102 protein-coding genes and 2 riboswitches (1 of these 104 cut by a window edge) are annotated in these 97,007 nt (G+C 68.0%); of the genes, 51 read left to right on the forward strand and 51 right to left on the reverse strand.

The window, feature by feature from the left end:
- The 4 genes in view from otsB to AC1ECW_RS02765 are tightly spaced (at most 25 nt apart) and all read left to right on the forward strand, a layout consistent with a single transcriptional unit that may run on beyond the window.
- On the forward strand, nt 1-199 hold the 3' end of the coding sequence (gene otsB, locus AC1ECW_RS02750) for a trehalose-phosphatase (protein ID WP_481201141.1). 554 nt of this gene lie to the left of the window's left edge; the window shows 199 of its 753 coding nt (coding positions 555-753); the start codon falls outside the window, past its left edge; its stop codon occupies nt 197-199.
- Nucleotides 196-1,998, forward strand: coding sequence for a glycoside hydrolase family 15 protein (locus AC1ECW_RS02755; protein ID WP_481201142.1), 1,803 nt, complete (start codon nt 196-198; stop codon nt 1,996-1,998). The genes otsB and AC1ECW_RS02755 overlap by 4 nt, the downstream gene beginning before the upstream one ends.
- The gene (otsA, locus tag AC1ECW_RS02760; protein ID WP_409702664.1) at nt 1,995-3,374 is read left to right on the forward strand and encodes an alpha,alpha-trehalose-phosphate synthase (UDP-forming); all 1,380 of its coding nucleotides are present in this window, start codon (nt 1,995-1,997) and stop codon (nt 3,372-3,374) included. Before AC1ECW_RS02755 ends, otsA begins: the two co-directional genes overlap by 4 nt.
- Nucleotides 3,375-3,399: 25 nt before the next feature.
- Nucleotides 3,400-4,326: a mechanosensitive ion channel family protein gene (locus tag AC1ECW_RS02765; RefSeq protein ID WP_409702666.1), complete on the forward strand. Its 927-nt coding sequence runs from the start codon at nt 3,400-3,402 to the stop codon at nt 4,324-4,326.
- Nucleotides 4,327-4,356: 30 nt separating this feature from the next.
- On the opposite strand, the gene AC1ECW_RS02770 is transcribed toward AC1ECW_RS02765, so the two are convergent.
- Complete coding sequence (locus AC1ECW_RS02770; RefSeq protein ID WP_481201143.1) at nt 4,357-4,698, reverse strand: hypothetical protein; 342 nt, start codon at nt 4,696-4,698, stop codon at nt 4,357-4,359.
- Nucleotides 4,699-4,946: 248 nt separating this feature from the next.
- On the opposite strand from AC1ECW_RS02770, the gene mnmG reads away from it, so the two are divergent.
- From mnmG to AC1ECW_RS02815, 9 genes are all read left to right on the forward strand, one after another.
- Nucleotides 4,947-6,896: a tRNA uridine-5-carboxymethylaminomethyl(34) synthesis enzyme MnmG gene (mnmG, locus tag AC1ECW_RS02775; protein ID WP_481201144.1), complete on the forward strand. Its 1,950-nt coding sequence runs from the start codon at nt 4,947-4,949 to the stop codon at nt 6,894-6,896.
- 108 nt (nt 6,897-7,004) lie between these two features.
- Nucleotides 7,005-7,673, forward strand: a complete 669-nt coding sequence (rsmG, locus tag AC1ECW_RS02780; RefSeq protein ID WP_481201145.1) for a 16S rRNA (guanine(527)-N(7))-methyltransferase RsmG — start codon at nt 7,005-7,007, stop codon at nt 7,671-7,673.
- Entirely contained in the window at nt 7,673-8,284 is a 612-nt protein-coding gene (locus tag AC1ECW_RS02785; RefSeq protein ID WP_481201146.1) for a LysE family transporter, read from the forward strand. Before rsmG ends, AC1ECW_RS02785 begins: the two co-directional genes overlap by 1 nt.
- Before the next feature lie 60 nt (nt 8,285-8,344).
- Nucleotides 8,345-8,593, forward strand: a complete 249-nt coding sequence (locus AC1ECW_RS02790) for a type II toxin-antitoxin system Phd/YefM family antitoxin (RefSeq protein WP_409702677.1) — start codon at nt 8,345-8,347, stop codon at nt 8,591-8,593.
- A complete protein-coding gene (locus AC1ECW_RS02795; protein ID WP_409702679.1) occupies nt 8,590-9,006 on the forward strand; it encodes a type II toxin-antitoxin system VapC family toxin in 417 nt (138 codons plus the stop codon). The genes AC1ECW_RS02790 and AC1ECW_RS02795 overlap by 4 nt, the downstream gene beginning before the upstream one ends.
- Before the next feature lie 19 nt (nt 9,007-9,025).
- Nucleotides 9,026-9,796 (forward strand): ParA family protein, encoded by a 771-nt coding sequence (locus AC1ECW_RS02800; RefSeq protein ID WP_409702681.1) that lies wholly within the window; start codon nt 9,026-9,028, stop codon nt 9,794-9,796.
- A 20-nt stretch (nt 9,797-9,816) separates the two neighbouring features.
- On the forward strand, nt 9,817-10,368 hold the full coding sequence (locus tag AC1ECW_RS02805; protein WP_409702683.1) for an RBBP9/YdeN family alpha/beta hydrolase: 552 nt from the start codon (nt 9,817-9,819) through the stop codon (nt 10,366-10,368).
- A gap of 10 nt (nt 10,369-10,378) precedes the next feature.
- Nucleotides 10,379-11,296: a ParB/RepB/Spo0J family partition protein gene (locus AC1ECW_RS02810; protein WP_409702685.1), complete on the forward strand. Its 918-nt coding sequence runs from the start codon at nt 10,379-10,381 to the stop codon at nt 11,294-11,296.
- An 18-nt stretch (nt 11,297-11,314) separates the two neighbouring features.
- Nucleotides 11,315-11,644 carry a helix-turn-helix domain-containing protein gene (locus AC1ECW_RS02815; RefSeq protein ID WP_409702687.1) on the forward strand — a complete coding sequence of 110 codons (330 nt, stop codon included), beginning with the start codon at nt 11,315-11,317 and terminating at the stop codon, nt 11,642-11,644.
- Nucleotides 11,645-11,931: 287 nt separating this feature from the next.
- Here the strand turns inward: AC1ECW_RS02815 and AC1ECW_RS02820 are convergent, their stop codons facing one another.
- The 3 genes from AC1ECW_RS02820 to AC1ECW_RS02830 are packed head-to-tail and all read right to left on the reverse strand — an operon-like array spanning nt 11,932 to nt 15,786.
- The gene (locus AC1ECW_RS02820) at nt 11,932-13,218 is read right to left on the reverse strand and encodes an HD-GYP domain-containing protein (protein WP_481201147.1); all 1,287 of its coding nucleotides are present in this window, start codon (nt 13,216-13,218) and stop codon (nt 11,932-11,934) included.
- The gene (locus tag AC1ECW_RS02825; protein WP_481201148.1) at nt 13,211-14,125 is read right to left on the reverse strand and encodes a universal stress protein; all 915 of its coding nucleotides are present in this window, start codon (nt 14,123-14,125) and stop codon (nt 13,211-13,213) included. The genes AC1ECW_RS02820 and AC1ECW_RS02825 overlap by 8 nt, the downstream gene beginning before the upstream one ends.
- Complete coding sequence (locus tag AC1ECW_RS02830) at nt 14,122-15,786, reverse strand: cation:proton antiporter (protein WP_481201149.1); 1,665 nt, start codon at nt 15,784-15,786, stop codon at nt 14,122-14,124. The genes AC1ECW_RS02825 and AC1ECW_RS02830 overlap by 4 nt, the downstream gene beginning before the upstream one ends.
- A 688-nt stretch (nt 15,787-16,474) precedes the next feature.
- On the opposite strand from AC1ECW_RS02830, the gene AC1ECW_RS02835 reads away from it, so the two are divergent.
- From AC1ECW_RS02835 to AC1ECW_RS02845, 3 genes are read left to right on the forward strand one after another with little or no spacing between them, the layout of a single operon-like run.
- Nucleotides 16,475-18,397, forward strand: a complete 1,923-nt coding sequence (locus tag AC1ECW_RS02835) for a PrkA family serine protein kinase (protein ID WP_409702693.1) — start codon at nt 16,475-16,477, stop codon at nt 18,395-18,397.
- Nucleotides 18,398-18,450: 53 nt separating this feature from the next.
- Nucleotides 18,451-19,740: a YeaH/YhbH family protein gene (locus AC1ECW_RS02840; protein ID WP_481201150.1), complete on the forward strand. Its 1,290-nt coding sequence runs from the start codon at nt 18,451-18,453 to the stop codon at nt 19,738-19,740.
- Nucleotides 19,737-21,260 carry a SpoVR family protein gene (locus AC1ECW_RS02845; protein WP_481201151.1) on the forward strand — a complete coding sequence of 508 codons (1,524 nt, stop codon included), beginning with the start codon at nt 19,737-19,739 and terminating at the stop codon, nt 21,258-21,260. Before AC1ECW_RS02840 ends, AC1ECW_RS02845 begins: the two co-directional genes overlap by 4 nt.
- A 4-nt stretch (nt 21,261-21,264) precedes the next feature.
- Here AC1ECW_RS02845 and AC1ECW_RS02850 read toward each other — a convergent pair whose 3' ends face one another.
- Nucleotides 21,265-21,816: a class I SAM-dependent methyltransferase gene (locus AC1ECW_RS02850; RefSeq protein ID WP_409702699.1), complete on the reverse strand. Its 552-nt coding sequence runs from the start codon at nt 21,814-21,816 to the stop codon at nt 21,265-21,267.
- An 82-nt stretch (nt 21,817-21,898) separates the two neighbouring features.
- Complete coding sequence (locus AC1ECW_RS02855) at nt 21,899-23,320, reverse strand: FAD-binding oxidoreductase (protein WP_481201152.1); 1,422 nt, start codon at nt 23,318-23,320, stop codon at nt 21,899-21,901.
- A gap of 141 nt (nt 23,321-23,461) precedes the next feature.
- Between AC1ECW_RS02855 and AC1ECW_RS02860 the strand changes: the two genes are divergently transcribed.
- From AC1ECW_RS02860 to AC1ECW_RS02870, 3 genes are read left to right on the forward strand one after another with little or no spacing between them, the layout of a single operon-like run.
- Nucleotides 23,462-24,061 (forward strand): peptidoglycan recognition protein family protein, encoded by a 600-nt coding sequence (locus AC1ECW_RS02860; RefSeq protein ID WP_481201153.1) that lies wholly within the window; start codon nt 23,462-23,464, stop codon nt 24,059-24,061.
- Nucleotides 24,052-24,510 (forward strand): hypothetical protein, encoded by a 459-nt coding sequence (locus AC1ECW_RS02865; protein ID WP_481201154.1) that lies wholly within the window; start codon nt 24,052-24,054, stop codon nt 24,508-24,510. Before AC1ECW_RS02860 ends, AC1ECW_RS02865 begins: the two co-directional genes overlap by 10 nt.
- A 29-nt stretch (nt 24,511-24,539) precedes the next feature.
- Entirely contained in the window at nt 24,540-25,118 is a 579-nt protein-coding gene (locus AC1ECW_RS02870; protein ID WP_481201155.1) for a cob(I)yrinic acid a,c-diamide adenosyltransferase, read from the forward strand.
- Nucleotides 25,119-25,128: 10 nt separating this feature from the next.
- Here AC1ECW_RS02870 and AC1ECW_RS02875 read toward each other — a convergent pair whose 3' ends face one another.
- The 6 genes from AC1ECW_RS02875 to AC1ECW_RS02900 form a co-directional block, all read right to left on the reverse strand.
- Nucleotides 25,129-25,434, reverse strand: coding sequence for a hypothetical protein (locus AC1ECW_RS02875; protein WP_481201156.1), 306 nt, complete (start codon nt 25,432-25,434; stop codon nt 25,129-25,131).
- Between the two features lie 211 nt (nt 25,435-25,645).
- Nucleotides 25,646-26,293 (reverse strand): dioxygenase family protein, encoded by a 648-nt coding sequence (locus tag AC1ECW_RS02880; protein ID WP_481201157.1) that lies wholly within the window; start codon nt 26,291-26,293, stop codon nt 25,646-25,648.
- Nucleotides 26,294-26,355: 62 nt separating this feature from the next.
- Nucleotides 26,356-27,474, reverse strand: a complete 1,119-nt coding sequence (locus AC1ECW_RS02885) for a 3-deoxy-7-phosphoheptulonate synthase (protein WP_409707064.1) — start codon at nt 27,472-27,474, stop codon at nt 26,356-26,358.
- Between the two features lie 265 nt (nt 27,475-27,739).
- Nucleotides 27,740-28,243: a hypothetical protein gene (locus AC1ECW_RS02890; protein WP_409707067.1), complete on the reverse strand. Its 504-nt coding sequence runs from the start codon at nt 28,241-28,243 to the stop codon at nt 27,740-27,742.
- A 151-nt stretch (nt 28,244-28,394) separates the two neighbouring features.
- On the reverse strand, nt 28,395-29,855 hold the full coding sequence (tldD, locus tag AC1ECW_RS02895; RefSeq protein WP_409707070.1) for a metalloprotease TldD: 1,461 nt from the start codon (nt 29,853-29,855) through the stop codon (nt 28,395-28,397).
- A 62-nt stretch (nt 29,856-29,917) separates the two neighbouring features.
- Entirely contained in the window at nt 29,918-30,727 is an 810-nt protein-coding gene (locus tag AC1ECW_RS02900; protein WP_481201158.1) for a helical backbone metal receptor, read from the reverse strand.
- 237 nt (nt 30,728-30,964) lie between these two features.
- On the opposite strand from AC1ECW_RS02900, the gene AC1ECW_RS02905 reads away from it, so the two are divergent.
- Nucleotides 30,965-31,366: an RNA recognition motif domain-containing protein gene (locus AC1ECW_RS02905; protein ID WP_481201159.1), complete on the forward strand. Its 402-nt coding sequence runs from the start codon at nt 30,965-30,967 to the stop codon at nt 31,364-31,366.
- A 63-nt stretch (nt 31,367-31,429) separates the two neighbouring features.
- Here AC1ECW_RS02905 and AC1ECW_RS02910 read toward each other — a convergent pair whose 3' ends face one another.
- The 3 genes from AC1ECW_RS02910 to fumC are packed head-to-tail and all read right to left on the reverse strand — an operon-like array spanning nt 31,430 to nt 34,112.
- Complete coding sequence (locus AC1ECW_RS02910) at nt 31,430-31,738, reverse strand: P-II family nitrogen regulator (protein WP_481201160.1); 309 nt, start codon at nt 31,736-31,738, stop codon at nt 31,430-31,432.
- Between the two features lie 2 nt (nt 31,739-31,740).
- On the reverse strand, nt 31,741-32,676 hold the full coding sequence (locus AC1ECW_RS02915) for a sodium-dependent bicarbonate transport family permease (RefSeq protein ID WP_409707079.1): 936 nt from the start codon (nt 32,674-32,676) through the stop codon (nt 31,741-31,743).
- A gap of 41 nt (nt 32,677-32,717) precedes the next feature.
- The gene (fumC, locus tag AC1ECW_RS02920; protein WP_409707082.1) at nt 32,718-34,112 is read right to left on the reverse strand and encodes a class II fumarate hydratase; all 1,395 of its coding nucleotides are present in this window, start codon (nt 34,110-34,112) and stop codon (nt 32,718-32,720) included.
- Nucleotides 34,113-34,319: 207 nt separating this feature from the next.
- Here fumC and AC1ECW_RS02925 point away from each other — a divergent pair, with 207 nt between their 5' ends.
- The 3 genes from AC1ECW_RS02925 (at nt 34,320) to AC1ECW_RS02935 (ending at nt 35,786) form a co-directional block, all read left to right on the forward strand.
- A complete protein-coding gene (locus tag AC1ECW_RS02925; protein ID WP_409707085.1) occupies nt 34,320-34,823 on the forward strand; it encodes a hypothetical protein in 504 nt (167 codons plus the stop codon).
- Complete coding sequence (locus AC1ECW_RS02930) at nt 34,820-35,299, forward strand: hypothetical protein (protein ID WP_481201161.1); 480 nt, start codon at nt 34,820-34,822, stop codon at nt 35,297-35,299. The genes AC1ECW_RS02925 and AC1ECW_RS02930 overlap by 4 nt, the downstream gene beginning before the upstream one ends.
- Before the next feature lie 109 nt (nt 35,300-35,408).
- Nucleotides 35,409-35,786 (forward strand): hypothetical protein, encoded by a 378-nt coding sequence (locus tag AC1ECW_RS02935; RefSeq protein ID WP_481201162.1) that lies wholly within the window; start codon nt 35,409-35,411, stop codon nt 35,784-35,786.
- 6 nt (nt 35,787-35,792) lie between these two features.
- Here AC1ECW_RS02935 and AC1ECW_RS02940 read toward each other — a convergent pair whose 3' ends face one another.
- From AC1ECW_RS02940 to AC1ECW_RS02955, 4 genes are read right to left on the reverse strand one after another with little or no spacing between them, the layout of a single operon-like run.
- Nucleotides 35,793-36,569, reverse strand: coding sequence for an SDR family oxidoreductase (locus AC1ECW_RS02940; RefSeq protein ID WP_409707094.1), 777 nt, complete (start codon nt 36,567-36,569; stop codon nt 35,793-35,795).
- Nucleotides 36,566-37,273: an LPS export ABC transporter periplasmic protein LptC gene (gene lptC, locus AC1ECW_RS02945; protein ID WP_409707097.1), complete on the reverse strand. Its 708-nt coding sequence runs from the start codon at nt 37,271-37,273 to the stop codon at nt 36,566-36,568. The genes AC1ECW_RS02940 and lptC overlap by 4 nt, the downstream gene beginning before the upstream one ends.
- A gap of 1 nt (nt 37,274) precedes the next feature.
- A complete protein-coding gene (locus AC1ECW_RS02950) occupies nt 37,275-37,865 on the reverse strand; it encodes a KdsC family phosphatase (protein WP_481201163.1) in 591 nt (196 codons plus the stop codon).
- On the reverse strand, nt 37,865-38,860 hold the full coding sequence (locus AC1ECW_RS02955; RefSeq protein WP_409709579.1) for a KpsF/GutQ family sugar-phosphate isomerase: 996 nt from the start codon (nt 38,858-38,860) through the stop codon (nt 37,865-37,867). Before AC1ECW_RS02955 ends, AC1ECW_RS02950 begins: the two co-directional genes overlap by 1 nt.
- A gap of 90 nt (nt 38,861-38,950) precedes the next feature.
- On the opposite strand from AC1ECW_RS02955, the gene AC1ECW_RS02960 reads away from it, so the two are divergent.
- The 4 genes from AC1ECW_RS02960 to AC1ECW_RS02975 all read left to right on the forward strand — a co-directional run bounded on the left by AC1ECW_RS02960 (nt 38,951) and on the right by AC1ECW_RS02975 (nt 43,230).
- On the forward strand, nt 38,951-40,948 hold the full coding sequence (locus tag AC1ECW_RS02960) for a monovalent cation:proton antiporter family protein (RefSeq protein ID WP_481201164.1): 1,998 nt from the start codon (nt 38,951-38,953) through the stop codon (nt 40,946-40,948).
- A 137-nt stretch (nt 40,949-41,085) separates the two neighbouring features.
- Nucleotides 41,086-42,060, forward strand: coding sequence for an MBL fold metallo-hydrolase (locus tag AC1ECW_RS02965; protein WP_481201165.1), 975 nt, complete (start codon nt 41,086-41,088; stop codon nt 42,058-42,060).
- 13 nt (nt 42,061-42,073) lie between these two features.
- Nucleotides 42,074-42,649: a histidine phosphatase family protein gene (locus AC1ECW_RS02970; RefSeq protein WP_481201166.1), complete on the forward strand. Its 576-nt coding sequence runs from the start codon at nt 42,074-42,076 to the stop codon at nt 42,647-42,649.
- Nucleotides 42,650-42,690: 41 nt separating this feature from the next.
- Nucleotides 42,691-43,230 (forward strand): adenine phosphoribosyltransferase, encoded by a 540-nt coding sequence (locus AC1ECW_RS02975; RefSeq protein WP_481201167.1) that lies wholly within the window; start codon nt 42,691-42,693, stop codon nt 43,228-43,230.
- 30 nt (nt 43,231-43,260) lie between these two features.
- Here the strand turns inward: AC1ECW_RS02975 and AC1ECW_RS02980 are convergent, their stop codons facing one another.
- From AC1ECW_RS02980 to rpmH, 6 genes are all read right to left on the reverse strand, one after another.
- A complete protein-coding gene (locus AC1ECW_RS02980) occupies nt 43,261-43,728 on the reverse strand; it encodes a cyclic nucleotide-binding domain-containing protein (protein WP_481201168.1) in 468 nt (155 codons plus the stop codon).
- 152 nt (nt 43,729-43,880) lie between these two features.
- Entirely contained in the window at nt 43,881-45,257 is a 1,377-nt protein-coding gene (gene mnmE, locus AC1ECW_RS02985; protein ID WP_409706903.1) for a tRNA uridine-5-carboxymethylaminomethyl(34) synthesis GTPase MnmE, read from the reverse strand.
- A gap of 77 nt (nt 45,258-45,334) precedes the next feature.
- On the reverse strand, nt 45,335-47,056 hold the full coding sequence (gene yidC, locus AC1ECW_RS02990; protein WP_481201169.1) for a membrane protein insertase YidC: 1,722 nt from the start codon (nt 47,054-47,056) through the stop codon (nt 45,335-45,337).
- Nucleotides 47,053-47,373, reverse strand: coding sequence for a membrane protein insertion efficiency factor YidD (gene yidD / locus AC1ECW_RS02995; RefSeq protein WP_409706909.1), 321 nt, complete (start codon nt 47,371-47,373; stop codon nt 47,053-47,055). Before yidD ends, yidC begins: the two co-directional genes overlap by 4 nt.
- Nucleotides 47,370-47,903: a ribonuclease P protein component gene (locus tag AC1ECW_RS03000; protein WP_481201170.1), complete on the reverse strand. Its 534-nt coding sequence runs from the start codon at nt 47,901-47,903 to the stop codon at nt 47,370-47,372. The genes yidD and AC1ECW_RS03000 overlap by 4 nt, the downstream gene beginning before the upstream one ends.
- On the reverse strand, nt 47,863-47,997 hold the full coding sequence (gene rpmH, locus AC1ECW_RS03005; protein WP_019561239.1) for a 50S ribosomal protein L34: 135 nt from the start codon (nt 47,995-47,997) through the stop codon (nt 47,863-47,865). The genes AC1ECW_RS03000 and rpmH overlap by 41 nt, the downstream gene beginning before the upstream one ends.
- 371 nt (nt 47,998-48,368) lie before the next feature.
- On the opposite strand from rpmH, the gene dnaA reads away from it, so the two are divergent.
- From dnaA to AC1ECW_RS03025, 4 genes are all read left to right on the forward strand, one after another.
- Nucleotides 48,369-49,766 (forward strand): chromosomal replication initiator protein DnaA, encoded by a 1,398-nt coding sequence (dnaA, locus tag AC1ECW_RS03010; protein ID WP_409706915.1) that lies wholly within the window; start codon nt 48,369-48,371, stop codon nt 49,764-49,766.
- 264 nt (nt 49,767-50,030) lie between these two features.
- Nucleotides 50,031-51,137 carry a DNA polymerase III subunit beta gene (gene dnaN, locus AC1ECW_RS03015; protein WP_481201171.1) on the forward strand — a complete coding sequence of 369 codons (1,107 nt, stop codon included), beginning with the start codon at nt 50,031-50,033 and terminating at the stop codon, nt 51,135-51,137.
- A gap of 121 nt (nt 51,138-51,258) precedes the next feature.
- Nucleotides 51,259-53,754, forward strand: coding sequence for a DNA topoisomerase (ATP-hydrolyzing) subunit B (gene gyrB, locus AC1ECW_RS03020; RefSeq protein WP_481201172.1), 2,496 nt, complete (start codon nt 51,259-51,261; stop codon nt 53,752-53,754).
- A gap of 195 nt (nt 53,755-53,949) precedes the next feature.
- Nucleotides 53,950-54,474 (forward strand): GIY-YIG nuclease family protein, encoded by a 525-nt coding sequence (locus AC1ECW_RS03025; RefSeq protein ID WP_481201173.1) that lies wholly within the window; start codon nt 53,950-53,952, stop codon nt 54,472-54,474.
- A gap of 34 nt (nt 54,475-54,508) precedes the next feature.
- On the opposite strand, the gene AC1ECW_RS03030 is transcribed toward AC1ECW_RS03025, so the two are convergent.
- A complete protein-coding gene (locus tag AC1ECW_RS03030; protein ID WP_481201174.1) occupies nt 54,509-55,354 on the reverse strand; it encodes a YihY family inner membrane protein in 846 nt (281 codons plus the stop codon).
- Between the two features lie 91 nt (nt 55,355-55,445).
- Between AC1ECW_RS03030 and AC1ECW_RS03035 the strand changes: the two genes are divergently transcribed.
- From AC1ECW_RS03035 to AC1ECW_RS03065, 7 genes are all read left to right on the forward strand, one after another.
- Entirely contained in the window at nt 55,446-55,763 is a 318-nt protein-coding gene (locus AC1ECW_RS03035; protein WP_409702869.1) for a nucleotide pyrophosphohydrolase, read from the forward strand.
- Nucleotides 55,764-55,837: 74 nt separating this feature from the next.
- A riboswitch (glycine riboswitch) is annotated at nt 55,838-55,938 on the forward strand.
- 173 nt (nt 55,939-56,111) lie between these two features.
- Nucleotides 56,112-57,392, forward strand: a complete 1,281-nt coding sequence (locus tag AC1ECW_RS03040; protein ID WP_409702871.1) for a D-amino acid dehydrogenase — start codon at nt 56,112-56,114, stop codon at nt 57,390-57,392.
- A 41-nt stretch (nt 57,393-57,433) separates the two neighbouring features.
- Nucleotides 57,434-57,521, forward strand: a riboswitch (cyclic di-GMP riboswitch).
- A 57-nt stretch (nt 57,522-57,578) separates the two neighbouring features.
- Entirely contained in the window at nt 57,579-58,121 is a 543-nt protein-coding gene (locus tag AC1ECW_RS03045; protein WP_409702873.1) for a hypothetical protein, read from the forward strand.
- A 9-nt stretch (nt 58,122-58,130) separates the two neighbouring features.
- Nucleotides 58,131-59,417 (forward strand): SpoIIE family protein phosphatase, encoded by a 1,287-nt coding sequence (locus AC1ECW_RS03050; protein ID WP_481201175.1) that lies wholly within the window; start codon nt 58,131-58,133, stop codon nt 59,415-59,417.
- The gene (locus AC1ECW_RS03055; RefSeq protein ID WP_409702877.1) at nt 59,414-59,995 is read left to right on the forward strand and encodes a SiaB family protein kinase; all 582 of its coding nucleotides are present in this window, start codon (nt 59,414-59,416) and stop codon (nt 59,993-59,995) included. Before AC1ECW_RS03050 ends, AC1ECW_RS03055 begins: the two co-directional genes overlap by 4 nt.
- Nucleotides 59,996-60,025: 30 nt before the next feature.
- A complete protein-coding gene (locus tag AC1ECW_RS03060) occupies nt 60,026-60,409 on the forward strand; it encodes a DUF1987 domain-containing protein (protein WP_409702879.1) in 384 nt (127 codons plus the stop codon).
- Nucleotides 60,410-60,434: 25 nt separating this feature from the next.
- Entirely contained in the window at nt 60,435-62,312 is a 1,878-nt protein-coding gene (locus AC1ECW_RS03065) for an EAL domain-containing protein (protein ID WP_481201176.1), read from the forward strand.
- Here the strand turns inward: AC1ECW_RS03065 and AC1ECW_RS03070 are convergent.
- From AC1ECW_RS03070 to AC1ECW_RS03145, 16 genes are all read right to left on the reverse strand, one after another.
- Nucleotides 62,273-63,712: an NAD-dependent succinate-semialdehyde dehydrogenase gene (locus AC1ECW_RS03070; RefSeq protein WP_481201177.1), complete on the reverse strand. Its 1,440-nt coding sequence runs from the start codon at nt 63,710-63,712 to the stop codon at nt 62,273-62,275. The genes AC1ECW_RS03065 and AC1ECW_RS03070 overlap by 40 nt on opposite strands.
- Nucleotides 63,713-63,805: 93 nt before the next feature.
- Nucleotides 63,806-65,017, reverse strand: a complete 1,212-nt coding sequence (locus AC1ECW_RS03075; protein WP_481201178.1) for an ABC transporter permease — start codon at nt 65,015-65,017, stop codon at nt 63,806-63,808.
- Between the two features lie 14 nt (nt 65,018-65,031).
- Nucleotides 65,032-65,769 carry an ABC transporter ATP-binding protein gene (locus tag AC1ECW_RS03080; RefSeq protein ID WP_481201179.1) on the reverse strand — a complete coding sequence of 246 codons (738 nt, stop codon included), beginning with the start codon at nt 65,767-65,769 and terminating at the stop codon, nt 65,032-65,034.
- The gene (locus AC1ECW_RS03085) at nt 65,766-66,539 is read right to left on the reverse strand and encodes a glycosyltransferase family 2 protein (protein WP_481201180.1); all 774 of its coding nucleotides are present in this window, start codon (nt 66,537-66,539) and stop codon (nt 65,766-65,768) included. Before AC1ECW_RS03085 ends, AC1ECW_RS03080 begins: the two co-directional genes overlap by 4 nt.
- An 8-nt stretch (nt 66,540-66,547) precedes the next feature.
- Nucleotides 66,548-67,270 carry a 3-oxoacyl-ACP reductase FabG gene (gene fabG, locus AC1ECW_RS03090; RefSeq protein WP_481201181.1) on the reverse strand — a complete coding sequence of 241 codons (723 nt, stop codon included), beginning with the start codon at nt 67,268-67,270 and terminating at the stop codon, nt 66,548-66,550.
- Complete coding sequence (locus AC1ECW_RS03095) at nt 67,267-67,701, reverse strand: hotdog family protein (RefSeq protein WP_481201182.1); 435 nt, start codon at nt 67,699-67,701, stop codon at nt 67,267-67,269. The genes fabG and AC1ECW_RS03095 overlap by 4 nt, the downstream gene beginning before the upstream one ends.
- On the reverse strand, nt 67,698-68,477 hold the full coding sequence (locus AC1ECW_RS03100; RefSeq protein WP_481201183.1) for a beta-ketoacyl synthase chain length factor: 780 nt from the start codon (nt 68,475-68,477) through the stop codon (nt 67,698-67,700). Before AC1ECW_RS03100 ends, AC1ECW_RS03095 begins: the two co-directional genes overlap by 4 nt.
- Before the next feature lie 40 nt (nt 68,478-68,517).
- Complete coding sequence (locus AC1ECW_RS03105) at nt 68,518-69,744, reverse strand: beta-ketoacyl-ACP synthase (RefSeq protein ID WP_481201184.1); 1,227 nt, start codon at nt 69,742-69,744, stop codon at nt 68,518-68,520.
- On the reverse strand, nt 69,729-70,796 hold the full coding sequence (locus AC1ECW_RS03110; RefSeq protein ID WP_481201185.1) for a class I SAM-dependent methyltransferase: 1,068 nt from the start codon (nt 70,794-70,796) through the stop codon (nt 69,729-69,731). The genes AC1ECW_RS03105 and AC1ECW_RS03110 overlap by 16 nt, the downstream gene beginning before the upstream one ends.
- Nucleotides 70,797-70,808: 12 nt before the next feature.
- Nucleotides 70,809-71,369, reverse strand: a complete 561-nt coding sequence (locus tag AC1ECW_RS03115) for a LolA-related protein (protein ID WP_481201186.1) — start codon at nt 71,367-71,369, stop codon at nt 70,809-70,811.
- The gene (locus AC1ECW_RS03120; RefSeq protein WP_481201187.1) at nt 71,369-72,256 is read right to left on the reverse strand and encodes an LpxL/LpxP family acyltransferase; all 888 of its coding nucleotides are present in this window, start codon (nt 72,254-72,256) and stop codon (nt 71,369-71,371) included. Before AC1ECW_RS03120 ends, AC1ECW_RS03115 begins: the two co-directional genes overlap by 1 nt.
- A complete protein-coding gene (locus tag AC1ECW_RS03125; protein WP_481201188.1) occupies nt 72,253-72,552 on the reverse strand; it encodes an ApeI family dehydratase in 300 nt (99 codons plus the stop codon). The genes AC1ECW_RS03120 and AC1ECW_RS03125 overlap by 4 nt, the downstream gene beginning before the upstream one ends.
- Nucleotides 72,549-73,931, reverse strand: coding sequence for an AMP-binding protein (locus AC1ECW_RS03130; RefSeq protein WP_481201189.1), 1,383 nt, complete (start codon nt 73,929-73,931; stop codon nt 72,549-72,551). The genes AC1ECW_RS03125 and AC1ECW_RS03130 overlap by 4 nt, the downstream gene beginning before the upstream one ends.
- Before the next feature lie 6 nt (nt 73,932-73,937).
- Nucleotides 73,938-74,192: a hypothetical protein gene (locus tag AC1ECW_RS03135; RefSeq protein WP_481201190.1), complete on the reverse strand. Its 255-nt coding sequence runs from the start codon at nt 74,190-74,192 to the stop codon at nt 73,938-73,940.
- A 161-nt stretch (nt 74,193-74,353) separates the two neighbouring features.
- Nucleotides 74,354-74,644: a phosphopantetheine-binding protein gene (locus tag AC1ECW_RS03140; RefSeq protein ID WP_481201191.1), complete on the reverse strand. Its 291-nt coding sequence runs from the start codon at nt 74,642-74,644 to the stop codon at nt 74,354-74,356.
- Nucleotides 74,641-75,030, reverse strand: coding sequence for a hypothetical protein (locus tag AC1ECW_RS03145; protein ID WP_481201192.1), 390 nt, complete (start codon nt 75,028-75,030; stop codon nt 74,641-74,643). Before AC1ECW_RS03145 ends, AC1ECW_RS03140 begins: the two co-directional genes overlap by 4 nt.
- A 342-nt stretch (nt 75,031-75,372) precedes the next feature.
- On the opposite strand from AC1ECW_RS03145, the gene AC1ECW_RS03150 reads away from it, so the two are divergent.
- Both AC1ECW_RS03150 and AC1ECW_RS03155 read left to right on the forward strand, forming a co-directional pair.
- The gene (locus tag AC1ECW_RS03150) at nt 75,373-76,221 is read left to right on the forward strand and encodes a hypothetical protein (protein ID WP_409702889.1); all 849 of its coding nucleotides are present in this window, start codon (nt 75,373-75,375) and stop codon (nt 76,219-76,221) included.
- Between the two features lie 48 nt (nt 76,222-76,269).
- Nucleotides 76,270-76,554, forward strand: coding sequence for a hypothetical protein (locus tag AC1ECW_RS03155; protein WP_481201193.1), 285 nt, complete (start codon nt 76,270-76,272; stop codon nt 76,552-76,554).
- A 3-nt stretch (nt 76,555-76,557) separates the two neighbouring features.
- On the opposite strand, the gene AC1ECW_RS03160 is transcribed toward AC1ECW_RS03155, so the two are convergent.
- The 3 genes from AC1ECW_RS03160 to AC1ECW_RS03170 all read right to left on the reverse strand — a co-directional run bounded on the left by AC1ECW_RS03160 (nt 76,558) and on the right by AC1ECW_RS03170 (nt 79,232).
- Nucleotides 76,558-77,319, reverse strand: coding sequence for an ABC transporter permease (locus tag AC1ECW_RS03160; RefSeq protein WP_409704691.1), 762 nt, complete (start codon nt 77,317-77,319; stop codon nt 76,558-76,560).
- Entirely contained in the window at nt 77,316-78,245 is a 930-nt protein-coding gene (locus AC1ECW_RS03165; protein ID WP_409704693.1) for an ABC transporter ATP-binding protein, read from the reverse strand. Before AC1ECW_RS03165 ends, AC1ECW_RS03160 begins: the two co-directional genes overlap by 4 nt.
- Before the next feature lie 108 nt (nt 78,246-78,353).
- Nucleotides 78,354-79,232 carry a LysR substrate-binding domain-containing protein gene (locus tag AC1ECW_RS03170; protein ID WP_409704695.1) on the reverse strand — a complete coding sequence of 293 codons (879 nt, stop codon included), beginning with the start codon at nt 79,230-79,232 and terminating at the stop codon, nt 78,354-78,356.
- Nucleotides 79,233-79,369: 137 nt separating this feature from the next.
- On the opposite strand from AC1ECW_RS03170, the gene AC1ECW_RS03175 reads away from it, so the two are divergent.
- From AC1ECW_RS03175 to AC1ECW_RS03200, 6 genes are read left to right on the forward strand one after another with little or no spacing between them, the layout of a single operon-like run.
- Nucleotides 79,370-80,551 carry an acyl-CoA dehydrogenase gene (locus AC1ECW_RS03175; protein ID WP_409704697.1) on the forward strand — a complete coding sequence of 394 codons (1,182 nt, stop codon included), beginning with the start codon at nt 79,370-79,372 and terminating at the stop codon, nt 80,549-80,551.
- Nucleotides 80,551-81,735, forward strand: a complete 1,185-nt coding sequence (locus AC1ECW_RS03180) for a CaiB/BaiF CoA transferase family protein (protein WP_481201194.1) — start codon at nt 80,551-80,553, stop codon at nt 81,733-81,735. Before AC1ECW_RS03175 ends, AC1ECW_RS03180 begins: the two co-directional genes overlap by 1 nt.
- A gap of 52 nt (nt 81,736-81,787) precedes the next feature.
- Nucleotides 81,788-82,210, forward strand: coding sequence for a hypothetical protein (locus AC1ECW_RS03185; RefSeq protein ID WP_409704701.1), 423 nt, complete (start codon nt 81,788-81,790; stop codon nt 82,208-82,210).
- Between the two features lie 28 nt (nt 82,211-82,238).
- Complete coding sequence (locus tag AC1ECW_RS03190; RefSeq protein ID WP_409704703.1) at nt 82,239-82,481, forward strand: type II toxin-antitoxin system Phd/YefM family antitoxin; 243 nt, start codon at nt 82,239-82,241, stop codon at nt 82,479-82,481.
- Complete coding sequence (locus tag AC1ECW_RS03195; RefSeq protein ID WP_409704705.1) at nt 82,478-82,930, forward strand: PIN domain-containing protein; 453 nt, start codon at nt 82,478-82,480, stop codon at nt 82,928-82,930. The genes AC1ECW_RS03190 and AC1ECW_RS03195 overlap by 4 nt, the downstream gene beginning before the upstream one ends.
- A gap of 48 nt (nt 82,931-82,978) precedes the next feature.
- A complete protein-coding gene (locus AC1ECW_RS03200; protein WP_409704707.1) occupies nt 82,979-85,030 on the forward strand; it encodes an acetoacetate--CoA ligase in 2,052 nt (683 codons plus the stop codon).
- A 1-nt stretch (nt 85,031) separates the two neighbouring features.
- Here the strand turns inward: AC1ECW_RS03200 and AC1ECW_RS03205 are convergent, their stop codons facing one another.
- From AC1ECW_RS03205 to AC1ECW_RS03230, 6 genes are all read right to left on the reverse strand, one after another.
- Entirely contained in the window at nt 85,032-86,435 is a 1,404-nt protein-coding gene (locus AC1ECW_RS03205; RefSeq protein WP_481201195.1) for an MATE family efflux transporter, read from the reverse strand.
- A gap of 152 nt (nt 86,436-86,587) precedes the next feature.
- On the reverse strand, nt 86,588-87,259 hold the full coding sequence (locus AC1ECW_RS03210; RefSeq protein WP_481201196.1) for a DUF4124 domain-containing protein: 672 nt from the start codon (nt 87,257-87,259) through the stop codon (nt 86,588-86,590).
- A 36-nt stretch (nt 87,260-87,295) separates the two neighbouring features.
- The gene (pyrE, locus tag AC1ECW_RS03215; RefSeq protein WP_481201197.1) at nt 87,296-87,967 is read right to left on the reverse strand and encodes an orotate phosphoribosyltransferase; all 672 of its coding nucleotides are present in this window, start codon (nt 87,965-87,967) and stop codon (nt 87,296-87,298) included.
- Between the two features lie 57 nt (nt 87,968-88,024).
- A complete protein-coding gene (locus tag AC1ECW_RS03220; protein ID WP_481201198.1) occupies nt 88,025-88,441 on the reverse strand; it encodes a putative toxin-antitoxin system toxin component, PIN family in 417 nt (138 codons plus the stop codon).
- On the reverse strand, nt 88,428-88,697 hold the full coding sequence (locus AC1ECW_RS03225; protein WP_409704717.1) for a type II toxin-antitoxin system Phd/YefM family antitoxin: 270 nt from the start codon (nt 88,695-88,697) through the stop codon (nt 88,428-88,430). Before AC1ECW_RS03225 ends, AC1ECW_RS03220 begins: the two co-directional genes overlap by 14 nt.
- Before the next feature lie 69 nt (nt 88,698-88,766).
- A complete protein-coding gene (locus AC1ECW_RS03230; protein WP_481201199.1) occupies nt 88,767-89,816 on the reverse strand; it encodes a phytanoyl-CoA dioxygenase family protein in 1,050 nt (349 codons plus the stop codon).
- A gap of 251 nt (nt 89,817-90,067) precedes the next feature.
- Between AC1ECW_RS03230 and AC1ECW_RS03235 the strand changes: the two genes are divergently transcribed.
- Genes AC1ECW_RS03235 through AC1ECW_RS03255 form a run of 5 tightly spaced genes read left to right on the forward strand, consistent with a single transcriptional unit; the run spans nt 90,068 to nt 96,926 of the window.
- Nucleotides 90,068-90,874, forward strand: coding sequence for an ABC transporter permease (locus AC1ECW_RS03235; RefSeq protein ID WP_481201200.1), 807 nt, complete (start codon nt 90,068-90,070; stop codon nt 90,872-90,874).
- 9 nt (nt 90,875-90,883) lie between these two features.
- A complete protein-coding gene (locus AC1ECW_RS03240) occupies nt 90,884-91,576 on the forward strand; it encodes an ABC transporter ATP-binding protein (protein WP_481201201.1) in 693 nt (230 codons plus the stop codon).
- Nucleotides 91,573-92,679, forward strand: a complete 1,107-nt coding sequence (locus tag AC1ECW_RS03245; RefSeq protein WP_481201202.1) for a KpsE/RkpR family capsule polysaccharide export protein — start codon at nt 91,573-91,575, stop codon at nt 92,677-92,679. The genes AC1ECW_RS03240 and AC1ECW_RS03245 overlap by 4 nt, the downstream gene beginning before the upstream one ends.
- A 10-nt stretch (nt 92,680-92,689) precedes the next feature.
- The gene (locus AC1ECW_RS03250) at nt 92,690-94,399 is read left to right on the forward strand and encodes a polysaccharide biosynthesis/export family protein (RefSeq protein WP_481201203.1); all 1,710 of its coding nucleotides are present in this window, start codon (nt 92,690-92,692) and stop codon (nt 94,397-94,399) included.
- A 10-nt stretch (nt 94,400-94,409) separates the two neighbouring features.
- Nucleotides 94,410-96,926, forward strand: a complete 2,517-nt coding sequence (locus AC1ECW_RS03255) for a glycosyltransferase family 2 protein (protein ID WP_481201204.1) — start codon at nt 94,410-94,412, stop codon at nt 96,924-96,926.
- Nucleotides 96,927-97,007 lie beyond the last annotated feature (81 nt).

The raw sequence follows: 97,007 nt of genomic DNA on the forward strand, positions 1-97,007 counted from the left end.
CGAGCCCGCCTTCGCGGGCGATGACCTCACCGACGAGGCCGGCTTCGAGACCGTGCTGCGCCTGGGCGGCCAGGCTTGCAAGGTCGGCGAGGGTCCGAGCTGCGCCCCACGGCGCCTGGCCGGCCCGGCCGAGCTGCACCAGGCCCTGGCCCAGTGGTCGCGGCACCTGGCGGGCCGCACCGAAGGGAGCGCGGCATGAAGGGATTCGCCCCCCCGGCCCCGCCCTCGCTGCGCCTGGGGGTGATCGGCAACTGCGCCTACAGCGCGCTGATCGACGAACGCGCCCGCATGGTGTGGTGCTGCCTGCCCCGCTTCGACGGCGACCCGGTGTTCAACGCCCTGCTCGACCCCTCCGAGCGCGGCAGCGACTGGGCCTTCGAACTCGAGGATTTCGCCTCAGCCGAGCAGGCCTATGTGCCCAACACGGCGATTCTGCGCACCGTGCTCACCGACACGCACGGCCAGCGCCTGGAGATCACCGACTTCGCGCCGCGCTTCCAGTCGCGCTCGCGCTATTTCCGGCCGATGATGATGGTGCGCCGTGTACGCCCCCTGGTCGGCGCACCGCGCCTGCGCGTGCGCCTGAACCCGCGCTTCGACTGGGGCCGGCGCTCGCCCGCGCTCACCCAGGGCAGCAACCACCTGCGCTTCGTGGGCGACACCCTGACGCTGCGCCTGAACACCGACGCCCCGTTGTCCTACGTGCTGTCGCAGCAGCCCTTCGTCGTCACGCGCGAATACAACTTCCTGCTGGGCCCCGACGAGACCCTGGCCGAGGGCATCGGTGACACCGCACGCCATTTCGAGCAGGAGACCGCCGCCTACTGGCGCCACTGGAGCCAGCGCCTGCACATCCCGCTGGAGTGGCAAGACGCGGTGATCCGCGCGGCCATCACGCTCAAGCTCTCGCTGTTCGAGGACACCGGCGCCATCGTTGCCGCGATGACCACCAGCATCCCCGAGGCGCCGCACAGCGGCCGCAACTGGGACTACCGCTACTGCTGGCTGCGCGATGCCTTTTTCGTCGTGCGCGCGCTCAACAGCCTGTCCGAGGTGGGCACGCTGGAGGACTACCTGCGCTGGCTGTCCAATGTCGTCGCGCAGGCCCGCGGCGGACACATCCAGCCGCTGTTCGGCGTGGGCCTGGAACGCGAGCTGCCCGAGTCGCTGCTGGACCACCTGCCCGGCTATCGCGGCATGGGCCCGGTGCGCGTGGGCAACCAGGCGGCCGAACACTTCCAGCACGACGTCTACGGCAACGTGGTGCTGGGCGCCGCCCAGGCCTTCCACGATGCACGCTTGCTGCACCGTGCCGGCCTGGCCGAGTTCGAGCACCTCGAGGCGGTGGGCGAGCAGGCCGTGCGCGTGTTCGACCAGCCCGACGCCGGCATGTGGGAGCTGCGCACCCGTGCCCGCGTCCACACCTCCTCGGCGCTGATGTGCTGGGCCGCCTGCGACCGCCTGGCCAAGATCGCCCTGACGCTCGGGCTCAGCGATCGCGCGGGCTACTGGTCTATGCACGCGAAGCGCCTGCGCGAGCGCATCCTGGCCGAAAGCTGGAGCGAGCAGCGACAGGCTTTCGTCGAGAGCTTCGGCGGACGCGACCTGGACGCCAGCGTGCTGCTGATGGCCGAAGTGAACTTCATCGACCCGAAAGACCCGCGCTTCATCGCCACCGTCGATGCACTGGAAAAGCACCTGTGCGACGGCCCCTACATGCGCCGCTACGAAGCGGCCGACGACTTCGGCAAACCCGAGACCGCCTTCAACATCTGCAGCTTCTGGCGCATCGACGCGCTGGCGCGCATCGGCCGCAAGCCGCAGGCCCGCGAGATCTTCGAGGCCTTGCTGGCCACGCGCAACCCCCTGGGCCTGATGTCGGAGGACACCCACCCGCACACCGGCGAGCTCTGGGGCAATTACCCACAGACCTATTCGATGGTGGGCATCATCAACGGCGCGGTGCGCCTGTCCGCGCCCTGGGACAGTGTCGTATGAGCCGCCTCGTGGTCGTGTCCAACCGCGTGGCCGACCCACGCAAGAGCGCCGCCGGCGGCCTGGCCGTCGCGCTGGGAGAGGCCCTGAACGACACCGGCGGTCTGTGGTTCGGCTGGAGCGGGAAGATCGTCGAGCCTGGCCAGCCCGAGGGCCGCGGCCCGCAACTGCAGCGCGCGGGCCGCGTCACGCTGGCCACGGTGGACCTCTCGCGCGAAGACCATGACAGCTACTACCTGGGCTACAGCAACGGGGTGCTCTGGCCGGTGTTCCACTACCGGCTCGACCTGGCCGATTTCGACGCGGGCTACATTGCCGGCTACCGGCGCGTGAACCGGCTGTTCGCGGGCAAGCTGATGTCGCTGCTGCAGCCCGACGACCTGATCTGGGTGCACGACTACCACCTCATCCCGCTGGCGGCCGAGCTGCGCGCGATGGGCTGCACGCAACGTATCGGCTTTTTCCTGCACATCCCGCTGCCGCCGCCGCAGATCCTGGCGGCCATCCCGCAGCACGAATGGCTCATCCGCGCCCTGTTCGCCTACGACCTGGTGGGCTTCCAATCCACCATCGACGTGCAGCACTTCTCGCGCTATGTGCGCAACGAGGCCGATGCCCAGGTGCTGGGCGAGGACCGCTACCGCGCCTTCGGCCGCACCACGATGGCCCAGGCCTTTCCCATCGGCATCGACGTGGACGAGTTCATGCGCCTGGCCCATGCCCGCGAGGCCTGCGAGACCTATGACACCATGCGCGAGCAGTACTCGCGCCGGCGGCTGCTGATCGGCGTGGACCGCCTCGACTACTCCAAGGGCATCCCGCACCGTGTGCGCGCCTTTCGCGAGCTGCTCCAGCACTACCCCGAGAACCGCCACAGCGCCACGCTGATCCAGATCGCCTCGCCCACGCGCGAAAGCGTGGACGCCTATGCCGACATCCGCCAGGAGCTCGAAGGCCTGTGCGGCGCGATCAACGGCGACTTCGGCGACCTCGACTGGATGCCGGTGCGCTACATCCACCGCACCGTGGCGCGCAAGCGCATCCCCGGCCTGTGCCGCGCGGCCGACGTGGGCCTGGTCACGCCGCTGCGCGACGGCATGAACCTCGTGGCCAAGGAGTACATCGCCGCACAGAACCCGGACGACCCCGGCGTGCTGGTGCTCTCGCGCTTTGCCGGTGCGGCCGAGCAATTGAAGGAGGCGCTGCTGGTGAACCCCTACGACGTGCACGGCACGGCGCAGGCCGTCCAGCAGGCGCTGCGCATGCCGCTGGAAGAGCGCCAGCGCCGCCATCAGGCCCTGCTGGCGCGCATCCGCGAGCACGACGTGCACTGGTGGCGCCGCCGTTTCCTCGACACCCTCGCCCAGGCTGGCGACTGACCCTCATGGAAAGGAGTGTTCCCGCATGCAAGAAGACCTGATCGCCGCTGCCGGCGCCCTGTGGAGCAGCCTCGGGGACTACACAGCGATCGCGGTGCGGATCACGGTCATCGCCCTCGTGGCCTGGATCGTCGTGGGGCTGCTGCACCGGGCCATCCGGCTCTTCCGCGAGCGCCTGACCGCCCGCATCGACGACCGCGAGGCCGTCAAGCGTGCGCAGACCCTGGGCCGGGTGTGCCGCTACATCGTCAGCGTGGTCGTCACGCTCGTGGCCTCGATGCTCATCCTGTCGGAGCTCGGCGTGTCGGTCGCCCCCATCCTTGGCGCCGCCGGCGTGGTGGGCCTGGCCGTCGGCTTTGGCGCACAAAGCCTGGTGAAGGACTATTTCACCGGCTTCTTCATCCTGCTGGAGAACCAGATCCGCCAGGGCGACGTGGTGCAGCTGGGCAGCCATGCCGGCGTGGTCGAGGAAGTGACGCTGCGCTTCGTGCAACTGCGCGACTACAGCGGCAACGTGCATTTCATCCCCAACGGCACCATCTCGGTCGTCACCAACATGACACGCGGCTACGCCAACGCGGTGATGGACATCGGCGTGGCCTACCGCGAGGATGTGGACCAGGTCATGGCCGTCATGCACGAGGTGGCCAAGCAGATGCGCCAGGACGAGACCTACGGCCCGCGCATCCTGGGCGAGCTGGAGATGGCCGGCGTGGAGCAGTGGGCCGACTCGGCGGTGGTGATCCGCTGCCGCCTGCGCTGCGCGCCGATCGAGCAATGGGGGGTGCGCCGCGAATACCTGCGCCGCCTGAAGAAAGCCTTCGACGAAGCCGGCATCGAGATCCCCTACCCGCACCTCACCGTCTATGCAGGCCAGGCCAAGGACGGCAGCGCCCCCGCCTTTGCGGTGCAGGCCCAAGTGGTGAGCGCCCCGGCCACGGCCGGGGGATGAGCGCCGCGGCGGCACATCCGCCCGCAGCCCTCACCAACGCGTGTCGGACGGGAACAGGTAGGCGTCCTCGTGCACCAGCAGCGGCGCCTGCGCGGCCACAGCGAAGGCTTTGTCGTCCAGCGCCAGACCGAGGCGGCGGACCTGGCCCTCCAGCGCGCACAGCCGCGCCTCCAGCGCCAGCAGCCAGGCCGAGGGCCGCGCCGGAAACAGCGAGGACAGCGCGAACAAGCGCTGGCCCCAGGGCAGTCGGGGCGCCTGGGCGTCGTACAGCACACGCCAGGCCCGCGCCAGCTCATCGGCGTCGACGGCCCACTGGCCCAGCGTCTGCCGGCTCAGGGGCGGCGACGAGGCACTCGACGGGAGCGTTGTCATTGTTCTTCAGGCCATCGGGCCGCGCACCACAAAGCCCTCCATTGTCGGCATCGGTCTGCGGCATTCACTCGGGTTTACCCTCCCTCCCCCTTTGGTGGGAGCGCCGCAGCAGGACTCACGGTCCGGCCCGGGCAACCCTGCGCCGGTGATGGGGGTCGGCACAGCCTAAAATAGGAGGTTTGCCCGCGTGGCCGGCATTGCGCTGCGTGGTGCCGGGCCCGGCGCCGGCGATGCCGCGGAGACCCTCCATGCTCTACCCCCAGGAATTCGACGTCATCGTCGTCGGTGGCGGCCATGCCGGCACCGAGGCGGCACTGGCGGCCGCCCGCATGGGCTGCACCACCCTGCTGCTGACCCACAACATCGAGACGCTGGGCCAGATGAGCTGCAACCCGTCCATCGGCGGCATCGGCAAGGGCCACCTGGTCAAGGAGATCGATGCCCTGGGCGGGGCGATGGCCGCGGCCACCGACGAGGCCGGCATCCAGTTCCGCATCCTCAACAGCTCCAAGGGCCCGGCCGTGCGCGCCACCCGCGCCCAGGCCGACCGCGTACTGTACAAGGCCGCCATCCGCCGCCGGCTGGAGAACCAGCCGAACCTCTGGCTCTTCCAGCAGGCCGTCGACGACCTGATGGTCGAAGGCGACCGCGTGGTGGGCGCGGTGACGCAAGTGGGCGTGCGCTTTCGCAGCCGCACCGTGGTGCTCACGGCCGGCACCTTCCTGGACGGCCGCATCCATGTGGGCCTGCAGAACTACAGCGCCGGCCGTGCCGGTGACCCGCCGGCCGTGTCGCTGTCGGCCCGGCTCAAGGAGCTGAAGCTGCCGCAAGGGCGCCTGAAGACGGGCACGCCGCCGCGCATCGACGGCCGCACCATCGATTTTTCGAAGCTCACCGAACAGCCCGGCGACCTCGACCCCGTGCCGGTGTTCAGCTTCCTGGGCGATGCCTCGCAGCACCCGCGTCAGGTGCCGTGCTGGATCACCCACACCAACGAACGCACCCACGAGATCATCCGCTCGGGCTTCGATCGCAGCCCGATGTTCACCGGCATCATCGAGGGCGTGGGCCCGCGCTATTGCCCGAGCATCGAGGACAAGATCAACCGCTTCGCCGACAAGACCTCCCACCAGATCTTTCTGGAACCGGAGGGCCTCACGACGAACGAGTTCTACCCCAACGGCATCTCGACCTCCCTGCCTTTCGACATCCAGCTCGCCGCCGTGCGCTCGATGCCGGGACTGGAGAACGCCCACATCCTGCGGCCGGGCTATGCGATCGAGTACGACTATTTCGACCCGCGTGAGCTGAAGCCCAGCTTCGAGACCCGCGCCATCCGCGGGCTCTTTTTCGCCGGCCAGATCAACGGCACTACCGGCTATGAGGAAGCGGCCGCCCAGGGCCTGTTCGCCGGCATCAATGCCGCGCTGCAGGTGCAAGGCCGCGAGCCCTGGTTGCCGCGCCGTGACCAGGCCTACCTGGGGGTGCTGGTCGATGACCTCATCACCAAGGGTGTGTCTGAGCCCTACCGCATGTTCACCAGCCGGGCCGAGTTCCGCCTGCAACTGCGCGAGGACAACGCCGACCTGCGCCTGACCGAGATCGGCCGACAGCTTGGGCTGGTGGACGATGCGCGGTGGGCAGCCTTCAACCGCAAGCGGGATGCCGTTTCACGTGAAACCGAACGTTTGAAGTCCACCTGGGTCAACCCCCAGATCCTGCCCGCCGCCGACGCCGAACGCTTGCTTGGCAAAGCCTTGGAGCATGAGTACAACCTCAGCGACCTGCTGCGCCGCCCCGGTGTCCGCTACGACACCCTGGCCGAGGTAACCGCGATCGCCAAACCCGAGGCCGGTGTTTCACGTGAAACGCTCCGCGCCGAGCTGGGCAGGACCCTGGCCGATGCCGTGATCGAGCAGGTGGAGATCAGCATCAAGTACGCCGGCTACATCGACAAGCAGAACGAGGAGGTGCAGCGCGCCCTGGCCTACGAGCACCTCAAGCTGCCGGCCGATCTGGACTATTCGCAGGTGACGGCTCTGAGCCACGAGGTGAGGCAGAAGCTGAGCCAGCACCGGCCGGAAACCCTGGGCCAGGCGTCCCGGATCTCGGGGATCACGCCGGCGGCGATTTCGCTGTTGCTGATTCACCTGAAGAAGGGACGGTTCAAGGGGTTTGGGGAGGAGCGGGCCGCCTGAGGGTCGAGCCCGCTTTTCGGCACTTCTGTGGCCAATTCACCATGCCGGGTCCCGCCCCGCCAATGGTGAAGGGCAACCACCGCCGCATCAGGCCAACTTGCAAACCCAATGAAACCCGCCCTCCAATCCGGCCTCACCAAGCTCGGCCTCCCTCTGAGCCCGACACAGGTGGACCGCCTCCTCGCCTACCAGACGCTCATCGCCAAGTGGAACCGCGTCTACAACCTCACCGCCGTCCGCAACCCCGAGGAGATGTTGACCCACCACCTCCTAGACAGCCTCGCGGTCGTCCCTGCACTCACAGCCCGCTTCGGTGCTGAGCGGCCCTTCCGGCTGCTCGACGTTGGCGCCGGCGCCGGCCTGCCCGGGGTGGTGGTCGCCATTGCCCTGCCACAAGCCCAGGTCACCTGTGTGGACACGGTGGCCAAGAAGGCGAGCTTCATCCGCCAGGTTGCCGTCGAACTCGACCTCAAGAACCTCCGCGCCGAACATGCCCGGGTCGAAGCATTGCCCCCGCAACAGGCCGACGTGGTCACCTCCCGGGCCTTCGCCTCGCTGGCCGACTTCGTCGCCCTCACCCGCCAGCACCTGCGCGCCGGCGGCGTCTGGATGGCCATGAAGGGCAAGATCCCGGAAGCAGAGGCCGCCGAATTGCCCGAAGATGTGGCGGTGTTTCACGTGGAACCGTTGACCGTGCCCGGCCTGGACGCAGAGCGTTGCCTGGTCTGGATGCGCCCCCGCTCCACCGACACCCCTTCCCCCACCGAGGCCCCCTGATGTTCGGCATCTCCGACTTCGGCGCCTACTGCGCCGCCATCCTCATCTTTCTGGCCCTGCCCGGCCCAGGCACCTTCGCCCTGCTCACCGCCACCGGCAAGGGCGGCTTCCGCGCCGGCGCTGCCGCCACCGCCGGGCTGATCGTGGGCGACCAGATCCTGCTGTGGCTGGCCGTGGCCGGCGTGGCCGCCCTGCTGGCCACCCATCCCACCCTCTTCCAGGCCGTGCAGTACGCCGGCGCCGCCTACCTGTGCTGGATCGGCCTCAAGCTCTTGCGCGCCCGGGACGGCGCGACGCCCGTCGTGCAGATGGAAACCGGCCGCTACTTCCGCCAGGCCACGCTGATCACCGTGCTCAATCCCAAGGCCATCGTCTTCTACATGGCCTTCTTCCCGCTGTTCATCGACCCGGCCCGCCACCAGGGCGTGGTCACCTTCGCTGCAATGGCCGTCACGATCGCGGCGCTCACCGCCCTCTACTGCCTGAGCCTGTGCGCCTTCGCCCACGCCATCGCCGCCAAAGTGCGCGCCCACCGGCGGGTGGCGACATGGCTGGAGCGCCTCGCCGGTGTCTTCCTGATCGGCTTTGGCATCCGACTGACGACGAACTGAGCTTGACGCCCACCTCCGCCCATAGGACAATCCAACCAGTTGTTTCAACCAGTTGAATTGATGTCTGTCACCATCGGCGCCTTCGAAGCCAAGACCCATCTGTCGGCCCTGCTGGATCGGGTCGAACACGGCGAGGAGGTCGTGATCACCAAGCACGGCCGACCCGTGGCACGTCTGCTGCCCGTTCAGTCCACGTCCCACCCCCCAGCCGCGGGCCAGGATCTGCTGGAGCGCATGCGTGAACAGCGTGCCGGACGACGCCTGGGCATGGATTGGCGCGTGCTGCGCGACGAGGGCCGCAAGGGATGAGCCCCGTGGTGCTCGATGCCTCCAGCGCCCTCACCTGGTGTTTCGAGGACGAAGCCAGCGAGGCCGGCGATCGCCTTTTCCGCCGCGTGCAGGACCACGGCGCCGTCGTGCCTGCGCTGTGGCACCTGGAGATCGGCAACATCGTGCTCAGCGCCGAACGCCGCCGCCGCCTGACACAAACCGAGGTGGAGGCCTACCTCGACCTGCTCAGACAGTTGCGCATCGACACCGACGCCGCCCCGCCCGAGCGGGCCCGCGCCGACACACTGCACCTGGCCCGCGAACACGCCCTCTCCGTCTACGACGCCAGCTACCTCGACCTCGCGATGCGCCGCCGCCTGCCGCTGGCCACGCTGGACACCGCCTTGCAACGCGCCGCCCGTGCCGTGGGCGTCGAACTCATCGAACTCTGAGCCTGCACAAGCCCTGCCCATGGCCAAGATCTTCTGCATTGCCAACCAAAAAGGCGGCGTCGGCAAGACGACCACCGCCGTCAACCTCGCCGCCGGCCTGGCCAAGGTCGGCCAGCGCGTGCTGCTGGTCGACCTCGACCCCCAGGGCAATGCCACGATGGGCTCGGGCGTGGACAAGCGCACCCTGCCCTTGTCGGTGTACGACGTGCTGCTCGAATCCGCCTCGGTGGCCGAGGCCCGCGCGCGCTCCGAACTGGGCGGCTATGACGTGCTCGGCGCCAACCGCGAGCTGGCCGGCGCCGAGGTCGAGCTGGTCGATCTGGAGCGCCGCGACCGCCGGCTCAAAGGCGCGCTGGCCGCCGCCGATGCCGACTACGACTTCGTGCTGATCGACTGCCCGCCCTCGCTGTCGATGCTCACGCTCAACGGCCTGGTCAGCGCCCATGGCGTGATCGTGCCGATGCAGTGCGAGTACTTCGCGCTGGAGGGGCTCACCGACCTGGTCAACACCATCAAGCAGGTGCATGCCAACCTGAATGCCGATCTGAAGATCATCGGCTTGCTGCGCGTGATGTACGACCCGCGCATCACGCTGCAAAGCCAGGTGAGCGAACAGCTCAAGCAGCACTTTGCCGACAAGGTGTTCAACACCGTGATCCCGCGCAACGTGCGCCTGGCCGAGGCGCCGAGCTATGGCCAGCCCGGCGTGGTGTTCGACCCGGCCTCGCGCGGGGCCCAGGCCTATGTGGAGTTCGCGCGCGAGATGGTCGCGCGCATCGCCACGATGTGAGCCCTGTACCATCCCGGCCCATGACCCTGCGTGTCCTGCTCCTGCCCGGCTGGCTCGATTCCGGCCCCGACCACTGGCAAAGCCGCTGGGAAGCCCTGTACGGGGACACGCGCGTGGAACAGGCCGACTGGGAATGGCCCCGGCGCGGCGACTGGATGGCCCGGCTGGAGGAGGTGCTCCGGGCCGACGCCAGCCCCGCGCTGCTGGCAGCCCACAGCCTGGGCTGCCAGCTCGTGGCGGCCTGGGCGGCGCATTCGCGCATCACCGACCGCGTGGCCGGGGCGCTGCTGGTGGCCCCGCCCGACACCGAGCGCGAGAGCACCCCGCCGCAGCTGCACAACTGGCGCCCCATCGTGCGCGAGCGCCTGCCTTTTCCTGCCACCGTGCTCATCAGCACCGACGACCCCTATTGCAGCGCTGAACGCGCTGCCGAGATGGCCCAGCAATGGGGCGCGCAGCTCGTGAGCCTGGGCCCGAGGGGCCACCTCAACCACGCATCCGGCCTGGGCGACTGGCCCGAGGGCCGCGCCTGGCTCGACGCGCTGCGCCCCACCCCCTCTTCCGTTTCCTGAACCCCCGCCCATGGTCACGAAAAAACCCAAAGGCCTCGGCCTCGGCCTCGAAGCCCTGCTGGGCCCCAAGGTGAACGACAGCCCGGCCGCCGCATCGGCCGACGGCACGCCCTCGACGCTCAAGCTCTCCCAGCTGCAGCCCGGCAAGTACCAGCCGCGCACGCGCATGGACGAAGGCTCGCTGTACGAGCTGGCCGAAAGCATCAAGGCCCAGGGCATCATGCAGCCGATCCTGGTCCGCCCCTTGGGCTCGCCCAACGACCCCGGCGGAGCCCCCCGCTACGAGATCATCGCCGGCGAACGCCGCTTCCGTGCCGCCCAGCTCGCGGGCCTGAACGAGGTGCCGGTGCTGGTCAAGACCGTGCCCGACGAAGCCGCCGCCGCGATGGCGCTGATCGAGAACATCCAGCGCGAGGACCTCAACCCGCTGGAGGAGGCCCAGGGCCTGCAACGCCTGATCCACGAATTCGGACTCACCCATGAACAAGCGGCCCAGGCCGTGGGCCGCTCGCGCAGCGCCGCCTCCAACCTGCTGCGCCTGCTCCAACTGGCCGAGCCGGTGCAACAGATGCTGATGGCCGGCGACCTCGACATGGGCCATGCCCGCGCGCTGCTGCCGCTGGCGCCCGCCCAGCAGATCCTCAGCGCCCACGAGATCGCCGCGAAGAAGCTCAGCGTGCGCGAGGCCGAGAAGCTCGTCGCCCGGGCCACCCACACCCGGCAGACGCCGCTGCTGCGGGTGAAGCAAGACAAGCCGCGCGACCTGCTGCGCATCGAGGAACAGCTCTCCGACCACCTCACCGCCGCCGTCGAGATCCGGGTGAAGAAACGCACCAAGCGCGGCGAACAGGGCGAGGTGGCGATCGCCTTCGGCTCGCTCGACGAGCTCAACGGCCTGCTCGAGAAGCTGGGGCTGCAGCAAGGCTGACCCCCCCCGGGCGCCGGCATGAACCGCCACATCACGCTGCGCCAGTTCCGCTACTTCCTACTTCATATCGCGGTGGCGGAATCCTCCTCGGTGGCCGCGACCTCGCGCATGCTCTACATCGCGCAGTCGGCTATCACCAAGTCCATCCTCGAGCTGGAAGATGCGCTGGGCGTGAGTCTGTTCGAGCGCAGCCCCAGGGCATGGTGCTCACGCCCGACGGCCACCGCGTCCTCGCCAGTGCGCGCAAGGTGCTCTCAGCCGTGGCCGACGCGACCCGGGCTGCACCGCGCCAAGCCCTCGCCGCTGTCTGGGCCGCTGGCCATCGGCGTGACCACATCGAGAACCTGATACGCCCCGTGTGGGCGCGCCACCCGCTCAACCCGAGGATGATGCTCAAGACCTCCTCGCTGGAGGCCGTGCGCTCGCTGGTGGGCGTGGGCATCCCGGCGCCGCCCGACTCCCTCTACCGCCCCTGGACGTTGGACGCCGAGCATGTGGAGCTGCGCCCGCTGCGCGACGAGCCGTCCACGGTGGACGTGGGGCTGGTGTGGCGCCGCGGCCTCGCGCTCAAGCCGGCGTCGGAATTCATCGACGTCGCGCACGCGCGGCCGCCGGCACGCCCCCTGACCCCCGGGTCAGCCGCCCTGGGCCACGCGGCCGCGCACCAGCGGCCCGCACACACGGGCCACCTCGGCCAGCCAGCGCTCCAGCGCTTCGGGGTAGGCCTGACCCGGCTCCAGGCGCCAGCGCCGGCGCAGTTCGCGCGAGACGGTGCGCACCTGCCACGCGGCCTCGCGTGCAATCAGGCTGAGCTCGGCCAGCAGCCGGGGTTCGAGCGCATCGCCCCCCAGCCATTGCAGCTGCTCGGGACTGGCGCCCGCGCCGGCCAGCGCACGCCGGATCTCGGCCAGCCGCTCGGTGGTGCGTGCCAGCACCGCTGCCGGACCCTGTGCAGCCGCCACCGCGGCCCAGCCCTGCAGCAGCCCCTGCACCTCATTCAGCTCGCTCACGGGGTCGCCCACCGTGGCCGACGACGCCCGGGCCGGGCACTCGGCCAGCAGTTCGAGCAGCACCTGGGCCAACTCCTGGTCATAGCGGTGGCGGTTCATACGCAACGCCACCGACAGCCGCAGCTCGGGGTCGGTCGCGCCGCGCCCATGCATCGCCGTCACCACCTCGGCCAGCGAGAGGACGCGCCCCAGCGGGCTCATCTCCTCAGCGCTCAGGCCCCGCGGGTAGCCGCCACCATCAAGCTGCTCGTGGTGCTCGAGGATGGCGCTGACCACCTCGCGCGGATAGTCGTGGTGGCGCTCCACCAGCATGGCCGATGCCAGGGGATGGGCATAGAGCTGGCGGCGCTGCTCGGCGCTCAGGCGTTTCTCGGGCGCCATCAGCACCGGGTCGATGTAGAGCATGCCCAGGTCGTGCAGCAGTCCGGCTGCGCAGGCCAGCAGCACGTCGTGGCGCCGCGCCACCGGCGACCACGCCAGGTAGCCGGCCGTCAATGCCGTGAGCACGGCATGCTCGAAGACCTCGGGAAACGACTCGCGCGCCAGCGTCAGGCAAAAGCCGATGGGTGTGGGCAGGGGCAGGCTGCTCAGCGAGGCCAGCACCACCTCGCGCGCCTTGTGCCGCTCGCCCATGGCCGCGAACAGCGGCCAGCGTTCCAGCAGGGCCTCGGCGGTTTCGCGCAACACGCGCCCGTTCACCGCCGGATCGCTGGTCACGCAGTCTTCCATCGGCACGGTCAGGCGATGCGCCACCAGGCGCTCGTACATGCGCGCGTCCACGCGCACGCCGGCATCGAGCAGCTTCATGCCGCGCTCGTTGTAGATGGCCCGGGAGGTCAGCACCGGCCGTTTCTCACCCAGCTCCGTCACCGCCCGCACGTAGTGGCGGGCATCCAGCATCGCCTCACTCATCGCAACGCACCAGCCACAGGTCGCAGGGCGATTCCAGCGCGAGGTGCAGGCACACGCTGCCCAGCACCACGCGCTCCAGGGCCGAACGACTGCCCGCCGACAAGGCGATGAGGTCAACCCCGAGCGCTTCCGCCTGGGCGGCAATCACTGCCGGCGGGTAGCCGTGCACCACCTTGCACACCCCCGGCAGGTCGCTGTGGCCCACTTCGCGAGCCAGCGACTGCAGGGCCAGCTGCAACTCCGCCTGGGCACGACGATGCAACTCGTCCAGCCGGGTGGCCTCCACGCCCGCATAAGCCAGCTTGTTCTCGTAGGGCAGCTCGTAGGCGTGCAGCAGCACCGAATCCACCGTCGGCAGCAGCCGGCGCAGGCGCCGCACCGCCTTGCGAGACTCCGGCCCCAGGTCGGTGGGCAGCAGCATGCGCTCGTAGTGGCGTCCGCCGTACTCCCGCACCAGCAGCAGGTCGCAGGCCACGCTGTGCAGCAAGCGCTCGGCCGTGCTGCCCAGCACCGCCTCGGCCAGCCCGTGTTCGCCTCGGGCGCCGATCACGACGAGCTGGGCCCCACAGCCGGCCGCCTCGGCAGCCACCGCGGCCGCCGCCCGGCCCACCACCAGCCGGGTCGCCACGGCGCCGTCGAGCTCCTGCGCGCCCACCGCCTGCGCCGTCGCCTGCAGCCGGGTCTGCGCGGACTGCTGCAAGGCTTGTGCGTCAACTCCCGACACACCGGGCACCCAGGCTTGCAGCTGGCGCCACACCTCCCCGAGCACCGGCGGCTCATGCACATGCACCAGCACAAGCGGGGCACCGAGTTCGCGAGCGATGTGCGCGGCTCGGCCCACCGCCTGGTCGGCCGCCGGAGAGAAATCGGTCGCCGCCAGCACCGGCGGCACGGCCGTCGTGTTCATGCGGCTTCCTCCTTGGGGATGGGCATGGCCGCCAGGTCCTCGACCAGGCGCTCGGCGGTGAGGTCGGCGGCATCCCAGTAGGGCATGAGGATGCGGTCGACACCCGCCTGGCGCAAGCGGGCGGCGTCGCGTTCATTGTGGGCTGCGGCCGCCACCGGGACGTGAATGCCCCGCGCACGCAGCGCCTTGAACAGCGCCACGTTCAGTTCGGCCTCGCGCATCGTGCTCACCACCCAGCGCGCCTCGCGCAGCGGCAAGGTGTCGAGGAATTCACCGTCCTCGGCGTCACCAAAGACCACCGGCAACTCGGGCCGCTGGGCCTGCTGAACCACCTCGGGGTCGAAGTCCACGCCCAGCACCGACACCTGCGCTTCCAGCAGCCGACGCGCCAGGCGGCGGCCGTAGCGCCCCAGTCCGAACAGCACCACCTGGGCGGGCGCCCCGTCCAGCGGCTGGCCTTCCAGGGCCAGTTCACGCTCCGGCCGGCGCCGCTCGAAGACACCCAGCCAAGGGGCCAGGTGCTGGTAGAGGGCCTGCGAGTACAGGATCATGTAGGTGGACAGGCCGATGGTCACCAGGCCCACCATCGTCACCAGGCTCAGCGCCTCGTTGTTCACATGCCCGAGGCCGATGCCCATGGCCACGAAGATGATGGAGAACTCGCTGATCTGCGCCACCGTCAGGCCGGCCAGGAAACCCGTGCGCTTGCGATAGCCCATCCAGCCCATGATGGCCATCACGATGAGCGGATTGCCCACCAGCACGAAGACCGACAGCACCACCGCCTCGGGGATCTGCGCGCCCAGGGCGCTCAGGTCGAGCTTGGCGCCCAGGTCGATGAAGAAGAAGAGCAGCAGGAAATCACGCAGCGGCGTGAGCCGGCTCGACAAGGCCTCACGGTAGGCGTTCGACGCCAGCGAGAAGCCCGCCAGGAAGGCGCCGATCTCCTTGCTGAAGCCCAGCGCCTCGCCCGCCGCCGCAAAGCCGGTGCCCCAGGCCACGGCAAACAGCAGCAGCAGCTCCTGCGAGGCGGCAATGCGCGGCATCAGGCGCGGCAGCACGTAGCGCATCAGCACGGCCACCACGGCCACGGCCGCTGCCACCTTCAGGCCGATCTCGCCCAGGGCCAGCCACCACACCTGGTCGCCGCCGGCGCGCTGGCTGCCCAGCACCATCATCGCGATCACCACCGCAATGTCCTGCACGATCAGGAAGCCCATCGCGATGCGCCCGTGCAGCGTGTCGATCTCGCGCTTGTCCGACAGCAGCTTGACGATGATGATCGTGCTCGAGAACGTGAGCGCCACCGCCACGTACAGCGCCGTCATCGTGTTCATGCCGAAGGCCAGCGCGATCAGGAAGCCGATCACGATGGTGAAGAAGAGCTGCCCCAGGCCGGTGGCCAGCGCCACCGCGCCGAGGTGGCGCACGAGCTGCAGGTCGAGCTTGAGGCCCACGACGAAGAGCAGCACCGTGATGCCGATCTGCGCGAGCAGGTCGATCTCGTCATGGGCACTGACCCAGCCCAGCAGGGCCGGGCTCACCGCGATGCCCAAAACGATGTAGGCCAGGATCAAGGGCTGGCGCAGCCGCAGCGCCACCAGGCCCACGCCGGCGGCCAGCAGCAGCAGTCCTGCGAACTCCTGGTAGATCCCCGTCATCGCCCTCCCCGGCCTGGCATGCAGGGCGAAGGCTACCGCAGGCGGGCCAGGGGCGCAGCACCGACCCCGCGTTGGGATCGGGCTTGCGCCAGATCAAGACCGAGCGAGGGCGCTCAGTACTTCACCATCCATGCCGCGTCACGGTGTAGTCCTCCAGCGCATACATGCTCATGTCCTTGCCATAGCCGCTGGAAAACTCAATATTGCTCGCCTGAGCCATCTTGTTTGTCGATAGATACGGGTTATCCCTAGTTTTTGCGCCGCAGCAGGGCGCCCGACGGGCCAGCGCACCCGCCCGGTGCCCCCCCCCGGGGGACGCGGACCCGCCGCGCCGACGGCCCCAGCCCGCGCCGGGGGTCGCGCCACCCCTCCTGCGGCGCGGCCACCCCGCGCACCGCCCTGCCCAGGAGGCGGCGTGGCGGGTTGACGTCGCATACCCCGAGGAACTTTCCACACGAATGTCCTCTCCTGTCCACACAGCAGGGGGCCAGGTCGATGCGCCGTCTGGTGGGACCGGCCAATTGGGGGCACACTCATTGCAAGGGATCCGCCACAAATTGCGCCGGCTTTGTCCCCCTGTTCGAGGCTTGCTTTTGCCGCTTGTGGTTTCATGCTGGAAGCACAGACGCCAAACGCAAGCCCCGCTGCAGCGCCCAAGGCGCTGGGCGCCGAACCCAAGGAGGTGTCGATGGACGTCATCAGCAACTTCGCCGCACGCTACGAGCGCACCCGCGAAGAGGAATACACCCTCCAGGAGTACCTGGAGATCTGCCGGCGCGACCCCATGGCCTACGCCACCGCCGCCGAGCGCATGCTCGCGGCCATTGGCGAGCCGCAGATGGTGGACACGCGCAACGACCCCCGCCTGTCGCGCATCTTCGCGAACAAGGTCATCAAGCTGTACCCCGCCTTCCGCGAGTTCTACGGCATGGAAGACGCCATCGAGCAGGTGGTGAGCTACTTCCGCCATGCCGCGCAGGGCCTGGAGGAGAAAAAGCAGATCCTCTACCTGCTCGGCCCCGTGGGCGGTGGCAAGAGCTCGATTGCCGAGCGGCTCAAGCAGCTCATGGAGCACGTGCCCTTCTACGCCATCAAGGGCTCGCCGGTGAACGAATCCCCGCTGGGCCTGTTCGACCCTGACGAGGACGGCCCCATCCTCGAGAAGGAGTATGGCATCCCGCGCCGCTACCTGCAGCGCATCCTCTCGCCCTGGGCCGTGAAAAGGCTCGAGGAGTTCGGCGGCGACATCCGCCAGTTCAAGGTGGTCAAGCGCTATCCGAGCGTGCTCAAGCAGATCGCGATCGCCAAGACCGAACCGGGCGACGAGAACAACCAGGACATCTCCTCGCTGGTGGGCAAGGTCGACATCCGCAAGCTCGAAACCTTTGCGCAGGACGACCCCGACGCCTACGCCTTCTCCGGCGGCCTGTGCCTGGCCAACCAGGGCCTGCTCGAGTTCGTCGAGATGTTCAAGGCGCCCATCAAGGTGCTGCACCCGCTGCTCACCGCCACCCAGGAGGGCAACTTCAAGGGCACCGAAGGCTTCGGCGCCATCCCCTTTGACGGCATCATCCTGGCGCACAGCAACGAAAGCGAATGGAAGGCCTTCCGCAACAACAAGAACAACGAGGCCTTTCTCGACCGCATCTACATCGTCAAGGTGCCTTACTGCCTGCGCGTGAGTGAGGAGATCAAGATCTACGAGAAGCTCATCCGCAACTCCTCGCTGGCCCAGGCGCCCTGCGCCCCCGGCACGCTGAAGATGATGGCGCAGTTCTCGGTGCTCACCCGCCTGAAGGAGCCGGAGAACTCCAGCATCTTCAGCAAGATGCAGGTCTATGACGGCGAAAGCCTCAAGGACACCGACCCCAAGGCCAAGTCCATCCAGGAGTACCGCGACTACGCCGGCGTCGACGAGGGCATGAGCGGCATCTCCACCCGCTTTGCCTTCAAGATCCTGTCCAAGGTGTTCAACTTCGATCCCGCCGAGGTGGCCGCCAACCCGGTGCACCTGATGTACGTGCTCGAGCAGCAGATCGAGCGCGAGCAATTCCCCAAGGAGGTCGAGGAAAAGTACATCGCCTACATCAAGGAGCTGCTGGCGCCTCGCTATGCCGAATTCATCGGCAAGGAGATCCAGACGGCCTATCTCGAGAGCTACTCCGAGTACGGCCAGAACATCTTCGACCGCTACGTCACCTACGCCGACTACTGGATCCAGGACCAGGAATACCGCGACCCGGACACCGGCGAGATCTTCGACCGCGCCTCGCTGAACGCGGAGCTGGAGAAGATCGAGAAGCCCGCGGGCATCAGCAACCCCAAGGACTTCCGCAACGAGATCGTCAACTTCGTGCTGCGCGCGCGCGCCAACAACAACGGCAAGAACCCCAACTGGACCAGCTACGAGAAGCTGCGCACGGTGATCGAGAAGAAGATGTTCTCCAACACCGAGGAGTTGCTGCCGGTCATCAGCTTCAACGCCAAGTCCAGCGCCGACGAGCAGAAAAAGCACGAGGACTTCGTCAACCGCATGGTCCAGAAGGGCTACACGCCCAAGCAGGTGCGCCTGCTGTGCGAGTGGTACCTGCGCGTGCGCAAGAGTTCGTGAACCGGACGGCCCGAAAAACGGTCCAAACACCATCACGACACGAGGACAGCTTCATGCCCACCCTGCAGCAGATCATCGATCGACGCCTGTCGGGCAAGAACAAGTCCATCGGCAACCGCGAGCGTTTCCTGCGCCGCTACCGCCAACAGATCCGCGAGGCGGTGCGCAAGGCCGTCTCAGGCCGGGGCATCCGCAACCTCGAACAGGGCGAGGACATCATCCTGCCGCGGCGCGACGTCTCCGAGCCGGTCTTCGGCCACGCCCAGGGCGGCGAGCGCGAATACGTGCACCCGGGCAACCGCGAGTACGTCAAGGGCGACCGCATCGAGCGGCCGCAAGGCGGTGGCGGCAGCGGCGGCGGCTCGCAGGCCAGCGACTCCGGCGAGGGCGAGGACGACTTCGTCTTCCACCTCACCAAGGAGGAGTTCATGCAGGTCTTCTTCGAGGACCTGGCCCTGCCCCACCTCGTCCGCACCCAGCTCGCCGAGGTGCCCGAGTGGAAAAGCCACCGCGCCGGCTTCACCACCGACGGCACGCCGGCCAATCTGCACGTCGTGCGCTCGATGCGCGGGGCGCTGGCCCGGCGCATCGCCCTGGGTGGCGAGACCCGCCGGGAGATCCGCCAGCTCGAGGCCCGGCTGCTGCACCTGAGGTCGCATCCGCATGCCGGCGAGGCCCTGATCCAGAAGGAAATCCGCGACACCGAGGCCCTGCTGGAGGCGTTGCGCGCCAAGGCCCGCCGCGTGCCCTACCTCGACCCGATCGACCTGCGCTACCGCAACCGGGTCCGGGTGCCCGTGCCCAGCGCCAAGGCCGTGATGTTCTGCCTGATGGACGTCTCGGGCTCGATGGACGAGCAGCGCAAGGACATGTCCAAGCGCTTCTTCATGCTGCTGTACCTCTTCCTGACACGGCACTACGAGAAGATCGACCTGGTCTTCATCCGCCACCATACCCAGGCTGCCGAGGTCACCGAGGACGAGTTCTTCCACGCCACCGAGACCGGCGGCACCGTGGTGTCGAGCGCGCTGCACCTGATGCACGAGATCATCCGCGCGCGCTACCCCAGCAGCGAATGGAACATCTACGGCGCCCAGGCCAGCGACGGCGACAACTGGCACCACGACAGCGGCCGCTGCCGCCAGTTGCTGGACGAGCAGATCCTGCCGCTGGTGCGCTACTACGCCTACGTGCAGGTGGCTGAAGCCGAGCAGAACCTTTGGGAGGAGTACACCCAGTTGCTCGAGATCCACCCCCACTTCGCGATGCGCAAGGTGGCCGAGGCCTCCGACATCTACCCGGTGTTCCGTGAGCTGTTTCGCAAGGAGGGAGCCCCCGCATGAACGCCGACCGCCCCCGCGAACGCCTGCCCAGCCCGCCGGACTGGACCTTCGAGCTGATCGAGCAGTACCACTCCGAGATCGAGCGCGTGGCCCACCAGACCTACCAGCTCGACACCTACCCCAACCAGCTCGAGATCATCACGGCCGAGCAGATGATGGATGCCTACGCCTCGGTGGGCATGCCCGTGATCTACCGTCACTGGTCCTACGGCAAGCAGTTCATCGCCACCGAAAAGAGCTACCGGCGCGGCCACATGGGGCTGGCCTATGAGATCGTCATCAACTCCGACCCCTGCATCGCCTACCTGATGGAAGAAAACACCATGGCCATGCAGGCCCTGGTGATCGCCCACGCCGCCTACGGGCACAACAGCTTCTTCAAGGGCAACTACCTGTTCCGCATGTGGACGGACGCCTCGTCCATCATCGACTACCTCGTCTACGCGAAGAACTACATCGCCGAATGCGAGGAGCGCCACGGCGTCGAGGCGGTGGAGGATTTGCTCGACTCCTGCCACGCGCTGATGAACTATGGCGTCGATCGTTACCGCCGCCCGCAAAAGCTCTCGCTGTCGCAGGAGCAGGCCCGCCGCGAGGAACGCGAGCACTACCTGCAGCAGCAGGTCAACGACCTGTGGCGCACCCTGCCGCGGCGCGGCGACCGCGCCAGCGAGGACGAGGCTGCCTCGCGCCGCTTCCCAAGCGAGCCCCAGGAGAACATCCTCTACTTCATCGAGAAGAATGCCCCGCTGCTCGAGCCCTGGCAGCGCGAGGTCGTGCGCATCGTGCGCAAGATCGCGCAGTACTTCTACCCGCAGCGCCAGACCCAGGTGATGAACGAGGGCTGGGCCACCTTCTGGCACTACACCCTGCTCAACACCCTGTACGACGAAGGCCTGCTGGCCGACGGCTTCATGATGGAGTGGCTGCAGTCGCACACCAACGTGATCTTCCAGCCCCCGGTGGGGCACCGCGCCTACAGCGGCATCAACCCCTACGCCCTGGGCTTTGCGATGTTCAGCGACCTCAAGCGCATCTGCGAACAGCCCACCGAGGAAGACCGCCGCTGGTTCCCCGACATCGCCGGCAGCCCCTGGCTGCCCACGCTCGACTATGCGATGCGCAACTTCAAGGACGAAAGCTTCGTCGGCCAGTTCCTCAGCCCCAAGGTGATGCGCGACTTCCGCCTGTTCGCAATCCGCGACGACGAGGACGAGCCCGAGCTGGAGGTCTCGGCCATCCATGACGACAGCGGCTACCGGGCCCTGCGCGAATCGCTGTCACGCCAGTACGACCTGAACCACCGCGAGCCCAACATCCAGGTCTGGAGCGTCAACCTGCGCGGCGACCGCTCGCTCACCCTGCGCCACACCCAGCACCACAACCGTCCGCTGCACGACAGCGCCCAGGAGGTGCTCAAGCACGTCGCCCGCCTGTGGGGCTTCGACGTGCACCTGGACAGCGTGGACGACCAGGGCCGCGTCACCAAGCAATGGACGGCGGTGGCGCCCAAGCACTGAGGGCTCAAGGCGCTCCCAGCTCCCACACCCAGGCTGGCGGCGCGTTGCGCCACACCACGGTGCGCTTGCGCCACGCCAGGCCCTCGCCCAATTGCAGGTCGAAGGGCGCGCGCGGCTGGTAGGTGTACTGGATCAGGCGCCGCTGCGGCCGCGCCCGCAGGAAGCGCTCGATCGCGCGGCTGCTGCCATCGCGCCAGCGCGGCGGCAGCGAACGAAAGGGCAGCGAGGACACCAGCACCACCGGCTCTTCCCCTTCGGGCCAAGCCTCGAGCACCTCGTGGGCCGGCGCCTGCAACACCGTCATGCCCGCAAAGCGCTCGCGCAACCGATGGGCCAGCTCGGGTTGCAGCTCCACCACCGTGGTCGGCACCTCGGGGTGACGCTCACACAAGGCCTCGGTGATCGCCCCGGTGCCGGCGCCGAGCTCGACGATGCGCCCGGCGCCGTCGGCACCCTGGGCCATCGCCTGCGCCAGGTGGCGAGACGAGGGCCAGATCGCGCCGACCATCGTCGGCCGCGCAAAGGCCAGCATCATGAAGGCGGTGGCTGCTCGCATGCGTATCGACCAACCCGTGTGATGGCGATCCGGTCACTGTAGGGCCTGTCCGCCCCGTCCGCAAGGGCCTGGAAACCAAGCCTTACCAATCGAAGATCTTGCCCGGGTTCATGATGTTCTTCGGGTCCAACGCGCGCTTGATCGCACGCATCAAGGCCACGGCGCTTTCGCCCGCTTCCTCGCGCAGAAAGCCCATTTTGTGCAGACCGATGCCATGTTCGCCGGTGCAAGTGCCTTCCAGGCGCAGCGCGCGCGCGACGAGCTGCTGGTTCAGCCGCTCGGCCAGCTCGCGCTCCTCGGGGCGGGCCGGGTCGATCAGATAGCCCACATGGAAATTGCCATCGCCCACATGGCCCACGATGAAATACGGCAGGCCCGCTGCGTCGGCCTCGGCCGCCGTTTGCAGCAAACACTCGGCCAGGCGCGAGATCGGCACGCAGGCATCGGTGGTCACCGCGCGACAGCCCGGCTTCATCTGCAACGCCGCGAAATAGGCATGGTGACGCGCCGTCCACAGCTTCGTGCGCTCCTCGGGCGTTGTGGCCCACTGGAAGTCTTCACCGCCGTGCTCACTGGCGATCTCCTGCACGGTCTGCGCCTGCTCCTGCACGCCGGCTGGACTGCCGTGGAACTCCATCAGCAGCATCGGGCCCTCGCGCAGCATGAGCTTGTCATGGCGGTTCACCGCGCGCACGGCGTTGGTGTCCAGCAGCTCGCAGCGTGCGATCGGCACGCCCATCTGGATGATCTGGATGGTCGTGTTCACCGCCGCCTCCAGCGAGGGGAAGGAACACACCGCCGCCGACACCGCCTCGGGCTGCGGGTACAGGCGCAGCGTGATCTCGGTCATCACACCCAGCGTGCCCTCACTGCCCACGAACAGGCGCGTGAGGTCGTAGCCCGCGCTGGACTTGCGCGCGCGCGTGCCGGTGTGCACCACCTCGCCCGAGGCCGTCACCACCGTCAGCCCCAGCACGTTCTCGCGCATCGTGCCGTAGCGCACCGCGTTCGTGCCCGAGGCCCGCGTGGCGCTCATGCCGCCAATCGAGGCATCGGCGCCCGGGTCGATCGGAAAGAACAGTCCGGTATGGCGGATCTCGTTGTTGAGCTGTGTGCGCGTCACACCCGCCTGCACCGTCACGGTCAGGTCCTCGGCGTTCACCGCCAGCACGCGATTCATGCGCGACAGGTCGATGCTCACCCCACCCTGCACCGCCAGCAGATGGCCTTCCAGCGAGGAACCTACCCCATAGGGAATCACCGGCACCGCGTGCGCGTCGGCCAGCTTCACCACCTCGGCCACCTCCTCGGTGCTTTCGGCAAACACCACCACATCGGGCGGCGGCACGTCGAAGGGCGACTCATCGCGCCCGTGCTGCTCACGCACCGCCTGGGCCGTGGAACACCGGTCCCCCAACCGCGCCTTCAGCGCCTCGATCATCGCCACCGGCACCGGGCGGGGTTCATACGTAGGCAGCACGTGGCCGGGCAAGGGGGCGTTCATGGCGGGTCTCCTCTCCGGCATCCAGGCCGGAGATACACACATTACAAGCGTTTACTTTAAGCCGCCTGAATCCGGGGCACATCCGGATCGCCCACACGGCAAACTATGGATCGGCATTTCGGAGCCTCACAGGGAGAACACATGAACATCGACCGCCAAGGTCTGGTCCAGGATCCGCGCGTGCGCCTGGCCATCAGCCCGAACATCGAACGCGGCCCCATGACGCTGGTGCGTGGCATCGTGGTCCACCAGACCGACAGCCCCACGGCCACCTCCACCCTCAACAGCTATCGATCGCCCGGCGCCCATGGCGCGCACTTCCTGATCGACCGCGACGGGACGATCTACCAGACGGCTTCCATACTGAAGGTGACGTGGCACGTCGGCCCCTTGCGAGCCCGTTGCCTGGCCGAACATCGCTGCGCCCCGACAGAGCTCCGCGCCCTGCGCCGTTTTGACCCCAAGGCGGAGCATCAGCGCGAGCGAGCCAAGGCCCACCCGGACCGCTACCCCTCCAATCAGGACGCCATCGGGATCGAAATCGTCGGTCAGGCGCTGCCCAAGAATGTTCCGCAGGAACAGCGCGTCTATGAAACGGTCACGCAGGCCCAGAACGCCTCGTTGAAATGGCTCGTCTCCGGGCTCTCGCTCTCGCTTGGCGTGGCCATGACCGAGGTGTTCCGCCACCCCGTGGTGTCCAGAAAGAACCCGACGGAAGCCGAGACCGCCGTATGGGAGTGATCGCGACTGGCAAAGCCCTCGTTGCCGCCGCGCTTCTCGCCGCGGCAGGCGCAGCGGCATCCCATCCACAGAAAGCGCAGGCCGATGAGGGCATTGAGCCAACCGTGTTTCCGTTGAACCTGCCGGATGTGCGCTGGGTGGTCATCACGGAAAACGCCCAACGCACCGCGCCCGAGGCCGATGCGGACCTGCGCTGCGACCGATTCAGCGTGACACAGCACGAAATCGCCACCTTTGTGCGCCGAGCCCAGGGAGTTTCAGCCCAGGATGCGATGCACCTGCTGAACTGGACACCCTGCCTTGCCTCCGGTCGCGTCGGCTTCGCCGACGGGCGCACAGGCCGCTGGTCCGTGAACCTGAGCCGCAAAGGCTGGCTGCTGATGGACGACGGCCAGGAGATCCACCTGTATTGCCCCCGATGCCGCCTTGCCGGCCAACGCCTGCCCTGAGTGGGCTCTCTCTGCAGTACGATGCCCCCATGGGCAACCGACTCACACAGATCGCCACGCGCACCGGCGACGATGGCACCACCGGGCTGGGCGACGGCAGCCGCGTGGCCAAGGACCACCTGCGCATCCAGGCCATGGGTGACGTGGACGAACTCAACTCGCACCTCGGCGTGCTGCTGGCCGAACCGCTGCCGCCGGCGGTGCGCGAGCTGCTGGTGGGCATCCAGCACGAGCTGTTCAACCTGGGCGGCGAGCTGTCGATGCCGGGCCACACGCTGCTGAAGGACACGGCCGTGCTGGCACTGGACGAGGCGCTGGCCGAGCACAACGCCGCCCTGCCCCGGCTCAAGGAGTTCATCCTGCCGGCCGGCACCCGCGCGGCCAGCCTGGCCCATGTGTGCCGCACCGTGGCGCGCCGCGCCGAACGCGCCGTGGTGGCACTGGCCGCGCACGAGCCGGTGAACGCCGCCCCGCGGCAATACCTCAACCGCCTGTCCGACCTGATGTTCGTGCTGGCCCGCGTGCTCAACCGCGCCCGGCTCGACGGCCTGGGCGGCGATGACGTCTACTGGCACAGCGAGCGCCTGAAGCGCGACGAAGAAGACTGAGGCCGCCGTTTCAGCTCACTTGCAGCGCCGCCACGTCCACCGTGACGTGGGCACGGCCGGTGGCCCCCAGCGCCGCGCGGGCGAAGGCCTGGGCCCAGTCGGCCTGCTGGAACTGCGCCGGGCCCACCGCCTGGGCGATGGACAGCAGCTTGTCCACGATCAGCACCTTGCCGCTGGCGCGCAGGGGTTCGCACTCATGCGCCACGAACTCGGCATCGAGCCACTGGCGGGCCTCGTCATGGCTCATCGGGCCCGCGTCGGGCACCACGCGAGCTTCTTCGCCGGACCCGAACTTCACCACCACCTCACTGCGCATCGCGGTCTCCTGGTCGAATCAGCCCCCATCATAAAAAAGAAGCCCGCCAACTCCCCAGGGAATGTGGCGGGCCGATCCACCCGGAGGTGGTCTGCTGAGGGAAAACGCTGCCGCCGCAGGCGGCATGCCGTGATTTCACCGCCTCCCGCCAGGCGGTGCCAGCCTTCTTGCCAGCCCTTACCTTCCTTACACCTGGATGCGAGCGGCAGGCTCAGGCCGGCACGACGATGTCCCGCCGGGTGAGCCAGCGCACCGGGGCGCCGGCCGGCGCCGGCTGCAGCCGCATTTCCACCTCGGCCCGGTCGGCCGGGCCGAGCCGCCGGAACAGGACGTCGCGCTCGTTGGCCTCGTCGCCGGCCACGAACCACTGCGACACCCGCTCGCCGAAGCTCGGGTGCAACACCTTCACGTGGATGTGGGGCGCGCGGCCCGGGTAGGCCACCGGACGGATGCTGCGGAAGCGGAAAGCCCCCTGCGCATCGCTGCGCGTCGCGCCAAAGCCCTGGAAGCCGGCGTCCACCCGGGGCCCGGCGCCGCGCGGATGGTGGTAGCTGCCATAGGCGTCACATTGCCAGATTTCAATCACGGCACCATCGATGAGGCGCCCGTTCACATCCACCACCACGCCGCCGATGTCCAGCCATTCGCCCTGCGCGGTGGCGCCCTGGCCGCTCACGCGGGTCAGGTCGGCATCGTCGTCCAGCGGCCGACGCACCGGGTAGAGGGGCCCTTCGGTCATGGCCGGCAGCCCCCGGCGCGACGAGGCCAGCGCCGGCCCGGCCAGCCAGGCGGCGGCAAGTCCCACGCCGGTGGCCAGGTGGCGCCGACGCTGCGGCCAGACAAGACGGGACGAGGACATGGCAGGCTCCGGCAGGGCGATCGTCTGCTTGGGCCGCCGCGGCGCCCCGGAAGTTCCCGGTCTCAGCCGCGCCGGCGCTTCACGGCGTCGGACAGCACCTGCAGCACCTGCAGCGAATCGTCCCAGCCCAGGCAGGCGTCGGTGATGCTCTTGCCGTATTCGAGCTGGGCCGGGTCGTCCTTGCCGGCGTTGAACTTCTGGTTGCCCGGCTGCAGATGGCTTTCCACCATCACCCCGAAGATGCGCCTGGAGCCCCCACCCACCTGGGCGGCGATGTCGCGCGCGACGTCGAGCTGGCGCTCGTGCTGTTTGTTGGAGTTGGCGTGCGAGCAGTCCACCATCAGCGAGGGGTGCAGCTTGGCGGCCTCCAGCTCCTTGCAGGCGACCTCCACATGGGCGGCGTCGTAGTTGGGGGTTTTGCCGCCGCGCAGGATGACGTGGCAGTCCTTGTTGCCCTTGGTCTCGACGATGGCCACCTGCCCGTTCTTGTGCACCGACAGGAAGTGGTGCGCCCGGCTGGCCGCCTGGATGGCGTCGGTGGCGATGCGGATGTTGCCATCGGTGCCATTCTTGAAGCCGATGGGCGCCGACAGGCCCGAGGCCAGCTCGCGGTGCACCTGGCTTTCGGTGGTGCGCGCGCCGATGGCGCCCCAACTGATCAGGTCGCCGATGTACTGCGGCGAGATCACGTCGAGGAATTCGCTGCCCGCGGGCATGCCCAGACGGTTGATCTCCACCAGCAACTGACGCGCGATGCGCAGGCCCTCGTCGATGCGGAAGCTCTCGTCGAGGTAGGGGTCGTTGATCAGGCCCTTCCAGCCCACCGTGGTGCGGGGTTTCTCGAAGTACACGCGCATCACGATCTCCAGCGTGTCGGCGTACTTCTCGCGCTGCGCCAGCAGGCGGCGGGCGTAGTCGACGGCGGCGGCCGGGTCGTGGATCGAGCACGGGCCGATCACGAGCAGCAGCCGGTCGTCCTTGCCCTGCATGATGCGGCGGATGCGCTGGCGGGTCTCGGACACCAGGGTCTCGATGGCCGTGCCGCGGATGGGGAAGAAGCGGATCAGATGCTCCGGCGGCGGCAGCGGCGTCACGTCCTTGATCCTTTCGTCGTCGGTCTGGGAGGTACGGTCGACGGGCGCATACCAACCCTCGATGGCGCTGGCGGACTTGGCGTTCATGGGGTGCGTTCTCCTTGCTCGATCATCAGGGGTGTGGGCCGGTGCCTGCCGCGGCGGTCCCAGGGACGAAAAAAAACCGCCGGAGGGCTTCCGGCGGTTTTCTGGGATTCGGTTGCGGGCTGCAGTTACGCGCTGACCTCTCCTCCGCCGGTGCGGTGCGAGAACCAAAAGTAGGCAAAGAAAAAGGTCGTTGCGCGAGCCATGCGGTTAATGTAGCACGGGTTTGCGGCGCTGCGTCAAGACGGCACGTGGCGGCTGCGCCACGTCAAAGGAGGATGTCGGGCTCGCCCGGCCGCGGCGGGGGCGGCTCCTCGCCGCCTGCGGCCCGCAGCCCGCGCGTGAGTGCCGACCACCACAGCGGCCGGCGTGCCGGCGGCTCCAAGGCCGGGTCGGGGGCGCGCAGCACCTCGAGCTCGCCCAGCATGCGCGAGGCCACGTCCAGGAACTCGCGGCGCAGCAGGGGTTCGTCCACTTCGCGCGCCGAGGCGTCGATCCACACGTCGAGCATCCACTGCACCTCGGTGAAGGTCACGGCATAGTGGCGCAGCTGCTCGGGCAACACGCTGTGGCGGCCCAGCAGGTCGCGCCGCTGCCGCTCCAGGCGCTCGCGCATGTCCAGTTGCAGCCGCATGCGCACCGGCGGGCTGGCCGTGCGCACCTGGCGCACGAACTTCATCAGCTCGGTGTTGACGCGCTCCACCCGCTCGACCAACTCGGGGTCGGGCGGCGCGCGCGGCGGCTCGGGCGGAGGGGCATCGGGGTCGGACATGGCAACCCGGCCGAGAGCAGTGCCGGGCCTGCCAGCGTAGTGCCTGACCCGCCCCCGATCAAGCCTGCTGGGCTGCTGGTGGGCCGCACCGTGCAAAAGCTCTCGGCAACTCTTCACGCCCGCCGCATGGGGCCGGGGCGGGGCCGGTGTGTCAGGCCGTGCCGCCGACGGTAAGGCCGTCGATGCGCAAGGTGGGCTGGCCCACCCCCACCGGCACGCTCTGGCCTTCCTTGCCGCAGGTGCCCACGCCGCTGTCCAGGCGCATGTCGTTGCCGATCAGACTGACGCGCGTGAGCGCATCGGGGCCGTTGCCGATCAGCGTGGCGCCCTTCACCGGGTACTGGATGCGGCCGTCCTCGACCCAGTAGGCCTCGCTGGCCGAGAACACGAACTTGCCGCTGGTGATGTCCACCTGGCCGCCGCCGAAGTTCACGGCATACAGGCCCTTTTTGATCGAAGCGACGATCTCCTCGGGCGACTTGTCGCCACCGAGCATGTAGGTGTTGGTCATGCGCGGCATCGGCACATGGGCATAGCTCTCGCGCCGACCGTTGCCGGTGGGCCGGACCTTCATCAGGCGGGCGTTCAGGCTGTCTTGGATGTAGCCGCGCAGGATGCCGTCTTCGATCAGCACATTGCGCTGCGTGACGTGGCCTTCGTCGTCGATGTTGAGCGAGCCGCGCCGGTCAGGCAGGGTGCCGTCATCGAGCACGGTCACGCCCTTGGCCGCCACGCGTTCGCCGATGCGGCCCGAAAAGGCGCTGGAGCCCTTGCGGTTGAAGTCGCCCTCCAGTCCATGGCCGATGGCCTCGTGCAGCAGCACGCCGGGCCAGCCCGGGCCGAGCACCACGGTCATCTCGCCGGCCGGCGCCGGGCGCGATTCGAGGTTGGTGAGCGCGGCCTTCACCGCGTCATCCACATAGCCCTCGATCACCCCGTCGTGGAAATAGCCCAGCCCGAAGCGGCCACCCCCGCCGCCCGTGCCCATCTCCCGGCGGCCGTTCTGTTCGGCGATCACCGTCACACTCAGGCGCACCAGCGGACGCACGTCGGCCGCGATCGTGCCGTCGGCGCGCGCCACCAGCACCACGTCGTATTCCCCCGCCAGGCCGGCCATCACCTGCACGATGCGCGGGTCGCGTGCACGCGCCAGGCGCTCGACCTTCTCCAGCAACTCGACCTTGCGCGCGCTGTCCAGCGTGGCGATCGGGTCCATCGGTGCATACAGCGTGCGACTGCCCGCCACCTGCGGCCGGTCGACCTTCACGCGGCGGCTCTGGCCGGCCGCGGCAATGGTGCGCACGGTGCGCGCCGCGTCGAGCAACGCCGCCTCGGAGATGTCGTCGGAGTAGGCAAAGGCCGTCTTCTCACCCGAGACCGCCCGCACGCCCACGCCCTGGTCGATGCTGAAGCTGCCCGACTTGACGATGCCCTCCTCCAGGCTCCAGCCCTCGCTGCGCGTGTACTGGAAGTAGAGGTCGGCGTCGTCGATGCGGTGCTCGCCGATGGTGCGCAGAGCGCGGGCCAGGGCGTTTTCGTCCAGGCCGAAGGGCTCCAGCAGCAGCGAGCGGGCAACCGCCAGGCGTTCGAGGGTGGGTTCGCGCGAGATCATGAACTCATTGTAGGCAGGGCCCCGCCCCGCAGGGGCGACGAGGGTTTACCGTCCGTCGACGCTCACCGGCCGGACGCAGGCTCGCCGGTCTGCGCCAGCGCCTTGAGGTAGGCCAGGCCCGCGACCGCACGGCTGCCATACCAGCTCAGCATCTCGCCGTCGACGAGGAGCACCCGCGCGCCGGGCAGCGCCTGCGCCACTTCCTCCCGGTGGCGGCCGCCGAAACGGTAGGGTTCGCTGGACAGCAGCACCGTGTCCACCCCGGCCCGCCGGGCCTCGTCCCAGTCGAACACCGGGTAGCGGGCTGCGCCCCGGGCCCCCCCCGTCACCTCGGGCCAGGTCTGCCAGTTCACGCAGGCCAGCAGCCGCGAGATGTAGGTGTCGCGCGCCACGGTCATCCAGGGCTCGCGCCAGATGCAATACAACACCCGCCGCAGCGGCCAGGGGCCGGCGCCCTCCAGGGCGGCCAGCCCCTCGCGCAGCCGGGCGGCCAGGGCCTGGGCCCGCTCGTGCACCCCGGGCAAGGCGCCGAAGGCCTGCGCCATCTGCCCATACAGCGCGAGGTTGTCCTCGGGCGCACAAGGGTGCGTCACGATCACCTCGGGCACGAACTCATGCAGGGCCTGCACCGTGGGCCACTCGTTCTCGTCGACGTTGACGACCACGTGCGTGGGCGCCAGCGCGCGCAGGGCCTCGAGCTTCACGTCCTTGGTGCCGCCCACCTTGGGCACGGCCGCCACCGCCTCGCGCGGATGGACGCAAAAGCCGGTGCGCGCCACGATCCAGGGCCCCAGGCCCAGGTCGAACAGCAGCTCGGTCACCGAGGGCACCAGGCTGGCAATGCGAGGGGGGTCGAGGGTGGACACCGTCATGCCCTGATCTTGCCTCATACCCGCCGCCGCCCGCGACGCACCAAAGCGGGGAGCGCCCGCATCCTCCGGATAAACCCGATCCGGGAAAACAACACTTTTTCACACCTGGATCTCCCATTCGCAGGCCGCTCGCCCATAATGGTTGGGTCTCTGTGTGGATGCGGCGCCTAGGCGTGAGTGGTTCTCGACGGGTAGAAGCTCCAACTGAACGATGAGCGATAGAAAGGAGCTCTCTCGATGGGCAACAAGCTGTACGTGGGCAACCTCGCCTATTCCATCCGCGACGAAGATTTGAACCAGGCCTTCAGCCAGTTCGGCGCGGTCACCTCGGCCAAGGTCATGATGGACCGCGACACCGGCCGCTCCAAGGGCTTCGGCTTCGTGGAGATGGGCTCGGACGCCGAGGCCCAGTCGGCCATCAACGGCATGAACGGCCAGGCCCTGTCGGGCCGGGCGATCGTCGTCAATGAGGCCCGTCCGCGGGAACCGCGTCCGGGCGGCTTCGGCGGTGGCGGTGGCCGGGGTGGCTTCGGCGGCGGTGGCGGCGGCCGTGGGGGTTACGGCGGCGGCGGGGGTGGCCGTGGCGGCTATGGTGGGGGTGGCGGCGGCTACGGCGGCGGTGGTCGCAGCGGCTACTGAACCCCGTGCCTCACACACAAAACGGCGAAGCTTCGGCTTCGCCGTTTTGTTTGGCGGGGCCGATCAGAACTTGTGCGGGCGCAGCACCTGCACGTCGGCGAAGAACATCGTCACGCCGAAGTGCGGCACGTATTGCTTGAGCACATGCTCGGCGATCTGGTCGGCCACGGCGGCCTCGCAGATCACCTTCATCTCGATCGTGCGGTCGACTTCCCAGGCGCCTTCGCGCACGCCCATGCTGCCTTCGCCGCGCACGTCGTAGACGGTGTAGCCGTGTGCGCCCAGGCGCTTGATGTCGGCCACGAGCTGCTTTTCCAGCGCGGCCTCGGCAATGATCACCAACAGCGTGCGGGGGTGTTTGGTCAGGGCCATGCTCAGGCTCCGGTCAGGGCTTTCGCCAAGGCAATGTACAGCGGGATGCCCACGAGGATGTTGAAGGGAAAGCTCACGCCCAGGGCCGCCGTGATCGACAGGCCGGCATTGGCCTCGGGCACGGCGATGCGCATGGCCGTGGGCGCAGCGATGTAGCTCGCGCTGGCCGCCAGCGTGGCCAGCAGCGCCACCCCGCCGGTGGACAGACCCAGCATCAACCCGACCGCCGCCCCGGCCAGCGACAGCACCGGCGGGGCGATCAGGCCCACGCCGATGACGGCCAGACCGAAGCGCCGCACCTCGGCGAGTCGGGCGCCGGCCACCAAACCCAGCTCCAGCAGGAACAGCGCGAGCACCCCCTTGAAGGGTTCGACGAAAACGGCACGGATGGGCGCCGTGCCCGCCTCGCCGGCGATCGCGCCGATCAACAGCCCGCCCACCAAGAGCAGCACGCTCTTGCCGAAGGCCACCTCGTGGGCCAGCGTGCCCCACCGCACCTCGCGCAGCCGCGACAGCCGCGCCAGCAAGATGCCGGCAATGATGCCCGGCGCCTCCATCACCGCCACCCACAGCGAGGCATGGGACTCATAGGGGATGCCTTGGCGGGTGAGCGCCGCGCTGGCCACCGCAAACGTCACCACGCTCACCGAGCCGTAATGGGCCGCCACCGAAGCCGCATCGGCCATGCTCAGGCGCAGCGCGCGCAGCACCGGATACAGCGCAAACGGAATCAGCAGCCCCAGCGCCATCGTGGCCCCCACCTGCGGCAGCAGCGTCATCAAGGGCTGTCGGGACAGCTCGATGCCGCCTTTCAGGCCGATGGCCAGCAGCAGGTAGATGGACAGCGTCTCGTACAGCGCCTCGGGCAAGCGCAGGTCCGAACGCACCAGGCGGGCGAAGACGCCCAGCAGGAAGAAGAAGACGACGACATCGATCATGATCGGCCGCGATGGTGCCACAAGCGCGGCGGCTGCGGGTGTCAGCCCGGCCGCGTCATCGCCAGCGGGTCGATCCAGCGGTCATAGTCTTCGGGGCTGACGAAGCCGCTTTCGATCGCGGCCTCGCGCAGCGTCAACCCATGCGCATGCGCGGCCTTGGCGATCTGTGCAGCACGGTCGTAGCCGATGTGGCGGTTCAGCGCCGTCACCAGCATCAGGTTGCGCTCCAGGTGCTCGTCGATCACCGCTTCGTTGGGCTCGAGGCCCTGCGCGCAATGCCGATCGAAGCTCTCGCAGGCATCGGCCAGCAAATCGATGCTCTCGAGCACGTTGTGCACCATCACCGGCTTGTACACATTGAGCTGGAAATTGCCCTGGGTGCCGGCAAAGGCCACCGCCGCATCGTTGCCGAAGACCTGCACGCACACCATCGTCAGGGCCTCGCACTGCGTAGGGTTGACCTTGCCAGGCATGATCGACGAGCCCGGCTCGTTCTCGGGGATGCGCAGCTCGCCGATACCGCAACGCGGCCCGCTGGCCAGCCAGCGCACGTCGTTGGCCATCTTCATCAGCCCGCCGGCCAGCGTGCGCAGCGCCGCCGAGCACTGCACCAGCGCGTCGTGCGCGGCCAGCGCGAAGAACTTGTCCGGCGCGCTGCGGAAGGGGTGGCCGGTGAGCTGCTCCAGGTGCCAGGCCGTGCGCTCGCCGAATCGCGGGTGCGCATTGAGCCCGGTGCCCACGGCCGTGCCGCCGATGGCCAGGTCGTACAGACCGTCCAGCGTCTGGCGCACCGCACGCAGGCCGAAGTCGATCTGCGACACCCAGGCGCCGATTTCCTGGCCCAGGGTGATCGGCGTGGCATCTTGCAGGTGGGTGCGGCCGGTCTTCACCAAGTGCTCGTAGGCGCGGGCCTTCACTTCCAGCGTGTGGCGCAGCGCCTGCACCGCCGGGAAGAGCCGCTCGTGGAGCTGCTCCACCACGGCGATGTGCATCGCGGTGGGAAAGGTGTCGTTCGACGACTGCCCGCGGTTGACATGGTCATTCGGGTGCACCGGCTGCTTGCTGCCCAGCACGCCGCCGGCGCGCTCGATCGCGCGGTTGGCGATCACCTCGTTGGCGTTCATGTTCGACTGCGTGCCCGAGCCGGTCTGGAACACCACCAGCGGGAAATGCTCGTCCAGCCGCCCATCGGCCACCTCCTGGGCGGCCGGCTCGATCAGCGCCACCAGCTCCGCCGGCAGCTCGCCCAGCTCAGCATTGGCCCGCACGGCCGCCAGCTTGAGCAGGCCCAAGGCGCGAATGAGGGGGCGTGTCCACACGAAGCGCGGCACACCGATCCTGAAATGCTGGATCGAGCGCTGCGTCTGCGCGCCCCAGTAGCGGTCGGCGGGCACCTCGATGGGGCCCATGGTATCGGTCTCGATGCGAGTGGGCATGTGCGTCTCCCGGCCATCGCGCGGCGGATGGCCCGGGCCCAACGATAGCGCCGATGCCCGGCGCTGTGTGCCGATCGCGCCAAGATCCGTCGCGAGGGCCTGTCACAGCCGCTTACGGCTCGACACAGTCATTTGCAGGCCTTGATTCCTAGAATGCCGTCGCGCCTGCCGGGCGCGATGCACCACAAGAGTCAGAGAGGACTTTCCATGCTGCACACCACCGTGCCGCTGGCCGACGCCGTCGGCAAGCACATCAGCGACTTCTGCGCTTTCGCTCTCGGCAAAAACGATGGCGCCAACCACTGCGCCCACTTGGTCAGCCACCTGATGGGTTATGAATTCGGCGCCACCTGCAAAAACGCCACGCTGGCGGAAAAGCAGCGCCCCGAAAAAGGCGCTTGCATCCGTGTCGACGAGATCTTCAACCGCTCGCACGATGTCGGCCCCTGGGACGAGCGTCCCGCGCATCTCCAGGCATGTCTGATCTTTGTGTGCAGGCGCAGCAACATGCGGCGCCTGGGTCATCGGCTGGTCATGGGGTCGTCCAGGGCCAAGCACGTGGGCATCCACTTGGCCGATACCGTCTGGCACTACAGCAATCGCAGCGACCAAGTCGTCAGTCAACGTGTGGTGGATTTCCGAACGACATTTCGTCGCCAGTACCAGCTCGCCGGAGATCCTGTCGAGTTCTACTACGGGAGCCTGTCATGAAAGCGCTCCTCCTTGCCGTCAGGGTCACGTTGCTTGTGGGAAGCCTCGCGCTGCCACCTGGGCTACTGTCTTCCCCCCTCGAGCCCAGGTCCGGACGTCCAGCCACGATCGACCCTTCTGTTCCCCCGGAGAGTGCGCAGCTCATTCAGCTCTTCCTCGAAAACGCTCACCAGCCCAGTGCCAATACCCCTTGCGACAACTCGCCGGATGCCAAACGCCGCACCTTGCGCGAGGAACTGTCGATGCTGCTGGGATATGGCGTGAGGATGTCGGCCCAACACTACCTGTCGATGCGAACGATCTGCGAGCCCGGCCAAGCCCAGCGGCCCGACGGATCGCTGGTGGACGTGTGGGTCTGTTCCTTCCATGTCGAAACGACCGATGCCCGCAGGCGCCCTCAACAGGGAGGTTTGATCATGGGCTCGTTCACGCGGTCGAGCTGGGAGCTGCTGCCCCACACACTGCACTGCTCGTGAAGGCAGCCGTGAGGCTTTATTGTTGAGAACGCACCTGTGGCAGCTCGGAGCCGCCTTGATGCTGGCAGGCTGCGCGCACGCTCCCATCGACCCTTGGACAGGCGAGCGAGTGGCCATCGATCCCACCCAACCGCCGCGAGGGGCGCAGATGGTGCAGCTCTTCCTGAGCCAGGGCAGCGCATCGCTGCGCGGCTCGGGTTGCATGTCCAACGAAGCGCTCGACGCCCGGCTCACGCTCCGGGAGCGGCTGGCGCAGGTCTTGGGAGAGGCGCTGGATCACCCCGAGCATCACCGTGCCGTGCTGCAGGGAGCCTGCAAGGCCGATCAGGTGGAAGCGCCCAACGGACAGGTCGTCGACGCGTGGGCCTGCTCGCTCAACGTGGTGCAGGAGGACGTCACCGAAGGTTTCGTGGCGAACACCTTCGTGCGGGGCCACTTCACCAAGGATCGCTGGCACCTCGTGCCGGGCAGCCTGCTGTGCCTGTGAGGGTCCTCACTCCCCTCTGCGCTTCTTGCGCGCCCGCCCGGCAAACAGCCGGTCGAACCAGGCATTGGGCAGCGCGCGCAGCAGCTTGGCCACCACGCCCATCTGCCAGGGGATGACGCGGTAGCTGGTGCCGGCGTCGATGGCGGCGAAGGCGCGCTCGGCGAAGGCCTCGGCGCTCATCAGGAAGGGCATGGGGTAGCGGTTCTCGCGGGTGAGCGGGGTGTCGATGTAGCCGGGCAGCAGGGTCACCACCGGCACACCGTAGGGGCGCATCTCGCCGCGCAGGCTTTCGCAGTAGTTCACCACCGCGGCCTTGCTGGCGCAGTAGGCGCCATGGCCGGGCAGCCCGCGGATGGCCGCCACGCTGGCGATGCCCACCAGGCGGCCCGAGCGGCGTGCGCGCAGGCCCTCGATGAAGGGATGGAAGGTGGCGGCCATGCCCAGCACATTGGTCTCGAGGGTGGCGCGCATCACGTCCAGGTCGTCGAAGATGGCCGTGTCCATGCCCACGCTGATGCCGGCATTGGCGATCACCACCTGGGGCAGTCCCTGGGTTTCGATGCAGGCGCGGCCGGCGGCGGCCAGGGCCTGCACGTCGCGCACGTCGGCGGCATATACCGCGCAGTCCTCGGCCGTCCAGCCCTGGGCCCGCGCCCAGGCCTCGGTCTCGGCCGCGCGGCGCGCCACCAGAGCCAGGCGCCAGCCCGCGCGGTGGAAGCGCTGCGCCAGCGCCTGGCCGATGCCGCTGGAAGCCCCGGTGATGTACACCAGCGGCCGGCTCATGAGGCACCCCCGCTGTGCCGCGCCGGGGGCAACACGCCCTGCACTCCGCCGCGCAACTCGAGCACACGCCGGGCATGGTCGTAGACCAGGGCCTGGCCGGACAACTGCATCGCGCCTTGCACCAGCGTGACCGGCAGGTCCGACACGATGCGCTGCGCATCGACGAAGAACTGCAGCTCCTCGCCGCGGAACTCCATCGGCTGGTCCAGGGGATCGCGCGCCGGGTCGGCCCCGGCCTCACGGACCACACGGGCCCCGCCGACCAGGCGCACCAGGCTGCCGTCGCCCTCGGCCTGGGCCTGGCGCGCGGTGGCCACCGTGACGCGGCCGTTCGCGTCGGTATGGCGCACTCGCACCTCGTCGATCTCGAGCCGGTCGGTATCGGGATAGTGGCGCAGGGTGCGCCCCTCCAGGCGCAGGCCAGGCAGGCCGGCGCCGCTGTAGTGCTGTACGGAAAAGCGTTGCATCACGTAGTCGGGGTCGCTGCGCGGCGGGCGGTTTTCGCCCGGCATCTCGGGCACCGGGGTGCTGCGCACCAGCCAGTAGGTCAGGCCGGCCAGCACGGCCATCAGCACCACCGGCAGCGAGGCCGTGAGCCGGTCCAGCGCCTGGGCCCAGCGCGACAGCCGCGGCCGCCCGGCCGGCGCGCCGACCTCGATGCGGCCCAGGCCGGTTCGCGCGTCGGTAGGGCCTGCGCCGCCCACTTCAGGCCCCGGCCGCCGCGCGGCCGTCGTCCAGGGTCTGCAAATGGCCCTGCAGCAGCCGGGCGTAGCGTCCGCTGGCCATCAGCAGCAGGTCGCAGAACTCGCGGGCCGCACCCTCGCCGCCGCGCAGCGTGCACACATGGTGGGCCACGGCCTTGGCCTCGGCGTGGGCATTGGCCGGTGCGCAGGCCCAGCCGGCGCGCACCATCAGCGGCAGGTCGGGCCAGTCGTCGCCGATCACGGCCACCTCGGCCCAGGCCCAGCCGCGCTCGTCCAGCAGCGCCTGGGCCACCGCGAGCTTGTCGGCCACCCCAAAGCGGGCTTCGACAACGCCCAGGTCGCCCAGGCGGCGGCGCACCGCGGGCGAATCCCGGCCGGTGATGACCACCGGCTCGATGCCGGCGCGTGCCAGCAGCTTGATGCCATGCCCATCCAGCACGTGGAAGGCCTTGAAGGCTTCGCCGTCCTCGCCGATGTACAGCCGCCCGTCGGTGAGCACGCCGTCCACGTCGAAGATCGCCGCCCGCAGGCCCTGGGCGCGCAGCAGCAGCTCGGGCGGCGCCGACAGCGCCGGTTGCAGCTCGCGGCTCATCAGATCACCTTGGCACGCATCAGGTCGTTGCTGTTGAGCGCCCCCACCAAGCGGCCGGCCTCGTCGACCACCAGCACCGAGGTGATGCGGGCCTCCTCCATCAGGTCGGCCGCCTCGACCGCCAGGGCGTCGGCTCGCACCGTGCGGGGCTGGCGGGTCATCAGCTCGCCGGCCGTCAGGCCGCGCAGGTCGCGGCCCTGCTCGATCTGGCGGCGCAGGTCGCCGTCGGTGAAGATGCCCAGCACCCGGTCATCGGCATCGACGATGGCCGTGGCGCCCAGGCCCTTGGCAGACATCTCGCGCATCATCGCCGAGAAGCCCGTCTCGGGCCGCACGCGCGGCACGGCTTCGCCTTGGCGCATCACGTCGCGCACATGGGTGAGCAGCTTGCGGCCCAGGGCACCGCCCGGGTGTGAGCGTGCGAAGTCCTCCTCGCGAAAGCCCCGGGCGTCCAGCAGCGCCACCGCCAGCGCGTCGCCCAGGGCGATCTGCGCGGTGGTGCTGGCCGTGGGCGCGAGATTGAGCGGGCAGGCCTCCTGCGCCACCGAGGTGTCGAGCATCACGTCGCTGTGGCGCGCAAGCGTGGACGCAGCGCGTCCGGTCATGCCGATCAGGCGCACGCCCAGGCGCTTGAGCAAGGGCAAGATGGCGGTAAGCTCGTCGCTCTCGCCGGAGTTGGAGATCGCGATCACCACGTCCGAGGGGGTGACCATGCCCAGGTCGCCGTGGCTGGCCTCGGCGGGGTGGACGAACATCGCCGGCGTGCCGGTGGAGGCCAGCGTGGCGGCGATCTTGCGGCCCACATGGCCGCTCTTGCCCATGCCCATCACGACGACGCGGCCGCTGCAGCCGAGGATGGTCTGCACGGCCCGGGCGAAGGGTTCGCCCTGGCGGTCGCGCAGGGCCAGCAGCGCCTGGGCCTCGATCTCGAGGGTCTGGCGGGCCAGCGAGATGGCACGGTCGGCGTGGTATCCGGGAGCAGACGGGCTGGACATGGGTGCAGGCCGCCAAGCGGCGCGGCTCGTTTACGATCCGCAGATTCTAGGCGCCGGGCCCGGCTCGCGCCGGCCTTTCCTGCGCACGACATGGCCTCCACCCTCGATCTCGTCCTGCTGTACCTGCTGGCTGCCGTGCTGGGGGTGGTGACCTGCCGCAGCCTGAAGCTGCCCCCGATGCTCGGCTACCTGGTCGTGGGCGTGCTGATCGGGCCCAACGCGACGGCCCTGGCCAAGGATTCGGCCGGCATCCGCTATCTCGCCGAGTTCGGCGTGGTCTTCCTGATGTTCGTGATCGGGCTGGAGTTCAACCTGCCCAAGCTCAAGAGCATGCGCCGCCTCGTCTTCGGGCTGGGCCTGAGCCAGGTGGTGGGCACGGTGGTGCTGGCCGTGGGCGGCAATGCCCTGCTGGCCTTCGGGCTGGGCCTGGTGGGCCGCTCCTGGGATCTCGCCTGGCCCGCTGCACTGGCCCTGGGCGGCGCGCTGGCGATGTCGTCCACCGCCATCGTGGTCAAGCTGATGGCCGAGCGGCTGGAGCTCGACAGCGAGCACGGCCGGCGCGTGATCGGCGTGCTGCTGTTCCAGGACCTGGCCGTGGTGCCCTTCCTGGTGCTCATCCCCTCGCTGGGCGCGGCCGCCGAGGCGATGGCCCGCGACCTGGGCCTGGCCCTGCTGAAGGCCATGGCGCTGCTGGGTGTGCTGCTGGTGGGGGGTCAGCGCGTGATGCGCTGGTGGCTCACCCTGGTGGCGCGGCGCAAGAGCGAGGAGCTCTTCATCCTCAACGTGCTGCTGGTCACCCTCGGGCTGGCTTGGCTGACCGAACACGCCGGGCTGTCGCTGGCCCTGGGCGCCTTTGTCGCGGGCATGCTGATCGCCGAGACCGAGTACAAGCACCAGGTCGAGGCCGACATCCGGCCCTTCCACGACGTGCTGCTGGGCCTGTTCTTCATCACCATCGGCATGCTGCTGGACTGGCGCGTGGTGTGGCAGCAATGGCCGCTGGTGCTGCTGCTGCTCACGCTGCCGCTGCTGTTCAAGTTCGCCTTCATCGCCGCGCTGGCCAAGCTCTTCGGCTCGCCCACCGGCGTGGCGCTGCGCACCGGGCTCTACCTCGCCCAGGCCGGCGAGTTCGGCCTGGTGCTGCTCAACCTCGCCACCGATCGCGGCCTGGTGCCCACCGACCTGCGCAGCGCGGTGCTGGCCGCCATGGTGCTGTCGATGCTGGCCACGCCCTTCATCATCCAGCATGCCGACCGCATCGTGATGCGCCTGTCGGGCAACGACTGGATGCTGCAGTCGGTGCAGCTCACCAGCATTGCGAAAAAGTCCATCCGCACCGAAGCCCACGTGATCATCTGCGGCTATGGCCGCAGCGGCCAGAACCTGGCCCGGCTGCTGGAGGCCGAGGGCATTCCCTATATGGCCCTGGACCTCGATCCCGACCGCGTGCGCCAGGCCGCCGCGGCCGGCCAGAGCGTGGTCTTCGGCGACGCGGCTCGGCTGCAGAGCCTGGTGGCCGCCGGCCTGTCGCGCGCCAGCGCGGTGGTGGTGAGCTACCACGACACGCCCTCGGCGCTGAAGATCCTGCAGCTCGTGCGCGAGCACGCCCCGAAGGTGCCGGTGATCGTGCGCACCATCGACGACGCCAACCTCGAACGCCTGCGCGCGGCCGGCGCGGCCGAGGTGGTGCCCGAAGCGATCGAGGGCTCGTTGATGCTGGCCTCGCATGCGATGGCCCTGGTGGGCGTGCCGATGCGCCGGGTGCTGCGCCGCGTGCAGGAGCAGCGCGAGGCCCGCTACAGCCTGCTGCGCGGCTACTTCCACGGCGCCGACGACAGCGGCGTCGACGACCTCCACACGCAGCGCCTGCAGTCCGTCACCCTGCCCGCAGGCTCGCCCTGGAGCGGCCAGCCGCTGCACCGCCTGGCGCTGGAAGCCCTGGGCGTGCAGGTGGTCTCGGTGCGCCGCGCCCAGGGTGCGGTGGTGCGGCCCGACCTGGAGCTGCTGCTCCACGGCGACGACACCCTGGTGCTCTCGGGCCTGCCCGAGGCCCTGGCCCGCGCCGAGGAGCGCCTGCTGGCGGCCTGAAGGGCTTCGCGCGCACAGCGCGCAAAGCCCGCAACCTCCCGGGGATTTGTCGGCGCTTCTGGCGGCCGGCCCCGGATGGGGCGACGATCGCGCTGTCCGTGCTACCCATCAGTCGCCATCTGAACAGGAGCGTTCCCATGCTGCACCGCCGCCAGTTCCTCGCCGGATCCGCCGCCTTCACCCTCGGCGCGTTCGGGGCCCTGGGCTTTGCGCCCGCCTGGGCGCAGAACGCGCCCGACCTGGGCACGCCCAGCCTGCCCAGTCCCGGCTTCGCCCGGCTGCGCATCGGTGACGTCGACATCATTGCCGTCAACGATGGCGTGGCCCGCCGCCCGCTGGCCGAGGGCTTCGTGCGCGACGTGCCGCTGGCCCAGGTCCAGGCCGCGCTCAGCGAGGCGGGCCTGCCCACCACACATGTGGACATCAGCTTCACGGCCTTCGTCGCGGTCATGGGCGAACGCCGCATCCTGATGGACACCGGCAACGGCAGCTTCGGGGCCCCCACCACCGGCCGGCTGCTGGCCAACCTGCAGGCTGCCGGCATCGCGCCCGACAGCATCGACACCGTGGTGATCACTCACTTCCATGGCGACCATATCAATGGCCTGCGTCACCGCGACGGCCAGACGCCCTTCACCCGGGCCGAGGTCTGGGTGCCCGAAGTCGAATGGGCCTACTGGATGGACGACGCCCGCATGAACGCCGCCCCCGAAGCGATGCGCGGCGCCTTCCAGAACGTGCGTCGCGTCTTCGGCCCCATCGCCGGCCAGGTGCGCCGGTTCGCGCCGGACGCCACGCTGATGCCGGGCCTGCGCGCCGTCTCGGCCCATGGCCACACCCCGGGCATGTCGATGTTCGAGGTCGAATCGCGCGGCCGGCGCTTCCTCAACATGGCCGACCTGTCCAACATCGCCGCCCTGTTCGTGCGCCAGCCCGACTGGGCGGTGAGTTTCGACATGGACCCCCAGGCCGCCCGCGCCGTGCGTCGCAAGATCCTCTCGATGGCGGCCCAAGACGGCGTGACGGTGGGGGGCTACCACTTCCCCTTCCCGGCCTTCGGCACCATCCGGGCCCGCGGTGACGGCTACGACTTCACGCCGGTCTCGACCTGAGTCTCGCCCAGGCATGCAGCGCCGTCTCGCCCTGCACGGCCTGGTCGCGCTGGGGCTGGGGCCCTCGCTAGGCCGCGCCCAAGGCCAGGAGGCCGCACTCCTGGCCGCCCTGCGCGAGGGCGGCACCGTGCTGATGCTGCGCCATGCCCGCACCGAGCCCGGCGTGGGCGACCCCCCCGGGTTCCGCCTGGGGCAATGCCATACCCAACGCCAGCTCTCCGAGGCCGGCCGGGCGCAGGCACGGCGCATCGGCCAGGCCCTGGCGGCGCACGGACTCGTGCCCACGGCCGTGCGTTCCAGCGGCTGGTGCCGCTGCATCGACACGGCCGAGCTGGCGTTCGGCCGGCACGAGGTCTGGCCCGCGCTGCACTCCTTCTTCGCCGAGCGCGCCGGTCAGCGCGAGCCGCAGACCGCCGCACTGCGGCTCGCGCTGACACGCTTGCCGGCGCAGGGCTTCGAGGCCTGGGTCACCCACCAGGTCAACATCACGGCGCTCACCGGCGCCTGGGTCGACATGGGTGAGGCGGTGGTGCTCCGCGAAGGCCCCGATGGCGGCACAATGCTGGGCCGGCTGAGCCTGGGCGACTGAGACGCGCGCGGGCGGCCCGCCCGCCTCTTTGCGCCCCTGCCATGGACACCTCCGACTACATCAAGCGCCACATCCGCACCGTGCCCGACTGGCCCTCGCCGGGCGTGCAGTTCCGCGACATCACACCGCTGCTGCAAAACCCCAAGGTCTTCCGCGTGCTGATCGACCAGTTCGTGCACCGCTACTTCGACACCACCGTGGACGTGGTGGCCGGACTGGACGCGCGCGGCTTCATCATCGGCTCGGTGCTGGCCTACGAGCTCAATGTGGGCTTCGTGCCAATCCGCAAGAAGGGCAAACTGCCCTTCACGACGGTGGAGGAGACCTACGAGCTGGAATACGGGTCGGCCACGGTGGAACTGCACACCGACGCCGTGAAGGCCGGCGACCGCGTCGTGCTGATCGACGACCTGATCGCCACCGGCGGCACGATGATGGCGGGCAAGCGGCTGCTCGAACGCCTGGGCGCCTCGGTGATCGAGGGGGCGGCCATCGTCGAGCTGCCGGAACTGGGCGGCGGCGCCAAGCTGCGCGCGGCCGGCCTGCCGCTGTTCACCCTCGTGAGCTTCGAGGGACACTGAGGGCGCCAGGGCCGGCCCGGCCGGGCCTGCTCAGGTCATCGGCATGCGGTGAGCCAGATTGGAGCGCATGCGGATGGCCATCACCGCACCGGCTGCGCGCAAGACCTCCAAGGCCACCGCGGGCATGCGCGCGGCCAGCTCCTCCAGGCGCGGCAGACGCAGCGCGTAGATCACGCCGGGGGTCATGGCCTCCACGGTGGCCATGCGCGGGCCCTCGGCAAACAGCGAGGGCTCGCCCATCACCGCGCCGGGACGCAGGATGGCCACCTTGTTGGCGCCGGGCGCGGCACCGGGCACGAAGACCTGCATCGTGCCCTGGGCCAGGAAGTACATCGCGCGGTCGCGGTCCCCCTGGCGGATCACCTGGTCGCCCATGCGCACCTCGTGGCGGGTGAGGAATTGCGTGAGAGTGCGCCATTGCTGGGCATCGAGACGCGGACGGAAGGCGTCCTCGGTGTTGAGCGATTGCACCGCCTGGATCAACTCCTGGGCTTCCATGTTCTTCTGTCCTTTGCACGGCTGCGCTGCCGTCGCGCTGCGCACACGCTCAGCACCCCGGCATCGAACACACCATTATGGGCCGGGGGCCCAAGGCCCCACAATGCCGCCCCCCGCAGCCGGGTGGCCTGCCGCGCGCCCGTCGGCGCCCGTTACTTGCCGATGCAGAACTTGCGGAAGATCTCGCCCAGCAGCTCATCGGGCGTCATGCGGCCGGTGATCTCGCCCAGGGCCTCGTGGGCCAGCCGCAGCTCCTCGGCCAAGAGGTCCAGTGCGGCATCGGCCGCGCGCGCGTGGTCGTGCGCCCGCGCCAGATGCTCGGCCGTGCGGCGCAGCGCGCGCAGGTGGCGCTCGCGCGCGATGAACACCCCCTCGGGCTGCGCATGCCAGCCCACCTGTTCGAGCAGCAGGCGGCGCAGGGCCTCCAGGCCCTCGCCGGTCTTGGCCGACAAGGCCACGTGCGGCTGCGGTAGGCCCGGCGGCAGGCCGCGGGCATCGAGCTTGTTGTAGACGTGCACCACCTGCGGGCCCGGCGGCAGCCGCCCGGCGATGTCGGTCTCGCCGGCGTCATAGTCCGTCTGCCCCAGGCGCGTGAGGTCGTGCAGAAAGAGCACCACATCGGCCTGGGCGATCTCGCTCCAGCTTCGTGCGATGCCGATGCGCTCGACCTCGTCGGTGGCCTCGCGCAGCCCCGCGGTGTCGATCACATGCACCGGCACGCCCTCGATCTGGATGGTCTGGCTGACCTTGTCGCGGGTGGTGCCGGGGATGGGGGTGACGATGGCCAGTTCCGCCCCGGCCAGGGCGTTGAGCAGCGAGCTCTTGCCCACATTGGGTTGGCCGGCCAGCACGAGCCGGATGCCTTCGCGCAGCAAGGCGCCCTGGTGCGCCTGGTCCAGCAGCGCCTGAAGGGCCGTGCGCACGCCGTCGAGCTGGCCGCGTGCGTCGGCCTTTTCGAGGAAGTCGATCTCCTCCTCGGGAAAGTCCAGCGTGGCCTCCACCAGCAGGCGCAGACGCACCAGCCGCTCGCGCAGGCCCTCCACCTGCTGCGAGAAGGCACCGGCCAGCGAGCGGCCGGCCGACCGTGCAGCGGCCTCGGTGCTGGCCTCGATCAGGTCGCTCACCGCCTCGGCCTGGGCCAGGTCGAGCTTGTCGTTCAGAAAGGCCCGCTCGGTGAACTCGCCGGGCTCGGCCAGCCGCAGCCCCGGCAAGGCCTGCGCCGCCACATCCAGGCAGCGCGCCAGCAGCAACTGCAGCACCACCGGGCCGCCATGGGCCTGCAGCTCCAGCACGTCCTCGCCGGTGTAGGAATGCGGCGCCGGGAAGTACAGCGCCAGGCCGTGGTCGATGGCCTGGCCCTGTGCATCGGTGAAAGGCAGATAGTGCGCATGGCGCGGCACGAGCGAGCGGCCCAGCAGGGCGCGCACGAAGCCCGAGAGATCGCGCCCGGACACGCGCACGATGCCCACCGCCCCGCGACCGGGGGCGGTGGCGATGGCAACGATCGGGTCGTGATGTCGGGGCAGCATGGCCGGCATTGTGCGCACAAAAACACGAACGCCCCGAGGCGCTCACCCCGGGGCGTTGCGCTCGGGCCGTAGACGCCTCAGCTCTTGGGCGAGAACTTCAGGTCCAGCACGCCGAGCTTCTTGTTGATGTACCACTGCTGAGCGATCGACAGAAGGTTGTTCGTCAGCCAGTACAGCACCAGGCCGGCCGGGAAGAAGAAGAACATCACCGAGAACATCAGCGGCATGATCCACATCATCTTGGCCTGGATCGGGTCGGGCGGCGTGGGATTCAGCCAGGTCTGCAGCAGCGTGGAGGCCGTCATCAGCAGCGGCAGGATGTAGTACGGGTCCTTGGCCGAGAGGTCATCGATCCACAGGATCCACGGCGCGTTGCGCATCTCCACCGACGACAGCAGCACCCAGTACAGCGCGATGAACACCGGGATCTGGATCAGGATGGGCAGGCAGCCGCCCATGGGGTTGACCTTCTCCTCGCGGTAGATGCGCATCATCTCCTGCTGCATCTGCTGCGGCTTGTCCTTGTAGCGCTCGCGCAGCTCGGTGATGCGCGGCGCCACGGCCTTCATCTTGGCCATCGAGCGGTAGGCACTGGCGTTCAGGCCATAGAAGGCCGCCTTGAGCAGCACCACCAGGGCGACGATGGACCAGCCCCAGTTGCCCAACAGGGCATGGAGCTTGTCGAGCAGCCAAAACAGCGGCTTGGACAGGATGGTGAACCAGCCGTAGTCCTTCACGAGCTCCAGCCCCGGCGCCAGCGCGGCGAGCTTCTTTTCCTCCTGCGGGCCCACGAAGAGCGTGGTCTCGACGGTACGGCTTTCGCCGGCGGCCACCGGCGGCAGCGGCACGACCATCGCGATCGAGTACAGGTTGTTGCTCACCTTGGCGGTGCGGAACTCGCGGGCCAGCCGGTCATGGCCGGGCACGTTGAGCAGCCAGGCCGAGGCGAAGTAGTGCTGCACCATCGCGATCCAGCCGTTGTCGGCCGGTGCGGCCGTCTCGGCCTTGCCACGTTCGATGTCCTTGAAGTCGATCTTGTGGAACTTCTTCTGGTCGGTATAGAGCGCCGGGCCGGTGAAGGTAAAGTAGAAGGCCGACTCGCCCGGAGGCGGGTTGCCATCGCGCACGAGCTGCAGATACAGCTGTGGCTCGCGCGGGGCCTCGGCGCGGTTGATCACCTCGTGACGCACACCGATGGTGTACTGGCCGCGCTGGAAGGTATAGGTCTTGATGTACTGCAACCCGCCCACCACCGGCGAGCTCAGCTTCACCTCCAGACGATCCTGGCCGTCGGCCAGGCGGCGCGCACCGCCCTCCTCGGCCGTCATCACGGTGAAGTGGTTGGGAAAGCGCTCGCCGGCGTCGTCCTTGTTGATCAGGCCGGTCTGGGCCAGGTAGACCCGCTGGGCCGACTGGTCGAGCAGCACCACGTTGCGGCTGCGGTCCTCCTGATCGGCGTAGTTCAACAGCTCCAGGTGACTCAGCGTGCCCCCCTGGGTGTCGATCACGGCCTTGACCACGTCGGTGGTGATCTCCAGCCGTTGCGCCGCGGCGCTGCCGGCCGCAGGCGCAGGTGCCTGGGTGGCGATGCTGCCGGGCGTGGCTCCTGCGGCGGGCGCAGGCAGCGCGGCGGCCGAGGCGGTGCCGTCGGCCGGCGCCGCGGAGACCGCCGGCTGCTGGGCCACTGGCGTCGGCGAGAACATCGACGGCCGGCCGGTGTGCTTGTTCCAGGCATCCCAGAGCAGGATGAGGGACATCGAGAACACCACCCACAGGATGGTGCGGCGCATATCGGTCATGGAGACGGCTCGCTGTTGGTAGGAGACGGGACACCCGGAGCGGGGCCGGGCTCGAGGTGGCGGGTGAACAGGCCCGCCGGCCGCGCAGCGCCCCCGGTGCTGCGCGGGGGCACCGGGTCATGGCCTCCCTGGCACCAAGGGTGACAGCGCAGCAGCCGGCGCGCGGCAAGGTAGCTGCCCATGGCCGCGCCATGGCGGTCCAGCGCCTGCAGGGCATAGGCCGAGCAGCTCGGTTCGAAGCGGCAGTCGCCGCCCACCCAGGGGCTGAAAAACCACTGGTAAGCGCGCACCAGGGCCTTGAGGGCCGCGGCGATCATGCTGCCCTCCCGGCCCCACGCCGCGCGGCGGCGTTCATCAGGGCCTCGGCCTCGGCGCGCACGGCGCGGCGCAGCGCCGTGGAATCGGCACTGGGGAATTGTTCAGGATCGAAGGCGGCACGCAGGCGAGCCACCCACATCCCGCCGGGCAGGGCCGGGGCATGGCGCGCGAAAGCCGCGTACATCTGCCGCTTGAGCACATTGCGCGTGACCGCACGGCGCGCCCAGCGCTTCGGGATCACCACGCCGACGGCCAGCGTGCGGGCCGTGACCGCTGAGACATCCACAAGGGGCGCCACCTCAGGCTCGCCCCCTGTTGACAACTTAGCCCCAACGGGCAGGTGGTGCAGCACGAAGTGCGGGCTGCGGGCTGCGATGGCCGAAGCACCGGCCCCCAGAACCCGTTCGAAATCGGCGCGGCGCGAAAGCCGCACCAGGTGGGCAGGGGCTGCAGGCAGGGCCAAGCCGGCGTTCGCCGCGCTGCCAGGGTCAGACGGCCAGGCGCTTGCGGCCCTTGGCGCGACGGGCATTGATGACCTTGCGGCCGCCCTTGGTCTTCATGCGCACCAGGAAGCCGTGCGTGCGGGCGCGGCGAACCTTGGAAGGCTGGTAAGTACGTTTCATGATCGGATCCTCTCGGAGAACTCCGCCCGGGCCGGACAGCCTGGGGGCGTCAAAACCACTGCGGGGCACAGGCCCGGCATGGGGTTGGGGGGCCTCCCGGCACCTGCCGCGCCCACCGCTGCCGCTCACCCTTGCCGCGGTGTGCACGCCCTGGGCATGACATCACGTGCAAGGTGCCTGGGCGCAGGCTCACGAAAGTCCGGGAAACCCTCAATTACACCAAATGCCACCCTTGGTGGTCAATGACTCTGCCGCCAAGCCAAGTGGCAGGCCGGGGTTTATCCGAACACATATTCTGTGGATAAGTCGTCCTGGCACGGCCGTGCAGGGCTAGAATCGCGCGGCTCCAGAAATAAGTTTTCCACAATTCCATGAGCTCCGACTTGTGGCAGCGCTGCTGCGAACGACTCGCCGCCGAACTGCCCGAACAGCAATACGCCACCTGGATCCGTCCCCTGCCCCCAGGCCAGCTCGCGCAGGGCGAGGCCGGACCGGTGCTGTCCGTGCGCGTGCCCAACCGGTTCAAGCTGGACTGGATCCGCAACCAGTACGCCGCCCGCATCGAAACCCTGCTGGCCGAGCTGCATGGCCAGCCGGTGCGGCTGGAACTGACGCTGGCACCGCGCGAGCACATGCCTGCCCGGCCGGTGGCTGCGGCCCCCTCAGCGCCGGCCGCATCGGCCCCCATGGGAATGAACGGCTCGGCCAGCCCGGCCGTGGCGCCGGCCCCGCCGGCGCCGCAGCCTTCACGCCACCGGCTCAACCCCAGCCTGACCTTCGACACCCTGGTGCCCGGCCGGGCCAACCAGATGGCCCGCACCGCCGCGCTGCATGTGGCCGGCGCCCCGGGCCAGATGTACAACCCGCTGTTCATCTACGGCGGGGTGGGCCTGGGCAAGACCCACCTGATGAACGCCGTGGGCAATGCCTTGCTGGCCGACCGGCCCGACGCCAAGGTGCTCTACCTGCACGCCGAGCAGTTCATCTCCGACGTGGTGAAGAACTACCAGCGCAAGACCTTCGACGAGCTCAAGGCCAAATACCACCAGCTCGACCTGCTGCTGATCGACGACGTGCAGTTCTTCGCCGGCAAGGACCGCACCCAGGAGGAGTTCTTCAACGCCTTCGAGGCCCTGCTGGCCAAGAAGGCACACATCATCATGACCAGCGACACCTACCCCAAGGGGTTGGTGGACATCGACGAGCGCCTGACCAGCCGCTTCGACTCGGGCCTGACCGTGGCCATCGAGCCGCCCGAGCTGGAGATGCGCGTGGCCATCCTGATCAAGAAGGCCGAGACCGAAGGCGCCCAGATGCCCGAGGACGTGGCCTTCTTCGTGGCCAAGAACGTGCGCGCCAACGTGCGCGAGCTCGAAGGCGCGCTGCGCAAGATCCTGGCTTATTCACGGTTTTCCCACAAGGAAATCAACATCGCGTTGGCCCGCGAGGCGCTCAAGGACTTGCTCTCGATACAAAACAGGCAGATCTCGGTCGAGAACATCCAGAAGACCGTGGCCGACTTCTACAAGATCAAGGTGGCCGACATGTATTCGAAGAAGCGGCCCGCCTCGATCGCCCGGCCGCGCCAGATCGCGATGTACCTGGCCAAGGAGCTCACGCAGAAGAGCCTGCCCGAGATCGGCGAGCTCTTCGGCGGTCGCGACCACACCACCGTGCTGCACGCGGTGCGCAAGATCGGCGGCGAGCGCAGCAAGAACACCGAACTGAACCAGCAGTTGCACGTGCTGGAACAGACCCTCAAAGGCTGAGGCCCTCTCCTTTCTTCACCCGCTTGACTGGCACAAGGGAAACACTGTTGTCAAAGCACAAAGCTGGGGACAAGTTTCGAACAAGCCCCGTCTTGTCCACAGGCCGGCGCGCCGGCGCGAAGTTGTTGTCGGTTCGCCCGCGCGTTTGCCCGGCGGCCGGCCACAGGCTTGTCCCTGGCCCAAGGCCTTGATCGAACGAGACAAAATAGCGTTTTCCACAAAAACACCGGCCCCCTACTACGGCTACCACCTCAAGAGGTTCACATGATTGTGTTGAAAGCACCCCAGGACCAAGTGCTCGGCGCCCTGCAGGCCGTGGCCGGCATCGTGGAGCGCCGCCATACCCTGCCCATCCTGGCCAATGTGCTGATCCGCAAGACCGGGGCCCAGGTGGAGTTCACCACCAGCGACCTGGAAATCCAGGTGCGCACCACGGCCGAGCTGGATGGGGATGCCGGCCAGTTCAGCACCTCGGTGGGGGCGCGCAAGCTGATCGACATCCTGCGCTCGCTGCCGGCCGACCAGGTGGTGTCGCTGTCGGCCCATCAGAACAAGCTCACGCTGACCGGCGGCAAGAGCCGCTTCACGCTGCAGACCCTGCCGGCCGAGGATTTCCCGCTGGTGCAGGAAGCCGCCGACTTCGGCCCCAGCTTCAGCGTGCCGCAAAAGACGCTCAAGGGCCTGATCGGCCAGGTGCACTTCGCGATGGCGGTGCACGACATCCGCTACTACCTCAACGGCATCCTCTTCGTCGCCGAAGGCAAGCAGCTCACGCTGGTGGCCACCGACGGCCACCGCCTGGCCCTGGCCAGCGCCACGCTGGACGTGGAGATGCCGCGCCAGGAGGTCATCCTGCCGCGCAAGACCGTGCTGGAGCTGCAGCGCCTGCTCAAGGACGAAGACACCCCCATCGAAATGCGCTTTGCCGGCAACCAGGCCAAGTTCAACTTCTCGGGCATGGAATTCGTCACCAAGCTGGTCGAGGGCAAGTTCCCCGACTACAACCGCGTGATCCCCAAGAACCACAAGAACAGCCTCACGCTGGGCCGTGCGGCGCTGCTGGCCAGCCTGCAGCGCGCGGCCATCCTCACCAGCGAGAAGTTCAAGGGGGTGCGCATCAACATCGAACCGGGCCTGCTGCGCATCGCCTCGAGCAATGCCGAGCAGGAAGAAGCCAAGGAAGAACTCGAGATCGACTACGGTGGCGACACCATCGAGATCGGCTTCAACGTGACCTACCTCGTCGACGCCCTGGCCAACATGAACCAGGACATGGTGAAGGTGGAGCTGCAGGATGCCAACTCCAGTGCGCTGATCACCATCCCGGACGACAACGGCTTCAAGTACGTCGTGATGCCGATGCGGATCTAGCCCCGCCTGAGGCGGCCAGTTGCCGCCGTGCGCTTCATGGCGCATCCCTGCCCCCGCCCCAGCGGGGGTTCTGTCCCGATTGACACCCGGTCCCGTACCGGGCCTTCTACGTTAGGCAGTCATGAGCGAGAACCAAGCCCCTCAGCCCCAGCCCGTTGACGGCGGTGGGTATGGCGAAAGCAGCATCCAGATCCTCGAGGGCCTGGAAGCCGTACGCAAGCGCCCCGGCATGTACATCGGCGACACCTCCGACGGCACGGGTTTGCACCACCTGGTCTTCGAGGTGGTGGACAACTCCATCGACGAGGCATTGGCCGGGCACTGCGACGACATTGTCGTCACCATCCACACCGACAATTCGATCTCCGTCATCGACAACGGCCGCGGCATTCCCACCGGCGTGAAGATGGATGACAAGCACGAGCCCAAGCGCTCGGCCGCCGAGATCGCGCTGACCGAGCTGCACGCAGGCGGCAAGTTCAACCAGAACAGCTACAAAGTCTCGGGCGGCCTGCATGGGGTGGGCGTGTCCTGCGTGAACGCGCTGTCCAAATGGCTGAGGCTGACGGTGCGCCGCGATGGCAAGGTGCACTTCCTCGAATTCCGCAAGGGCGTGCCGCAAGACCGCGTGATCGAGGTGCGCGACGGCGTCGAGGTCAGTCCGATGAAGGTCATCGGCGAGACCGACAAGCGCGGCACCGAGGTGCACTTCCTGCCCGATGACGAGATCTTCCAGCAGAACAACGACTTCCACTACGACATCCTCGCCAAGCGCCTGCGCGAGCTGTCCTTCCTGAACAACGGTGTGAAGATCCGCCTGGTGGACGAGCGCCACAACAAGGAGGACAACTTCGCCTTCGTCGGTGGGGTCAAGGGCTTCGTCGATTTCATCAACCAGGGCAAGAAGGTTCTGCACCCCAACGTCTTCCATGCCGTGGGCGAGAAGCTCAGCGAGCAAGGCACCACCATCGGCGTCGAGGTGGCGATGCAGTGGAACGACGGATACAACGAAAATGTCCTGTGCTTCACGAACAACATCCCGCAACGCGACGGCGGCACCCACCTCACGGGTTTGCGTGCGGCGATGACGCGGGTGATCAACAAGTACATCGAGGACAACGAACTGGCCAAGAAGGCCAAGGTCGAGATCAGCGGTGACGACATGCGCGAAGGCCTGGCCTGCGTGGTCAGCGTCAAGGTGCCCGAGCCGAAGTTTTCCAGCCAGACCAAGGACAAGCTGGTTTCCAGCGAGGTGCGCGGGCCGGTGGAGGAGATCGTCGCCAGCAAGCTCACCGACTGGCTGCTGGAGAACCCCACCGACGCCAAGATCATCTGCGGCAAGATCGTGGAGGCCGCCCGCGCCCGCGAGGCCGCGCGCAAGGCGCGCGAGATGACGCGCCGCAAGGGCGTGCTCGACGGCCTGGGCCTGCCCGGCAAGCTGGCCGACTGCCAGGAAAAGGACCCGGCGCTCAGCGAGATCTACATCGTCGAGGGCGACTCGGCCGGCGGCTCGGCCAAACAGGGCCGCGATCGCAAGTTCCAGGCCATCTTGCCGCTGCGCGGCAAGATCCTGAACGTGGAGAAGGCGCGCTATGAGAAGCTGCTGTCGAGCAACGAGATCATCACGCTGATCACCGCCCTGGGCACCGGTATCGGCAAGGACGACTTCAACCCGGACAAGCTGCGCTACCACCGCATCATCATCATGACCGACGCGGACGTGGATGGCGCGCACATCCGCACCCTGCTGCTCACCTTCTTCTACCGCCAGATGCCCGAGCTGGTCGAGCGCGGCCACATCTACATCGCCCAGCCGCCGCTGTACAAGGTGAAGGTGGGCAAGGACGAGCAGTACCTGAAGGACGCCCACGAACTCGATGCCTACCTGCTGCGCGTGGCGCTGAAGGACGCGCGCCTGGACACCGGCGTGAACGGCACGGTGCTCGAAGGCGAGACGCTCGAAACCCTGGCGCGCCAGTACGTGCTGGCCAACAACGTGATCGACCGCCTGGCCAACTGGATGGACGTGGAAGCCCTGCGTGTCCTGGCCGACGGCCTGGAGCTGCAGCTCGACACGGCCGAGCAGGCCCGCGCCTCGGCGGCCGCGCTGAAAGCCGCCCTGCACGATGCCGAGGTGGAGGCCGTCTACGACGAGCGCACTGACAAGCAAATGCTGCGCATCAGCCGACGCCACCATGGCAACCTCAAGAGCAGCGTGATCAGCGCTGACTTCGTGCATGGTGCCGACTACGAAGCCCTGAGCACCGCCGGACGCATGTTCAAGGGCCTGGTGGGTCCCAATGCCATCGTGCGCAAGGGCGAGGGCGACAAGCAAAAGGAAGCCCAGGTCACCGACTTCCGCCAGGCCATGGCCTGGCTGATGCAGCAGGCCGAGAACAGCGTGTCACGTCAGCGCTACAAGGGCCTGGGTGAGATGAACCCCGAGCAGCTTTGGGAAACCACGATGGACCCCAACGTGCGCCGCCTGCTGCGCGTGCAGATCGAAGATGCGATCGAGGCCGACCGGGTGTTCACGATGCTGATGGGCGACGAGGTGGAGCCGCGGCGGGACTTCATCGAATCGAACGCTCTGCGGGCGGCGAATATCGACGTCTGACACCGCGCATCGCCAACCCATGGACTCCACAAGCCCCCGGGCTCATGGCCGGGGGTCTTTTCCCTTGCAAACCGAGCAAGCCGGGACGCTCCAACCATCGTTGCGGCAGCATGGCCGCGTGTGGGGCGTGGCCAGCGGCCACGTTAGCGTGGCGCCCCAGCCCCGCTGTGCGACCTGGTGGCCTCTCGACCTGTCATGGCAACGATTCCTTCTGACTTTCCCACGCACCTGGCCTGGCGATTCGAGCATGTCCTGCCAGGTTCATTTCGCAGGAACAAGCAAGACTACGCTGACATCGACTTTCCGATCCTTGGGCCGCTGCCGGTCCACCAGGCGGCAACCGAGCCCTTGGAAGGCAAGGGGCTGGCCGGGCCGTTCATCTATTTCGTCCTCGACGGCCATGGCCAGGTGCACTACGTCGGGAAATCCAAAGAAAAAACCGTGATCAAACGCTGGGTGCGCCCAGGCCTTGGGGGACCAGCGTCTCACTATTGGACACACACCAATCGGAAAGCGGGATGCGTGCGCAAGATCGCTGAGGGTCTGCAGCGCGGCCAGGGGCCGTTCGAGCTGCGCTTCATGAGCGTGAACGATGTTCCGCCGCACGCGGTGATGCGCTTCAGCGCCGCATACCCCCATCTCGAACCGCTGGAACAGCTCGAAAAAGGCTGTATGTCTTTGCTGCGGCCCACATGGAATGATCCCGCGTCCTACCGTTGAGCACGGCCATGGGGGATTCGAACGCTTGCTGCGCTCAGGCCGAGCCGCGCGGCCGATGCCTGGGCCGCGTGCTGGTGCGGCCGCCAAGCTGGGTTGAACCGATGTGTGCCGCCACAACGGCCGCCGCCAGCGTGACGGCCCAGGAGTAGTAGATCCACAGCAGGAAGACCGGCAGCACGGCAAAGCTGCCGTACAGCGTGCGGTAGGTGGGCAGCGTGAGCACGTAGGCGGCGAAGGCTTGTTTGCCGGCTTCCAGTGCGGCCGCGCCGAGCAGGCCGCCCAGCAGCGCCTCGCGCCGGCGCACGGGGGCATGGGGTATCAGGTAGAACAGCAAGCTCAGCATCGCAAGGCTCAGCGCGGCCGGCCCCAGCGTCCACACCGCTTCGGCGGCCGGCGGCCAGGGGCTCAGCAGGCCTTTGGACAGGGCCCAAGCCCGTGAGCTGGCCCACAGGCTCACGCCCAACACCAGCGGCCCGGCAGCCAGCATGGGCAGATACAGTGCCAGACGCTTGAGCCACGGCCGCCCCTGGCGGACCTGCCAGATGCGGTTGAGCGTCGTCTCCACCGTGAGCATCATCGCCAGCGCGGCCACGAGCAGCAGGGCCGAGCCGCTCCAGCTCAGTGCCTGGGCGTTGTTGGCAAAGCGCCCGAGGTGTTGCAGCACCGGCTGCGCGATGTCCGGTGGCAGCAGATGCGGCAGCCACAGAGCTTCCAGTGTCTGACGCAGTGGCCGAAGGGCAGGCACTTGGGTCAGTAATGCAAAGCCCACGGCCAGCAACGGTACGAGCGACAGCAGCGTCGTGAAACTCAGGCTGCCGGCCGCCTGGGCCAGGCGGGCGTCGCGCAGGCGATCGAGGAGTCGACGAAGGCGGGAGAGCATGGCAGGCACGAGGGGCCGGTATCGGGCGCGGGGCGGATTGTCCGAGAATCGAGGCCACCTTTCCCGTGAAGATTCGACGCCGGAGGCGCCCATGACGGATTCCCTGGCCGCGCTGGCCCAGCGCCTGCAGCAGTTCGCCCAGGCGCGCGACTGGCAGCGCTTCCATTCGCCCAAGAACCTGGCCTGCGCCCTGGCGGTGGAGGCCGGCGAGCTGCTCGAGCATTTCCAGTGGCTGAGCGAGGCGCAAAGCGGCCACCTCGATACGGCCAGCAAGGCCGAGGTGGCCGACGAGATGGCCGATGTGCTGCTGTACTTGGTGCAGTTGGCCACGGTGATGGAGGTCGATGTGCTGGAGGCGGCCCGGCGCAAGATCGAACGCAACGAGCAGCGGTTTCCCGCTAGCCGATGAAGCGGCAAGCGGCTCGGAGGGGACGCGGCGCAGCGCTTCAGGCACAATGGTGTCATGGCTGCCCCACGGCGGCCATGGTGATGTCGGGAGAGCCTGCCGGGGGTGTGTTGGCCCAGGCGGCGCCGAAGGAGCAACCGCCCCGGAAACTCTCAGGCCCAAGGACCGGCATCGTCCACCGACTCTGAAGAGCTGCCGGCCGTTCGCGTCGCCGGTCAGCACCGAAGGAGCAAGCGGGAGCCCCGTGCGCCCGCGAATCTCTCAGGTCCGCAACAGAGGGGGCGTCCAGGCTGCGGTTCGCGCAGCCCGGGCTCCATCCTCGACGCGCGGCTTTCCCTGAGAGGAGCTCTCATGCCTTCCATTGCAGTCATCGGCGGCGGCATCACCGGCGTCACCACCGCCTATGCCCTGGCCCGCCGCGGTCTGGCCGTCACCCTGTTCGAGCGCCATCGCTATGCCGCGATGGAGACCTCCTATGCCAACGGGGGGCAGTTGTCGGCCTCCAACGCCGAAGTGTGGAACCACGCCGCCACGGTCTGGAAGGGCCTGAAGTGGATGCTGAAGAGCGACGCGCCGCTGCTGGTGAACCCGCGGCCGAGCTGGCACAAGCTGAGCTGGTTTGCGCAGTTCATTGCCAGCATCCCGCACTACCGCCGCCACACCATCGAGACGGCGCGCCTGGCGATCGCCGCGCGCGAGCACCTGTATGCGTGGGCCGACGAAGAGGGCATCGACTTTGACCACCGGCGCGAAGGCATCTTGCACATCTACCGCGACCGATCGGGTTTCGAACATGCCCGCCGCGTGTCTGCTCTGCTGGCCGCCGGCGGGCTGCAGCGTCGCGCCGTGACGCCCGAGGAGATCCGCGCGATCGCGCCGACGTTGGCGGGCCGCTATTTCGGCGGCTGGTACACCGACAGCGACACCACCGGGGACATCCACAAGTTCACCCACGGGCTGGCGCAAGCGGCGCAGCGCCATGGCGTGCGTTGCCTGTACGGCCAGGACGTGCGCCGGCTCAAGGCGCTGGACGACGGCGTGCGCGTGACGCTGGCCGGGCCTGGCGGCGAGCACGATCTGCGTTTCGACGCGGTGGTGGTGTGCGCCGGCGTGGCCAGCCGGGCCCTGGCCGCGCAGCTCGGCGACCGGGTCAACGTCTATCCGGTGAAGGGCTATTCGATCACCGTGAACCTGCTGGACCAGGCCAGCCAGGCCGCCGCACCCACGGTGAGCCTGCTCGACGACGAGACCAAGATCGTGACGAGCCGGCTGGGCGTGGACCGCTTCCGTGTGGCCGGCACGGCCGAGTTCAACGGTGAGAACCGCGACATCCGGGCCGACCGCATCCGTCCGCTGGTGGACTGGGTGGAGCGCTGCTTCCCGGGGGTGTCCACGCGCAGCGTGGTGCCCTGGGCGGGGCTGCGGCCGATGATGCCCGACATGATGCCCCGCGTGGGCCGCGGCCGTCATCCGCGCGTGTTCTACAACACCGGCCACGGCCACCTGGGCTGGACGCTGTCGGCGGCCACGGCCGATCTCGTCGGCACGGTGGTCGATCGCGCCTTGGGCCGGTCGGCGTCGGTCGGCGCGCGCAGCCTTGCGCCCGGCGAGGCTGTCATCCGTTTGTCGTAACGGTTTGTGACACTGGCGGTCCGCCGCGAAGGTGGTGGACCGCGAGAGAAAGGCAAAGCCGCCGAAAGGCGGTGACGCAAAGCCATCGGGCTACAGCGCTTGTGGCGCCATGCCGGCTGGGCCGCCTGGGCTAGTCCTGTGCCTTGGCCGATCGTTCTCGCGGGTGTTTGAACCTGGAGGGCAAGCATGTCGGGATGGCCTGTCGATGGCGTCCTGCGCAAAACGGCAAAAGGACGAGAGGCGCTGGCAGAGCGCGGGTTCACCGGCACGCGGGCGCAGCGCTCTTTCCTGATCCTCATCGATGGCCGCAAGCCGTTGAAGGCCTTGTCGGCGGCAGCGCAAACCTTGGGCATCGATGCTCAGCAGATCCAGGCTTTGCTCGATGCGGGCTGGGTGGAGTGGGCGTCCAGGCCCGTGATCAAGGCGGGATCAGCACCCGCGTCGGAGCACGGGGGACTTGCGTCGAGCCCGCGCGAGCAGCGCTCTTTGGCGCAGGCCAAGCTCTATGCGTTGGAGTTGGCCACGCTGATGGTGCGTCCGCAGGAGCAGGCCGTGCGCGAGGCGGCCCGCGCGGTGTTCGACGAGGCGTCAATGAAGGCCTGGCTGCAAGACATCGCGCAGCGCATTGCCGAGCACGCTGGCGCCGAGCGCGCCGCGCATTTTCTGGACAAGGTCCATGCGGTGTGGCCCCAAGGCCTGGCCCAGGCCTTGCTGCAGCCCGCCGAGTGAAACGCCACGATGAACGCGGTGAACGATATCCACGAACTGCTGGCCGCTTCTCATGCCTTGCATGCGGCCACGCCCGACAAGCGCCTGGCCACCAAGGCGGCCGATCTGCGCACCGACAGCCCCAGCGTCTCGCCCGCTCACACCAACGATGAGCTGATGCGCTTTTTCACCCGCCACCCCGAGCAGACGAATGTGGCGGTGGTGGCCGAGGGTCGGCCGATGGGCTTGGTGAACAAGCATGTGTTCATGGAAAGCTATGCCAAGCCCTATGCGAAGGAGTTGTTCGGGCGTCAGTCCTGCGTGACCTGGATGAATCCCTCGCCCTTGGTGGTGGAAGAAGACACCACGGTGGAGGTGTTGATGAGAATGGCGGTGCACCAGGGCGAAAGTGTGCTCAAAGATGGGTTCATCACGGTGCGTCATGGCCGCTACAGCGGCACGGGCAGCGGGTTTGCGCTCATGCAGGCCATGTCCGAACTGGAGGCCGAGAAAACCCGCCAGCTCCTGGCCAGCATCGACTACGCAAGCCACATTCAGCGCGCGCATCTGCGCGACTCTGACGCGCATTTGGCGCAGGCTTTTCCCGACAGCAGTCTGTGGTGGGAGCCGCGCGACGTGGTGGGCGGTGACGGCTATTTCGTACGCCGTCTGCCGCAGGGGGCGCTGGCCGCGGTCATCGATTGCACGGGCCACGGCGTACCCGGGGCTTTCATGACGCTGGTGGTCTTGTCGTGGCTGGAGCAGCGGGTGCAGGGCTGGCCCTCGGGCGAGCCGATCGATCCGGGGCACTGGCTGTCGCAATTGAACCGACACGTGCGCCGAGTGCTGGGGCAGCAGGTGCAGCGGCGCCCGGGTGAGCTCGGCCACGATGACGGCCTGGATATCGCAATGTTGTGGCTGCCCGAAGGCCGCGATGAACTGCTGTTTGCCAGCGCTCATCTGTCTTTGCTGGTGTTGGAAGCCGATGGCAGCGTCGTGTGCGTCGATGGCGACAAGCACGGTGTGGGCTATGCCGGCACGCCCGACGAAACGGTGTGGACCACGCGCCGCATCGTCTTGCACCGGCCGCGTTTGGCGATGGTGGTCACCGATGGGGTGATCGATCAGCCTGGAGGACCCAAGGGCATCGCGCTGGGCAAACAGCGATTGGCCGCCTTTTTCGCCGCGCAACGCCACCGTTCGGCCAGCGAGGTCGGGGCGGCCTTGAGCGAACTGCTCAAAGCCTGGCAGGGTGCGCAGTGCCGCCGCGACGACGTGACGGCCTTGTGCCTGCGGCTGCCCGGGGTGCGCTCATGATGGCGGCTGTACACGAGCCGCCGCCAGACCAGGCTGCCCAGACCGGGCTGTGCGTCCACTATCAGGGACTTTTCCAGCCGCACACGGTGCAGGCCCTGGGCATGGCGGTGCGGCAGCGCCTGGTCGAGGCCTCGGTGCCGCAAGGCTTGCGCCGTCGGCTCTTTTCCGCCGTCGTGGAGATGGCACACAACGTCATGCATTACGGCTGCGATCGCAGCGGGCGACGCGGCGCTGGCGTGGGGGTGCTGACCGTGGGGTTGGACCCCGCGCCGAACCCGGGCGAGGCTGTCCGGGGGGGCTGGATCCTGTGTGCCAATCCGGTGCATCGCGAGGATGTGGAGCGCATCGGCCAGCGCATGGAGCGTTTGCGCGCAATGAGCCGCGAGGAGACCCAGGCCTGCTACCGGCGCCAGTTGCTCGATGACGAGCACGCCCGACGCGACCCACACAGCCGAGGCAGCGGCCTGGGGTTGCTGACCATCGCCCGCGACAGCCGCCAGCCGCTGGAGTATGCCTTCGTCTCGACCGGCGAGCCGGCCGACGAGCGGGTGATATTCGTCTTGCATGCCCGGCTGTGAACCTTGGCTTCATCGTTGTGGAGACTGCCCATGTCCGTCGTTCGTGTTCCAGCCACCACTGTCACGCCAGAGATCGAATTCCAGCCCGGCGCGCAGTACCTGCGCATCCGCGGCGAGTGCTATCCGGAAAACCCGCTCGTGTTCTTCGAGCCGCTGCTGGGCACGTTGCAGCGCTACTTTGCTCAGGAGCGTCCCTTGCGCTTTGCGGTGCAGGTGCAAATGAACTACGTGAACAGTGCCTCGACCAAGGCCTTTCGCCAGTTGTTCCTCATGCTCGACGCGTTGGGCCGCCGCGGAGCACAGGTCGAGGTGCAGTGGGAGCACGATGCCCAGGACGACGTGATGGCCGAGCTCGGTGTCGATCTGGCCAGCGACCTGCCCTATGTCGCTTTGAGGCTCGTGACGTGCGCCTGAGCCGCCTTCGTGTTCGAGCGATTCCATGAGCCCCGTGGCATCGGCCGATTTGGCCCTGGAAATCCGCCGCATCATCGAGCACGGCGCGGTGGTGCCGCACTTCCAGCCCATCATCGACTTGCATGGAGGAGACATCATTGGCTATGAGGGCCTGAGCCGCGGCCCGTCAGACTCCTTCTTGCATTCGCCGGTGGCCTTGTTCGAAGCGGCCGCGATGCTGGGCCGCCTGGCCGAGCTGGAATGGCGCGCCCTGGACGTGCTGCTCAAAGCCTTTGCCCGGCTGAAGCTGCCGGGCTTGCTGTTTGCGAACGTCACGCCGGCGTCCATCGTGGAGATCGGCGATTTCGACCGGCGCTTGCTGGGCCTCATCACGCAAGCAGGATTGCAGCCCTCGAAGGTGATCCTGGAGCTCACCGAAACCCATGCCGGCTCGGACCCGCGAGAGCTGATCGATGCCCTCACGGCGATCAAGCAGGCCGGCCTGGTGGTGGCCTTGGACGATCTGGGCGAAGGGTTCTCGGGGCTGAAGCGCTGGACCGAGGTGCGTCCGCAGTATGTCAAGATCGACCGTCATTTCGTCGACGGACTGTCGCAGGACCCTTTGCGCCAGCAATTCATCCGCTCGATGCTCGACATGGCGCGCCCCACCAACAGCCGGGTGGTGGCCGAAGGCGTCGAGACGGAGTCGGACCTGTTGTTGCTGCGTCAGCTCGGGGTGCATTGTGCCCAGGGCTACGTCATCGCCAAGCCCGTGGCCACCCCCCGCACCACCTTGCGGCCCGAGCTGGTGCAACTGCTGCGCGGCTGCGATCGCAGCGCGCTGGATGGCTCACGCCGGGCCCGGCGCACGCAGGCGCGCGACCTGGCGCGCGCCTGCCAGACCGTCACGCTGGCGGCCAGCTGCGAAGAGGTGATTGCGGCCTTTCGGGACGATCCCCACCTATACGCTTTGCCGGTACTGGACGATGCGGGCCGACCGATTGGCATGCTGCGCAGCCACCAGTGCCTGGTGGCTGCCAGCCAACTGTACTTTCGCGACGTGTACGGCAAACAGTCGTGCCGGGTGCTGCTGGACGCCAATCCGCTCATCTTCGATGCCGGCAGCACCTTGCAGTCGATGGCCCAGGCTGTGGCCAATATCGACGAACGCCATCTCACCGACGGCTTCATCGTCACCGATGGTGGACAGTACGTCGGCATGGGCCGCATCAGCGACTTGCTGCGCGCCGTCAGCGACAGCCAGCTGTCGGCCGCGCGCTATGCCAACCCGCTCACGCAACTCCCCGGTAACGTGCCGCTGGACGAGCATATCGATCAGCTGCTCGACCAAGGGCAGGACTTCGTCGTGGTTCACTGGGACATCAGCTCATTCAAAGCCTTCAACGATGTCTATGGCTACCGGCTGGGCGACGACATGATCCTGATGACGGCCGAGGTCTTGCGCGCCGTGCACGATCCTGAACGCGACATGCTGGGCCATGTGGGCGGCGATGACTTCGTCAGCGTCTTCACATCCGAGGACTGGCGCACGCGCATCGACAGTGCGTTGCGTCAGTTCGATGAAGCCGTGCGGCGGCTGTACAGCGCCGAGCATTTGCAGCGCGGCGGCTACGTGAGCCTGAACCGGCAGGGGTTGCCCGTCTTTCATCCGCTGGCCACTCTGGCCGCCGGCGTCGTGCCAGTCGCTGCGGGCGCGTACGAGTCCCACCGGCAAATCGCCCGCGCTGCGGCCGACACCAAGCGCGTGGCCAAGCAAAGCAGCCGCAGCGACTACTTCGTCGAGCGCCGGCAAGCCCCGAACCAGGTGGCTCAAGCCACCGGCCCCACGGCGGTTCAGACCACGCCCCCAGAGCCCAGCAGGTCTCAGACGTTCATCACCGCCACCGAGCGCACGTTGACGTAGGCCTCCAGCGCCTCGGGGCCGCCTTCGGAGCCATAGCCTGAGTCCTTGATGCCACCGAAGGGCATCTCGGCCGAGGGCAAGGCGGGCATGTTGATCCACAGCATGCCCACTTCGACGCGGCGCGTGAGCAGGTCGGCGTTTTTCAGCGATCGTGTGAAGGCATAGGCGGCCAGGCCATAAGGCAGTCGATTGGCCTCGGCGATGGCTTCGTCCAGCGTGTTGAAGGAGCGGATCGCGGCCACCGGGCCGAAGGGCTCGTCGTTGAAGACGCGCGCATCCAGGGGCACATCAGCCAGGATCGTGGGCTGCCAGAAGTTGCCAATGTGGCCGATGCGCTCGCCGCCGGCGAGCACGGTGGCGCCCTTGCGCACGGCGTCTTGGGTGAGCTCGGCCATCGCGGCCAGGCGGCGCGGGTTGGCCAGCGGGCCCATTTGTGTGCCTTCGGCCAGGCCGTCGCCCACCTTCAGGCCTTGGGCGTGCTGCGCCAGCGCCTGGGCGAATTCCTGGCGGATGCTCTCGTGCACCAGGAAGCGCGTGGGCGAGATGCATACCTGACCGGCGTTGCGGAATTTGGCAGCACCTGCGGTCTTCACGGCCAGCGCGATGTCGGCATCCTCGCAGACGATGACCGGGGCATGACCACCCAGCTCCATCGTCACGCGCTTCATGTGCTGCCCGGCCAGCGCGGCGAGCTGCTTGCCCACCGGCGTGGAGCCGGTGAAGGTGATCTTGCGGATCACGGGATGGGGGATGAGGTAGCTCGAAATCTCGGCGGGGTTGCCATAGACCAGACCCAGCACGCCCGCGGGCAGGCCGGCGTCGGCAAACGCGCGGATGTACGCGGCCGGGCCGGCGGGGGTTTCCTCGGCGGCTTTCACCAGCATCGAGCAGCCCGCGGCCAGCGCGGGGCCCACCTTGCGCACGACCTGGTTGATCGGGAAGTTCCAGGGCGTGAAGGCGGCCACCGGCCCCACCGGGTCCTTGAGCACCATCTGGCGCAGCTCGGGCCGGCTGCGCGAGGGCACGATGCGACCGTACACGCGCAGGCCCTCGTCGGCGAACCATTCGGTGAGGTCGGCGGCGGCCAGGGTCTCGGCCTTGGCCTCGGCCAGCGGCTTGCCCTGCTCCTGGGTGATGAGCGGGGCGATCTCGTTGGCGCGCTCGCGGATCAGCGCGGCGGCACGGCGCATGATCTTCGCGCGCTCGGCCGGGGCCATGTCGCGCCAGGTCTCGAAGCCCTGCTTGGCGGCCTGCAAGGCGCGATCCAGGTCGGCCTGGCCCGCATGGGCCACGCGGCCGATCTCCTGGCCGGTGGCGGGGTTGAAGACGGGCAGCGTGCGGCCGTCGGCGGCGTCGCACCACTGGCCGGCGATGAAGAGCTGGGTGTGGGGGTAGGTCATGGCGGAGAGATCATCGCTGATCAGGACAACCCTACGATTGTGCAGCGTCAGCGCAGCGTTTGCCTGCACCCCGTCACGATGGGCCCGCCGGGCTCAGCCAACCTGCCCCTGATGCCGTAGGGGCCGCCAGGCGCCCGCCAGACAGAGCAGCCCAAAGCCCAGCAACAGACCGGCTCGCAACCAGACATCGCCAGCGCGAGGCTCGCCGAGAAACACGGCTTGCATACCGTCGAGCGCCCAACCCATGGGGGACCATTCCGACACCGTCTGCAAAAACGGAGGCATCAGCATGCGAGGGACCATCACTCCCGCGATGGCGCCCAGCACGACGTTGAGTCCACCGCCGAGCGCGGCGGCTTGATCGAAGCTGCGGCTGTAGGCGGCGATCAACAAAGCCAATCCCACCGCGGCCACACTGGTGGCCAGGGCCATCAATGCAAACCAGCCAGGCGCAATATCCAACTGCAAAGCTGGGCCGCCCAAGAACGGGACCAGCCAGCGCCCCACCACGATCATGAACGCCAGTTGCACCCAGTTCAACACCATGAAGGCCAAGAGCTTGCTGCCCAAGACGGTGCCGGCCGTCACGCCGACGCTGGCCAGCCGAGTGAGCGTGCCATCGTTGCGTTCCTGGATGAGCACGCCAGCGATCGGGATCACGACAAAGAACATGCCAAACACCAACCATGCCGGCACGCTTTGTTGTACGGCCGTCATGGCTCGACCCGACTCGATCTCATAGAGGTAGCGTACCTGCACACCACCACCTTGCCCGATCATGTCAGGCAGTGACGCGCCATCGAGCAACAAGCTGGCGAACGGCCCGGCCTGTGCAGCGGCCATGCGCAAGCGCGCTTGCAGCATCGAAAAGTGCAGCTCGCTGCGCAATCGCGCGGCCGCGGCGGGCTGCACCCGGTTGCCCAACCAAAGCTCGACCTGTTGTGGGCTCGGCTGCCCATCCGCGTTCAACCAAGGCGAGCGCACCACGATGGCGGCCTCGATGAGGCGTTCGCGCAGCGCCGCTTGCGCGAGCTCGCGGCTGTCGTAGCGCTGTCCCCCATGACGGGCGAGCCATTGCTGGCTCCAGGCCTGTGCAGCGGGGTGAGGGTCTTCGATCACCCAGCCGCAGACGGGCAACTCGACATGTGTCACCAGGGTGTTCTTCAACGTGAAGGACATCACCAGCACGAACAGCGCGGGCATGAAGAAAAGAACCATCAAGCCATGAGGGTTGCGAGACAGCAGCACCCATTCCTTGACGGCCAGCCGCACTGACCGATGAAAACGCACAAACCAACGGGGCATGAGTAGAGCCGTTCTCAATCTCGCACCGAGCGTTGCGTGAGATGCATGAACAAAGCCTCGAGATCAGCAAAGGGCGGACCCCCTTCTGGACCTTGCAACAGCGAGGCCAAATCGCCGTGCGCGATCACTACGCCGCGGTCGAGCAACACAATGTCCGAGCACACGGCGCTGACCTCCTCCATGTAGTGCGTGGCGTAGAGAACCGCTGTGCCGTCTCGTACCAATTCGCGTATACGCTCCAGCAAAAATGCACGTGATTGGGGGTCCACACCCACCGTGGGCTCGTCCAGGAGCAGCACCTCGGGGCGCTGAAGCAAGGCGATGGCCAGGTTCAGACGCCGACGCACGCCGCCCGAGCAATGGCATGCACGGCGTGATGCAAAAGCCTCCAGCTGGCAACTCGCCATGGCCGATGCCACACGCAAAGCTCTTTCCTGAGCCTTGATATCGAGCATGTCGGCGAAGAGCTGGAGGTTCTCCTGGCAAGTCAACTGGGGGTAGAAGGCATACTCTTGTGGCACCCAAGCGATGCGCGCAGGGGCGCCGGTCGGATGCACCAGGTGTCCGCGTTGAGGGGTGCGCAGGCCGACGAGCAGGTTGATCAGCGTGGACTTGCCCGAACCGTTGGGTCCCAGCAGCCCCACGGCTTGACCGCGATGCAGCAGCAGATCGACGCCGCGCAAAGCGTCTTGCGTCTGCTTCGGGTAGCGATACACCAATCCATGGGCCGCCAATACGAGGTTGTGGTTCATTGGTGGTGCGCGTTTTGCGGCATGCGTCCCGGCAGCACAGTTGCGCGGCCCAAGCTGTGCCACAAAGCCATGGGGGCCATGCCCCGCCGCAGCAGCCGGCCGCCGACCATGATCACGATCTTGGCGATGTCCACCACCGGTCGGAAGTGGCTGGGTCGGGCGTTGCGTGGATAGCGCCCGGCAATCGCCACCGACAAGGTGGGGTGGCCTTGCTGTGCGGCCTCGATCAGGATTTCGCTCTCGAAGGTGAAGCGTGTGCCCGGCACGCGTGGGCCCAAGGCGATACGCATGACCTCACGGGGATAGACGCGATAGCCGGACTGCGAATCGGCAATCGGATGGCCAGCGGCCCAAGAGATCCAGAAGCAGGCAAAGCGGTTGGCGTGGTAGCGAGCGGGTGGGAACTGCGAGCGGTCGTGTAGGCGTGAACCGATGATGATGCGTTCGGGAGCCTGCTGCCAGGCCGACAGCAGCACAGGCGCGTCATCGGGATCGTGCTGCCCGTCTCCGTCGAAGGAGATCACGCAGCGGGCCTGCCGTTCCAGAGCATAGGCAAAAGCGGTGCGCAAGCTCGCCGCTTTGCCCTGGTTGACAGCATGGCGCAGCAAGACCACAGGCAGATCCTGCACCGAGGCGGACGTTGTATCGGTCGAACCGTCGTCGACCACGATCACACGCGGACAATGCCGCAGTGCACCTTGCGCCAGCGCTCGGATTGTGTGCGCCTCGTTGTATGCGGGGATGGCAATCCAGACGTCCGTCCAGTCCATGGTCGTCATCAGTACATACCGCCATTCACACCGATGATCTGACCGGTGATGTAGCTGGCCGCGTCCGAAGCCAAGAAGGCCACCAGTGCAGCCACCTCCTCAGGCCGCCCCGCGCGACCGGCTGGCACCAGGGCCTGGATTCGCTCGGGCGTGAAGACCGATTCGGCCATGGCCGTCTCGATGATGCCGGGAGCCACGGCGTTGACGGTTATGCCGCGCGACGCCAATTCCAGCGCCAGCGCTTTGGTGGCACCGTGCAATGCGGCTTTCGCAGCAGCATAGTTGGCTTGGCCACGATTGCCAGCCTGAGCCGCGACCGAACTGATGTTGACGATACGGCCCCACCGCGTTCGCATCATCGGCAGCAACAGGGGTTGAGTCACGCGATAGAAGCCGTGCAGGTTGGTGTCAATCACTGCATGCCAAGTTGCTGCATCCATCCCGGCCATGGGTGCGTCCCGATGCACACCGGCATTGTTGACCAGGACTTGCACCGGCCCTTCCTCCAGGATCTGCGCGGTGGCGCAAGCAACGGCTTGGGCGTCGGCCAAGTCGAAGGCCAGTGCGCGCGCATGGCCGCCGGCGGCCTTGATCTCCTCGACCAGGGCCTGAGCGCGGTCCAGCCCGCGGTGGGCATGCACCAACACATGTAAACCCTGGGCAGCCAGCGCGCGGCAGATGGCTGCCCCCAGTCCACCACTGCCCCCGGTCACCAAGGCTCGGCGGCTCATAGGGCCTCCAAGCCATGGAACGCCACGATCAGACGGCCGCAGGCGATGGCCTGGTCGGCGGCGCTTACCTCGAAGGCGTAAAGGCAGCCGGAGATCTCACGACTGAGCAACTCGGCTTGCACTCGCAAGGGGCCTGCATCCTGTGGGATGTCGGCACGCAAAAGGTCGACCTGGGACAGCTTGGCAAGCACCCCGGCGCGATGACGTGCCTGCGAATCGAGCAAGGCGCAGTGCACGGCCGTGGCTTGAGCGGCGTACTCTGGGGCGATCACGCTGGCAACGCGGCCGCCGCGCGCCAGGGGATGGTGGGCGGTGGGGGCAGCGGCGCGGCACACGATGTGTTGACGGTCCCAATGCAGCACGCCGTCGAGAAGGCACATGGCGCCTGCATGGGGCACACGGCGTTCGATGTCGATGCGATCGAGCGTCATGGGGCAAGAGTCAGGGACAGCGAAAGATGCAGCCCGCCCAATGGCAGCGTGAGCGTGGCCCCGGGCGGCGCGGCCAAAAGACCGAGCGCGGCCAGCGCCCTTGCGCTGCTGTAACGGGCCCACGCCGAGGGCATCCAGGCCGGGCGCCAAGGCGGTGCGGGCCTGTCGGCGGCCTCGGCCACAACCAGTTCACCGCGGCCGATTTTGGGTGCCTGTGGTGAGGTGTTGGCGGCACTGAGGATCCAGGCCGTGCCCATCGGGTCCTTCAGGGGCAGCAATTCGTCCATCGGCGCCGTCACCGCCGGGTCATACGCGACCAGCAGCACCGGCTCACGATGGCACAAAGACTCCGTCAGCGCACACAGCAAGCCGCTGGCAAAGCTGGCCTCCCCCAGGCTCACGACGGTTGCCGACTGGTGGTTGCGATGGGCGATGGAGAAGTAGCCCGATGGCGCGTTGTGCACCGAGTTCGGGAACAACAGCGGTGAGACTTGACGCGAGGTGGCCAGGCTTTCGAGCATTTGCTGGCAGATCTCGCCAGTGCCTTCATCCGTCGCAAAGACCGAGCGCAGCGTGCCCGCATCAAAGCATGTGTGGGCCAGTGCTTGTTCCACGCAAGCCAACACCAGGCGCACGGCGCGGCTGGCGCGACGACGCTCGTTGGGCGGCAGCTTGACTGGGGCGGGAAGGCTCAGGGCTTGTTCGGTCGGCGCCAGCAGCTCGCTCTGGCGTGCCGCATCGACAAGCGTTTGCAGCGAAGACAGGCCGGGGGCCACAACCCCAGCGGCGTGAAGTGAAAAAGGTAGGCAGCTCACATCAATTGCGCAGACCAAGAATGAGCGTGCAATTGCTGCCGCCAAACCCGAAATTATTGCTCATCGCATATCGCAGCTTCGTGTGGCGAGCAGTTGCGACCAGTTCCAGTGACAGATCAGGGTCGGGTTGCTCGATGTTGGCGCACGGCGGCAGCACTTGACGGCGTAGCGCTTCGGCGGTGATGAGCGCTTCGACGATCCCGCAGGCACCCAAGGTATGACCGGTGACGCCTTTGGTGGAGGACACGGGAACACCGCGCGGGCCGAACACCGACACCAGCGCGGCAGCCTCCGAGCGGTCATTGGCGGGAGTGGCCGTTCCATGCGCGTTGACGTACCCGATATCTTCTGGACACAGTCCAGCGGCCTGGAGCGCGGCGCGCATGGCCAATGCCGCCCCGAGACCTTCGGGATGCGGCGTCGATAGGTGGTGGGCGTCGCTGGATTCGCCGCCAGCCACGAAGTACACCGTGCCGTGGCGCTGCTCTTCATCGGGCTGAAGCAGCGCAAAGCCTGCCGCTTCACCTATCGAAATGCCATCGCGAGTTGCATCGAAGGGGCGACATGCACGTGACGAGAGCAGCTGTAGAGAATCAAATCCGTGCAAGGTCGAAAGACACAGGCTGTCGGCCCCACCGACGATGGCAGCATCGATGAGGCCGGCGTCGATCCAGCGCTGGGCGGTGAGGAACACTTTTGCGCTCGAAGAGCAGGCCGTGGATATGGTCGCCATCGGGCCGGCAATCCCCAGCACGGTGGCTGTGAATCGGGCCAGCGCATCGCCAGTGTGGTGGTGACGCAGATCGAATCCTTCGGGCCAGCGGCCGCTGGCGTGGCGCTGCGCATAGGCAATCTCGGTGCTGCGAATGCCCGATGTGCTGGTGCCCACCACCAGGCCCACGCGCAAAGCGCCATAGCGGCTTACGGCTGCACGCACGGCCCGAATGAAGGCAGTGTCTTGCAAGGCCAGCCACACCAAACGGTGGTTGCGGCAGTCCCAGGCGGCCAGGGGCTCGGGCAGGCCGATGCGGTCCACTTCGGGTACGGCACCCAGCCAGGCATCGAGCGAGCACCAGTCAAGCGGCTTGTACCGCAGTCCACTGCGACCGTGAACGACGGCCTCCCACAGCGCTTCGAGGTTCAGGCCCGAAGGGTGAACGACCGTGGTGGCAGTCAAACAAAGCACAATCGGTTCCTCGAATGGGTGTTGTCTTAAGCGCACTGGCATTCGATGAGCGTGTGGTAGCCGCCCACCGCGTCGTGCAGCGAGGTCACGTGCAATCCTGCACGTTCGATCAGGCGCAAAAACACCTCCGAGTCGTACATCTGGCTGTTACCGTTGGCCACGCAAGCAAAGTACAGCGAGGTTTGTTGCAGGCTCATCGCGGCGGCCTCGAAGCGCTGCCGGTCCCAAAACAGCTCCAAGATCCAAAGTCGGCCACCCGGCGGCAAGGCGCGGCGCACCTTGTTCAAGATGGCGACGATCTCCTCGTCGGCGAAGCAGTCGAGGAACTGGCTCATCCAGATCAGATCGTACCCGCGAGGCAGCTCTGCAGTGGCGTCGAGCAGGTTGGTCGGGTGCAATGCGGCGCGCTCCGCCACCCCGGCTTCGGCCAGGCAGGCGTAGGCCCGATCCAGTTGGGGCGGCAGGTCCACCAGGCCCATTTTCAGCTGTGGCAGACGCGTCAGGCACATCCGGGCCCATTTGCCGGTGTTGCACCCCACGTCGAGCATGCGTGCCGGTGGCTGATGAGCCAGGAAGCGCTCGTACACCACCGGAAAGGCCAGATCGGAATAATAGTGATCGAAGACATGCCAGCTTCGTTGCGCTGGCTGGGGCATGTTCGCAAGCCCTTCGTACAGCGTCGACCAAGGCCCCAGGGTGTGCAGGCCTGCAGGCCGGCCTTCGGTGAGCGAGGCCTCGAGATGAGCAGCGGCCTGGTAACAGACATCGCGCGTGAAGTCGAAATTCACGCGGGTCATCTCGTCTTCGAGAAGGAAGCGTCCGAGCTTGCCCAGGTGGTAGCGGCCGTCGCGGCGCCATACGATATGCAGACCGAGCCCCGCCTCGAGCAGCACCCGTACCGCGTAGGTCGACATGCCGGTGGCCTTGGCCACCTCCTCCAGGCTGCAGCCTTGCCCGGCGGGCGCCTCGGCCAGCGCGCCCAACACGCCGCGGTCGCGCATCACGGCCGTGGCCTGGAAGGCCAGCGGGGCAAATGCGAGCCATTGGGCTGCGCTGACGGCCTCCAAGGCCGTGAGAGGGTCTTTGTCGAACATGGGGCGACGGTCCTAATGCTGGATGCGAGTAATGGTGCGCTCGCCGGAACGCTCTTGCACGATGATCACCGACAGGCGTCCTTCGGCGCCTTGCAGCTCTAGGTAGTCGAGAATGCGAGCCACCTCAGGGCGACGCGGGCGCAGGCGTGCGGTCCACAGCGAGGCCTTGCCCTGCAGGTCGATGCGAAAGTCGCTTTGCAGCGCGTCCAAATCGCCGGCCACGGCCAAGCGCAAGGCGCTGGCCATCGCGGCCAAGGCCGGCGCCTCGTCGTAGCGCACGCTGCGAGCAGGCTGACCGTCCGAGCCCACCCACTCTATGCGATCGCTCAGCAAACGCCAGGTTTCCTTGCGCGGATCGGTGACCCGTTTTTCCAGTGCCCGCCCATTGGCGTGCAAAGTGCCGCGCGTGGTGAGCGGTGCCATCAGCCAAGGTGACTCGCGCACTTCCTCGAAGGGCAGCGCCTGCGCGGGTTGTGCTTGCAGCAGACGTTGCAAGTCGGGCACGGACCAAGCCCAAGCAGGCGGGGCGAGCCAGCCCACAAGCAGCATCCACAGCGCGGTGCGCAAGAGCATCATGAGGCGTCTGACGGCGCAGTCCAATAGGGATAGAAATTGAACCAGTTCAGCGGATAGCGTCTGGCATATTGCTCCAAACGCTGGGCATAGCGATCCAGCAAGGGCTGTAGCGCCTCACCGCGTGCCGAGCGTGCCGCAGGCGGGCCGAACTCGGCAAATTCGATCCGGTAGCGCCGGCCGCCTTCATACAGGCCGAAGCACATCAGCACCGGCGCTTGGGCCCGCGCGGCCAACACATGCGGTGCGATAGGCAGCCAGGCTGAACGGCCAAGGAATGAAACACGGCGGTGTGCCGAGCCGTCCACCCGATCGGCCAACACAACGACCATTCGTCCTTGCAGCAGTGCGTCGTGTGCCCGGAGAAAACTATCGGCTTGTCCCAAAGGGATGAGGTCGAAGGCGCTGTCATCAATGCCGGCGATGCGGCGCAGGCGCGAGTGGGGGTCCATGCGCATCATCGCGCTCACAGGGCGGCCGTCCAAGGCCTGATGGGCCAACATCATCAGGTCGAAGCTGCCCAGATGAGAGCCCAGCAACACGCAACCACGACCCTGAGCGAGTGCGGCTTCGACCAGGGACAAACCTTCGATCGTCACTTCAAACCGATCGAACTCACCGGCGGCCATGTAGACTCGGTCGAGCAATGTGCAGGCAAAACTGTACAGGTGTGCAAATACATCGCCCCAGCGGGCCGGGCGCCCCCGAACGGCGGACAAGAATTCGAACGATGCGCGCCGAGCGGGGGCATCGGTGATGACGAAGTACAGCACGATGGGGTACAGCAGCGCCCGACAAAACGCGCGCCCCGTCGTGCGTGCCAACCACACGATGAGCCGGATCAGCCATTCACTGCCGCGCTCTTTGCGCTCGGTCCAAGCCTTCATTCCAGCACCAACGAGCCTTGCGCCAGCGTGATGGCGTCGCCTGCGCGCGAGCCTGTCACACGAAAGCTCACGCGGTCCAGCCGTATTTGAGCCTGCAACCACGCTTGCTCTTCGGGACCCAGGGCATGGACGAACTTGAGCTGCTCGATGCGCTTCACGCGCCGCCCGCTGGCCGATTCGACGTGCGTGCGCACTTCGTCGAGCAGCAGCACGCCTGGAACGATGGGCTGTGCGGGGAAGTGGCCGGGCAGTGCGGGGTGGTTGGCCGGTATGCTCAGGCGCGCTTCGATCGTCATGTTGCTTTCCGTTGAGCGGACCATTGAGCGTACAGTGCATCCAGTTTGGTGCGGTCGATCTTGCCCGGTCCGATGCGTGGCAGCGCATCGACGTGGATGAAAGCACGCGGCAAGAAGGCGGGATCTAGACGCTCGCGCAGCCAGGCCAGGGCGGCGGAGCGGTCGACAGGGGCGCCCGCATGAAACACCACCAGGCGCTCGACCCGATCGCCGCAGCTGGGCAGGTAGAACACGCCTTCGTCCAGTCCCGGCAGATCCTGCAGTAGCAAATTGAGCGACGCCAACGAAGCACGCCGCCCCGCGATTTTGATCAGGTCGGCTTGGCGGCCCAGCAGCCGAAAGCTCTTGTCGCCCAGAGGTTCGATGCAATCGGCGAGGAACTGGGGCGAGCTGAAATGCAAACCGACGGCCTCGGAGCCTTGGGACGAGGGGGACAGCGTCACCCCGGGCAGGGTGCGCCACAGTGGCTCTCGGGCGGTGCGACGCAAAGCCAAGGCGCCGGTTTCGGTGGAGCCGTAGATCTCCAGCACCGGGGCCTGGATCAGGGCTTCGGCCTGGGCCGCGATGCCTGGAGCCAAGGGCATGGTGGAGGCCAGGGCCAAGCCACAGTGTGGCAGCGAGACCCCCGAGCGCACCAGCGCGTGCAGATGCAGCGGTGTGGTGATCCACCCCCATTGCCCTTCATGGATGCACAGGCGCTCGAAAGCGCACTGCACATCGGCCGGCAGCAGTGGGCGATCGTCCAGGCAGGCAAGCCCGTGTACCAGGGGCAGCATCACGGAGACTTCCAGGCCGAACATGTGCTGGGGCGGCACACTGCAAACCAGCCCTTTCAATGAGGGCAGGCCACCGGTCAACTCGGCATTCAGGCGTTGCCCAAGTACCGTGGCTCCTTGCGCCAGTTGCGCCAGCGTCTTGGCATGGGCCTGAGGTCGGCCGGTGCTGCCGGAGGTGTACAAGCGCACTTCAAGCTTGTCCAGACCGATAAGCAAGGAACGGTCGAGCGAGCCTTGCTTGACGGGGCGAATGAGCAAACAGCGCGCTCGTTCGGCCCAACTCGACTCGAGCCGCTGCGGCGTGTCGATCAGGACGATGGGCGATGAACACTCCCCCAGCAGCCTTGCCATGTCGGCCGGGCCGCTCGAGGGTGGCAAGACTTGCAGGCACCCTTGCCGCAGCGCTGCCAGCCAGCCCACCAGAAAGCCCAAGCGCCCTTCACACAGGTTGCAGATGGTGCTGCCGCTGGGGAGTTCGGCGGCGAGATCCAGCGCGGCAGCATGGATCTCGCCCCAGGTCCAGACGTCCTGGTGTCGAACCACGGCGGCTTGATGGCGCCAGCAGGCCCCGTTGGCCAACGGCAAGGAAGTCAAGGGCAGCATGCGGGCTCAAGCAGGCTGCCGCCGCCAGACCCGCCAGGTGTCGCGCAGTTGCTGGATGAGCCCTGGGAAGCGGACACCGGGGAACCATAGCGGGCGAAGCAGGCGTTCGCCCACGAACAGCACGAGCGTGCCGGCCCACACCAAGCCACTGGCAAGACCCAGCGGGAGCTGCCACCATGCCAGACACACCGCGGCCCCCACGAACCACGCACACCACACTGCTGTCAAACCGTGGGTGTAACGGCGTAAGGCGATGGGCATGGCCGGTAGACTCACCCGGGCGATGCGTTCAATCAAGGGCGTCTGTCCAGGCGCCAAGGTGCGGCCGAACAACACCGCCAAGGCCAAGACAAACGCTACAGGCAACCAGCGCACAGCGCCCGCAAGATCGACCGGGACCAAGGAGGGTGCCCCATCAACCATCAAGCCTGGCCCGCCCTGACCGCATTGATGTGGTGAGCAAGGCTTTGCAGAGAGGCAAAGATGGTCTGGTTGGCCGGGTCTCCGGCCTTGAGTTTGACGCCATATCGCTGCTGGATCACCAGCGAGATCTCGAGCATGTCCAGCGAGTCCAACCCAAGACCCTCGCCAAACAGCGCAGCGGAAAGGTCCATCTGCTGGGGATCGACATCTTCCAGGTTCAGGGTTTCCACCACGAGAGCGGCCAGATCCCGGGCGGACACGGCTGTGTCGCTGGTGATCAGTGTGCTCATGACGCGCTCAGTTGGGCGTTGATGCTACGCGTGAGGTTTTGGATCCAGCCGTTGTAGTTCTTGTGGATCTGACCGTCTTTGGCGTCCAGATTCACGCTGGAGCGGTACTTGATGCTGTAGGTCTTGCTGTTGTAGGGGATGTCGACGACCGCGGTATGCGAACGCAGGTAGAGCGTGCCGACCAGCTTGTTCGGCCCCTCGTCACGCATTTGCCAGCCCAGGGACGAACCTGCACGCAGGATCGCGGCACGCACTTCCTGCGGGCTGAGGGTCTTGCCAGAAGCAGTCGAAACTGGGGCTTCCTCGATGTTCAAAATGGGAACCGAACTGCAACCGGACAACACCGCTGCCAAAACAGCCACGGTCACTGCGCTGCGAATACGCATGAACTCTCCTCGCCGAAAAATTGTTGAACGAGGCATCGGTGTGGGCAGGCAATGCACCACCACGATGCCGTCACAATTTTATACAGGCAGGCTGGTCGCCCGGGCTCGTCGCCTTGGCGCCATTGCGGAACGGTGCACGCTATTTCTGAGCTCACACCCGAAAGGGTGTGACGAAGGCGCCACAGTCCTTCGTGCGACGCCTGGGCGCGAAAGACTCACAGGCCGGTGCCACACGGCTTTCGGCCGTGACTTTCCACCGGCGCCGGGCGCGCATTTCGTGCAGCATGCACGGCATGGCGCCGGGCGGTGCGCCACAATGTGAGCCCGCGCTTCGTTCCGGCGATGAGCACCCCTGCGATCCCCACCAAGACCGCCCTCGGCCACGAGGAGTTGCGTCACCGCGTCCACCGGCTCAGCCAGCGCCATCGCACGGTGTTGCTGCTGGTCGACGGGGTGCGGCCGCTTGCCGAGGTGCTGGGCATGGCACAGAAGGCGGGTGCCAGCACGCAGCACTTCGAGGAGCTGCTGCGCCTGGGCTTGGTGGAGCTGCCGGTCCCGCCCGCGCCGCCGCCGGCGGTGCAGGAGCCCGCCGGCGTGCTGAGGTCGGTGAGCGTGCCGGCGCTGGCCCCGGCCCCGCAGGCCGCGCCCGCTGCCGAGGCCGCCACGCCGCAACCCCAGGGGCCGCTGGCCCGGGCCCTGGCCGAGGCGGCCCAGCCCGCACCCGAGGCCCACCCGGCCCAGCCGCCGTCGGCCGCCAAGGCCCCCGCGCCGGCACGCCGCCGCACGCCGGCCCCTGCGGCCCGACCGTCGCGCCGGGGGGCTGCGCCGCCGCCGCCCCCGCTCACGCTGGACGTGCCGCTCGAACTGCCGGTGCTCACTGTGATCGAGGAGGCGCCCGGTGGTGGGCCCACGCCGTCGGAGACCGCGGTGCACGAGCAGGTGCTGGCGCTGCTGCGCACGGTGGTGCACCGCGAGCCGCCCCCCTTCACCTCGCGTGTGCCGGCGCGACTGGCACGCTGCGAGAGCCTGCGCGAGCTGGGCGACCTGGTGCTCGAGATCGAACGCTATCTGGTGCACTCGCGCCGCGAGCGCAACCTGCACGAGGTGATGCCCTTGCTGCGCGAAGCGCGCGAGCTGCTGGGCCTGGGCAACACGCGGGTGGTGGGGCCCGGGGGCGAGGAGCTGGGCTGAGGCGTGCCCACCTCCATCCCGCGCCGCCCGGATGCAAGGATGCACGGCATGATCGACCTCATCTTCTGGCTGTTGCCCGCACTGCCCTGGGTGGTGTTGTGGGTCATCGTGCGCCACGGGCCCATCCCCAACCGCTGGTGGCGTGGCGAGAACGTGCCGGGCTTTGCCCTGTTTGTCGGCAGCGTCGGCTTTCTGATCGGATTCGTCGGGCCGATGATCGTCGCGCCGCATGCCAACCAGGGGCCGCTGCTGGGCATCATCTACACGGGTCCGATCGGTTTCATCGTCGGACTGGCCTGGGGCCTGTGGCGCGCGATGCGGCGGCGCGACTGACGTTCAGGCCCGCAGCCGCCAGCCCGTGCGGAAGATCCAGGCCACGATGCCCAGGCACACGAGCAGGAAGCCCGCGATGGCCAGCAGGCTCACGCCCACGGCCACGTCGGCCACGCCGTAGAAGCTCCAGCGGAAGCCGCTGATCAGGTAGACCACCGGGTTGAACAGGCTCACCGTTTGCCACACCGGCGGCAGCATGCTGATCGAATAGAAGCTGCCGCCCAGGAAGGCCAGCGGCGTGATGATGAGCAGCGGCACGATCTGCAGCTTCTCGAAGCCGTCGGCCCACAGGCCGAGGATGAAGCCGAACAGGCTGAAGGTGATCGAAGTCAGCACCAGGAAGGCCAGCATCCACAGCGGATGCGCGATGGAGAAGTCCACGAAGAGCCGCGCCGTGGCCAGGATGATGAGCCCCAGCACGATGGACTTGGTCGCCGCCGCGCCCACGTAGCCGATCACCACTTCCAGCGCCGAGACCGGCGCGGACAGCAGCTCGTAGATCGTGCCGGTGAACTTGGGCATGTAGATGCCGAAGGAGCCGTTGGACAGGCTTTGCGTCAGGATGGCCAGCATGATCAGGCCGGGCACCAGAAAAGCGCCATAGCTCACACCGTCGATGGACACCATGCGCGAGCCGATGGCCGCCCCGAAGACGACGAAGTACAGCGAGGTGGAGATCACCGGCGAGGCGACGCTCTGCCCCAGGGTGCGCAATGCGCGGGCCATCTCGAAGCGATAGATGGCGTGGATGGCATACCAGTTCATCGGGCTTGCCTCACGAGGTTGACGAAGATCTCCTCCAGCGAGCTCTGCTCGGTGTGGAGGTCCTTGAAGGCGATGCCCTGCTCGTCCAGCCGCTTGAGCAGCCCGGCGATGCCCGAGTGCTCTGCCTGCGCATCGAAGGTGTAGATGAGCTCGTGGCCGTTGCTGCCCAGCTCCAGCGCGTAGCCGTTCATCCCGCTTGGCACGGCGGCCAGGGGCTGCTGAAGCTGTAGCGTGAGCCGCTTCTTGCCGAGCTGGCGCATCAGCGTGAACTTGTCCTGCACGAGGATGAGCTCGCCGCGGTGGATCACGCCGATGCGGTCGGCCATCTCCTCGGCTTCCTCGATGTAGTGGGTGGTCAGGATGATGGTCACGCCCTGCTCGCGCAGGCGCCGCACCAGCGCCCACATGTCGCGGCGCAGCTCCACGTCCACGCCGGCGGTGGGCTCGTCGAGGAAGAGGATGCCGGGCTCATGGCTCAGCGCCTTGGCGATCATCACGCGGCGCTTCATGCCGCCCGACAGCGTGCGGATCCTGGCGTCGCGCTTGTCCCACAGCGACAGGTCCTTCAGGATGCGTTCGATCAGCGCCGGGTTCGCCGGCTTGCCGAACAGGCCACGGCTGAAAGTCACCGTGGCCCACACCGTCTCGAAGGCATCGGTGGATAGCTCCTGCGGCACCAGGCCGATGAGGCTGCGCACGGCACGGTAGTCGCGCGCCAGCTCGTAGCCATCGATCAGGGCGCGCCCTCCGCTGGGCGTGACGATGCCGCACAGGATGCTGATCAGCGTGGTCTTGCCCGCCCCATTGGGGCCGAGCAACGCGAAGATCTCGCCGCGGCGGATCTCCAGATCGAGCGCCTTGAGGGCCACGTGGCCGCTGGCGTAGGTCTTGTGAAGCCCCTGGACTTCGATGATGGGGGAGGTCAATGTCCGCTCCTCGAGCCCGCCTGATGATGAAGAGGTGAAGGATAGTTCCAGACGCAAGCTGCCGTCACGACCACTGGCGATCATTCCTGACACCGCGGTGGTCGGGGTTCAGCGTTGCATCACCCACCGTGCAAACACCTGCACCGCCTGCGAGGCTGGCTGCGACTCCGGCAGCGCCAGGTAGTAGGCCCGATCGCTTTCGCAGGGGCTGGTGGCGGGCTCGATCAGGCGGCCGGCGGCCAGCTCGGCTTCGGCCGCGAAGTCCGGCACCAGCGCCACGCCCAGGCCCAGCAGCGCCGCCTGCACCGACATCGAGAACAGCTCGTAGCGCGGCCCCTGCAGGCTGCGGTCGGTGTCCACGCCGGCCGCGGCGAACCAGCGGCGCCAGGCGTGGGGCCGCGTGGTCTGCTGCAACAGCGGCAGGCCGGCGAGCTGCGCCGGGCTGATGCGCTTGCATGGGGCGATGAGGGCCGGCGCACACACGGCGATCAGCCGCTCGGGCATCAGCAGGCGCGTTTCGCAGCCCGGCCAGTGGCCGTCGCCGGCGTACAGCGCCAAGTCCAGCCCCGAATCGTCGAACAGGAAGGGCCGCACCCGCGTGTGCAGGTTGAGCTGAATGTGTGGATGCTCGCGCTGGAAGGCCGGGATGCGTGGCAGCAGCCAGTGCGTGGCAAAGGTGGGCACCACGGCCAGCTCGATCACCCCGCCCTGGCCCCGGCTGGACATCAGCTCCAGCGTGTCGCGCTCCAGCGCGGCCAGGCGCTCGGCCACACGGCGCCCGTAGGCCAGGCCGGCGGCCGTGAGCTTCACGCCGCGGCGCGTGCGGCGGAACAGCTCCACCCCCAGGCTGGACTCCAGCGCGGCGATCTGGCGGCACACCGCGCTTTGCGTCATGTGGAGTTCGTCGGCCGCACGTGTGAAGCTTTCGTGGCGGGCCGCGGCCTCGAAGGCAGACAAGGCAGCTGTACTGGGAATTCGGCGGCGCATGGGGCTTGTCCTGCTGCAGCGCTGGGCACTTCGGAGTGAGTTTTTTGCACAAGTGGATGCGCAATTGTCGGTTGAAACCCCCTGCCCCGGCGCTTAGCATCGAGGCATCCTTTTCCATCGACACCGGAGACCGCGCCATGGGCCAGACCAAAGCCAGCTTCCACTGGGACGACCCCCTGCTGCTCGACCAGCAGCTCACCGGCGAGGAGCGTGCGGTGCGCGACGCGGCCGCGGCCTATTGCCAGGAACGCCTGGCCCCGCGGGTGCTCGAAGCCTTCCGCCACGAAAAGACCGACCCGGCCATCTTCCGCGAGATGGGCGAGCTGGGTCTGCTGGGCCCCACCATCCCCGAGCCATACGGCGGTGCCGGCCTCAACTACGTCAGCTACGGCCTCATCGCGCGCGAGGTCGAGCGGGTCGATTCCGGCTACCGCTCGATGATGAGCGTGCAGTCCTCGCTGGTGATGGTGCCCATCTACGAGTTCGGCAACGAAGCCTCGCGCCAGAAATACTTGCCCAAGCTGGCCAGCGGCGAGTGGATCGGCTGCTTCGGCCTGACCGAGCCCAACCACGGCTCCGACCCCGGCAGCATGGTCACGCGTGCCAAGAAGGTCGAGGGCGGCTACCGTCTCACCGGCAGCAAGATGTGGATCACCAACAGCCCGATTGCCGACGTCTTCGTGGTGTGGGCCAAGGACGATGAAGGCGCCATCCGCGGCTTCATTCTCGAAAAGGGCTGGAAGGGCCTCTCGGCGCCCGCCATCCACGGCAAGGTCGGCCTGCGTGCGTCCATCACTGGCGAGATCGTGATGGACGATGTCTTCTGCCCCGAGGAAAACGCCTTCCCCGAGGTGCGCGGCCTCAAGGGCCCCTTTACCTGCCTGAACAGCGCACGCTACGGCATCGCCTGGGGCGCTTTGGGCGCAGCCGAGTTCTGCTGGCACACCGCGCGCCAGTACGTGCTGGATCGCAAGCAGTTCGGCAAGCCGCTCGCGGCCAACCAGCTCGTGCAGAAGAAGCTTGCCGACATGCAGACCGAGATCACCCTGGGCCTGCAGGGCTGCCTGCGCCTGGGCCGCATGAAGGACGAGGGCACCGCTGCGGTGGAAATCACCTCCATCATGAAGCGCAATTCCTGCGGTAAGGCCCTGGAGATTGCCCGCATGGCGCGCGACATGCTGGGCGGCAACGGCATCAGTGACGAGTTCGGCGTGGCCCGCCACCTCGTGAACCTGGAGGTGGTGAACACCTACGAGGGCACGCACGACATCCACGCCCTCATCCTGGGCCGCGCCCAGACTGGCATCGCCGCGTTCTGATGGACACGCCCACCCCACCGCGCCCGCTGGCGGGCGTGAAGGTGCTTGACCTGTCGCGCGTGCTGGCCGGCCCCTGGGCGGGCCAGTTGCTGGCCGACTACGGCGCCGACGTGATCAAGGTCGAGCGCCCCGGCAGCGGCGACGACACGCGCGGCTGGGGCCCGCCCTGGTGGGGCGAGGGCGAGGCCCGCACGGCGGCCTATTACCTGTGCGCCAACCGCGGCAAACGCTCGGTGGCGCTGGACATCGCCAGCCCCGAAGGCCAGGCGATGGTCAAGAGCCTCGCGCGCGAGGCCGACGTGCTCATCGAGAACTACCGCGTCGGCCAGCTCGCCAAGTACGGGCTCGACTGCGCGAGCCTGCAGCGGCTCAACCCCGGCCTCGTCTATTGCTCCATCACCGGCTATGGCCAAACAGGCCCCGATGCCCAGCGCGCCGGCTACGACTTCGCCATCCAGGCCCAGGGAGGCCTGATGAGCATCACCGGCGAAAAGGGCGCCGAGCCGCAGAAGGTGGGCGTGGCCGTGGTCGACTTGATGACGGGCGTGTACGCCACCACCGCCATCCTGGCCGCCTTGCACGAGCGCCAGCGCACCGGCCGCGGACGCCACATCGACGCTGCCCTGCTCGACGTGCAGGTGGCCATGCTGGCCAACCAGGCCTTGAACTACCTCGTGAGCGGCACGCCGCCCACGCGCATGGGCAATGCGCACCCCAACATCGTGCCCTACCAGGTGTTCGCCACCGCAGACGGCCACCTCGTGCTGGCCGTGGGCAACGACGCCCAGTTCGCCCGCGCCTGCGAGGTGATGGGTTGCGCCGCCCTGGCCCAGGACGCGCGCTACACCACCAACGCCGGCCGCGTGAAGCACCGCGGCGAGCTGGTGCCCGAACTGCAGCGCGCGCTGCTGGCCCGAACCACGAGGGCCTGGGTCGAGGCTTTCGACGCCGCCGGCGTGCCCTGCTCACCCATCCTCGACATCGCCCAGGTCTTCGACGACCCGCAGGTGCGAGCCCGCGGCCTGCGCGCCCCCGAGGCCCCGGGCCAACCCCCCGGCGTGCTCACGCCGATGCGCTTCGATGGCCAGCGTCCGATGGCCCCCTGCCCGCCGCCGCTGCTGGATGCCGATGGCGAAGCGGTGCGTGCAGCTGCCCAGGCGGGGCGTTGGCCCGAAACGCCCTAACATCACGCCCTCGCGGTTCGGCGACGGTCGGCCGCACGGACAGGAGCAGCACATGGGCGAAGCCAAACGCCGCAAGCAACAGGGTCAACAGGCCGGCGAACGACTGCGCCAGCGCATCGCCGCGGGCGAGTTCGGCGCGCCCGGTCGCATCGAGCGCCTGTGCCTGGTGATCGACCGCAGCCCGGCCGGGCGCGACCTGATCGCCTTGCTGCGCACTCTGCCCGAGTTCACCCTGCTGCAGGCCGCGCTGGCGGGCGAGGAGATGCAGCTGTGGGACAGTGTGGCCCTCTTCGAGTTTGCCGGCATCACCCTGAAAGACGGCCAGGCCCGCGCCTGGCTGGCCACCGACGAGGACAAGCTGCTGAACGAGGCCCTGCCGCGCGAATTGCGGGGGGGCGTGGGCCTGCTGACGGGCCTGGAGCCTGTCCTGCAGGACCGGGTCGCCTCCATCGCCAAGGCGACGAAGGCGCCATAAAGTAGGAATTTTCACTACAATGTGTGACATGGAAAAGGCCATCACGTCAGCGCAAGCCAATCGCCAGTTCTCGTTCCTGCTACGAGGCGTGCGGGAAGGGCATCGCTACGTCGTCACCAGCCATGGCAAGCCGGTGGCGCGCCTGATGCCTGTCGAGACCGATGATCCCGTGGCTGCAAAGGCCCGAGAGGCCCTGTTGCAGCGTCTGGCCGGACAGGCAATCGTTCAGGCTGGGCGCTGGACGCGCGACGAGCTCTACGAAGACCGGTGAGAGTCGCGCTCGACACCAATCTGCTGGTCTATGCCGAAGGCGTCAACGACGCGGCCCGGCGCGATGCCGTCCTGGCTTTGCTGGGGCGGCTGCCATCCGGCAGCATCGTGCTGCCGGTCCAGGCGCTGGGGGAGTTGTTTGTGGTGCTCACGCGCAAGGCGGGCCGCTCGCGTGAGCAGGCCCGGGCGGCGCTGTTGAGCTGGCGCGATGCCTATCCACTCGTCGACACCTCGCCGGAAGTCATGCTGGCAGCGGCCGATCTGGCTACAGACCATCAACTGGGTTGGTGGGATGCCGTCATCCTGGCGGCAGCAGCGAAGGCCGGGTGCCGCCTGCTGCTGTCCGAAGACCTGACCGAAGGCTTCACCTGGGGAGGTGTGACGGTGACCAACCCGTTGGCCGCGCAACGCCACGAGCTGCTGGCAGCGCTGATAGAGCACGGAGCCTGAACCCGTCGGGGGCCGCTATCCTCGGCCAAAACGACACCAGGAGACGCCATGCCCCCGGCCCACGAGCCCCACATCCACCGCTACCAGCGCTGGCTCGGCCAGCGCCATGGCCTGCCGTTCGACAGCTACGACGCGCTGTGGCAATGGTCGGTGAGCGACCTGGACGCCTTCTGGCGCTCGATTTGGGACTACTTCGAGCTGCAGTCCCCCACGCCCTTCGAGGGCGTGCTGGTGGAAGACCGGATGCCCGGGGCGGTGTGGTTCCGTGGCGCCCAGCTCAACTACGCGCAGCAGGTGATGCGCCATGCCGACGAGGCCGACGCGGGCGGCCACCCGGCCATCGTCTGGTGCGATGAGGCCGGCCTGGCCCGCGGCGAGCTGCAGCAGATGCGCTGGAGCGAGTTGCGCCGCCAGGTGGCCTCGCTGGCCCACCACTTGAAGCGCCTGGGCGTGCGGCGGGGCGACCGCGTGGCCGCCTACCTGCCCAACACCGCCGCCACCGTGGTGGCCTTCCTGGCCGTGGCCAGCGTGGGGGCGGTGTGGTCGCTGTGCTCGCCCGACATGGGCCCGGTGGCCGTGCTTGACCGCTTCCGCCAGATCGAGCCGGTGGTGCTCATCGCCTGCGACGGCTACCGCCACGGCGGCACCGACCAGCCCCGCCTGCCCCGGGTGGCCGAGCTGCTGGCGCAACTGCCCACGGTGCGCCATGCCGTCTTGCTGAACCACCTCGATGCCCAGGCCGATGCCCAGGCTCTGGCCGCGCCACAGCGCCAGGCCCACGCCTGGGCCGCGCTGGTGGCCGACGAGCTGCCCTTCGAGCCCGAGTGGCTGCCCTTCGACCATCCGCTGTGGATCGTCTATTCCAGCGGCACCACCGGCGTGCCCAAACCCATCGTGCACGGCCATGGCGGCATCGTGCTCGAACACCTCAAGCTCGGCACCCTGCACAACGACATCGGCCCCAGCGTCGAGGGCGGCGACCGCTTCCACTGGTACAGCTCCACCGGCTGGATCATGTGGAACTGCCAGGTCAGCGGCCTGCTCTCGGGCACCACGATCTGCCTCTTCGACGGCAGCCCCGCCGGAGCGCGCGACGCACCCGACTGGACCACGCTGTGGCGCTTCGCCGGCCTGGCCGGCGTCAGTTTCTTCGGTGCCGGCGCGGCCTTCTATGCAAGCTGCCTGAAGGCCGACGTCCAGCCCCAGGCCGTGGCCGACCTGTCGCGCCTGCGCGCCGTGGGCTCCACCGGCTCGCCTCTGTCCGACGAGGCCTATGACTGGATCTGGCGCCGCCTGCCGCAACGGGGTGGCGAACCGATCTGGCTCACGGCCATTGCCGGCGGCACCGACTTCGCCGGCGCCTTCCTGGCCGGCCACCGCGGCCTGCCCGTGACGCGCGGCGAGATGCAGTGCCGCTGCCTGGGTGCCGCGGTGCACGCCTACAGCGAGCCGGATGAAAACGGCCAGGGCCGGCCCCTGACCGACGAGGTGGGCGAACTCGTGTGTGTGCGCCCCATGCCTTCGATGCCGCTTTCTTTCTGGGGCGATGCCGACGGCTCACGCTTGCGCGAGAGCTACTTCGAGATGTACCGCGGCCCGCGGGGCGAGGGCATCTGGCGCCATGGCGACTGGTTGAAAATCACCCCGCGCGGCGGCGCCATCATCTACGGCCGCAGCGACGCCACCATCAACCGCCACGGCATCCGCATGGGCACGGCCGAGCTGTACCGCGTGGTCGAAGCCTTCCCCGAAGTGCTCGACAGCCTGGTGGTCGATCTCGAATACCTGGGCCGCGAAAGCTGGATGCCGCTCTTTGTCGTGCTGCGCGAAGGCCACATGCTCGACGCCGCCCTGGTGGCGCGCCTGAAGGCCGGCATCCGCGAGGCCCTGTCGGCCCGCCACGTGCCCAACGACATCTACCAGGTGAGCGAGATCCCGCGCACGCTCTCGGGCAAGAAGCTCGAACTGCCCATCAAGCGCTTGCTGCTGGGCCATCCGGTGGACAAGGTGCTCAACCGCGACGCCATGGCCAACCCGGGTGCGCTGGACTGGTTCATCGCGCTGGCGCGGCAGCGCGGAGGAAGTCACGTTTCGTCGTGACTCACCCCACCGGCTGCCGCTCGCGCACCACGCGCCGGTGCGTGGCGCGGGCGTGGCGCACCCAGCCGTGGCCCCACCAGCGCGCGGCCATCGCCAGGCCGCGGATCCATTCGTCCAGCGCGTAGGCGATCCACACGCCGGGCAGGCCCCAGCCCAGGTGCACGCCCAAGAACCACGAGCCGCCGGCCAGCACCACCACCATCGAGACGATGCCCGCGGCCACCGGGAAGCGCGCGTCGCCGGTGGCGCGCAGCGCATTGATCACCACCAGGTTGAAGGTGCGCCCCGGCTCCAGCAGCACCGTGAGCCACAGCAGCAGCACGGCCGAGGCGATGATGGCTTCATCCTGCGTGAACAGCCGCAGATACCACGGCGCGCCCACGGCGGCGACGAGCGCGGCGCCCGTGGACACCCCCAGCCCCAGGAGGAGCGACTTGCGCACCAGGGCATGCGCCTCGTGCAGCCGGGCCGAGCCGATCAGGTGGCCCACCAGGATCTCGGCCGCAAAGCCGATGGCCAGGCCGAACAGCAAGATGAAATACATCACCTGCATCGTGTAGCTGTGCACTGCCAGCTCGGTGGCGCCCATGCGCGCCACCACCGCGATGCTCACCATCAGCGCCAGCCGGTAGGCGATGGTCTCGGCCCCGCCGGGCAGGCCGATGTGCAGCACCGGGGCGAGCGGCTTCCAGTGCATCACCCACCAGTCGCGGGCCGTGGGCACGAGCTGGAGCCGCCAGCGCCACAGCACCAGGTGCAGCGCGAGGCCAAAGGCGCGGCTCAGCGCCATCGCCAGCGCAAAGCCCACCAGGCCCAGCCCCGGCAGCGGCCCCACGCCGCCCATCAGCGCAATGCACAGCAGCAGGTGCAGCGTGTGCATGACGAGCATGTTCCACAGCGTGTCGCGCGCATGCAGGTGCGCGCGCATCACCGAGGCCATCGTGGCGTTGTAGGCGTCCAGCACCAGGGCCAGCGCGGCCATGCGCAGGAAGGGCACGGCCAGCGGCATCAGCTCGGCCGGTGTGTTCATCCACTGCAGCAGCCAGGGCGCCCCGGCCAGCAGGGTGCAGCCCGTCAGCAGCCCCAGCCAGGTGCTGGCCGCCAGCGACACCCGCGCCGTCTCGTCGGCCGCGGCCCGGTTGCCCGCCCCGAGGTTCTGCGTGATCACCACGCTCACCCCCATGCTGATGATGCGAAACAGGATGAAGAAGGCTGCCTGCAGGTGGTTGACCATCGCAAACGCGCCCGAGGCCGCGTCCGACACGCGCGAGGCCATCCACAGCCCCGCCAGGCCCACGCTGATGCCCAGCAGCAGCTCGGTGAACAGCGGCCAGGTGATGGCAAACAACGGGGGGCGCGGCGCCGCGGCGCGTGCGCCCGGCTGCGCAAGGACAGCGGTGCTCATGGGGTGGGCAAACGGGAGGGGTGCTTCGCGGTGCAGGCGTGGCGACCTTGGAACCCGGCCGCGCCGGGCGCTAGCGTAGCGCCGTAACCGGCCGGTACCGCGTGAAATTCATGAATCCCTGGCGACTGCGGCGTGGCCGCAACGCGGCAGGTTCACTGCGCCCGCGCCCCCGCAGCCCCGGCCGCATCGCGGCGCGGCGGCGGGTCGGCCAGCGGGATCGAGCCCGGGGTGGCGCCGGCCCACAGGCGGCGCAGGCGGTCGAGTTCCTGGTCGAACAGGTAGTTGATGCGCTGCAACTCGGCCTGCTGATTGGTGATCAGGGTCTTGTGGGCCTCCACGGCCACGTCCACGAACTCCAGCGACTGTTTCAGCTTGGTGGGCAGGGCCTTGCCCTTGTAGAACTCGGTCTCGTCCAACAAAGGCTTGCGCTCGGCCTCGAGTTCGGCGATGCGTCGTTCCGAGTTGCGGATCGAGGCGTACACATCCTCCAGCGCTGCCTCGCGGGCCTTGCGGTGCTCGGCCTCGTTGGGATAGCGCGCCAGCAGCAGGCGGTCGCGGCGGATGGCGTCCTGCTGGGCCATGCGCTCCAGGTTGGCCTTGCGCTCGCGCGCTTCCAGCGCGGCGCGCTCGTCGGCCGTCAGGCTGGGCGGCAGCACGGTGCGGGTCGAGCCGTCCTTGTTGAGCACGCGCTGCTCGCGGTCCAGGCATTCCAGGATGGGGCGGTCCGAGGTGAGCTTGCGGCCCTTGGCATCGGTGCAGGTGTAAATGCCCTGGGCCAGCACCGGCAGGCCTGCCAGCAGCGCGGCGCCGGCGGCACTCGCCATACCCCCAAAGGCCCAGACCCCGTGTTTCATCCTGGTTCAGACTCCGTAGCGATCGCGATAGGCCGCCACACTTGCGAAATGCGTGCCCAATGCCGGATCGGCCGTGGTTTGCAGATACTGCAGCAAGTCCGTGAGGGTGGCAATCGCGCAGACCTCAAGACCAAGCTGGCTGCGCACCCATTGCACCGCCGAATAGGGGGCGTCGGTGCCGTTTTCCGTCGCCTTTTCCTGTCGGTCCAGGGCGATGGCCACGCCGCAGGGGGTGGCACCGGCCGCGCGAATCATCGCGACGGACTCCCGCACCGAGGTGCCGGCCGAGATCACGTCGTCGATGATCAGCACCCGCCCGGCCACCGGCGCGCCCACCAGGATGCCGCCCTCCCCGTGGTCCTTGGCTTCCTTGCGGTTGTAGGCATAGGGCACGTTGCGGCCCAGGCGCGCCAGCTCGATGGCCACCGCCGCAGCCAGCGCGATGCCCTTGTAGGCCGGGCCGAAGAGCATGTCGAAGGCCAGGCCGCTATCGACCAGGCGCTTCGCATAGAACTCGGCCAGCCGGCCCAGCTTGGCGCCGTCGTTGAACAGCCCTGCGTTGAAGAAGTAGGGGCTCATCCGCCCCGCCTTGGTCTTGAACTCGCCAAAGCGCAGCACCCCGGCATCGACCGAGAACTTCACGAAATCGAGGGCGAGGGGGTCGGGGGGGGTCTGCATGTGGGGGCTCGAAGAATGGGCTGGGAATTCTAGGCGGGTCCACGACCACCGCCGTGCCTAGCGCACTCCCACCAGGAAGGCCGCCGGGGGCAGGATCGGGATATCGCGCCAGGGATGGAGTGTGGTCAGGTGAGGATCGCTCGCGATGATCAGCTCGGCCTGGGCTGTCCACGCCAAGGTCAGGAACTTGTTGTCCTGCGGATCCACGCAGTCGGTCACGGACTCGTTCACCTCATAGGTGGTGAGGTGGGGCTGCAGACCGGCCAGGAAATCCAGGCGCCGCTGCCGGGACAGGTAGCGATCGAACTTGTCGCGCATCAGGACGGTCTCGACCTCCTGCCACGTCTCGGCCGAGCAGCAGATGTCGAAGTGCAGCAGGGCCTTTTCAAGGGCCAGCGCCGGCACCGAGCCCGGACGGATCGCTGCCGACACCAGCACCCCGGTATCGACCACGACGGGCCTACCGAAGCTCATGCACCAGGCGGTCGATGTCGGTGTCGCTCAGTTCGGCGGCAGCCCCTCCCGGCCCCAGCGTCTGGCGGTATTGGGCATACCAGCGCGCGGCCTCCTGGCGTCGCACGCCCAGGGCTTGCAGTTCGCGCATGTCGTGTTCGCTCACCACATAAGCCACCGGACGGCCGCGGCGCGTCACCTGCACCGGTTCGCGTTGGGAGCGGTCGAGCAGTTCTCCAAAGCGGTTCTGCGCCTCGGCGGACGTGAAGGTGATCATGGAGGCCCTCCAGCGAATCACGAACTGGCTATTTTAGACAAAACCCGTGATTCACAGGTCGGGCTTGTCTCAGGCCCGTGTCAGCACGGCCGGCTCACCTGGCGTCACCGGCCCCACGTCCCGCCACGGGCTGCGCTTGCCGAAATGGCGCTCGCGCCAGTCCAGCGCCTGCCAGTACCAGCCCACGCGCCGCTCGGCCAGGCCGGGCAGCGACAGCAGGTCGGCCCCGGCCCAGGGCAGGAAGGGATTGCGCCGGCCGTAGCCCCAGATCTCGATGCGCGTGGACGGCTGCAACGAGGGCCCGCGGGCATGGAAGCCGAAGGTGTCGGCCACCACCAGCGTGTTGGCCGGCACGGCCAAGAGCCTGGGCTCGGGCAGGCCCAGCCCGGCCAGCTCCTCCGGCCGGATGCGGAACGAGCCACGGCTGGTGAGCACGTCGCTATCCTGGGCCGCCACCAGGCTTTTGGCACGCTCCCAGGCCAGGCGCTGCGGCGTGAGCCGGTGCGAGCCCGGCACATAGCAGAACGGCCCCGCATCGGCCGCCACGTCGGTCAGGAAGTACCAGGCCTTCACGGTGGGATGGAAGGTGTCGGCGTGCAGGTGGGTCTGAGGGTCGGGCTTGGCCTGCACCACGTGCGACAGGATGGTCTGGATGTAGGCCACCGGCTCCTGATCGAAGCTGCCCACGTAGCGGCTCAGGCCGTGCCACAGCGGCGATCGCAGGAAGTCCCGCAGCGCCGGCTGGGCGCGCAGCAACTCGGCATCCAGCGCGATGCGCCGGGTGATGGTGTCGCCTTGCAGCATCTCGCGCGCCGGGGCGCGGTGGGCCAGCAGGCGGTCGCGCAGGGCGGCAAATGCGTCCGGTGGCAGCACGTCGTGCTTCACAACGAAGCCATCTCGCTCGAAGGCGGCGCGGTCCTGCGCCGACACCAGGCCGGCCAGGCGGCGCCGGCGCATCGCCGCGAGAGCGTGCGCCGCGCGCAACCGGGCCACATGCAACCCCCAGGCATTCAGCCGGGGCGAGCCGATCACCGGGTTGTCGCGGAAGGATTTGGCACCGGTGAGCAAGGCGGCGCACCACAGGGGCGACATCAGCAAGTGTCTGGCGGACGACGGCATGGCCGCATGGTAGCGCCGGCCCCGGAGGATGAGCTGGGCACGGCCACACCCCCAAAAGGGGGAGGGAGCATTTGGGCACATATGGAAGCGCCGATTCTGCGCAGACCTTTTTATACTCAGGGTTTGCCCGTGTCCGGAGGACCGGAGGACACCATCGACTGCGGTGCCTTTGTTGCACCGGCCCCGATTGCGCTGCGTCGCAAGGGGGCGTGCGTTGCGGCGCACAACCGGGCCCCCCCCAGCAGCAGTGCATGAACGACGTTCCACCCCACCCCTCTATTAAACGTAGTCCGTGGCAAGTCCAGCGCTCGGTGTGGTTTGCGCTGTTCCTGCGGGAGCTGAAGACCCGTTTTGGCGGGCGCTGGCTGGGGGTGTTCTGGGTGCTGCTCGAGCCGCTGGCCCACATCCTGATCCTGATGCTGCTCTTCGGCTTCCTCCAGCACCGTGTGGTACCCGGGGTCGATTTCGCGATGTTCTTGCTCGTGGGGCTGGTGCCCTTTTTCATGTTCAAGAGTTTGGCGCTTCGGGGTATGGAAGCGGTCGATTCCAACCGCGGCCTGTTCAGCTATCGCCAAGTCAAGCCCATCGACCCCCTCGTCTCGCGCGCGCTGCTCGAGGTGGCCCTGTACAGCGCGGTCTATCTCATCATGCTGGGCGTGATGGGCTGGATTGGCTTCACCGTGGTGCCGGCCCGCCCGCTGGAGCTCATGGGCATCAGCGCCGTGTTGCTGGTGTTCGGCTTCGGTCTGGGTCTGGTGTTTGCCGTGGCCACCGACGAGCTGCCCAACGCCCGCAGCTTCATCCGCATCAGCTTCATGCCCCTGTACCTGATGTCCGGCATCATCTTCCCGGTCAGTGCGCTGCCGCCGCAGGTGCAGGATTGGTTGCTGTGGAACCCCATCTTGCACGCCATCGAGAGTTCTCGAGCTTGCTTTTTCCCGCAGTATCGCGTGGCCGACGGCATCGATGTGGCTTACGTGGCCGCTTGGGCCATGGGGGTGCTGATGCTGGGACTGAGTTTGTACCGGGTGCGCCGCCATCGGCTGTTGGCGTCGTGAGGCAGTGGCATGATCGAATTGCGCCACCTGACCAAGTCGTACCCCACGCCGCACGGACGGCGCTATGTTTTCCGCGACCTGAACTTCATCTTCCCCGAGGGAGCCAATATCGGCCTCATCGGCCCCAACGGTGCGGGCAAGTCCACGCTGATGCGCCTGATCGGCGGCATCGACGCGCCGGACTCGGGAGCCGTCGTCACCCATGCCCGTATCTCCTGGCCGGTGGGCTTGTCTGGCGGCTTCCAGGGCTCGCTCACTGGGCGTGACAACGTGCAGTTCGTCTGCCGGCTCTATGGCGCCAGCGGCGAGGCCCTGCGCGAGAAGGTTCGCTACGTGCAGGACTTCGCCGAGATCGGCGAGTACTTCGATCTGCCAGTGAAGTCTTATTCCTCGGGCATGCGTTCGCGCCTGGCCTTTGGCCTGAGCATGGCCTTCGACTTCGACTACTACCTCATCGACGAGGTCATGGCCGTGGGCGATGCGCAGTTCAAGCGCAAATGCCAAGACGTTTTCAAAAGCAAGCTCGAGCGTTCACGCATCATCCTTGTCTCGCATAACATGCGTGACATTGCCCAGTACTGCCATGTCGTTGTGTTGGTACGTCAAGGGCAGGCGATGCTTTATTCCGATGTGCAACAAGGCATTGCTGCCTATCAGGCGGCGGCAACGGCGCCTTCACTCCCACAACAACACGCTGCATGAATAAGGTGATCGCCATATTGACGCCAACGCGACTCGCGTTGTTGCTCATCGCCGCACCCATGGTGCTGGCTTCGGTGTACTTCGGCACTTTGGCGGCCGATCGCTACGTCAGCGAATCCATCATCACGGTGCGACAAGCAAACCAGGGAAGCTCGCCCGTGCCTGGGGCCGCATTGATGCTCGCCGGCATCACACCGCCGTCGCGTGAGGACACCCTTTACCTGCGCCAGTTCATTCATTCGTTGGCCTTGCTCAACAAGCTGGACGCCGAACTCGGTCTGCGTACCCACTTCGAATCGGAAACCCTCGATCCCTTCTATCGCTTGTGGAGCGACACCAGTCAGGAAGATTTCCTCGAGTACTACCGAGCCCGCGTCGAAGTGCTCTATGACGATGTGGCCGCTTTGCTCACCGTGCGAGTGCAAGGCTTTGAGCCCGAGTTCGCTCAACAGTTGAACGCGGCGATTCTGCGCGAGAGCGAAGCCTTCGTGAACGCTTTCTCGCAGCGAATTGCCCGCGAGCAGATGCAGTTTGCCGAAACCGAGCTCGCCCGTGCCGCCGAGCGCTTGCAGACGGCCAAGGCCGCTGTTCTTGAATTCCAGCGTCAGAACCGCCTGCTCGACCCTCTGGCTCAGGCGCAAGCCAGCGGTGCCTTGGTGGCTGAGCTGCAAGCCAGCCTGGCCCGCCGGGAAACCGAGCTGCGCGCCCTACGCAGCTATCTCAACGAAGACTCCTTCCAGGTGCAGGCTTTGAGGAATCAGGTGCAGGCCACGGCCAAGCAACTGGAAGCCGAGCGCCGCCGTGCCACCCAGGGAAGCAACAACGAGCGTCTGAACGAACAGGCCGCTCGCTTTCAAGATCTGACCTTGCAGGCCGGCTTTGCTGAGGACGCCTACAAGCTGGCGCTCAGTGCCGTCGAGAACGCCCGCATCGACGCCACGCGCAAGCTCAAGAGCTTGGTCGTGGTCGAACCGCCGGGGTTGCCGCAGAAGGCCATTTACCCGCGGCGTGTCTACAACCTCATCACGCTGCTCGTCGTGTGCTGCCTTTTATATGGTGTTACCCGTTTGATCGTAGCCACCATCCGCGAACACTTGGATTGACTTCACCACGATGCGCCAAGCCTTCATCTCCTTGCTGGCCGCTATGCCGCTGATGGCTCAGCCCCAGTCTCTGCGTGAGCCGGTCAACACCGGACCGCGCGGAGCCACTGAGCTGGCTCCGATGCAACAGCGCGCCGTGGTGGCCCCCCCTGCCACCCCCACTGCCGCCGGCCAGGGCACGGCCGCCGGCACCGGCGTGACCGCCCCGCTGCCGCCCAACCCGCTCACCGCCGCGCAGCCGGTGATGTTCGGCTCGCAGATCTTCACCGGCCGCTTTGGCGCGGTGCCCTTCGCCGGCTTCAACCCCAACTACCAGATCGCCATCGGCGACCAGGTGACCGTGCGCATGTGGGGCGGCTTCAACTTCGACGCCACCCAGCCCGTGGATGCCCAGGGCAACATCTTCATCCCCAACGTGGGGCCCATCCGCGTGCTGGGCGTGCGCAACCAGGAACTCAACGAGCTGGTCGAATCACAGGTCAAGCGCGTGTTCCGTGCCAACGTGGGCGTGTATGCCTCGCTGGCAGCGGCCCAGCCCGTGAAGGTGTACGTCACCGGCTTCGTGCGGGCGCCGGGCCTGTACGGGGGCCTGAGCAGCGACTCGGTGCTGTACTACCTCGACCAGGCCGGCGGCATCGACCCCGACCGCGGCAGCTACCTCGAAGTGGACGTGCTGCGCGGCGGCCAGGTGCGTGCGAAGTTCAACCTCTACCGCTTCTTGCTGGACGGGCAGATCGATCACGTGCAGCTTCAGGACGGCGACACCATCGTGGCCTACCCGCGCAAGCACACCGTGCAGGTGGGCGGCGAGGTGCTCAACCCCTACATCTTCGAGTTCACCAAACCGGCTGTGCCCGCCGGCGAGCTGCTCGCCATCGCCCGCCCGCGGCCCGGCGCCACGCACCTGAGCATCGTGCGCAAGATCGGCGCCGAGCGTCGCAGCGAATACCACGCGCTGGAAGCGGCCGCGCAGGTGATGATCCAAGACGGCGACGAAGTCACCGTCACCTCCGACAAATACCCAGGCACCATCCTCGTGCGCATCGAGGGCGCCCACCTGGGCGAGCGCAGCCTGGTATTGCCCTATGGCGCCCGACTGAAAGACGCCCTGGCCCGCCTGAAGCCCGCGCCCCAGGCCAACGTGGCCGGCATCCAGCTTTACCGCCGCTCGGTGGCCACGCGGCAGAAAGAAATGCTCGACGCTTCGCTGCGCAGCCTCGAAACCTATGCCCTCACCGCCCGCAGCGCCACCAGCGAGGAAGCCGCGCTGCGCACCCGCGAGGCCGAGCTCATCCTGCAGTTCATCGACCGCGCCCGCAGCGTGCAGCCGCGCGGCCAGGTCATCCTGGCCCAGCGCGACCAGGCCCCCGACACCCTGCTGGAAGACGGCGACATCATCCGCGTGCCCGAGACCAGCAACCTCGTCCTCGTCAGCGGCGAGGTGCTCTTCCCCAACGCGCTGGTGTACGAGCCTCAGGCCACGGTGGACGACTACGTGCAACGCGCCGGCGGCTACAACCAGGGCGCCGACAAGGCCCGCCTGATCGTGCTGCGCCAGGACGGCAGCGTGGTGCCCGGCACCGAGGTGGCCCGCCTGCAACCAGGCGACGAGATCATGGTGCTGCCCAAGATCGAGACCAAGAACGTCGAGATCACCCGCGGTATCACCCAGATCCTGTACCAGATTGCTGTGTCGGCCAAGGTGCTGCTCGGGCTTTGAGGGTGTTTGCATGACCGCAGCCGTGGTGACTGCCGACCACCCGGTGTCTTCGGGAGCGGGTGTGCAGCATGTGCCCATCACCTATCGCGGGTGGGTGGGCGTGCCCGTGCACAACCCCGGGACGCTTCCCGCGACCGTCCTGGTCGAACTGCAGGCCAAAGAGGGCCCGGGCCTGCAGTGGCAGGCCCTGTCGCTCCAGTGTCCGGTGGCGCCTGGCTCGGGGTGTCTGTGGCTCTACGTTGGGCGCGACATCGAGGCCTTGACCTTGCGCGTCACCGAAGGGCTGACCGTGAGCCCCGAGCAAGGCCAGCCCGCCGAGCAGCCGCCTGCGCAGGCCTGGGTGCACTCACGCTGCCGCACCGTGGCTCTGCTGCACCGCCTCGGTGTGAAGCAGCTGTTCGGGATCGAGCTCACCGACGACGAGCGCTGGCCGCTGCGCTGCGTTGACAACGACCCGCAGATTCGCCTGGCATTGCCGCCAAGGCGTGGGCGATACCGCGTGATGCTCCACATCGAATCAGAAACCACTGCGCCGTCGCCCACGGTCTATTGCCACGATGGCACCGGGTATAGCGCGCTGAGAGCCACGCCGATGGGCCGGCTTGCCACGGGCATCTGGGTGGCTGAAGTGGACCTGTCGCGGGTCGCCAAGGGCTTGCGCATCGATCCCATGGACGCGCCAGGCCGTTTCCGGCTGGACCACCTGGGCCTCGAACCCGTGCACGCCGCTTTGGCCGGCAGCCGGTGGCGCCGGGCCACTCACTGGGTCCGGCGCTTGGTCGGCCGTTGGACGATCGACGACCTGCACATCGAGCACGACCTTTGCACCCTGGAGCCGACGGGTCGGCGCTTCCAGGCCATCGGGCCCGACCCGCGCCTGCGACTCTCGGCCCGCCTGCCCGCCGGCTGGTACATGGCCGAGGTCAGCCTGGAGCTGCCCGGGGCCCGCGCCGATGCCTGCTTCTACATCGACACGGGCGCAGGCGAGGACGAAGCCAGCGCCATGCTGCTGCCGCTGCGCTCAGGCCAGCTCGCCAAGCGGCTGCTTCACCTGCCCGCCCCGGCGCGCCTGCGCTTCGACCCGATGACCCGTCCCGGCCCCTTCCGGGTCGAGCACTTCGCGCTTGTCAAGGTGACCGAGTCCTTCGCCCGCAGCCGCATGGAGCGCAAGCTGCGCAACCGTCATCCGCGCTACCGCTCGCGCTTGGCATCGGGGCCGCAGGGGGCCATCGCACTGCCCCAGGCCATGGACGCGCTTTGGGCGGCCTATGCCTCGCTGTTCGAGCGTAGCGGCGCGGCCCCGGTGAGCTACGCGCAGTGGATCGACGAGGTCGAGACCCCGGGCCTGCCCAGCCCCGCCGAACAAGAAGCGATCGCCAGCCGCTGGACCTACCGCCCCCGGTTTTCGGTGGTGTTGCCCGTGTGGAACACCCCGCCCGAGCTGTTGCGAGCCTGTTTGGACAGCGTGCAGGCCCAGACCTACCCCGACTGGGAACTGTGCATCGCCGACGATGCATCCACCGACCCCGCCGTCCATGAGGTGCTGCGCGCCTACCAGGCCCGAGACGAGCGCATCCGGGTCGTCTTTCGCCCCACCAACGGCCACATCGTCGCGGCCAGCAACACCGCGCTGGCGCTGGCCAGCGGCGACTTTGTCGTGCTGCTCGACCACGACGACCTGCTCGCGCCCCACGCCTTGTTTGCCGTGGCCCAGGCCCTGCAGGGGCGGCCCAGCGCCCAGATTCTCTACAGCGACGAAGACAAGCTCGACGACACCGGCCAGCGCTGCGACCCCTACTTCAAGCCCGACTGGTCGCCCGACCTGCTCTATTCGCAGAACTACATCTCGCATCTGGGCGTGTACCGGCGCGACCTCGTCCAGCGCGTGGGTGGCTTCCGCGAAGGCTTTCAAGGCAGCCAGGACTACGACCTCGTGCTGCGCTGCGTGGCCGAAGTGGCCGACCCGCACGACATCGTCCACATTCCCCAGGTGCTCTACCACTGGCGCATGACGCCCGGCTCCACCGCCCGCGGCCACGACCAGAAGGACTACGCCAGCGAGGCCGGCCGTCGCGCCCTGCAAGACCACTTCGATACCCACCACCCCGGTGTGAGCGTCAGCGTCGTGGCCCCCGGCATCTACCGGCACCGCTGGCCGCTGCCCGAGCCCGCGCCCCTGGTGAGCCTGATCGTGCCCACGCGCGACCGCATCGATGTGCTACGCACGTGTATCGACTCCCTCCTGCAGCGCACCACTTACCCCCACTTCGAGGTGCTGGTGGTGGACAACCAGTCCACCTGCCCCGACACCCTGGCCTACCTGGCGGCGCTGGCCCGCGGTGACCACGGCGGCGGCCGCGTGCGCGTGCTGCCCTACGACCACCCCTTCAACTACTCGGCCCTCAACAACTTCGCCGCGGCCCAGGCGCGCGGCACGGTGCTCGGCCTCATCAACAACGACATCGAAGTCATCACCCCCGATTGGGCACTTCGCATAACCCCATTTCCGAAGGCTGAACCGGCATGAGGGCGCTCGCGTCGTTCAGTTCGGGGTTCTCGGTGCCGCTCAGGCCCCGTCATCGCAGCCTTGGCGGGCGCCCGAGGCCCT

The organism is Caldimonas hydrothermalis, from assembly GCF_056746695.1.

Bases quoted from the DNA above. Each gene is read 5' to 3' on its own strand.
- AC1ECW_RS03120 (WP_481201187.1), bottom strand. From the start codon at position 72,256: ATGAAGGCTTGGACCGAGCGCAAAGAGCGCGGCAGTGAATGGCTGATC.
- AC1ECW_RS03150 (WP_409702889.1), top strand. From the start codon at position 75,373: ATGAGCACCCCTGCGATCCCCACCAAGACCGCCCTCGGCCACGAGGAG.
- AC1ECW_RS03205 (WP_481201195.1), bottom strand. From the start codon at position 86,435: ATGAGCACCGCTGTCCTTGCGCAGCCGGGCGCACGCGCCGCGGCGCCG.
- AC1ECW_RS02960 (WP_481201164.1), top strand. From the start codon at position 38,951: ATGGCCTCCACCCTCGATCTCGTCCTGCTGTACCTGCTGGCTGCCGTG.
- AC1ECW_RS02855 (WP_481201152.1), bottom strand. From the start codon at position 23,320: ATGAACGCCCCCTTGCCCGGCCACGTGCTGCCTACGTATGAACCCCGC.
- AC1ECW_RS03130 (WP_481201189.1), bottom strand. From the start codon at position 73,931: ATGCTGCCCTTGACTTCCTTGCCGTTGGCCAACGGGGCCTGCTGGCGC.
- fabG (WP_481201181.1), bottom strand. From the start codon at position 67,270: ATGAGCCGCCGAGCCTTGGTGACCGGGGGCAGTGGTGGACTGGGGGCA.
- rsmG (WP_481201145.1), top strand. From the start codon at position 7,005: ATGAAACCCGCCCTCCAATCCGGCCTCACCAAGCTCGGCCTCCCTCTG.
- AC1ECW_RS02850 (WP_409702699.1), bottom strand. From the start codon at position 21,816: ATGCGAGCAGCCACCGCCTTCATGATGCTGGCCTTTGCGCGGCCGACG.
- AC1ECW_RS03250 (WP_481201203.1), top strand. From the start codon at position 92,690: ATGCGCCAAGCCTTCATCTCCTTGCTGGCCGCTATGCCGCTGATGGCT.
- AC1ECW_RS02980 (WP_481201168.1), bottom strand. From the start codon at position 43,728: ATGGAAGCCCAGGAGTTGATCCAGGCGGTGCAATCGCTCAACACCGAG.
- AC1ECW_RS02975 (WP_481201167.1), top strand. From the start codon at position 42,691: ATGGACACCTCCGACTACATCAAGCGCCACATCCGCACCGTGCCCGAC.
- AC1ECW_RS03105 (WP_481201184.1), bottom strand. From the start codon at position 69,744: ATGCCAGTGCGCTTAAGACAACACCCATTCGAGGAACCGATTGTGCTT.
- AC1ECW_RS03040 (WP_409702871.1), top strand. From the start codon at position 56,112: ATGCCTTCCATTGCAGTCATCGGCGGCGGCATCACCGGCGTCACCACC.
- AC1ECW_RS03235 (WP_481201200.1), top strand. From the start codon at position 90,068: ATGAACGACGTTCCACCCCACCCCTCTATTAAACGTAGTCCGTGGCAA.
- AC1ECW_RS03055 (WP_409702877.1), top strand. From the start codon at position 59,414: ATGATGGCGGCTGTACACGAGCCGCCGCCAGACCAGGCTGCCCAGACC.
- AC1ECW_RS03125 (WP_481201188.1), bottom strand. From the start codon at position 72,552: ATGACGATCGAAGCGCGCCTGAGCATACCGGCCAACCACCCCGCACTG.
- AC1ECW_RS03110 (WP_481201185.1), bottom strand. From the start codon at position 70,796: ATGTTCGACAAAGACCCTCTCACGGCCTTGGAGGCCGTCAGCGCAGCC.
- mnmG (WP_481201144.1), top strand. From the start codon at position 4,947: ATGCTCTACCCCCAGGAATTCGACGTCATCGTCGTCGGTGGCGGCCAT.
- AC1ECW_RS03095 (WP_481201182.1), bottom strand. From the start codon at position 67,701: ATGACGCTCGATCGCATCGACATCGAACGCCGTGTGCCCCATGCAGGC.
- AC1ECW_RS03230 (WP_481201199.1), bottom strand. From the start codon at position 89,816: ATGCCGTCGTCCGCCAGACACTTGCTGATGTCGCCCCTGTGGTGCGCC.
- AC1ECW_RS03170 (WP_409704695.1), bottom strand. From the start codon at position 79,232: ATGCGCCGCCGAATTCCCAGTACAGCTGCCTTGTCTGCCTTCGAGGCC.
- AC1ECW_RS02915 (WP_409707079.1), bottom strand. From the start codon at position 32,676: ATGATCGATGTCGTCGTCTTCTTCTTCCTGCTGGGCGTCTTCGCCCGC.
- AC1ECW_RS02790 (WP_409702677.1), top strand. From the start codon at position 8,345: ATGTCTGTCACCATCGGCGCCTTCGAAGCCAAGACCCATCTGTCGGCC.
- AC1ECW_RS03190 (WP_409704703.1), top strand. From the start codon at position 82,239: ATGGAAAAGGCCATCACGTCAGCGCAAGCCAATCGCCAGTTCTCGTTC.
- AC1ECW_RS02910 (WP_481201160.1), bottom strand. From the start codon at position 31,738: ATGGCCCTGACCAAACACCCCCGCACGCTGTTGGTGATCATTGCCGAG.
- AC1ECW_RS02870 (WP_481201155.1), top strand. From the start codon at position 24,540: ATGGGCAACCGACTCACACAGATCGCCACGCGCACCGGCGACGATGGC.
- AC1ECW_RS02885 (WP_409707064.1), bottom strand. From the start codon at position 27,474: ATGAACGCCAAGTCCGCCAGCGCCATCGAGGGTTGGTATGCGCCCGTC.
- AC1ECW_RS02755 (WP_481201142.1), top strand. From the start codon at position 196: ATGAAGGGATTCGCCCCCCCGGCCCCGCCCTCGCTGCGCCTGGGGGTG.
- AC1ECW_RS02900 (WP_481201158.1), bottom strand. From the start codon at position 30,727: ATGACGGTGTCCACCCTCGACCCCCCTCGCATTGCCAGCCTGGTGCCC.
- AC1ECW_RS02875 (WP_481201156.1), bottom strand. From the start codon at position 25,434: ATGCGCAGTGAGGTGGTGGTGAAGTTCGGGTCCGGCGAAGAAGCTCGC.
- AC1ECW_RS03065 (WP_481201176.1), top strand. From the start codon at position 60,435: ATGAGCCCCGTGGCATCGGCCGATTTGGCCCTGGAAATCCGCCGCATC.
- AC1ECW_RS02770 (WP_481201143.1), bottom strand. From the start codon at position 4,698: ATGACAACGCTCCCGTCGAGTGCCTCGTCGCCGCCCCTGAGCCGGCAG.
- AC1ECW_RS02825 (WP_481201148.1), bottom strand. From the start codon at position 14,125: ATGAACACGACGGCCGTGCCGCCGGTGCTGGCGGCGACCGATTTCTCT.
- AC1ECW_RS03140 (WP_481201191.1), bottom strand. From the start codon at position 74,644: ATGAGCACACTGATCACCAGCGACACAGCCGTGTCCGCCCGGGATCTG.
- gyrB (WP_481201172.1), top strand. From the start codon at position 51,259: ATGAGCGAGAACCAAGCCCCTCAGCCCCAGCCCGTTGACGGCGGTGGG.
- AC1ECW_RS02840 (WP_481201150.1), top strand. From the start codon at position 18,451: ATGCCCACCCTGCAGCAGATCATCGATCGACGCCTGTCGGGCAAGAAC.
- AC1ECW_RS02950 (WP_481201163.1), bottom strand. From the start codon at position 37,865: ATGAGCCGCGAGCTGCAACCGGCGCTGTCGGCGCCGCCCGAGCTGCTG.
- AC1ECW_RS02860 (WP_481201153.1), top strand. From the start codon at position 23,462: ATGAACATCGACCGCCAAGGTCTGGTCCAGGATCCGCGCGTGCGCCTG.
- AC1ECW_RS03085 (WP_481201180.1), bottom strand. From the start codon at position 66,539: ATGGACTGGACGGACGTCTGGATTGCCATCCCCGCATACAACGAGGCG.
- AC1ECW_RS02890 (WP_409707067.1), bottom strand. From the start codon at position 28,243: ATGTCCGACCCCGATGCCCCTCCGCCCGAGCCGCCGCGCGCGCCGCCC.
- yidD (WP_409706909.1), bottom strand. From the start codon at position 47,373: ATGATCGCCGCGGCCCTCAAGGCCCTGGTGCGCGCTTACCAGTGGTTT.
- AC1ECW_RS03025 (WP_481201173.1), top strand. From the start codon at position 53,950: ATGGCAACGATTCCTTCTGACTTTCCCACGCACCTGGCCTGGCGATTC.
- AC1ECW_RS03035 (WP_409702869.1), top strand. From the start codon at position 55,446: ATGACGGATTCCCTGGCCGCGCTGGCCCAGCGCCTGCAGCAGTTCGCC.
- AC1ECW_RS03080 (WP_481201179.1), bottom strand. From the start codon at position 65,769: ATGAACCACAACCTCGTATTGGCGGCCCATGGATTGGTGTATCGCTAC.
- AC1ECW_RS03185 (WP_409704701.1), top strand. From the start codon at position 81,788: ATGGGCGAAGCCAAACGCCGCAAGCAACAGGGTCAACAGGCCGGCGAA.
- AC1ECW_RS03115 (WP_481201186.1), bottom strand. From the start codon at position 71,369: ATGCTCTTGCGCACCGCGCTGTGGATGCTGCTTGTGGGCTGGCTCGCC.
- AC1ECW_RS03220 (WP_481201198.1), bottom strand. From the start codon at position 88,441: ATGAGCTTCGGTAGGCCCGTCGTGGTCGATACCGGGGTGCTGGTGTCG.
- otsA (WP_409702664.1), top strand. From the start codon at position 1,995: ATGAGCCGCCTCGTGGTCGTGTCCAACCGCGTGGCCGACCCACGCAAG.
- mnmE (WP_409706903.1), bottom strand. From the start codon at position 45,257: ATGCTGCCCCGACATCACGACCCGATCGTTGCCATCGCCACCGCCCCC.
- AC1ECW_RS03060 (WP_409702879.1), top strand. From the start codon at position 60,026: ATGTCCGTCGTTCGTGTTCCAGCCACCACTGTCACGCCAGAGATCGAA.
- AC1ECW_RS03155 (WP_481201193.1), top strand. From the start codon at position 76,270: ATGATCGACCTCATCTTCTGGCTGTTGCCCGCACTGCCCTGGGTGGTG.
- dnaN (WP_481201171.1), top strand. From the start codon at position 50,031: ATGATTGTGTTGAAAGCACCCCAGGACCAAGTGCTCGGCGCCCTGCAG.
- AC1ECW_RS03240 (WP_481201201.1), top strand. From the start codon at position 90,884: ATGATCGAATTGCGCCACCTGACCAAGTCGTACCCCACGCCGCACGGA.
- tldD (WP_409707070.1), bottom strand. From the start codon at position 29,855: ATGATCTCGCGCGAACCCACCCTCGAACGCCTGGCGGTTGCCCGCTCG.
- AC1ECW_RS02865 (WP_481201154.1), top strand. From the start codon at position 24,052: ATGGGAGTGATCGCGACTGGCAAAGCCCTCGTTGCCGCCGCGCTTCTC.
- AC1ECW_RS03045 (WP_409702873.1), top strand. From the start codon at position 57,579: ATGTCGGGATGGCCTGTCGATGGCGTCCTGCGCAAAACGGCAAAAGGA.
- pyrE (WP_481201197.1), bottom strand. From the start codon at position 87,967: ATGCAGACCCCCCCCGACCCCCTCGCCCTCGATTTCGTGAAGTTCTCG.
- AC1ECW_RS03225 (WP_409704717.1), bottom strand. From the start codon at position 88,697: ATGATCACCTTCACGTCCGCCGAGGCGCAGAACCGCTTTGGAGAACTG.
- dnaA (WP_409706915.1), top strand. From the start codon at position 48,369: ATGAGCTCCGACTTGTGGCAGCGCTGCTGCGAACGACTCGCCGCCGAA.
- AC1ECW_RS02925 (WP_409707085.1), top strand. From the start codon at position 34,320: ATGCTGCACACCACCGTGCCGCTGGCCGACGCCGTCGGCAAGCACATC.
- AC1ECW_RS02800 (WP_409702681.1), top strand. From the start codon at position 9,026: ATGGCCAAGATCTTCTGCATTGCCAACCAAAAAGGCGGCGTCGGCAAG.
- fumC (WP_409707082.1), bottom strand. From the start codon at position 34,112: ATGCCCACTCGCATCGAGACCGATACCATGGGCCCCATCGAGGTGCCC.
- AC1ECW_RS03075 (WP_481201178.1), bottom strand. From the start codon at position 65,017: ATGCCCCGTTGGTTTGTGCGTTTTCATCGGTCAGTGCGGCTGGCCGTC.
- AC1ECW_RS03145 (WP_481201192.1), bottom strand. From the start codon at position 75,030: ATGCGTATTCGCAGCGCAGTGACCGTGGCTGTTTTGGCAGCGGTGTTG.
- AC1ECW_RS02930 (WP_481201161.1), top strand. From the start codon at position 34,820: ATGAAAGCGCTCCTCCTTGCCGTCAGGGTCACGTTGCTTGTGGGAAGC.
- AC1ECW_RS02835 (WP_409702693.1), top strand. From the start codon at position 16,475: ATGGACGTCATCAGCAACTTCGCCGCACGCTACGAGCGCACCCGCGAA.
- AC1ECW_RS02805 (WP_409702683.1), top strand. From the start codon at position 9,817: ATGACCCTGCGTGTCCTGCTCCTGCCCGGCTGGCTCGATTCCGGCCCC.
- AC1ECW_RS03180 (WP_481201194.1), top strand. From the start codon at position 80,551: ATGGACACGCCCACCCCACCGCGCCCGCTGGCGGGCGTGAAGGTGCTT.
- AC1ECW_RS02810 (WP_409702685.1), top strand. From the start codon at position 10,379: ATGGTCACGAAAAAACCCAAAGGCCTCGGCCTCGGCCTCGAAGCCCTG.
- AC1ECW_RS02940 (WP_409707094.1), bottom strand. From the start codon at position 36,569: ATGAGCCGGCCGCTGGTGTACATCACCGGGGCTTCCAGCGGCATCGGC.
- AC1ECW_RS03160 (WP_409704691.1), bottom strand. From the start codon at position 77,319: ATGAACTGGTATGCCATCCACGCCATCTATCGCTTCGAGATGGCCCGC.
- AC1ECW_RS03050 (WP_481201175.1), top strand. From the start codon at position 58,131: ATGAACGCGGTGAACGATATCCACGAACTGCTGGCCGCTTCTCATGCC.
- AC1ECW_RS03070 (WP_481201177.1), bottom strand. From the start codon at position 63,712: ATGACCTACCCCCACACCCAGCTCTTCATCGCCGGCCAGTGGTGCGAC.
- AC1ECW_RS03175 (WP_409704697.1), top strand. From the start codon at position 79,370: ATGGGCCAGACCAAAGCCAGCTTCCACTGGGACGACCCCCTGCTGCTC.
- AC1ECW_RS02965 (WP_481201165.1), top strand. From the start codon at position 41,086: ATGCTGCACCGCCGCCAGTTCCTCGCCGGATCCGCCGCCTTCACCCTC.
- AC1ECW_RS03135 (WP_481201190.1), bottom strand. From the start codon at position 74,192: ATGCCCATCGCCTTACGCCGTTACACCCACGGTTTGACAGCAGTGTGG.
- rpmH (WP_019561239.1), bottom strand. From the start codon at position 47,997: ATGAAACGTACTTACCAGCCTTCCAAGGTTCGCCGCGCCCGCACGCAC.
- AC1ECW_RS02970 (WP_481201166.1), top strand. From the start codon at position 42,074: ATGCAGCGCCGTCTCGCCCTGCACGGCCTGGTCGCGCTGGGGCTGGGG.
- yidC (WP_481201169.1), bottom strand. From the start codon at position 47,056: ATGACCGATATGCGCCGCACCATCCTGTGGGTGGTGTTCTCGATGTCC.
- AC1ECW_RS02905 (WP_481201159.1), top strand. From the start codon at position 30,965: ATGGGCAACAAGCTGTACGTGGGCAACCTCGCCTATTCCATCCGCGAC.
- AC1ECW_RS03245 (WP_481201202.1), top strand. From the start codon at position 91,573: ATGAATAAGGTGATCGCCATATTGACGCCAACGCGACTCGCGTTGTTG.
- AC1ECW_RS03200 (WP_409704707.1), top strand. From the start codon at position 82,979: ATGCCCCCGGCCCACGAGCCCCACATCCACCGCTACCAGCGCTGGCTC.
- AC1ECW_RS03210 (WP_481201196.1), bottom strand. From the start codon at position 87,259: ATGGCGAGTGCCGCCGGCGCCGCGCTGCTGGCAGGCCTGCCGGTGCTG.
- AC1ECW_RS02785 (WP_481201146.1), top strand. From the start codon at position 7,673: ATGTTCGGCATCTCCGACTTCGGCGCCTACTGCGCCGCCATCCTCATC.
- AC1ECW_RS03255 (WP_481201204.1), top strand. From the start codon at position 94,410: ATGACCGCAGCCGTGGTGACTGCCGACCACCCGGTGTCTTCGGGAGCG.
- AC1ECW_RS03000 (WP_481201170.1), bottom strand. From the start codon at position 47,903: ATGCCCGTCGCGCCAAGGGCCGCAAGCGCCTGGCCGTCTGACCCTGGC.
- AC1ECW_RS02845 (WP_481201151.1), top strand. From the start codon at position 19,737: ATGAACGCCGACCGCCCCCGCGAACGCCTGCCCAGCCCGCCGGACTGG.
- AC1ECW_RS02815 (WP_409702687.1), top strand. From the start codon at position 11,315: ATGAACCGCCACATCACGCTGCGCCAGTTCCGCTACTTCCTACTTCAT.
- AC1ECW_RS02830 (WP_481201149.1), bottom strand. From the start codon at position 15,786: ATGACGGGGATCTACCAGGAGTTCGCAGGACTGCTGCTGCTGGCCGCC.
- AC1ECW_RS02820 (WP_481201147.1), bottom strand. From the start codon at position 13,218: ATGAGTGAGGCGATGCTGGATGCCCGCCACTACGTGCGGGCGGTGACG.
- AC1ECW_RS02955 (WP_409709579.1), bottom strand. From the start codon at position 38,860: ATGTCCAGCCCGTCTGCTCCCGGATACCACGCCGACCGTGCCATCTCG.
- AC1ECW_RS02765 (WP_409702666.1), top strand. From the start codon at position 3,400: ATGCAAGAAGACCTGATCGCCGCTGCCGGCGCCCTGTGGAGCAGCCTC.
- AC1ECW_RS03030 (WP_481201174.1), bottom strand. From the start codon at position 55,354: ATGCTCTCCCGCCTTCGTCGACTCCTCGATCGCCTGCGCGACGCCCGC.
- AC1ECW_RS02880 (WP_481201157.1), bottom strand. From the start codon at position 26,293: ATGTCCTCGTCCCGTCTTGTCTGGCCGCAGCGTCGGCGCCACCTGGCC.
- AC1ECW_RS02795 (WP_409702679.1), top strand. From the start codon at position 8,590: ATGAGCCCCGTGGTGCTCGATGCCTCCAGCGCCCTCACCTGGTGTTTC.